Source organism: Methanospirillum stamsii (assembly GCF_003173335.1).
GTDB classification, from domain to species: domain Archaea; phylum Halobacteriota; class Methanomicrobia; order Methanomicrobiales; family Methanospirillaceae; genus Methanospirillum; species Methanospirillum stamsii.
The window spans coordinates 1-115,343 of record NZ_QGMZ01000018.1; the positions used below are offsets into that span (position 1 = coordinate 1).

The following is a 115,343-nucleotide window of genomic DNA, read 5'->3' on the forward strand; positions in this document are numbered from 1 at the left end:
AACTTTAAATGGACTGGGGAATAAATAACGCCTGAGTTGGGGATATTTACACCGCCGTTGACAGCAATCAATGTTGAACATTAAATATGATAAAATAGAAGGGGAATTAGACAAAAACCATTCCTCATATTTTTTTATATCATATCTATAAAATCCTAATGAAAGCATCGAAAATTGATATAAGGACAAGTCATCAATTAATATTTCACCTAATATTCTTTTATGGATAATTTCAAAATTTTCGAATTTAATATTGCAAAAATTAATCCATTTTAATAATAAACCAATATCCTGTATTTTCCTTATTGTTGAAAAATTAATAATTTTTCCTAATCCTATAAGGTACTGATAGCAAAGATCTTTTCCTCTTTTCTCAATTTTAAGTTCTTTTTCTAAATTTTCAATAAATTGAATACTTTCTGAAAAGTCATGGATTTTTTTGTAAGGAGTAATAATATCAACAGGATGTCCAGGAAGTAAGGTTGATAAAAGTCCATATATTCCTCCATAACCCTGTTTATTAAAAGCTATTTGAAATGAAGAATGATTTGCTCTAAAATAAAGCATTTCACCGAATATAAATAATCCAGAAAGAATTCTTATTTGCGTAGAAATTTCGGAACTTTTAAAATGATAAATAAGCGATTCGATAAATGTTTCATTATTTATTTTATTACACAAATTACAATTCAAAACAAAGGTTGTTAAATGGACTTCTGAAACCGAAGACATCATATTTATTGCAGTAGTTTCAACGGATGGATAGTGCTTGAATAAAATTTTACAGAGATTGTATGAACGAATATAATGTAACCCTTTAACAGAGTCGTCCTGAATTGTAATAAATTCATCATAAAGAGATGATAGAAAAGAGTTTGGATCTATATCAATCGCAAGAGCATTAATCATTGGAGAAATCAGTAAAGGAACATGAAAAACCTCGGCTAATGAAACCCATCTAATAAATTCGATTTTTTTATCATCCCCATTATTTGATAAGGCTCGAATTTGTTCTGATAATCGGTCAAAAAGTAAGGATCCATGTGTAATGAAATAAATATATTCTATTAAAAATTTGTCAGATCCTATTTTTTCGTATGCATATTCTGGAGAACCAACTAAATTATGAATTTGTCCCTTTTCTTGAAAAAAATTAAAAATTAATCGTGCTTCATCCAAAGCAAATTTAGGTTCTATAATTTCAAAACTAGAATATGATTCATATGTAGTATTATACCAGGCATCATTTCTGATTGATATTATTACCTTAAATCCAAGTTTTGAACATTCTTGAGTAACTTCTGCCCATAATTTCGTTCGATATCCCGCGTTATCAATGATTAAGAACAAAGGCAGGTGAGAATTTTTTCTTGCATTTAAGAAAGAAATTATAGAAGAAACTTGCTCTCCAGTTTCTGCTAATCTTAAAGAATAAACACAATCATTTGGCCAATTATCATAAACATATTGATAAAGTAGTGTAGATTTTCCTTGACCACTTGAAGCACGAATAATGCATGTATTGTTTGTGGTGAATGATTTTTCAACATTATTAAGCCATTTAAATCGTTTTACTGGTAATCCATGGGCAATCATTCCTGGTCTGACATTTTTACCTAAGAAAAAATCTTCATCATTGTTTTCTGTCCAGTTTACTTTTTCTATATATTGCTTTCCAAATGCTTCGAAATCAATCTCTCGAGATATACTTTCCTTAATTGAGAAAGGAATGTCTCGAATGTCAGATTGGGTGATAATTTTTCTCTGTTGAGCCCATGTAAAGAAAGACGAAATAAAAAAATGCTGATATATTTTTAATATATCTGAATTAATATCAAAATTAGTAGAAATTAATTGGGATATTTGTTCAAATAATTTATCTTCATTAACAGAAATAATTTCCAAATTATATAAAAGTGAATCAGCTTCAAATTCTGTAGAATCTTTTACAGATTGGCAGAGTTCTCTAAATTTATCACGTACTGTTAATTTTCGTTTTTTATCAAATCGATGATAATTCGAAATCTCTAAAATATCATCTGATAATTCACAACTTAAAATTAATGTAAATTTTGAATCTGGAGACACTCGATATTCTTCTATAAAATTCTCCAAAACACCTTTCTTTTTTTTATAACTCTTTAAATTACTTGCAGTCCATACCTTACTTGAATGCTTTACTTGAATAAAATTTTTAAAAGTCCTTATATTTTTTATCTCCAAATCAATATCGTCTAATCCTTCTAATTGTATAGATTGTATCGAATTTTTTTCATTTAATAGCTCAAAGGAGCAATATATTGAATATAGAATTTGATATCTAATTCCATGGATATTACTAGCACCATGGTTTCGCACTTTGAATATTGAATCGTATTCACTATTCATAAGAGATCATTCGAGGATTAATTTTACATTTCACACAGTGTTGTTTCATAACAATCCCTATTATCATATTCCCCCACTTCCAACCTTTGCCTTTTTCATATATCCACCCGGAATCGGTTCATCTAATTTCCATACAATACTCATCGGCCTACTCCCTGAATGCCGCTCATAATTTGCAGTCCCTAAACACAAAAACGGCTGGGATACATTCTGAATCTTATTGAACTCCCTTACAAAGAGCAAAACTCGACTCCCTTTCTCCTGGTGATGAATATATCTCTTACCAGTAGGAGAGGATTCTGATGTCGTACTCTGGGATTGCCAGTGAAACAGAGTGTCATTGATAGCATAATCATGATACATCGTTGTAGATGAGAAAAACTTTTCACTCTTATTCAACGTAATAAAGAACACATCGAGTTTCTTATCAGCAAAATAAACAACTCCTTCCCTTTTTCCTTTGGTACTCCAATGATCAGGAGAATAATGTCCAAGTCCAGCGAAAATCTGATCCCGTGAGTAATATCCATGGAGCGAAAGACCACAATCAAATCCTAAATCCAGTGGTTTCTCAACATACTGAATCGTATCCTCCAGATAATCCAACATTGAGAGAATTTCTGAAACCATCCATTCACTCTTGAATAGTCCTTGAAATCCAGAAAGAAGAGAAGAATATCCCATCTCTTGAAGTGGTTTGGAATATATCGAGTAATAGAGCATATTCAGATGAGATTGATACCCGGTTTTTCGTCTGCCATCAGATACGACATCCTTTTCCCTAAGAATCTCTCTGATAAACTGAATGAAAGAAACTGAATTAATATGCCCGATTTTCCGGGCAATTGTCATCATCCATGTCTCCTCTTCCGGGCTGATTCGATCACAGAGACCCGCTTCAGCACACAATCCACGAAAAGTTGACTTACTATAGATTACGTGTAAATCCAACCCATAATGTTCAAGAAATATCTTCAAAGAAAGTGGCTTTCCAGTCTCTTCTTCAAACCGGGATATCTTTTCGACCAGGACATTTCTTCGGAGAAGAGATCGTTCAATATGTGAAAGGACGGTTTCTCGTGCAACCTTCTCAAGGGTGATGAAACAACCACGAGGAAGGAGATATACTCCGTTCTTCACCTGTTCAGATAATGGAGTGGTTCCTTCAGCTGTCAATGCTTTGAACTTGGTATCAAATCGGTAATTAGTATGCTGCCGGCCGACAAAATCCAGAACGGTGAGACATTCCTTTCCTTCACAAATTCGAAGGCCTCTCCCGAGCTGTTGAAGAAAAATAGTCATACTTTCGGTAGGCCTGAGAAAGAGAACAGTATTCACTTCCGGAATATCAACCCCTTCATTGTAGAGATCAACAACAAAAATAAACCGAATCTCCCCATTCACGAGCTGTGATTGAATGGAATTCCTGGTTTTCTGATCACTTTCCCCGGTAAGGTACCCGGAAGGTATACCAATCTCATTAAAGGTCTCACTCATGAAGATGGTATGATCAATACTGACACAGAATCCAAGACCGACAACTGTGTTAATATCTGTTACATACCGATTGAGTGAGATGGCAATATGTTCTGCCCTCTGACGATTTCCGGTGTATCGCTTGGATAATGTCTGTTTATCATATCCTCCCCGTGACCAACTCACATCATCAAGATTAACAGTATCTGTTATCCCAAAATAATGAAATGGAGCGAGTAGGTTTCTGTCAATCGCTTCTGGGAGGCGGATTTCTGCGGCTATCTTTCCATCAAAGTACCCGAGAATATCAAGATCATCCATTCGCTCCGGTGTCGCCGTCAATCCAAGGAGAATCCTTGGGTGGTAATATTGTAAAAGGGCCTGATATGAGGCTGCAGCCGCATGATGAAACTCATCAACGATGATGTAATCGTAATAATCAGGAGGAGTCAGGGCATTAAATTTCGTGCTATTGAAGGTCTGAATCGAAATAAAGCAGTGATCAATATGTTGAGGAACAACTCCCCGAATGCAGAGGTCTCCAAAGTTCGGGTCTCGCATGATCACCCGAAACCGACTGAGACTCTGCTTTAATATCTCTTCCCGATGAGCAACAAAGAGAAGACGGGCATGTGGATTTCCATTCCGAACAAAATTTCGAAAATCAAATGCAGATATGATCGTCTTACCGGTCCCTGTTGCTGCCACAATCAGATTACGATATCGACCATGAACCTCTCGCTCTACAAGCAGTCGCTCTAATATCTCCTTCTGATAGAAATATGGAACAATATCAAACAGAACCGGAAGGTCATCATCTCCAGGTTTCCCTTTTTGTCGGTTCAATGCCTCCTGTAAGATGGACTTGTCATTTTCCCCATAGGAAACAAACTCCGGGTTATCCCAATAACTCTCAAATGAGATACAGATCTTTTGGAGAATATCTCCTGCATCTTTTTCAGTAAGTTTCACATTCCACTCAAGACCGCTGGTTATTGCGGGATTTGATAGATTAGAAGAGCCTATATAAGCGGATGAAAATCCAGATTCGCGATAGAAATAGTATGCCTTCGCGTGTAATCTGGTTCGTTCGGTATCATAGGAGATACGAATCTCGGTATTTGGGAGGGTTGAAAGGAACTCAATAGCCTTGAGATCAGTTGCTCCGATATACGAGGTAGTGATGACCCGAAGATGCCCATGGTTGCAGAAATTGGAGAGTTCATCCATCAATAATCTGATTCCACTCCATTTGATGAATGAAACGAGCATATCAATCCGATCTGCAGATGCTATCTCCGCTTTCAGCTCCTGAAGTAAACTGGGTTCATTATGTGATCCAGTAAAGAGGCTGCTTTGAGAGAGGGAGGAAATAGGACGAAGAGGTGATGATAACCTTCTATCATCTCCTCTCATATCAGTTACCGAGAGGAGTATTTCTCCTTCAGGAGATACCCGACACTTATTTAGGGATTCTTCTCCAGTCCAGATCGATAGTTGATTGATGATCTCATTACAGCGATCTATCTGTTCCTTTACTGGTCCGTGTTTTTCTTCTAATATGGTAAGCGATTTTTTTAGTACCGGACTGAGGTAATGAGAGAGAAGAGAGGGGACATCTTCAGATTCTTGGATGGAGATGAGATCATATTGTTGTTCAGAACTTTTCAGGTTCTGTAAATACTGATTCATTACCTGCTCATACAGGCCTTGAGGTAATCTCTTCATGGTTTGAGAAAGATCTTAAAAATCAGGTTTTGAATTATTTGAAAAGCAGTCTTATCTTCTTGCAATGAATATATCCACCTGTAATAATGAGATGAGGTTGTTGATCGTATTATGGGTTATTAAATGAATCGGTAATCCTACCTCCTGATGTACTGAAAGAAGATTACTGAATCAGAGTTAAGGAATAAGAACTTAAAGAGACCAATGTATGAACTATAGATTGACATTCTCATCTGTCATGTAATCATTCCTGAATTATATGCATCTGAAAAACACCAGATATCCTCCAGGTGCCGGAGAAAACCAATGAGCACAATTTCGGATACATCCTCCCTCATCCCGGAGCCAATCAGAGACACGGTTATTCATACCCTGTTACCTCATGGAGTTTCACAAATTCTTGTTTTTGGAAGTTATGCAACCGGGAACCCTACCCCGGAGAGTGATCTCGATCTCATCGTCTCATTTCATACTAAAAAAGACCTCTTTGACTTGGGAGGAATGAGGGAAGACCTGATAGAAGCCCTGGGTATCGAAGTGGATCTGCTCAGCGAGGGAGCGATCAGTCCGTACCTGAAGGATAAGATAAAAGATGAGGCTGTGGTGATTTACTCTGAAGGATGAGAGTATTAACCTCCTCCATATCCGTGATGCATGCCATAAAATTTATGGATTATAGGCAAGGGGTTGATGAAGATGCCTTCATGGCTTCATCGATACTCCAGGATGCGAGTTTCAGACAGATATCAATAATCGGCGAAGCAGGAACCCATATATCCGCTGAAACAAGGGCTTATCATCTTGATATTCCATGGAGAAAGATCATCGGAATGAGAAATATGCTGATGCATCAGTATTTTGGAACCGATTTGGCATTTGTCTTTATCACCGCTGCTGAAAAGATGCCTGAACTTGCAGAACGGATAGAACAGATAATTGCCTCACCCGGTCGAAAGTGAGCCATACCTCTGACATCCTCTTCTTTTTCAAAAAACACGTTGCATCAATTTTTTCGTGAAAAAGTGTTGCCTGGCATCGTACCAGAGAACGATGTGGTGATCTCAACAAATCGAGGATATTATAACCCGGTTATCAGATATCAATCGCATCAGTAAGGATTGTTTCCCTGAGCTCCTCACGAATTGCCCGTCTGGGAGGGCATCAACCGGCCTGCCAAATACATCCTCGAAATAGAGTTTCAGACCGGAGAGGTCGAGAAGGTCAGCACCTGGAGCAAAGTCCTCCAGGATATCAATATCGCTATCCTCCCGTACATCACCCCTGGCGTGGGAGCCAAAGAGGGCAAGGTTATCAACATGGTATCGTTCCTTCAATTCAACCAGGGAATTATGCAGAATCTGAACTATGGTATCAGGAGGGAAAGCTGGCTTCATCATCCCCCGCAGGCAATAAATTGGTCAGCTGGTGAGAAAAAGATAAAATTCATCCCGTTCCATCCTTGCTTGCTTCATAATTGACATCAAGGTTCCAATTGGAATCGGATCTCGTTTCGGAATGATGACCAGGAGTTTGGTACCGTCGGCATCTTTAAAGAGGGCTACATGACTCCCTTTACCCTGGAATGGAGCATCCTGGTAGCCAATCCGTTTGAATTTTTTAATAAGAGTATGTGAGGAGACCTGCGGTAATTTCACGCAGCCTCAACCTCGATAACAGAAGTGAATTTTTCTGACGAGGTAATAGAGGGAAGAGCATCAGATAAAAGCCCGAGAACTTCTGCATTCTTCAGCCAGAGATCGATCGCTTCACGCAGATTCTCAAGTGCTTCTTTCGGAGTATCACCACAGGATGACAGTTCAATCTCCATGCATTTTGAAACATACACCCCGTCTTCTTCCCAAATCAGGGTTGTAAACTGGTACCTCTTCATCTGGCAGATCTCCTTTATTATATTCTCATATGCTCTTCTCCCCTGAATACCTCTCTCTCAATGTCCGGATATGGAACCAGGACGACCTTTAGTTCATCCGGAAACATTCTTCCAGATACCACGTTGCAGATCAAATGAGGCTTTGGTCACGGGAAACAGAAAACCAACTCATAATCTCCGGCCATTCTGAGACCCCGATCAATCGTATATACTCCCTGCATTCCTCCACATGCCCCCGAGCAGCGGCAGAGAACAATGGGGTATGAACCAATGGCAGATTTCACCGTGAAGAGCACCATAAAATCAGCAGTCCGGAACCTTGAAGGGTCTCGATTGCTGATTATACCCGGAAAGCACACTGATCCAGGATATCCTGGACGATAACACCTGGGGATGCACCTTCTGGCGAATCAGGTGGAGTCAGTCACCAGGGTGCCCTCGATCGATAGAGTCCTACGCAGCCTCCATCATCTACGAGAATGCGGAGGCAAAGACCGTGTGACAGATTCCGGTCAAGGAACCGGGCATGGCAGCCGAAAGCACCACCGTCACCAGAGAATCACCGGTAATGCAACCATCACCGGTGCAATGATATCAGGAGTCCCGGCATCACGGGATAGCTCAGAGGATACCTATCAAGCAAGGCCCTCAAGTGTTATGCCAGCAACGGCGAGATTTTCAGGGTATCATTCAAACGTGACAGTATCTCGCTCACCAACTACGATGCCGATTCTATCCGCACCACGCTGGAGACCTGGGCAGACGGTATCGCTACCCTGATGAACGCCCACTTCTCCTGCATCATTAGGAGTCCGCATGCTCCGGTCCGGTCACCTGGTTCGTCTTATTCAGATAACCACCTCCTGAAAGATACTGGTCTTGGCAGGCCGAAAGGCCCGATTTAAAAAAAAGAGTATCTGACTTCATGCATACTACTTATGCAATCCCTTGTGTCGAGTCGATGAGAAGGCCCTGCCACCTGATGTGTTTTAATTTCATCATGGGTGAGACAGAAATAATCCGGAGAACAAACCAACGAATCATCTCATATACCCATGGCCGAACCGGAAAACCTCACTAATATCTTCACATCGCTCCTTGATGAACTCCGTACCGGAGGAAATGAGAGGGAATGGATCGAATGCAAGGTGAGTTATGCCAATCCCCATGATATCGGGGAGTATATTTCTGCCCTTGCCAACTCATCCACACTCAAAAGCAAAGAAAACGGGTGGATGATCTGGGGAGTGGAAGATGGTACATGGCTCCCGGTCGGGACATTGTTCTCCCCGTTAAAGTTGAAAGTAAAAGCGAAACCCGCCCCCCCAATATGCAATCGGCGAAGAACAGGGTGAAGATCTCACCAATTGGTTACTGCGCCAGTTAGCTCCGGGAATTGACATCCGGTTTTATGAGTTCCTGTTCCAGGATAAACCGGTAGTGCTTCTTGAGATTCCAGCTGCAGCACACACCCCGGTCAGTTTTCATGACCAGGAATTCATCAGGGTAGGAAGTTACAAGAAACGGCTGAAAGAATACCCGGAGAAAGAACGGGCATTGTGGCAGATTTTTTCCCGGACTTCCTTTGAGAGTTTGATAGCCGCCTCCGGTATGAGCGATGCCAGGTTCTCGGGGTGCTCAGGTATGAATCTTACTTTGAACTCCTCGACCTTCCCATCCCATCAGATAGAACCGGGATTCTCCATCGCCTGGAAGAAGACAGACTGATTAAGGCAGAAACCTCTCACTCGTGGTCGATTACCAACCTGGGGGCAATACTTTTCGCCCGGAAACTCAGCGGATTTAGCACGCTGAAACGTAAATCCCTCCGGGTGATCCTATACGAGGGCATCAGGAGAACAGGCTCAAAGAAAGAACACCTGTTTTATGAAGGGTATGCATCATCCTTTGAAGAGGTAATCCGATATATCAGGGACCTCACCCAGACCAGGGAGTTAATCGAGGACGGATTCAATAAGAAGATCTACACCTACCCTGATATCACCATCCATGAACTCATACCCAATGCCCTTATTCACCAGGATTTTCAGATCACCGGGACCGGTCCGATGGTTGAGATATTTGATGACCGGATGGAGATCACAAACCCCGGATCACCGCTGATGGATACCCTCCGGTTCATAGACATTCCTCCAAAACCACGGAATGAAGAACTGGCTGCGTTCATGCGGAGAATTGATATCTGCGAGGAACGGGGAAGCGGGATTGATAAAGTAATCGAATCGGTTGAAGGTCTACTTCTTCCTCCTCCCGATTTCATTAGCTATGAATCTAGTACAAAAGCGATACTATACGCCAGGAAAGACTTTTCAGAAATGAACTGGGATGAACGGGTCCGGGCATGTTACCAGCATGCCAGCCTCTGTTCGGTATCTAACCAGGTATTGACGAATGCATCTATGAGAGTGCGATTTGGTCTGAATGAGACAGAATCATCCACGATATCCAGAATTATCCAGGAGACCCTGAAAAGGGACCTGATTAAACCGGCAGATTCGGATAGTCATTCAAAAAGACATGCAAAGTATATCCCCTTCTGGCAATGATTATTCCCGACTGGTCCAGTCCCTTATTTTCATGGGTTACGGGATAATGGTAGTAATACGATATTGCGGGCTTTATTTTTAAATCTGAGTTCGATCCTATTTGTCGGTTATTTCATCGGATATATATTTTCTGTAATCTCCCGAATCGCAGGCTGGTGAAAGGTCCGGGTTTATCCTTCCGGTCCGTAAATTCGATTTAAACCGGGATCTTATTTCATCGATAAAACCAGGAGATAATAAATCTCTTTAATGTGTAATCTGATTACAGATCCGGGGAATTTCTTATTTGATGGTTATTTCATTGGTCGTCTTAAGAGTAATACCCATGAAGCGAGAGACCATAATTAAATCCTAAATCCAGTTGCTTCTCAACATACAGAATCATATACTCCAAATAATCCAGGATTGAGAGAGTTTCTGAAACCATCCATCCACTCCTGAATATATGAAATCCCCTCTTCATCTATCTTTCCCATCATCATAGTGGGTTCTTCCCATGCATTCCCTTTCCTGGTCACATGTGGCTTATTTTTCGATTAAAAGACCGGGAAAATTATTTCCCTTGTTCTGAATCTATGACCGTGTACCTTGTCGACTCTTTATAAGTACAAAGATCTGTTACCTTGTCTTTTCCAATTATTTCCTCGGCATCTTTTAGTGTTACAGATGCAATCTTCATAAAAACGTCCGGATATAATCGTTTAAATATTTCAAGATTCAACTGACGAACCCTTCTTATAGAACTTTGAAGAACATAATTTCCCTGCTGTTTTGTACCTGACTTTAGGGCTGCCTCGAGTAATTCGTCTTTCAAAGCCCTGAGATCCCTGAGTTTTTCAGTTAGGTCAGATATCTCCTGGCTGATCTGAAAGATCTGTTTCAGAGAGGTTTGAGGTTCACTCTCTTGAGAAATAGGATAATTAGTGATTCTTTTTTGGGCATCCTTATCGCCATGAGTGAGCAACTGGGATGCACATGAGATGGTTTTTTCCTGGTGCTCATTATTTACTCCCATTTCTCCGGGAGGAACACAATTATCACAAGAATTGCAATTATATCCGGAGTAATCCTCTCCAAAATAGTTTAACACATATTTTCGGCGGCATGAAGAAGATTCACAATATTGAATCATGTCCTGTAATTTAGATAATGTAATTTCAGCATGGTATTCACTGATTCCATCTCTCTCAAGCAGGTACCGGATTTTAAAGATATCTCCTCTGCTATAAAAGAGTAAACATTCACTGGGCTGTCCATCACGCCCTGCACGACCAGTCTCCTGATAATAGGATTCAATTGTCTTTGGGAGGTCGTAATGAATGACATACCTGACATCTGGTTTGTCGATACCCATTCCAAAGGCGATTGTTGCACAGATGATTGGAGTTGTACCATGAACAAATGCATCCTGTGTTTGCTTTCTTACCTCACCTGAAAGACCGGCATGATAGGCCAGAGCATTATATCCATTTTTTTGAAGTGTGGCAGCGATTTTTTCTGTATCTTTTTTACTCAAACAATATATGATCCCTGAATCGTTCCTGTGTTGGGAAACAAAATTTTGAAGCACTTCAAGTGAATTTTTCTTAGGGATAACTCGGTAAAATAGATTAGGCCGGTTAAAACTACCTATAAATTCGCGAGGGTTAGTTAATCCAAGTTGTATAATTATATCTTTTCTGATCTCAGGTATCGCAGTTGCGGTTAATGCAACAACTGGAACAAAAGGGAAGTGTAGTTTAAGGGCAGATAATTGCCGGTATTCTGGTCTGAAATGATGACCCCAATCAGAGATGCAGTGTGCTTCATCAATGGCAATAAGGGTGACTGGCAACTTTTTTAGAGATTCAAGAAATGCTGGTTGCATGCATTTTTCAGGAGAGATAAACAACAGTCTGATGTTATTATGGTTCAAATCAATTCCGGTCTTTTCCCTGACGCCACGCTTAAGTGAACTATTGTACGTAGCTGCTGGTATTCCTCTTGCATTCAAATCGTCAACCTGGTCTTTCATAAGCGATATCAGGGGTGATATAACAATAGTTAAACCGCCCAGGCAGACGGCAGGCAACTGATAACAGAGAGATTTTCCACTTCCCGTTGCCATTATTGCCAATGTATCATGACCACTCAGAAGAGACTCGATGATTTCTTTCTGGAGAGGTAAAAATGAATGAAACCCCCAGTATTTTTCAAGCAGTTCAATAGGTCCTTCCATTTAATCCTTTATAATAGTCGGTTCTACCGGCATAAATCTTATATTAATTAACTTATATCTCCATATGCAGCCTGACCCTCTCTCCATTGGTCCGGTTCACTATATCTCTGTTATTTTAATTTCTTTTTATCAGATCTCTCTCTGGTTATCAGATACCTGCATCATCTTCCTACAGCGGGCTGTTTGTATTGCCCAGACCGATAATCATTCAAAAATTTTGCTGGATTTAAAATTTTTCAAGACAGAGAGGGTCAGTTTGTCAGGCTAAGGAGGGACAGGAATAGATCCCGGTATTGGAGGTGTCAATAATGTCAACCAGAAATAAAATTCCCCAGACTTGGTATGATGGATTGATTATAGTCATGGTTCTCCTCGGAATACTCTGGTTTGCCGTTCCGGTTCACGCTTCAGGTTCCGGATACAGCACATTCTTCTCCGGACCGATGGTTGCCGTGTCAGATGATGCCCTGCATACCTGGACCGGAATCGGTGCAGCCCCTGAATCCGGCAATGCCCTTGCAGAATGGCAGATCCAGACCGACAAGGATAGTTATGCTCCCGGAGACACCATTCAGGTGACTCTTGACATGCACCTTTCAGGTTCGTACGGAGAAAGCGGGTCAGAAAAAGTGAAGATAAATGAACCAACCCAGATAACGGTCTATCTGGATACTTCAGGCCTCACTGTCCCTCTCACCTTTTCTCTAATCGATTCATTTGAACTTGAAGGGATCGGTGATGACAATCTCGTCCCAAACCAGGTAGATAACACCATTACTCGGATTCTCTCCTTTAATGTTCCAGAAGATGTCAAAGCAGGAACATACTCGCTGTATGCGTATTTTGAGAATTATAAGACAAACAACCTGGATATTTCCATCTCCGGTGAGGAGCCTCCTGTCACCCCGGAAATAACAAAAACGCCCACTTCTCCCCCGACTCCAAAACCTACCGTAAAACCTGCCAGTACCCCCTCCGGATCTCATGCCCCTCCAATGGGTTCTACGCAGGTTGAACTCTCGATCACCGGTCCATATGATTCTGAATCCGGAAAGAAATTTTACATCCGTCCGGGTGAGATCCTGACTCAGACCTATTCAGCAAAAAATACCGGTTCATCTGAAACTGGTAATTTTGTTCTAAAATTCTATCTCGGAGTGAACAAGGACAAGTATCTTGGGGAGATACAGATCTCTTCTCTGTCTCCTTCCCAGTCCAAATCAGGACCGGCATCATTTACCATCCCATCAGACACCCCGGATGGTGAATATTCATCCTATCTGGAAGCGGTGAAAGATGGAAAGGTGATCGGGGCCTGTAGATCATGGTTACCGCTGTGGGTTCAGAAAAGTAGCGGGGATAAACCTGATCTGATACCAATGGTTCTTACGATCTCAAAACCAGCCGTATCCGGACAGCCGCTCACCCTGACATGCACGGTGAAAAACCAGGGTTCAATCGCATCAGGCCCTTGTCAGATTGCTTTTTACCTCTCAAGAGAGAAGATAGTTCCTTCCGGAACACCCGTTTTTGCTACCGGATCGCTCGGTTCACTATCGGTTGGTAATACTCTTCAGGTTTCAGGTACTGCTTCTGCTCCTGAAAGTGCCTATTCAGAATATTACTATCCGGTTGCAAAAGTTGATTCTTCCAACCAGATAGCCGAGACTGCAGAGAATAACAACCTCATTGTCGGAGAGGGATTTGACATCCAGCCCGGAGGAGGAGTAAACCTGATTCCACTCATCACGTCCGCAACCGTTTCAGGTGATAAAAAGACCCTTTCAATCGCCTACAGTGTCCGCAATTCAGGTCAGGTTTCTTCTTCCGGCGGGACTCTCACATTTAGCCTGATATCTGCGGATTCGGGTGTTCAGTCTGCAACGTTCGATCCTATTCCGCTCCCTTCTATCTTGGCAAGTGGGGTTCATTCAGCAACGGTCAAGTATACTCCATTGGTAGAGACCGGAGATTACTATGTCAGGGGGACGATTGAACTCTCATCTGATATCAACCAGGGTGATAATACCTATACAACCCAGAAAACAATCCATATCGAAGGTTCCGGATCCCTTCCTGAATTCTCTACCCTGCTCTCGAAGGCCCCGTCATCAGCGAAGGCAGGAGATACAATATCCCTGCAGAATATTGTATATAACACCGGATCAGCCGATGCGAATGGTGTTTATGTAGGAGTTTACCTCTCCATGGATTCCCAGATAAGTAACTCTGATACTCTTATTGGTTCACACCAGTACGATAATATTTTCCATGAATATTATGCATACAAGACATTGAGCGTCACAATACCAGTGGGAACACAGTCAGGTACCTGGTACCTGGGCGCCATTGTTGACCCGGATAACGCAATTCCGGAGAAAGATGAAGGAAATAACCGAAGTGATCCTATTTCGATTCAGATTCTCGGTTCATCGGAAAAACCGGTTGCCGGTTTTGATGCAACTCCTGTTTCCGGTATTGCTCCTCTAACAGTCTCTTTCACCGATACTTCTACCGGAGATCCTTCATCCTGGTCCTGGGACTTTGGTGACGGGAGCAGCGGTTCTTCAGCGAAAAGTCCCTCCCATACCTTCCAGAAAGAGGGTTCCTACATAGTAACTCTGACAGTCAGTAACGATGCGGGTAGTAACAAGGTCTCTCATATTATTATTGTCAATAAAGCCGATGAAACAGAAAAACCAGAAGCCCTTGCTGGAGTTTCACAAAAAGACACACCAGATCCATTTACATTCCGGTTTGCTGACTACTCGTATAATCCCGGAGGCACAAGAGTGTGGGATTTTGGTGATGGAACCTCCAGTACCGAGGCATTTACTACCCACACCTATACAAAACCCGGGACATACAAGATTATCCTTACCGTGAAGAACACTGCCGGATCTGATACCGATCAAAAGTGGGCACGGGTAACAGATACTTCGCTTCCGGTGGTCCCGACTGCCGATTTTACGTTTTCTCCTTCATCCGGTCCGGTTCCTCTGACCGTCCGGTTTACGGATAAATCACTGGGAGATCCGACAGCATGGACCTGGGAATTTGGTGATAAAACAACATCAGAGGAGAAGAACCCGGTTCATATCTTCACCGGAGAAAACAGTCCTCTCTCAATTTCAGTAAAACTTACCGTCAGTAACAATCAGGGATCGAACTTCAAGATCATTGAGGATGCAATCCAGATCAGAGCGGCCAAAGAAGTGGACTATATTGTCTCGATTGATGGTCAAAATGAGATAATATCAGGAACAGAATATAAATTCCCTACAACCGTCTCGACTACCGGAGATGGGTTTGCCCATCAGGTTGATGTGAGGTACTATCTGTCTGAAGATGCTGTCTATCAGATTGATAAAGATACTTTCCTGGCTCATATGCACGGGTTTGGGGCTGATCCCGGAACAAGCATGACAAAGACTGCTTCATTTTCTATTGCCGAATCGGTAACTCCGGGATCGTATTATCTGATAGCCTATGTGAATCAGGGAAAAGAGGCGGTTGAATCTGATTACTCCAATAATGTCGGAGTTCTTCCGGTAACTATGAGGGCCTCATCCCAGGCAGCCCCTCCGCCTCCTTCTCCTACAAAGACCACGACTCCGGAACCTGTCCAGGTATCAAATGAGGTTTCAGGGAATTATATCGCTATTCATGATGGGGTTGCGAGTGGAGTGAATCCCTCGGCAATCAGGGATATCAACACCATAAGATTCACTATCGCACCTGATAATTCCGTAACCGGTACGAATGAATGGGTTTTTGAATCTGAAACAGGTTCTGCAAACGGATATGGTACATACTCCGGCTCATATACTCCAGGAACTGGTGGGCTGGAAATGAAGTGTACAGATGGACGAAATACTCATAGTGATGGTACTACGTATACTCTGGATTCTATCACTGTTGAAGCAACCAGGTCTGGAGAAGGCTTTATCGGTACGGTAACTCCCCGGTTAGGTGATTATTTTGAAACCTATGATTTTAAGGCATTTCGTGCCTGATACCCCTTATTTTTCTCCGCATTATCTCTTGCGAGGTTTTTACCTGAAAAAATTCCAAAGCACTCTCTGTCCTCTGAATAAAATACCCAAAATTATACCTTCCGCTTCCCATAACAGTCCTTATAAATATCCGGAACCGTGATAACGGATGGCTGGGCGTGGGCCCACTCCCTGGTAAGTTCATCCGGATTGGAGTAAATGTTAATCACAATCGGATCAAGGCCATCCATCGGATCAATGGATATCTCACCACCCATATCCATAATGCCAGTGGATATTTCAAGGAGAGTACAGACCCAGTCAATGCGGTTGTTACTTGAATCTATTCTTCTGTATAGTTTTCCCGGATTTCTGCCGCAGAGAATCAGATGATCCCGTGCTCTGGTAGTTCCCACGTAAAAGAGGCGTTTTCGTTCTGCAGCTTCCTTTTCTTTCTGAATAAGTGAAAGTCCCCGGTAAACCGGCGTCTCATCAATCTCGTATTCCCGATCCGGATTTGGAATCTTCGCACCAACCAGTGCAGCCTGGTCCCCTGCAAGAATCGCTCCTTTTCTCCCCTCTCTGGATGACCCCATGTCTGGCAGAACAACAACCGGAAATTCAAGTCCCTTTGCAGCATGTACGGTCATGATATTCACTGAAGTCTGTGCAAGTGCATCAAGGGCAGCCTCTCCTTCACGTTCTTCTGCAGTGATGGAATTTGTAAGATCCGAGATGAACTCGCTTAAGTCATAAGATCCCGATTCTGACCGGTTGCGAACTATCCGGATGAGTTTTTCAAGATTTGCGACCTGCTGTTCCCCCATTGGCAGAGCCCCGTACACGGTAAGTATCCCTGATTCCACCAAAATTTTCCGGATTAACCGGTTGAGTGGAATTCTACCGGTGGACGAAAGCCATCCGGCAAGGAGATTCTCTGCCCGTGTCAGTACATTGATGTCTGAATCATCCGAATTTTCGGCAATATACCGCTGCAGTCGTCCATAAAGTGTGGTTCCCCTGGGAAGGCCTTTCATAGTCTTAATCGCGTGTATTACCGGATCAGAAAGGCCCATGTAAGGTGATCTGAGTGTTCCAAGCAGGGCTGCATCATCATATGGTCGAAGGAGAAAAGACAGCAGATTAAAGATATCATACATCTCCTGTCTTGAATAAAATCCGACTCCTCCATGCACATAAAACGGAGTATCCTGACGTGAAAGAGCAAGCATATACTGGGTCAGGTATGTCCGCCGCTCCAGGAGAATGGCAATATCTCCATAAGTGACCGGTCTTTTCTTTCCGGAAGCTTCTGTGATCCTGGTATTCTGGCAGGAGACCATCTGATGAATCATCTCGGCAACCATACCTGCCTCAATCTCTTTCTGATCCGTTAGTGTTCCTTTTGATTCGCCTTTAGGCGGGAATAAAATACGAATGGATCCATCACATCCATGCCGGGCTGAAGAGACTGCTAGTGGTTCATATCCGAACTCCCATGGTTTTTCTGCCGATGCAAAGATGGAAGAGAAGAGGAAGTTTACAAATCCGATAACTTCCCTGGAACTTCGAAAACTCACATCCAGGTTGGTAAGCCGTCCTTCACAATCAATAAGAATCCGGTTTTGAGCCTCTTTAAACCTGGTGACATCTGCATTTCGAAAGAGGTATATTGATTGTTTAGGATCCCCGACGATGAAAAGACCCTGTTTTCCAGGAACAAGCCGGCCGGTAATCGCGGTGATGATGTCAAACTGAGCCGGGTCGGTGTCCTGAAACTCGTCAACCATGATATACCTGTACCGGGGACGTAAGTGTTTTTGCACGATATCCTGGTTATCAAGGAGGAAATGTTTACACAGACGGATAAGATCCGCGAAATCAAGTGCTGATGCCTGTTTCTTTGCATCGGTGACGATCTTATGGTACCGTTCTGAAATCACCTGTAAATCAGCAAAGAAGGCGAAGGTGGCCCTGGTAAATACTGAATCAGGATCTATAGCCAGTTCAAAGTATGGAAGTGCTTTCTCAAGAGAAGCAGTAAGGTCTGATTTAGCATCCCGGAACAATGCAAGATCTGCATCCTCCCAATTCTTTTTTGAGCCGATTCTTCCAACCGGACGTACGGCAAGAAACTCCCTTGCAGCCTGTGCCAGTGCTTCAGAGGGTGTATCCCTGTTTAACTGTCTGATATACGGAGCTAACTGGTTCAGGTATTTAACGGCAGAATCACTCGAGTTTGAATATTTTTTCGATAACCGGATGAGATCTTTGATTGCTGAAGAATTTACCGGATCAGCAAAAAACCTATCTGTTTCTGGTATCCTTATTGCATCGAGGAATTTTCTCCAGATATCTATCATTTTATCGGGGTTTTCTGCTGCAATTGTAAAAAAGGAGGCATACCGGTCATAGTGCTCATCAATTGTTGAGAGCATCTCTGCAAGCCTGAATTTTTCAACCTGGGAGAGAATCCGGATAAGAGATTCTTTTACACCTGCCGGAGGTTTTCTGAGCAGTTGTTCAAATGCATCTTTCTTGACAGTGATCCCCTGTCCCCCGTCAAGAATGGTAAACCCTGGTTCAAGTCCTGCCTCGATGGCAAATTCACGGAGAATCTGTGCACAAAATGCATGGAAAGTCATAATCGGAGCGATGATAACCTCTTCTGCAGCTTCTTTCATCTTCCGGTTCGCGGGATCCTGGGCAAGACGTCTTGTAATGGTAGATCTCACCCGGTCTTTCATCTCGGCAGCAGCTTTGTCGGTAAAGGTCAGAGCAAGGATCTCTCCGGGTCTAAGGCCCTCCTGTTCCAGGAGATTCAGATATTTCTCAACCAGGACGAATGTTTTTCCGGTTCCAGCCCCTGCAGTAACCACCATACTTTTGTCATGGAGGGTTATCGCCTCGTTTTGTCGCTCTGTTGCTGCCATCAGACGCCCTCTCCTGTTTTTTCCGGATAATTTATCCATTCACCAAGGTGTGATCCCCGATCCGGCTGGAACCTGCATATCGTCTTGTAAGGACAGAACCAGTCAGGATTGCATCCCCGGTCAGCATGAATGGGAAATATTCCCTGATGAATTTGCATACTCTGGCGACAGACCTGAAACAGTGCATTGTCCATGATATCCTCCCATTTTGACTCTGACTTTGGCATCTTCCCCCGGGGAAGACGACTTTTATATTCCGGATTATACAGACTCATTGCATGGGTCACTGACCGGTGCAGATGGCAGTATGATCCATACACCGGATTATTATTGGTAATCTCTGCATATGCCAGAAGATAGAGGGGGAGTTGCAGGGCTTTTCCTTGGGTGATCTCGGTGGTTGATGGTATTTTTATCCCGGTCTTATAATCTACCACTCCAAAATCTCCGGTTTTTGTGATATCAATCCGGTCAATCTTTCCGCAAAGAAGAAGACTATCCGGGATATCCTCGGAAGTCCAGGAAATATCCTTTTTTTTATTCAATCTTCTTCTTGCGATGGCAGCAATGTCGACAGGGTCTTTGACAGAAGCGGGATCATCACCATCTTCATGCACTGCTCCGAATGAGAATTCAAAGTGTTTTGGGATAAAATGAGCAGGTTCATCTCCTTCCTCATCAGGTGCGAGACGTGCAATCTCCGCTGCAACATACTTTTCAAACATTCCTGCTCCGTATCGCTCACCTCCCAGGAGTTGTCTTCGTTTTGCAAGCCAGACCGGAGTTTCATAGGAGACTGTATCCAGTTCTTCGCTGGCAATCTCAAGGATGGAAGATACAGCATCGTGGTACTCCTCCTGTCTCAGTGGGAAAGCATCTCTCTCCTGCATCCTGCGTTTAAACCTACAGACAACCGAATGAATCAGTCTTCCTTTGGCATCAGAAGAGAGGTCGCTTCCAAGCATTGGGAGTGGTTTGATGTTCAGAATATGTTCAAGATAAAACCGGTACGGGCAGCGGGCATACGTCTCCAAAAGTGTTGCAGACCAGGGATATGAAGGACCAAACCGTTCTTCCATCTCTTTCCTGATGGAGGCTTTAGTTCTTATGATGCCATCGTATACTGATCGGTTTAGTCTGAACCGGAAGTTACGTTCGATACCTATCCGGAATACAACATCTGAAATACGTTCATTATCAGGCAGGAAAAGAAGTGCTTCATCCCATCGGGAAGAAGCCATCATTGTCCCGGAATAATATGCATTTTCAGAATCAGAGAACTGGTCAGGCTCCGGGATAGCAGGTTCCTCTCCCCATGTAGGAAAAATCCCTACCTGCTCTAATGGGCCGAGGAATGAAGAACAAAGAGCTGTTCGTTCATCCCGGTGTTCAAATGAGCTCAGGTATACATGTTCCTTTCCTGTTAGTAATGCGGAAATAAACCGGTATCGCTCTTTTCTCAGGTATGTATGCAGGTCATCCCCGATTTTTCCGCCTTCACTCCCGTTTACAAATGGAAGGCGATAATTGAGCCGTGGTATCAATCCTTCATTAATTGAGGCGATAAAGATATATGGAATCTGCATGTGTTCGATATCGCTGATTCCTGCGACGAAAACGCCGTCATTATCTCCTGCCTTGATCTTTTTATCCATCAGCAGCAGCCTTACCCTTGAAAGAAACTCCGGAAATGAGATATTCTCATTCTCACTTTCCGGCTGCTGCAAAAGAGATGTAAGAATCTCATCAAATGCAAGAAGGGCGTTCTGTTCATCATCAGAAAGTTCAATTCCCCCTTCTTCTACCATTGTTCCCGGAGATGGTGATCCGATACTCTTCAGCGTAATTCGAAAGGCTTTGCAGTGTTCGGAGGCTGTACTCCGTGCCAAAAGATTGCGCAGGACTTGGATGAGGTTTTTTGTGCCTTCAATGGTCTGAAGGATTGTTTCACGAGGCAGGGGTCTTTTTGGAATATATGCTAAAGAACCATTTTCTCCAGATCCGGTCTCTTCAGATTCCTTTTCACTGGTGATATGCCCGATGATCTGCTCAAATCGCCCATCCCAGTCTATATACCCACCGGTAATTCCATAACTGCGACAGATGAGGTCGAGGGATTCAAAGTCAAGGAAGTTATGGTAATTTTCTGTTTCATCTTTTTCAACAGAAATCCAGGAGTAATTCAGATAAGGACTCCGGATAAGACGGATCAGTTCTTCATACCTGAACCCTTTCTCCACACATTCTCCAAGAAGCATGAAAAAGGAAATCAGGGGAGATACTGATAGATGAGGGGCGGTGCTACAGTTGTAAGGAATATGGTAGTCGTCAAATACATCAGCAAGATATCCCAACGCAATACCAGGATCTGGAAAAACCACTGCGATGTCATTCCAGGGGATGTTCTGTTTTTTGAGACGAAGGATCTCTTTTGCTATTCCGGATAATTCTGATACGGGGTCTTTCCATTTGGTCAGGGAGAGTGCATCTCTTAAGATACATGCTTTTTCTTCCGGGAAATTGTCAGAAAAAAGAGATGTTACTGCTTTTTCCCTTGGTGATGCAGGAATTGTACCAGATTCAAATTTTTTGCTCGGATAAATCCATGAAGCATCATCACCAAAAATACTGGTATCTTCTCCCATAGGTGCAGTATATATCATGTGGGGGATTTCTTCTGCATATCTCTGAATCAGACGTTTTTCAAGAGGTTCGGGATTATACTTTCCAAGCCAGAATACATGGGTGAAGAGAGAAAGAAATTTATCTTGAGATTTTCTTTCCAGACTTTCAATGACCCACTGAATCAGTGTATCGCTATTGACATGATTGAGGCTTTCCAGCCTGCGATGAAAGGCGCTATTTATCACTCCTATCTGGTCACTTTTTCTTGTCTGAAGGTTTTCAAGACATTCCGGATAATTCAGTTCATTTCTGATGATATATGAAAAAAGACGCTGGAGATCGGCAAGCATCCGTCCAGAAGGAGAACTCCCGTTCATGAAAAGAGAGAGTTCTTTACTGTGGTCCGCAATAACCCGGGAGAGAAGAAGTCGCGTTTCAGAGTCAGATAAATATGTTATTCCTTCTCCGTATTTAGAGAGCAGGAAGAGACAGAGTGTGTCTGGTGTGAAAATCCGGTCTGTTATTTCTGGATTATTCCGGCCTGTCAGCAGGTCTTTTGCCTGCAGGACAAGGGTCTCCGTTGGTAGGATAAGCCAGGATGTCTCAGGTTTTTTCTGTATTGAAACAGAAAACCGGTCAAGAAGATCCTGAAATCCCCTACCCGGTATTGCATATAAAAGGGGTGCCTCTTCAGGCATATGGATATTCATTGGATGGATAACCATAAAGAGAGTTTTTTTGATCTCATCCATCCGGTTTGTCTGTTGGGAGTATGTAATTCCTCCATATATATGATGCATGATAAGAATGTGGAGAATATGTCCGTATTATTTAAAAGAGACTTTCATAGCAAAATTCACGCTTCAAAATGCAGTTATGAGTCAGAGATCAATAATTGGTAAAGTCCTGATATATTTCTCATCTGAAGCAAGAGATGAGCATTCTGTTCTTCCATAGAGAAGGAAAATTGGAATGAGGTTCGTGATGATGCATTATTGTCTCTGAGGCGACCTATCATTGGTTTTCAACCTCGCGATAAAAAAAGATACTAATCTACTGAACAGGTCACAGATAATCTGAATTTATGGGCTTGAATTAAGAATTTGTGAACATGTCCTGACAAACTCTTTTGCATGCTCCAGGGTTGTTTGAGACCTGATATCGTCAATCCTCTTTTCGGATGAATAATCTGCTTCTTCACGAAGGGTCTCACCAGCAGCAAGATACTCCCAAATCTCGTAATGCATCAGACCATTCTTAACAAATTGGTCACTCAATGTGACAATAACTCCCCGGTGCGTCTTTGGAGTAATGTCCAGGGTCAGGAGCAGAGCCCTGGCTGCAAAAAACATAGCATAGTATGAACGGGAAACAGCATCCTCGAAGTACCCATCATCATGAAGGGATTGGGCAACTAATAAGCGCTCCCTTGATTTTTCCATGAGCACATTACACTCGATCAGGTTAGCCAACAAGAACGCCTTCCTGTTTTACATTCCTTAAAAAAGAGACATTACCGGCCCGGTCAAATTCTCCTGTTGTCCTCACCTTCACTGAGAGCATGACTCCGGTCTCGGAAAAGATTTGGTATCCCATCGTAATAAGCCGATATTCTGTATCCCAGCCCGGATCGGTTGTGATAACCAGGAGATCAATATCTGATTCAGGACCTGCCTCTCCCCGTGCATACGAACCGAAAAGAAGAACCTGGCAGATAGACTCACCAAAAATCTCCCGCACTCGTGAAATATACCGTGAAATAGCATCTTCCACAACTGGATCTGTCCTGACCATCTGCTCTCTGCTGATCATACTGATAACAAGAATTTCTACCGAAAATATATGAAATCCTCCCTTCATCTACTTATCTCATTCTCATTTCCACTGTGGAGTTGGTTAAAAAAAAGACAGGAAATGTTATATAACTACAAAAGGGCCGGAAAACAGGATAATTTACGAATTGGTGGTGTTATGTTTACCAAACTTCAGTATGGAAACTCGCTTCATTTTGTGATAAATATCCTCATAGCCCAGACTTTTTGATACTTATCTGATAGTATCAAATATCTCATGGGTATCGTAACCTTCTGGATAAGTCATCTTTCTCACAGCTGGATCAACAATTGCTCTTGATTTTCACACCAGTCTGGTTCCTTATCCTTCTTTTCTGAACGGACAGAACCGGTTCCCACAACCCGGACATAGAAATAACACGCTGATTACTGCTGCAAGAACTATGCAAACCAGGAAGATGAGCAACAACATGGGTGATGTAATGAGTGCAGGCAGGGCTGGAAGGAAAATAATTACGAAGAGAAATCCGGAGATGAGAAGTTTTCCCGGAGTATATGGTCCAGGTGTTTCTTTCCAGATCCGGGCGATGTAACCGGGTAGAATATGTACACAGGTATCTTTGATAGGGCATGATGCACAGAAGAACCGGGTAAAAATCACTCCTGCGATAACAGTGAAAAAGAGGTATCCTATCGCCATGAAGAGCGAGTGTAGGGAAATCGCGTATAGTCCGGTTATTATGGCAATAATTCCGAGTATGAGGCCTATAATTCCATACGCTGCCTTGTTCATACCAGTATGTGGGACTGTAAGTCAAATAAGGTTACCTCTGCCAACCGTGTTTAAAATACTCAAATTTTGATTTTATTGGCAAATTACCTCATAAACTTAAAAATGGTGTCATATTCATGCCATAATCCGGACCCAAAGAATATTTTTACAAGGGGTCTGTATTCCCGGATCAGAGAGTGAGTGATAGTATTTATCAGCTGAGTAGAGGAGGTAAATAGCGGCCTGCTATATCTCCGCGTTTTGAGGAGTTTATCTAATATAAATCCTTAATTGCCCGTTAAAATTTCATCTGATTTTATAGAAAATTTTAATCGGCAAAATGGTGCTTAATTCAGGAAATAACGAGAATTTCTACTATGAGGGTGTGTAGTACTGGTGTTCAGAAGGTTGTCCTGGTATCGTTTATTTTGAGATTTTTCCCTCTCCCTCATATGTCAATTCAAAAATCAAATCCTGGGATCATTTTTTGAATATAGTAAAAAAGGGTAATTATTTTTGTGAGCCCTGGATTTTTGTGTCTGAAACTGATTGGATGACCGGGAAATTAAAGTTATTTTTCACGCTATATGTCGCAAGAGCAATAAAAATTCCGACTATCCCGCAAATGATGAAAACAGTATGGAGATCACTGATTGTCAGTATAACACCCAGGACAATCGGAGAAAGACTCATTCCCAGGTATTTCATGCAGGTATGAATCGAAAGGATACCTCCTTTTGACATAGTCGGGCTGACATAAATGATCTGGGCATCAATGGCTGTCTGGGCCAGCCCATATCCTGCTCCGAAAAGAAGTAACAAGATAAATACCGCGATGATTGAATCGGTGAATGATATACAGAAAAGTGATAAGCCCACAAGCAAAAACCCTGCGATAAGGACCCGGATTAATGAAAATCTGTCTGCCAGGTTTCTGACACGGGACGCCAGTAATACAACTGCTAATCCTTCGATTGCCAGCATCAGTCCGGATTGTACAGATGAAAAACCATATGCCTCCTTGAGCATAAAAGGAACGTATATTATCAGGGAATATAACAGGAAAAAGATTGCAAATCCCATGAATATCGTGCAGAGTATGGGAAGTTTTCGAAGAGATGAAAAAGCCTCTTTAATTCCTTTGTTAGTAACATTCTGGTTTTTGTCTCTTGTTTCCGGAAGAAATACTGTTACAACAAGAGCAAAAGGGAGTGAAAATGCATAAAACAAGAAAGGATAGTTCCATCCATACCAGGCAAGCCCTCCTCCGATAAGAGGAGCTGAAATAGCTCCTATCGCCAGGGCCATGCTCATTTTACTAATTGCCTGAACACTATCATATCCTCTATAAGAATCTCCGATAATCAGGAAAGCAAGGGTCATCATCCCTGCAACTCCGATCCCTTGGATAAATCTCAGAATGAGAAGATGCTCAAAATTCGAAATAAAAAAACTGATAATTCCAGTCAGACCGTATACTACCAGACTTGGTATGAGTATTTTTTTCCTATCTGCCCGGTCAATAAAATGGCCCAGAATAAGGGTGAATATTGCTGTTGAGAGAGTAAACACAGACATAAGGAGGCCGGTTGCCTGAGCGGTTGTCTGCAGGGGTACTACCATCTCCGGAAGTGCAGGTGCCAGTAATGCTCCTCCTGCCATTGCAAGATATCCGGTAATACAAAGAATAAGGAGGTGAAAATTTTTAATTGACATAATATTGCTCCAAATAATTGGTTGATATGCTTAAACAGAAATCAGATTAAGGAAATAATTTCAATATTCTGGATCTACAAGGTACCAAATATTGTTCTTATGTTTAGCACAAAGGACCCTATTACAATGTTTCGATCTCCTCTCCTCGTCTTTTTTAAGAGTAAAAACCACATGATTTTTTAATATTCTATTTTTGATGGAAGAGATGTCATTTCATCAATGGTATACTTCCCTTTTATCACCAGGTAAACGTAGGGCAGAGCGATTACACATGACACCAGTCCGAATATAAGAAATATATTTCCGGTTGTTGAAGCGATTGCAATGACCGGAACAATTGCAAGGGTGGAAGCAAACTGCCCAACATTCAGGGATACTGAGAATCCGCCACTTGCCCACCCCAGGAATTGTTTTGGTGTTATAGCGGCAATCCATATCAGGACAGTGGGCATTAAGATACCATTAGCAAGACCTACACAAATAGCTCCAATCAGCACTATGATAAGTGAATTAGCAATTCCCAGACTGCAGTACCCGATTGCAAAGAACAGATATACAGAAGTGAGAATCGTGTACCGGGTAAATCTCCAGGCAAGTCTTCCATAAAATAATCCAATAATTGAAGCAGAACATCCCATAATGCCCAGGAATAATCCACTGATAAGGGCAGTGTTCTCTCCTAATAATCGGGCTGCATCCATATGTGCAATAAGGTAGGGGAATTTAATTGGCATCAAAAAGAAGAGCATGCTGCCAAGAAACATTGAGATATAGATTACCATGAACGATGAAGTCGGAAATTTTTCATCTGATGATTTTGTATCTCTTGCAAATTTTCCCAGAGCGGGCTCTTTCATGGTAAGAAGAACACCGGCGAGAATAAAAATCCCAATCAGGTAAATGAGGAATGCTGCTCGCCAGGATATCCCGGAAAGAAGGCCTCCGCTTATTTCAAGAATTAATACCCCGAAACCCATCGCTGCTGCCTGGTATCCGAGGACTTTGGCACGGGTTATTCCCTCATAATAACAGGGAATAAGAGAAGAGGTTGCACAGGTTATTCCGGCAATTCCTACTCCGAGGATGAATCTGCCTATCAATATAGCATAAATCGAGTTGAGAAAATATCCGGAAGTTCCTGCAATGGTAAAGATGACAATAGATGCAGCAAGGATTTTAATTTTACCAATTCTATCAGAAAGTAATCCGATAAATATACCTGTAACACCAATGGCTAGTGAAGGGAGTGTGACAATGAGGGAGATTAAATATTCCGGTGCATCAGGAAATGCTTCACTTATTAACGGAAGAGCAGGCGCGACTGCAGCACCCCCCATTAATATCATCATGGCCGAAAGTAAGAGAAAAACTAATGTCAATTTCGTTGGTCTGAATGGCTCGGAAATCATGCCCTATCTGATTACAAATATCACCATATCAAAAAAGTGCTCCTGGCTGGAGTAGCTGATGTTATGATCGACGATTCCTTACTCTCTGACTTGAAAAAAATCGGTTTTAGTGAATATGAAGCCAAAGTTTACGTGATTCTGACCGCTCTCCGGGTGGCGAGTGCCCGTGAAATACATGAGCAGACGAAGATACCCAGAGGGAAAATTTATGAAACACTGACTTCCCTGGCACAGAAAGGATTTATCGTCTCTTCAGGAAAATCCCCTGCCCGATATTCTCCCGTTGATGTTGCCCGGATATTTGAAAAAATGAAACGTGATTCGACAATCTCCCTTGAAAACCTGTTCAGGCGTCTGAAAGCTTTGGAAACCGAAACTCCTGAACCACTCATGCAGGGGTATAAGTTATGCACCGAATGGACCCGGGATAACCAGATTCGGATGATGTTGCGTCGGGCGAAATCGGAGATCATTCTTCTTTGCGATGATAAAAAAATTCTTTCCAGGTATAGTAATGACATTTCCCATGCAGCAAAGCGAATTGTTCTCTACCTTGTTGTAAGCGACAGGGAACTTGCAGAGTTTACTTCGGTAAAATGTTATATGGGCGGAAATGATATCAAATCCTCCCGATTTCATCACTTGGAAGAAGAAAACCACACACTTTCGATGAAATTGCTTTTATTGGCTGATCGGCGGGAGTCATTGTCAATCTTGGAAGAAAATGGATTAATGACGGGAATTTTTATTTGTCCGGATATCTTTGCCAGTTACCTGTCAAAAAAAATTGTGGATGAAATTGAACCGGTTCGCAAATCTCGAACGGCAGCGTGACCGGTAATCCCCTGCAATAAATTTTTTCATGCCCGGAAATTTTTCCGGAAAATAAGGAACTCCTAATATTGGGCTTTTTTAAGGTTTCTTCAAATCTCTATAACTTGCCATTAACGTTTTTATTCTCTGGATAGTTTTCAATCTTAACATGAGAAAACATAATAATCATTCAATTCATACAAATATGAAAAGTATGATTTGGGAGAATAAGTTGTCATGTCAATAGTAGAAGAATCATGTGGAAATGGAAAACACATTTTTGGAACTGTAAAAGTTGGAGAAAGGGGTCAGATTGTCATTCCAAAGGAAGCACGGGAGATATTCGGGATAAATCCGGGAGATGTCCTGATGGTACTTGGTGATGAAAAGAGGGGGATAGCAATTGTGAAAGCGGATAAATTTCGTTCATTTGCACTAAAGATGCTCAAAATGTTTGAAGAAAAACCCGCAGACGCTGAAATGGAGGATTAAAATGGAGATTTGTGTTCTCAACGGAAGCCCGAAAGGAGAAAAAAGTGTAACCATGCAGTACACGAAATTTTTGGAACTGGCAAATCCGGATCATTCATTTCATACCTCTCATATAAGCCAAAAAATCTCTATCCTGGAAAAAAATTCAACCGAATGGGAAAAAGTGATAAATACGATTCAAAAAGCAGATATTATTCTATGGGCTGCACCGGTATACTTCCAACATGTTCCTGCACAATACAAGCGATTTATTGAACTGATTTTCGAGAAAAAGGTAGACACTCTCTTTTCCGGTAAATATGCCGCTTCACTTTCGACATCTGTTCATTTCTTTGATCATAAAGTCCATGAATATCTGCAGGGAATAAGCGAGGATCTTGATATGCGATTCGTAGGATCATTTTCTGCAGCAATGGAGGATCTTTTGCAGGTAAAGAACCAGGTCGAGCTTACCGCTTTTGGTGATGATATATTATCCGCCTGCGAATCTCACCGTCCTGTTATACGGGCATATCCACCGGTTCCGGAATTAATACGTGAATATAATCCGGGAGTTATTCAGGATAGTGTTGATAAGGGTGACAAAAGGGTTTTGATTCTCCATGATTCAAAGTCAGGTTCAAACCTTGAAAAGATGGTAAAACAGATGAGTTCACAATTCTCCGGTGAAATTGATATCCACCATCTTGATGACATTGGAATAAAGGGAGGATGTCTTGGATGTGCCCAGTGTGCTTTTGATAATCAGTGCATATATACCGATGGTTTTTGTTCTTTCTGGGAAAATAAAGTAAAACCATCAGATATTATTGTGTTTGCCGGCACTATCAGGGATCGGTACCTTTCATCTGCATGGAAACAGTTCTTTGACCGGAGTTTTTTCCTTGGACATATTCCGAGGTTCTCCGGGAAACAACTGATAATTATGGTTCAAGGCCCGCTGGCATCTGTTCCAGGGCTCCGGGAAAATCTTTCATGTCTTATTTCCGGTGGAAACCTGGTAGATTTTGTTACTGACGAACCAGGTGATGATGCCTGTATTGATGCACTCATAAGTTCAGTAGCAATGCGGGCTGTCAGGTATGCTCATGCAGGGTATCGAAAACCCCCGATGTTCCCTCAGGTTGCAGGACATATAATTCTCCGGGACGAAATCTGGGGGAATTTACGATCAGTATTCAGAGCTGATCATAAGTATTACAAGTCTCACGGTCTGTATGATTTTCCCCATTACCGATACAAAAAGCGTATTTCACTGTTTTTCTTCTCTCTTATGATGAGTATTCCAAGTATTCAGAAAAAAGTAAAACCGGTCATGAAGGATCACATGATCCAGTCTTTCACCCAGGTCTTTACCACCAGTAACGTTTTGAAAAACAGGAATTCAAAGATAAATCCCGGTCTGAATACAAAGTAGGATCATCCTTATTGGATCTCTTCTATTCTTTCCGGTGATGGGCAGGATACCAGAGGAGATCCGTTTTCGGATCGTACAGAAAGATATCAGAAGTCATATTTGTATCATCGGTTGAGTTTTTCTCACGGAAGGTTGCACGATATTCCAAATCCGAAATCTTTTCCCATGTTCCGTTAAATTGTTTCCCAAGTCCTTCTGCTTCAAATACAGAGTCTGCAAGGAAAGAATAAGCCTCAACGTAATCTCCTGCAGTGTATTCATACGTGCCTATGATGGGATCCTCATGAGTCTGATTCACTGCCAGGGCAAAGGGAGATGCAAAAAAAATACTTCCCAGAATAATTATTCCAATTATGGAAATTCTGCTCATAATATGTTTATTTTCATCAATCCGGATATAACTTCTGTATTTAAAAAGGGATTTTCTGTATGGATTATGGGTTTAAATGGCCCAACTCTAACCTGTTATGATTTTCGTTTCATTATTCTCTCTTCAAACCGTCCCATAATCGAAAATATTGCAGGCATGATTACGATTGCTCCAATCAGAGAAAAAACTACCGCTATCACCGTCATTATCCCGAAATTTGCAATGATTGGAAACGAGGAGAGTAAGAGTGCTGAAAAACCAAATGCAGTCACCAGTCCGGAAACGGTAATGGAAGCTCCAATCTTTTGTACACTCTTTTGGATAGCCTCGTTCGGATCTGGTGTATTTCTTTTCTCTTCAAGATATCGCTCCATCATCAGTATTGTATACTCTGAAGAAACCCCAATTGTTATCGCCCCAAGGGAAGCCGTAATAAATGTGTAGTAAATTGAAAATATCCACATCACCACAGCATTCCATCCGACAACACAGATAATCGGAAAGAGGGGAGCGGCAGAGACAATATGACGGTATGCAATTATCAAAAAGAGAAATATCATGATGAATGCCAGGATGGTCATCAGCGGTTTATAATATTCAATATAATCCAGTGTAATTGCATTTAATTCAAACTCCCCGGTAGTCCGGACAGAAAGACCTGGTGGTGGCTCAACCCAGTCAGTAGTATCCAGAATTACTTTTCTCATCTGGCTGGACTGCTGGGATGTAAGAGAAACAGTCTCGAGCTCCATCAGTGATGAGGTAATACCAGCGATGTACTTATCCTTCTCATCCGCCGGAATCGATGCCAGTACATTATTCAGTTCGGTCTGTGAGTTCGGGATAGTTCCATTGTTGTAAGTCCTTACAAGAGAAGGAATGCCGGTAACTCCGATGATTTTATCCGGATATACTTCACTGATGAAAACTCCGTATCTGTCCATCCATTTGACTGCATTGAGATTTGTCACATCCGGAGCCGTGATAAGTAGTTCAACCGGTGTTTGTGATCCAAGGAGATTGGTTACCTTGTCCATTACTACTTTTGCCGGCATATCCGGAGGAACCATAGAATCCATGGTTGTATCAATGGCAATTCTGTCATCTACAGCAAGTCCTATCCCGGCAAGCATGAGCACGAATACCAGAAGAATTACGGGAGCTTTAGCGATACGAAGAGCAAGACCTGAAAGAAAGTTGTTGTATGTATCAAAAAAACTCAATCCCCCTGAAGAACTGACTTTTGGCTGGTAATTAATCAGGAGAGCAAGAGCGGGAAAACCAAAAAGTGTTGCTCCATAAGCACAGATAATTCCTATAATGGCTGTCTGGGTAAATCCGGTTAATATCGGGAGCGGAGTAATAAAGAGGACAATAAAACCGAGTGCAGTAGCAATCATTGCATTCAGTACGGCATATCCGGTGTTGCATATTGTCGTCCTTACCGCTTCATTGAGGGGAGATACAAGAAGTTCATCGTTAAGTCTTGACTGGAACTGAACTGCATAATCAATCCCGAGTCCCAGTAATACCGGAAATCCTCCTATTGCTCCGATATTTATAGAGATACGCATTAATCCAAGAAATCCGAACAGATAAACCATACCGATAAGGACAAAAAGAAGAGGCAGAAGTCTGTATCGAACAGATCCGAAAAGGATGAAAAGTGCGACAAACATCAGGGAAAAGGCACCGAGAATGAGTACTACAATCTGCTTTGTCATATTGTCAAGCATCTGTTCATTAAATGCATCGGTTCCGCTGATCTCAATATTTGTTCCGGGTGGAAGGTCAGCATTCTCTATTACCGACTGGATTGGGTCAAGAATAGAGGTTGGATCCCCTTCTGCTGTGATCATCCCGAGGGTATGAAGGTCATCCGGAACAAGTTCTTCCTGGTCTGATTCAGGTAACTGCTCAAAAATTGCCTTAATTTGTGCATTGGATCTCGGAAGGATACCTCCGTTGGCACTTGCGATGACATCGGCGATAGTCTGTGTTCCGATGACTCCTGGAATTCTGTTTAATTCTTTTTCAAGAATTTGCAGATCATAAAGAACAGAAAAATCCAATGGTTTTGGAGTAGTAATATAGAGAAGAACGATTTTTTCCCCGCTATAATCTTTGGTATATGTTTTATACCAGATCATTGAGGGATCATCTGCTGAAAGATAGATGTCATCGCCAGATTCCATTGTCAGGTTACTCATTACTGCAAAAGAAGCCAGAAATAAGAGTACCATTACAAGAAGAACCTGGGCTGGCCTGGCAATAACCAGATCTGCGACCCCTTCATAAAACCGGTCAATCAGGGACATCTGATTCCTCTAAAAATAAAAATCATTTTATCAGCCTTTCCTCCCTTTCAATGAAAAGGTACCCTGCAATAATCACTATCCCTAGGATAATTACCAGTGATACAGGGGATAAAAGCATGGATAGTATACCCGGTTCCTTTGTTGTAATTTCTATACGCATCGGATCAGAAATTGCAATCAGGCCATCTTCTCCCCGGTATTTGACATCGGTTAAAATTCCATAGGTTTTTACAAGGGCTGAAGATTCAAGATTAAATATATAATCTGCATCTGCTGATCCTCCCGGAGGAATAGTTCCAAGAATTATTCCGGTCTCGGGAGATGAAACAGGATCTATGGGTACAATCTTTGCAGTAGCATCATATGCCGGAGTATCACCTGTATTTAAGTATGTTACCCTGACATTCACCTGACCTCCGGGTTCAATGATTGGTTCGTTGTATTCAAGAAGAAATTTTGGACCTTTCTGAATAGGAATTCCAATTGAAACAGGTGATGATGTTGTCTGAATTCCGTTTTTATCTTCGTATGATATGATAAGGGTTGCCGGAAGGACAGACTCGTCAGCATTATCATGAATTGCTGCCTTCCACTCTACTATTCGCTCTTCTCCCTGGGCAAATGTTCCAAGGTAATAACTTCCCTGGTAGGGTAGGAGCAGGCTTGATGTTCCTGAAATTAGTTCTGCAGTTGCATGAACTCCTGCATACTGGCCGATATTGGTAATATTTGCGGTAATTTTCCCGTTTAGTCCGGGTGAGAGATTTGATGATGTTATATCATCGACTCTTACACGAACTACTTTTTTTATCGTTACAGGTATGGGAAGTGTCGTGTTGTACGGTTTATACGTAAAAATATTGGATGAGGCTTGCATAGCAACTGATTCAGCATACTGTGAATTCACCTGAAGGTTCAGGGTATAGGATCCTTCCTTTGCATCGGCAGGAACAATCACTGGAAAAGCAACATGTACAACATCAGAGGGAATCAGGGCCGGAATAGTCAGGGGTGTTGCAATAATATCCACTGGTGCAGTTCCTGGCTTCAGTATTAGTTCTGCTCCGATTCCGACAACCGGACTTGATGGTACCGGATCTTCGATATCCAGTATTTTTTCCGGAGTATGTCCAATATTACTGATTTCGAAATGAAGTAGCGTTTCATTTCCCGGTTCAAGTTCATTAGAGCCGGCAACAGTTGCAGAATAATATGGCTGACCATATGGAATGGGGACAGCCGAAACTGAAATTGAACTACAGATGAGACATAACAGTATCAGAGTGAATATACACCAGGTAATTACCCGGTATTGTTTTTCAGAATGAAAATATTGGAAGATGACTATTCTGTTCATCTTTCCTCCGTTATGGCTGTTTTATCCGGCGGTAATAATAAATACCCCCGCCTATCAGGATAAGGATGATAACACCTGCAAGAATGGTGAAATCTCCCGATGATTCTGTAACAATTACCGGAACCTTAATTGGATCTGAAACATATTCGGTCAGGTTGATATCGGTATACCTGATTTCAGAATCAAGTGCATAATCTTTTGAGGTTGTATCGCTATTTACGTTCAGTTTAAATCTTGCTGTTGCAGTTTCTCCAGGCTTGATCGTTCCAAGGTATGACTGGTCATCTTCACTGGTGAATGGATCAACAATATTAATCCCTGCCTGTGCATTGTAAACCGGATTCAATCCTGTATTTCGATATTCAACATTGATAACTTCTTTCCCTCCGGAACTTACCGACTGTGGGGTGCTTACAACCTCGAAGGTTATTTTCTGATTGAAACCGGCACTGATGTCCTTCTGGCTGGTTTCTGCCGCAAGTCCCTGGTAATCTGTGTATGTGGCAAATAATTTCAGGGGATACTGAATAGCCGCATCTGCATCTGAAGCTACCGATACTTTAAAAGAGAGAGTGTTACTTTCGTCTTTAGGGAATTCCCCAACATATATACTATTCTGGATAGGAACGATTGGGCTATTTCCAACCGGTTCAATGGTAAATACCGTCTCTTTTCCCGTGTCAGATCCGACATTTTTCACAGTAACGGTGATATGACCTTCCCCGCCAACATTCAGATCACCAGTATCTACAGAAATGATTTGAAGAGTTACAGCAGGACGCACCGTTACGGGAAGATAAAATGTCTTTTCATCATCTTTAAAAGCATACTGGATTTCATCAATTCCCGTCTGTGTTGCCTGGCTCATATATTGGTACGAGACGGTGAGAGGAATCTGGTATGATCCGCTTTTTGCAGATTCCGGCACTGTGATTTCAAAGGTCGTTTGTGTTACGGTTCCGGCTTTTATATCTCCAAGGATTTGGGAATCTGTGGTGACCTGAACCGGACTGTCTCCTGAGTTTAAGTCAGCGGTAAGGGATAGTGCAGTGGTTGGAAGGTAATCAGGAGTAATTGTTCCTTCATCCACAAATTTCATATTCACCGTTCCACTGTTTGTAATTGATATCGTAAGATCTGTTTTTTCACCTATGCGAAGTTCATTGCTGCCAATAATCGCAGTTGATATTACCGGCTGTCCGGAAGAGTATTTTTCACCTGCTAAAACTGGGGATATGCAACAAAAAAGCAATAAAAGGAGAATTAATCCTGATATCCTTGTGATCCGGAGGAGTTCCATAATGTAGGTAAGGGAATCGAATATTGATATAAGTTATGAATTTATCATGAATTCATGGATAATATTACAATTTTCATGAATGAAGTCTATGATTAATGCTTGATTTAATGCGAAATATTTAATCACTTAGGGCATACTTCTTATTGCGGATATGCCCCTTCCGGCAAAACCCGTGTTCTTTTGAAATTTTTTTGCTGTTTGATTATGATTTCGCTCCCTGTCTGTCCATCCTGATACTTATCATAGTAATGCTTTTTGATGGGCAGACCAGAGAGCATAATGAACAATTATCACATCTTTCCTGATCAATAGCAACCCCTTTATTAGTCATGCGGATAGCCTGGTATCCCCCGTCCCGGCAGGAAATAACGCACGTTCCACATTTGGTGCAGGTATCCTGATTAACGAATGGCACACCACGGATGTTACGGTTCAGTGTTTCATGACTGGTAATCTGTGATAAGGCCTTTCCTCTGATCACATCAGGGCCGGACAACCCTTTTTCTTCTAGGTATTCTGATAATCCCGTTGTTAATTCCCTGATAATTCCATATCCCCGCCACATAACTGCTGAACAGACTTGGACTGCGGAGGCTCCTGCAAGGATGTATTCTGTTGCATCATTCCATGAACTGATTCCTCCAATTCCAATCACCGGCGTAGAACCTGCCTGGGCAATCTGTGATACTACCCGGAGACCAACCGGTTTTACGGCCGGCCCTGAATATCCTCCGTATGTCGAATAACCTCCGACGGATGGTATTGGAAAAAAAGTATCCAGATCAATTCCTATCAGGCACTGGATGGTATTGATGGCTGATATCATGTCTGTTCCTCCTTTAATGGCTGCCTGTGCGATGGGAATAATATCAGTGACATTTGGTGTAAGTTTAACAATCAGGGGGATCGTGGTTATTTTTTTGACATGAGTTGTCAGTTCTCTGACCAGGTCAGCCTGCTGGCCGATAGCTGCACCAAGTCCTCGTTCCGGCATTCCATGAGGGCATGAGAAATTGAGTTCGATGGCATGAGCCCCGGCTGACTGAATCTTTAAAGCCAGATCCTGCCATTCAGCCGGATCAGCTCCTGCCATAATGCTTGCGATTAAGAGTTTGTCCGGGAATTCCCGTCGGAGTTTGGAGATTTCAATAAGCCAGTACGAGACACTTTTTTTACTGAGGAGTTCGATGTTTTCAAACCCGAGAAGAGTTGAGTCCCTGTCTTTCCAGGCAGAAAATCTTGGAGAAACATCCGTGATTACCATCTCGTCGGGTCTGATGGTCTTGATAACCGCTCCTGCCCATCCTGCATCAAAGGCATGTCTTATCTGGTCAGCAGTTGCAGTAGGTGGGCCTGACGCGAGAATAAAAGGATTTTCAAGTGTAAATGGGCCTAATGTGGTTCGTATCCGAGATTCTGATGCCATATAAGATTAGGAATGGATAAGTTTAAAAAAGAAGGGTATTCATTTTTACAGGCCACGACGAAATCGCCTTTTTTCATAATCAGGCTGGCAATGATGCTGATTATACCAAATACCAGACAGTAAAGGCCGAGGAGGACGATGAGAATCAGTGAACCTGCTGTCGGGATTGGGGCAAACCCAATCAGGATCCCAAATAATACTCCTATAAATCCGTTAACTCCAAGCAGGGCACGGAATGGGAGTTCCTTTAAAGAAAATGCAATGAAAAGTTCAGTAATTCCGGTAATAATTGCCCAGGCGGCTATCAGAATAGTCATTGCCACGATCATTGAGAATGGTGATATAAAGGTCAGAATTGCTATGATTACCCCAATAATAGAGAGAATGAGTACCGGCCATCTCCCGGGCTGTTCAGATGAAAGACTCATCCCTCCGGTCATCAGGGAAATCATCAGAAGAAAAATTCCCACGATATAGGCGATAACTGCTTCCATTGCAAGAGGAATGGTAAAACAGAGAATTCCCACGATTACTGCAAAGATACCACGGGCAAGCAGACTCCCCTTGGTAAGAATTTCTGGCTCCATGGATTATTACTCGTTAAATTTCTTATTAAATGCATCGATATCTATGTAAAAGGCAATACTTTTACCAGATGTCGATATAGGCTGAAAATTTATGTTGCCTGACTATTTATGTGTTCATTTCTGTTAATCCAGGACATTTTCAGGATTTCTCATGTAACCGATAATCCTATTAGGAAGTATCTGATACCTGGATGATATGTTCTCTTATTTTTTTGATATCCTGAATAGTAATATGCTGGTGTGCATTGAAATTATCTCTCAAATAATTGAGATAATTGCCGTAATTATAATATTTGGGGCTGTAATTAGTGGTTCAGTCAGATATCTTTATCAAAGGTACGCTTCATACTTAAAAAGAAACCAACAATTAACCGAATTACGACAGTATATTGGACAATGGTTGTTATTAGGGCTTGAACTCCTCGTCGCTGCAGATGTAATACGGACGGTTGCTCTTGATCAAACTCTTGAAAGTGTTGCAGGTCTGGGATTACTCGTTCTTGTGCGAACATTTCTAAGCTGGGCCTTGGTTGTGGAAATGGAAGGGAGATGGCCATGGCAGCATTAAAAAAAGAAAAACCAATCTCACCTGATAAAGGTAAACATGGATTTAGGTTCTCTGCATACCGGACAGCGCCAGGAGGGGGGAAGATCTTCAAAGGCAGTTCCGGGTGGAATATTCTGTGTGGGGTCTCCTTTTTCCGGATAGTAATAATACCGGCATGGATCACACCGCCATATTCCTTCTTTTTTTGTTGTGCTTGAAACAACACGTTGCATATATTATAATTGGTTTTTATGAGATATGGCCTTTGAGTCTCTCATAAATACCCGGACAAAGACAATGATACTATGAAACGTTCCTCAACCATGTCCCCGGCAGAGATTCCTTCCTCAACCAGAAAAAATCCTTCATTTCCTGTATTGATTGGAGTAATTTTAGCAATAATTATCTTTCTTCTTTTCATTCTTTTTGTGGTAATGGTCCCGCCATCATTAGAGAGCGGGTCAGAAGATAGATCTGAGAAGATGGATGCAGCAGTAAACCTGGCTGTAGAACAGTCGATGGAGAATGTGAATGAATCCGGAACAATATATCAGAAAGAACCCGATATTACCATGAGTCCGGAATTATTGGCGATAGATAAACCATTTTCTGCAGAAGAGGAGAAAGAAGAACTGGAACTTGATTCATAAATCCGGGCTTCATTTTTCAAAGATGATCTGTTTCTTAAGCGTTAGGTATTCTTCATCGGTGATATAACCTTTTGAATGCAGACTGCCAAGTTTATCAATAAGAGCTAATGAAGATTCCATGTTTATCCTTACAATTTCATTATTTCTGGCCCTCTCCTTTTCTTCAATAAATCCTGATGCCATGATTGCAGAAGGAAGAGCCAGAACAAGTACTCCTGAAATTGTAATCACACCGGCAATTATCTTTCCAACCGTGGTTACCGGAATAATATCTCCATATCCGACGGTTGTAACAGTCATAACCGCCCACCAGAGAGAAGCAGGGATACTTGAAAATTTATCCGGTTGAACATGGTTTTCTACGACATACATGATAGTAGAAGAAAAAAGAATCACGAAAACGAGGGAGAAGAGCATGATGACTATGATTTCACTTTTTCTTCTGATTACCTGTTTTAATTGAGTAAGAGATGAGGTGTATCTGGTAAACCTTCCCAGTTTGAAGATTGATATTAATCTGGAAAACCGGATTACCGCCAGATCGGATGGGACAATCACGGGGATGAAGAGTGGAAGCACTGAAACAAGATCTATTAAAAGGTATATGTTCGCTGCATATCGTATCCGGTCAGTTATCATCCGGTATGGAACGGTTGTTTGAGTGCAGGACCAGATACGGAGAATATATTCGATAAGGAATATCGTGATGCAGGTGTTCATAATCAGGTTTAGCATAACTCCATAATGGAATGCAATAGATTTTACCGTGTAAAGAATTACTGCAATTGTATTTACAAGAATGGCAGATGCAAGAATAACATGGAGAAATTGTGCATTCCTGTCCTCTAATGAAGGATTATCCAGAATATTATGGATATATGCTCTTGCATCCTGGTAATTCACAGTGCTTCCTGGTTAATTATTAAAGGATTTCATCATCCCAGCCGATAAAGGAGCCATTTCCAATCCACCTGCTGGTGTTTGCCACCAAATCAACTGCATCTTCCATCATCATCAGAGTTTGAGGAGCAGAACTATCTCCATAATAATGATAAACCGATTTATTAATGGAACTATTCCGGACTGTAAGAGTGGCTGATGGCATATCTGTGATTTCATATGCGGAATATGAGTCATTGAGATAAAAAAAACCGTCTGTATTCAGACTATGAAACAAATCTGCAACAGTTTGTGGATCAATCGAATTTGTGACATTCCCTTCAGTTTCGACAAATTGTCTGCCTTCAAAAAATATCGTTCCGTTTCCGGATAGTGAGACTGTGTATACCGGACAGGTACCAAAACACATCCCTCTTTCCAGAGTTATCTGGATAGATTCATCTGGAACGTTCAAAGAAACGGCAGACATGGGTACGATTAACATAATGAGTATTATCATACCTGAAAACACCAATAACACCCGCTTCATATTGGTAAATTGTCGTTCCAGGTAAAAAGGGTGTTGAATATTCTTAAGATTCCGTTATAGATGCGGGGGTGTATGCACTTGGGGTTAGAATTCCGGTATTCTCTGAGTATCCTGAATTTCCTGTAATCTCGTTAAGTAACCGGGATATCTCCTCCAATTCATCCGGATGCGATACTCCTGCCAGTTCATACTGGGTTATTGCTGTTTCAAGAGCGATTTGTGCTTCGCTGAACCGATTAAGGGCATATAGTACTCTCCCTTTTCCGGCATAGGATGCCCAGTTTGTTTTTTCTCCTTTTGCATAAGTGATTGCATCAGTATATGCTTCGAGAGCGGAAAGGTATCGTTTCTGACTCTCAAGGGCAAGTGCAAGGCCATACCAGGCATCAGCAGATGTAGGCTGCAAATCAATCGCTTTTTTAAATGCAGTGTATGCCGTCCGGTAATTACCTGCTTCAAGAGCAGCATATCCTTCTTTGAAATACCCCTCATATGAAGGAGTAACTTCCGTTGGTGTGGGTATTGGTCCGCGGTCAAGAACGGTGCTCATGATGTCTGAATCAATCTGGGCTAATAACCAACTTGGTGTCCGGAACAGACTTCCCTGAGAGTATCCCTCTTCATCAATGATTGCCATGTCTGTTACCGATCCGGTAACGAAAAGATTTACAAAACCTGGGACTCCCTCAATATCAGCGAGAGTTGTCATTCCGGATAATAGCAAACCAGATATCAACAGGGTAATTAGTATCTTCGCATTTGACATACTTCATTGATCTCATACGAGTAATAAATACCTATCCCCCGGATAAGGATAACAAAAAAAGGAGGTTATTCAGATATCATTTGCCTTATTCAGTGCATCCTGAGCTGCATCTACTTCACCTAATGCCTCAAGAGCCTTTGCAAGTGACTGGTATATGGATGCTATTTCATCAGGTGATGATTCTCCAGCCTGCTCATATTGACTGATTGCAAGATTACATGCTTCCTTTGCTTTTTCATACTGCTGGATAGAAAGGTATGATCTCCCTAATCCTGCGTTCGGCCCCCACTTATCAGCCGCTTTTTTTGAGAAAGATAATGACTGGGAAAAAGCATCAACAGCCGAAAGATATCGTTTCTGGTTTTCAAGAGCAAGACCTTTTCCATACCAGGCTTCATAAGATGTACCGTTCATCTGAATTGCTTTTTCAAATGATTTTTCAGCATCACGGTTACTTCCACCTTCGAGATATGCCCATCCCTCATTTATATAACTCTGGAGTGTTGGAGGGGCCTTTGTTGGTTCCTGGCTTTTTGTACCCCAGTAATCCAGATTGCTCATATCCTTGTAATCCTCATCCATTTTATCGATAAGGAATTTTGGTGTTTTAAAGATGGTTCCCTGTGAATATTCCTCATCATCCGATGCAAATACTCCTGTCGGAAGAATAAGTCCGATCAGAAGAACTGAAATAATTAGAACTTTACAATTCATTACTCAGCATTTGAAAAAAGGAGAATAAATAGTTGTCAGGTTGAAAATAGAGAACTATGTATGATTTTTGTCACCATTTTTCTGTTCTACCTCAAACCGCTTCATTTCCAGTTCTCTTAAATCCTTTCGCTTTATCTTTCCGGAAATGGTTTTTGGTAGTTCTTTGATGAATTCAATCTTTCTTGGATATTTGTAGGGAGCTGTAGAGTTTTTCACGTATTCCTGGATATCCCTGGAAATTTTTTCTGATGGTTCAAATCCTGCTTTCAGGACAACAAATGCCTTTACGATGAATCCCCGGATGATATCCGGTGATCCGACCACTGCAGCTTCCTGGACTGCGGGGTGCTCAATTATGGCACTTTCCACTTCAAATGGTCCGATTCTATATCCTGAAGCCTTTATGACATCATCGTCCCGGCCCACAAACCAGAAATACCCGTCATTATCCTTCATGGCCCTATCTCCGGTATAGTAATACCCTCCCTTGAATGAATTGGCATTTGCTTCTTCATTGCCCCAGTATTCCATGAAGAACCCGACTGGTCGTGGTTCGGTTTTGATGGCGATGGAACCTTCTTCTCCAGGTTTTACCTGGTTCCCATCCTCATCATGCAGTTCTATTTCCCATCCGGGGGAAGGTTTTCCCATTGAACCATATTTTGGTTCCATACAGGGAAATGTCCCTACACACAGTACGGTCTCAGTCTGACCATATCCTTCATATATCTCAAGACCGGTTGCATCTTTCCATGCTTTGATTACTTCGGGGTTAATCAGTTCACCAGCACTGACACAATGACGAAGTTCTGAAAAATCCCACTTTCGAAGGTCAGCCATTATCAGCATCCGGTAAATGGTGGGTGGTGCACAAAATGTGGTGATTCCGTATTTTTCGATGAGGGGAAGAAGCTCAGTAGCATTGAACCGGCTCCGGTAATCGTAGACAAAGATTGCTGCACCTTCTATCCACTGCCCGAACAATTTACCCCAGGCGGATTTTGCCCATCCGGTATCTGAAACGGTGAAATGGAGGTCATTATTCCTGACATCATGCCAGAACCGTGCTGTTACGATATGACCCAGCGGGTAGGAATGTGAATGTTGAACCATCTTTGGTTCACCGGTAGTCCCGGAAGAAAAGAAGATAACCATCGGTTCAGATGATTTTGTCTTACGCATCCCCTTCAGGTTGATTATCCGTGAAGAAACCGGAGCAGGATACATGAGTTCCCGGGTATAAGAGAGCCAGCCGTCACATTCTCCGTCTACGACCATCTTTGTTACCAGAGTCGGGCAATCACCCACGATTTCATCAACTTTGTGGGCATTTTCCATGTCTGTGATGACCATTTTTGCTTCAGCAGTATTGACCCGGTAGGCGATGTCCTTTGGAGTCAGCATCGTTGGTGCAGGGATATATATTGCCCCGATTTTGATGAGTGCCACGGTCATAAACCACCATTCCGGCACCCGGTGAAGCATAATAAGAACCCGGTCTCCTTTTCCGATCTTGTACTTGATCATCATGTTGACGATCTCGTTGGATCTTCTGGAAATGTCACGGAAAGTGAAAAATTTTTCTTCTCCCTTCTGGTTTGTCCACACCATCGCGATCTTATTTCTGTCCTTTTTCGCCCAGGCATCCACGACATCAAAACCAAAATTAAAGTATTCCGGAACTTCAATGCGGAAATTCCGGTATGTTTCGTCGTAGCTTTGCATATTGTGCCGGCGTGGAGCCGGTGAATCATCAATGATGGGACTTGATTGTCCACATGGATAAATCCCATATCCGGACAGTTTGCGAAGTTGTCTGGTGCATGCTTCATTTATCCAGTCAGAGCGGGATATCTGCCTGACGACACTTTCCTGATCAACCCGGCGGGTCAGATCATCATCCATCGAAATTGAGAAACGAACCATCTATACTAATCTGGTGCACCAGATTGTAAAAAAGTTGTGAATTAGTGAACCAGTATTTATATGTGTGTGGGGCCCCCAGGAATCAGGTTACTCAGGGGTAGTGCTTCCTTCGCGGACCATCTCTATGGCTTTTTTCGGGCATTCTGCTGCACAGATCCCACAACCCTTACAAAAGACGAGGTCAATATCATAATTTTCATCAATGACCCCGTCAGGGCAGTACATGGCACACATTCCGCAAGCATTGCATTTATCCTTGTCCACAACCGGTCTGAAAACCCTCCAGGTACCGGTTTTTCCACATGCTCCCTCTACAGGCCGGGAAATTGCAAGTCTTTCTCTCTCTGCCATATCAGACCAGCTCCTCGAATGCCATAAGTGCAGCCTGATAATTCCTCTCATCAGAGAACATCTCTTTTATCGCCGCACTTGCTGACTCTCGTGAGAAAAGACCCATTTTTGCCAGTGCCCCAATGACGGGGGTATTCAGGATTGGGCTTCCTGCAACGATGAGGTTAATTTTCAGTGCGATTCCGGTCAGGTCAACAAGACTTACCTTGTATCCTGCTGCCTTTGCCGGAACCTCAGTTGCGTTGATAAGCACTTTTCCATCAGGTTTAAGCCCGTCAAATACATTAACCAGGTCAATAATTGAGGGATCCAGTACTACAACCAGGTCCGGGTTATGAATCTGTGAATAAATTTTGATCGGCTTGTCATCGATCCTGATAAACGAGACAATGGGCGCCCCACGTCTCTCTGCTCCATAGAATGGTGCCGCAGTTGCATATTTACCGTCTCTGAAGGCAGCTAAAGCCATCAGTTTGGCTGCAGTGACTCCTCCCTGCCCTCCTCGTGAATGAAGACGTATCTCAAACATTCAGGCATCAACTCCGAACCAGGTTTCCTCTCCAATACGCCGGTTCCTGATAAATCCGGCAATATCGTTGTATGTTACTTCCTGACCACCAATTCCAGCAATAACATTGTAGCACTGCCTTCCGGTCTTCGCCCGAATGGATGATGCCAGGATACCACCAAAACCAAAGGAATAGTTACGGTCAATCACAACAAGTTCCCGGTCCCCAAGGTCAAGCTCCGGGAATGGCCGGATCCACCTGACCCGCATGGCACCGGCTTTTACTCCTTCATCACGCAGGATGTCAACCGCTACTTCTGCTTCCTTACCAAGGGTTCCCATGGAAAGTACCAGGACCTCAGCATCCTCACACCGGTAATTCTCGGTCCATGAGTATTTTCTGCCAAACTTTGTTGCAAATGCATCTTCAGTTTCACGAATGACTGCAACCGAATCACGCATGGAGCGTTCGATATCATACCGGATCCGGAAATAATCTGTGGAAGGGGTCATACATCCATACCCTGCCGGTGCTTTGGTGTCAATTGCATGATCCAGCATCAGTGGCGGGATGAAGTCCCCGATTTCGCTTTCTTCAAGTTGCTGAGTGATGTGTGACAGGGAAAATCCGTCAAGGTTTATCATGACCGGGAGGTAGACCCTGCGGTCTTCTGCAATCCTGAATGCCATGATGGTTGCATCATAGGCTTCCTGCACGGTTGCAACGTAGACCTGCAGCCATCCGGTATCCCGTGCCTGGAGTGAATCAGTATGTTCAGCCCAGACATTCCATCCTGGTCCAAGAGCACGGTTTACATTGGCCATAACAATTGGAAGCCTTGCCCCTGCTGCCCAGTTTACCATTTCATGCATATACAAAAGGCCGTGTGAACTGGTTGCAGTAAATGTCCGGATTCCGGTGATGCTTGCACCGATACAGGCAGCCATGGCAGAATGCTCACTCTCAACCGGAATGTACTTGGACTTTAAACTTCCGTTTGTTACATAATTTGCAATCTGTTCAACAATTTCAGTCTGCGGGGTAATCGGGTATGCAGCGACAACCGCAGGAATGGCCTGTCGTACTGCTGCAGCAACTGCATTATTACCGGTTGAGATGGTCAGCATCCTTCAGCCTCCGCCTTGAGCATCCGTAAATTCCGTTCCATTTCGCCCCGAACTGTTTTTACCTGTTCCTCTTTTAATCCGGAGAATCTGCCCTGCATTTTGAAATAATCTTCAAGCGGGGCTGGTTTTATCATTGCAGCTTTTGTAGGTCCGCTAATCGTGAGGAGATCGTATTCACGTTCGTACATCGCCCAAAGTCCGGTCTTTACAGCCATCTTACCCACTTCTATGGTCTTTGAGGCATCGTACCGCCATCCCGGAGGACAGGGAGCCAGGATATGCATAAACTTCGGGCCCTTAATAGAGAGGGCTTTTTGGACCTTTTTTGCCAGATCCTGAGGATATGCACTGCACGCGGTGGCCATGTACGGCAGATTGTGTGCTGCAATGATCCTATCAAGGTCTTTCTTTTTGTGCACTTTTCCACCCGGAGTTGTGGTGGTCCGTGCACCAATCGGTGTTGATCCTGATCGCTGCATACCGGTGTTCCCATATGCCTCGTTATCATAGCAGATATACAGGAAGTTGGTTTCACGTTCCAGTGCTCCTGAAAGGGCCTGAATACCGATATCAACCGTTCCCCCGTCACCTGCATAGGCGATTACGTTCGTATTTTTTCCCATGGATTCGAATGCAGCTGCCATCCCTGATGCAACTGCAGCAGCAGCAGCAAATGCTACGTTGTAGACCGGGATGTTAAAAGCGGTATTCGGCCAGACCCCCTGCAGAACACTAGTGCAGCAGGCGGGAACTACCAGGACAGTGTCCGGACCAGCCGCCTTGAGCACGTGTCTGAGAATGAGGGACGAACTGCACCCTGCACAAGCAGAGGTACATTTACAGATATATTCAGTCGCAGAAGTCCCTGACATGACAATCTGTACCCGTATGTCTGTCATGATAAATAATGATGGATGAGTCAGATCTGGAAATGCCCTATCTGACTATCAACTACAAATGAATTTCTTACAATGTTCTGGCCTGGATGAATAGATGGTGCAATAAAAACTCTCTTGATCCTGCCTGAGGAAGGGACAGGCCTCAGGATACTGGTTCATAGAGTCTTTATCCCGAAATGCTGTCAGGTAATCTTCTCCGATCCTGGCCCGAAACCGTTCTTTTGTCAGCGAAAAAAGGCAATAATGCTGCGCTTCCCCTATGCTTCGTTCAATAACCATGTACCGTCTCATATGCAGGCAGCATTTCCCACACCTGGTGCAGGATTTATCCATTTACTGCCTCATGATCGGCATATGCATTGATAGCTTCAAGGAAGAATTTTCCATATTGCTCCAGTCTTCGCTCCCCTACTCCGTACACAAAACGCATATCATCAAAATTTTTTGGTCTTCGTTTTGCCATCTCGCGAAGAGTGCGATTTGGAAATATCCGGAATGGTGGCATATCATGCTCGTCAGCCAGGGTCTTTCTTACATCCCGAAGTATTTCATAGAGGTTGTTCTCGGCAGGTGTTGCCTCACCCTCTGTCATTTCTCCGGTAAGTGCTGTCTGAAACTCCGGTTCTCCGATTCTGACCGGAACATCTCCGGTGAGTGCCTTTTGTGTCCGTGAATTCTTTCTGACCACGGGAAATTTTGAAGTTGTCCGGGATAGATACCCACAGGCAATCAGTTCACGAATCCAGTATACCCAGAGGCCTCTGCGGTTATTTTTCCCCTTTCCAAAGCAGGAGAGGGAATCATGCCCTCTCGAAATCACCTTCTCATCCGGAGTTCCTGACAGGACATCTGCCAGATAGGAGACACCGTAATCTTCCTTCAGTTCATCCATACAGGCAACAATAGTCGCAAGTTTATCCCTGCAGTCGATGGTTTTTCTCCCTGTCAGACAGGAATCACACATCCCGCATGAGGACTTGTCCCAGTTCTCTCCAAAATAGGTGAGCAGTACTGCCCGGCGGCAGGCACGCGACTCACAATATCCTATCATCTCATGCAGTTTTCGCATTGAAACCTGGCGTTCTGTCCCGTCAGCCATCTGTTCAATCAGGTACTCTATCTTCCTGAAATCCCCCCGTGAATAGAGGAGAAGACACTCTGCTGTATCGCCGTCTCTTCCGGCTCTTCCTGTTTCCTGATAATAATGCTCAAGATTTTTCGGAAGATCGTAGTGAACAACAAACCTGACATCAGGTTTGTTAATCCCCATTCCAAACGCAACCGTGGCAATTATTATCCTGACTTCATCCCGTAGGAACTTGTCCTGTGTTTCATGTCTCAGAGATTTTGGAAGATCGGCATGATAAGGCAGAGCAGAAAATTTGTTTTTCTGTAGAATTTTTGTAAGATCTGCAACCTGTTTTTTGGAAAAGCAGTAGACAATTCCTGACTGGTTTTTATGTTCCTGTAAAAACCTGACCAGCTGCGTTTCAGCGTCCTCTTTTTTCTCTATCCGGTATACCAGGTTATCCCGGTTAAATGTCCCGATAAAAACCGCCGGATCGGTAAGAGAGAGTTCGGTGATAATATCATTTCTCACCGATGGGGTTGCGGTTGCGGTCAGGGCGATGATAGGCACATGTTCAAAATTTTTTCGGATAATTGATAGTTTTCTGTATTCCGGTCTGAATTCATGTCCCCATTGAGAGATACAATGTGCTTCGTCGATTGCAAAAAGACTGACCTGAATGGTTTTTAAAAAATCCAGGAAAACCGGTTGCACCAGTCGTTCAGGAGATATATAAAGGACTCTTAAGGTATTGTTTTTTATTGATTCTTCAATCGATCTCTTATCTTTCAGGTCCTGAGTACTGTTGAGAAATGCTGCAGGAATTCCTGCTTCTGCAAGACAGTCTACCTGATCTTTCATCAGGGCTATTAATGGGGAAATGACAATTCCAATTCCGTCCCTGATAAGTGCCGGTACCTGGTAGCAGAGAGACTTTCCCCCTCCGGTTGCAATGACCGCAAGAACATCTCTTCCATTCAGTACCTGGGTTATAATCTCCTTTTGTCCTGGCCTGAATGAACGAAAGCCAAACCACCTTTGCAAGACCTCTTCCGGTTTAGGGCCTGACATCCGGATACAGGTTATATTCTCTATCAGAAAATTGCATCTTTTCCTAGAAATAATCCGGAGCATATTTTGGTCTGTATATTTCCATGACGAAAGGTTCATGAACCTGAACCCTGATACGATAACAGCAAAGAAAAAATCTAAGGTTTATAATTATAAACCCGGGTTGTGTTAATGGGGGTAATCATGGGAACATTTCTTGTAGACTATCAAAACCAGGAAGAAACAAAAGAAGAAAAGTTTGAAGAAACCCTGCAGGCGGCAAAAAAGATCCGGGCCAGTTCGAAAGGGGCAGGTAATCTCCAGGTTGTTGAGTTCATCCTGGGAAACGAACTGTTTGCTATTGATCTCTTTGACACCAGGGAGGTCATAAATTATACTGATATTACTCCGCTTCCAAACACTCCCTCATTCATTAAAGGAATAATTGACCTTCGCGGAATCATCACCACCATCATTGATTTAAAAGAGATGATGAACATCACGATTGAGGCTGAAGGTAAGAAAAAATCACGAATCATTGTTCTGGATGCAAATGTATCAGAGAAGATGATCGGGGTTTTGGTGGATGATGTGCTTGCCGTATCAACCTACACTGATAATGATATTGACAAGGAATCTCATGCATCCAAAACAAGTGACAGGGATATTCTCGGTATCATCAGAAAAAAGGTGAAATCAGAAGGCAGGGAAAAAAGTGACCTTATCATCTGGCTTGATATCAAAACCATGATCCAGAAGGTAGAACAGGATCTTTAATTCATCAGGACATAAGCAGAGTATACACTTTTCCTATCAGAAGGTGGTACTCTGTTCTCTCTTTTAGTTTCCTGGTTTTAAGACCGGGTAATGTCATGTTCTGCCAGGAAAGACTGGTCTTTACCTCCCACAAGACCAGGCCGTCAGGTGGCGCAGGGTTTATCTTATTTGTGCATGAGCCTTCCAATAGCCGGGAGAGTTCCCGAACCGTCATACTCTTATCACCAATACTAAGAAGTGCGGAAGCGATACATCTGACCATATGCCACAGGAAACTGTTTGCAGTAATTTCAAGCCAGTAACCTGTCCCGTCATATTGTATTTCAATTTTGTCAATACTTTTTACCGGGTTTTTTCCCGGTTCTATCCGTGCAAAGCAGGTAAAATCATGTGTTCCCAGGAATAGGGATGCCGCCTCCTTCATGGCCTCTATGTCCGGAGGGATTTGTGAATAGTAAAATCGGTAGGTCCGGCTCAATACATCATACCGGGGATAAAATCCGGGAGGTGTATAACTCCAGGAATTCACCCAGATATCCGGAGGGAGTTGCCCGTTTATTGCCCTGACTGCCAAATCCGGTTTTGTCGTGCTAAATGCCAGGATCTGGCATCTGGCATGGACTCCCCGGTCGGTCCTCCCTGACAGAGCCAGCCTTGAATCTTTCCTGCTTGTAATGAGCCCTGCCCGTAGACATGCAGCTTCTATCTCTCCTTCAACGGTGCGTTTATCCGGCTGAAACTGAGATCCTGAAAAAGATGTACCGATATATCCGATTTGAAAGGCAAGTCTTACTTGTGTATTCGTCCCCGGATCTTCCGCCATGAATTTCTCAAAGATTGTTTGGTGTATATTCTGACCGGGGTCTTCCTTCCTGCAGGTCTTGTTTTACCGTTGACTATTGCCTCAAGTATGTCATCGATATTCTTCTCTGCATCAATGAGTGTCCGTCCGTACCCGACAAATCGTGCGTTATGGGCGTCACTTCCCGCCACTGCAGGTTTTCCCAAGGTTCGTGCAAGTCTCATTGCCCGCTGGTTGGCATGAGGAATCACGTACCGGCTGTTATATACCTCGATAGCATCCGCAGCTCTGAAAGACTCCGGGCATTTTAATGCCGCACCATGTCTGTACCGGTGAAACGGATGAGGAAGGATGGTAATACCGCCTTCATCCCTGACCATCTGAATCGTCTCAAGGATTGGAAGACCCTGATCAGGCTTTGTCTCTATCCCGAGAGCGATGAGATGTCCTTCCTTTGTTGAAATCTCAACACCTGGAATTATCAGGATGTCTGTGTCAATGGTGCGGGCAATTGCATGTGCCTGCATGGTATCATGGTCGGTGATTGCAATGGCATCAAGACCTGCTGATGCGGCAGCAGAAAGAACCTGTTTGACCGTACTCTCCCCGTCTTTGGAACAGGAGGTGTGAATATGGAGATCGGTTGAGAGCATCTGTAACTACTATTCTTTTTATCTCACCGGTATTAAGGAAAGGGTGATGAGGATCCTTCTTCCCACCGGGAGGGTTACCGAAGAACTTGTCCGGAGAGCAGCGGCAGGATTTGATGCAGATGTCGCAATAACCGGAGAACTGGCCTCTTTTCTATCTCCCGCCCAGTTATTGTCCCTCCTGCGTTCCAGTGGCAATATATACGATATGGTGCTCGTATCCGGTATGTGTACTGCATCTTTCCAGGAGGTCGAGGAAGAATGCGGCATACCGGTATATCGCGGTCCACGCCATGCTGCTGACCTTGGTTTTATCCTGCCGCTTGTCAGAGAGATAGAACTTTCCCGCGAAGTGCCTGCCGATGAGTTGCTTGTAGGCCGGCGCAGAAAAGAAGCATATTCCCGGATTGCAAAATGCGAGCATGATTCTGAACCGGTATTTGAGATCAGGGGTGTAAAAATTGGGAATAAATCCCGGATAAAAGTCCTTGCGGAGATCATGGATGCTCACCGGCATCCGGATATTTTACGTGCCGCATCATCATTTTTTGAAGCGGGGGCTGATATTGTTGATATCGGGTTTGGATTTGACGCAACAGCAGAGGATGTAAAAAGAGTTTTCTCCCTTCTCTACCATATTGATGGGCCTCTCGCCATCGACTCACAGGATCCTGCCCTCATAGACGCGTCCCTCTTTCGTGTAGACCTAATCCTCTCTCTCCATGAAGAAAATATCGGGGTTATCGGTCATCAGGTTGCACAGGCCAGTTGCGGCGCTGTTGTTGTTCCGGGAAAAAAAGGACTGGATGATAATATCCGTCTTGCAAAGGAGGCTGGAATCAAAAAGATCATCGCCGATCCTCTCCTTCAGCCGTGTGGTTCCGGTTTTGTAGAATCGCTTTGCCGGTTTAAATCTTACAGTGTCCCTGTTTTTTTTGGTGCCGGTAATGTTATCGAACTCTTCGATGCTGATTCAGTTGGAATGGCTGCCTTGCTTGCAGGAATGGCATATGAAACTGGGGCGTCGGTAATTTTCTGTAGTGAGCACAGTGATAAAACACAAGGTTGCATTGCCGAAATGCGTAATGCCACTGATATGATGGCCCTTATGGAGAATCGTCCTTACCCGAAAGATTTGGGTATTGATTCATTTGTAATCAAAGAAAAAAGACGAAGACGAGAACCCCCTCTTAAATATGCATCTGTTACCTCAGCACTGACAATGCCAAAGGAGATTGAATATGATCCCTGTGGCAACTTCCGGATTGGTATTGAGGACGGATATATCGTTGCCGTTCGTAACGGTAGGGCGGTCAGGGGAGAGCGATGGCAGGATGTCTTATTTACCCTTCTGCAGGAAGGCGGAGTATCCCTGATGGACCATGCAGGGTATCTTGGTGCAGAGTTATACAAAGCTGAACTGGCCATCAGGTTTGGTCGAAGTTTTGAGCAGGACGGGTCGTTCTGATCAGAATTACCTTGTATCATAAGAACCGATGAATACGAAGTACCTCTTTCAGTAACCATGAATATATCAGCAATAAAAAGGGAGAAACTAGATCTCCTTCTTGCCATGGGACGCAATTCACATCCGAGAGAGTTTGCTGCATTGTTATCTGCAACATCCGGAGTAATAACTGATGTCAGCCTGATTCCGGGATCTATCGGTGGAGAAGCGAGTGCGCAGATTCCTTTTGAAATGGTGCCCCTCAATCTTGGCATAATCGGGAGTGCACACAGTCATCCGAATGGAGCAATATGGCCTTCTGATGCGGACATCCGGTTTTTCGCGGTGAGCGGGAGTTGTCATATTATTGTCGGGTATCCGTATGGTGAAGATGACTGGCGGTGTTTTCACCCGGATGGTAGCCCTCGCCCCCTGGAGGTTGTTGAATGATCCGGGTTGTTGCAACCGGAACCTTTGACATTCTCCATCCTGGTCATCTCTGGTACCTTGAGCAGTCTGCAGCGTTAGGTGATGAACTGTTCGTCATAGTTGCACGTGATGTAAATATCAGGCATAAACCAAAGCCTGTTATCCCTGAACAGCAGCGACGTGCCATGGTAGGGGCTCTGCATCCGGTGAGTCGCGCAGTCCTTGGAGACTCATCTGATATGTATAGACCAATCCGGGAAATAAAACCGGATATTATCACCCTTGGCTGTAACCAGCATTTTGATGTCTCCAGGCTCCGGAAGACATTACAGGATCAGGGAATTGCAGCGCAGGTGGTCAGAATATCTGAATATACTGATTCAGCGTTTACCAGTTCAAGAGATATCGTCAGGGAAATAATCAGGAGGGCCAATCAGCCTGACATGCAAAAACCGGATAATTCCTGGCATAATGAAGGTGACCATCAATGATACCACTGCTGGCATACCGGGACAACTCCTGCGATCCCAGGAAATGCACCATGAAAAAACTTGAGCGGGCAGGCATGGTCCGCCTCTTTCCAAGGTTGTCAGCAATACCAAGGAACAGTCTTATTCTTGACCCAACCGCAGAACAGGCTCTCTCTTTTGCAGACCGGGAAAAGACCCGGACAATAACCGCTCTTGATTGTTCCTGGGAAGTTCTCAATACCGACAAAGTCCGTTCGTGGAAGTTCAAACGTGCTCTCCCATACCTCCTTGCAGCAAATCCGGTAAATTTTGGCAGGCCGTTTCGTCTGACTTCCATTGAGGCAATGGCAGCAGCTCTTGTAATTCTGGGGGAGCCTGGCCAGGCAGAAGAGATACTCTCAAAGGTCAGTTGGGGAATCAGGTTTTTGCAACTCAATGAAGAACCGCTTAAGGCATATGCATCAGCTCCTGACAGCGCTGCGGTCATAGCCATCCAGGCAGAGTTCTTCTGACTGATTCTTTTTTACCCTGAACAACCCAGTTACAAGTAGGATGAGGATCTGATGGGCATAAGAGACTGGATTGGAAGCCAGGAAGCAAGTTCTGCAGCCCCGTATTGTCAGAAAGGGGAGAGTCAACTGGCAAGGGAGAAATTTGATGCAGCAATCCAGAATTTTAACCGGGGGATAGAACTTGACCGCAGTCATGTCGGCTGCTGGATAGGGATGGGGAGAGCTTTTTTAGGTCTTGAAAAATATGACCGGGCTGATGATTGTTTTGTCAGGGCACTGGAGATTATTCCGGATAATCCTGAAGCCCTTGCAATGCGTGCCTCGGTTCTTCGTCTTATTGCTCTTCAAAATCAGGATCCGATGAGATGTCTGGAAGCGGTTGAGCTTTGTAACAAGACCCTGAAGATAAGTCCTGATTCCAGTCCTGCCCTTCATGAGAAAGGAATGGCACTCTGGACACTCGGGAAGCGTGATGAAGCGATGCTCCTTTTTGATCAGGCAAAAAAGATCGATTCAAATTACCAGTACCCTTGGGACCTCAAAGGCCGGTACTTATTTGAAAAGAGACAGTTCCATGAAGCAATAGATGCATACGAAGAAGCAATTCAGAAAAAACCACAGGATCCCGACCTCCTGTTCCAGCAGGGAAGAGCATTAATGAAGATAGGGGGGTATCATTCGGCAATCAATTTTTTTAAAAAATGCCTGAAAATCCGCCCGGACTTTCCTTCTGCATGGTTACTGCTTGGAAATTCGTATAAAGTGCTTCACCAGTACGATGATGCGATTGAAGCATACGAAGAAGCCATGGAGCGTGATCCGGGAAGCACGAAATACCGCAAGCACATTGCTGATGTATACCTGGTAAAAGGCAAAGAGGCTCTCTACAAAGATGGTGAACCCCAGGCATCCATTGAATATTTTGACCAGACCCTCCGGATGATTCCCAATCACATCACAGCATGGTTTTCAAAAGGGGTTGCATATAAAAAACTTGGTGCATACCGGAATGCAACTGCCTGTTTTCTCCGGGTAGTGGAAACAGATCCTCAGAATGGGCATGCCTATTATGAGATGGCTCAGATTCTTGAGAAAACTCATAATGTTGAGGAATCCATCCGGTGTTATATCGAAACCGTCCGGTGTGATCCGTCTCATACCGATGCAATGTACAAACTGGGAAACCTGCTCATGGAAAGCGGGGATTATAAAAATGCAATTGCATACTTTGACCGGGTACTGGATAAAAAACCGGATTCATCCGTCACCTGGTTTGCAAAAGGAAAAGCTCTCCAGAGACGCGGGCAACAAAAGGATGCTGAACGATGTTTTGAAAGGGCCGGAAAACTTGCTATCCGGTAAATCAGATGTCAAAACCTAATTTATTAGGTGCAGGGACCACCTGGGGGCCGTTAAATTCCGGGTTTCCAAGAAGGTACTCAACAATTAATTCGGCAAACCGTTTTGCATCACCTGGTTCACGTGCAGTAACCAGGCGGTCAAGAAAGACAACCGGTTTATCCTCATATTTCACATCCATCTTCATCATTTCCCTGATGGGGTTTCCTTTTATTACTGTTGCCGGCCTTTTTTTCAGTATTCCGGCACGGGCCATCACAACCGGTGCAGTGCTGATGCCCCCGATCACTTTTTTATGAATCCTGAAGATTTTCACAAGTTCTAACAGGTCTGCATTATTCCAGAAATGAGCCTGAGCTCCATTCCCTCCCATGATGGCCAGGGCGTCAAATTCTTCTTCTTTTTTCAGGATGACATCCTCAAAACTGAATTGAACATATACCCTGCCTCCAAAGGTACCTTTTGCCTGTCCTGCTTCCCGTGAAGCAAATTCATAGGGCATTTTATTCTGATCAAAGACTGCCATTACCTGGGCTAGTTCTTTGTCATGATATTGAGCTGGTGGAACTGCGATAAGGATTTTCATGAAAAAAAGGATGTATCCGGATTATGATTATGTGTCTGTTTCAGTCCAGCCAAGTTGTTCAGCCATGGATGTTGTAACATATCCAATTGCTCCATATTCATCCCATGCAGATCCTGCCAGTTCCACTTCGCCAAATTCAGGGAAATCCGGGAGGGTGTTATTGGTGGAATCAGTCAGGATATCATCGAAATGGGTAATTGCTTTGCCTGCTTCGGTATAATATTTCTTTGATTTATCGTAGTTTTCCTGTCCGTTTGAAACAGAAGAAACATAGGTTCTATCATTCGTGTAATCTTCATAAGCATCCCGTGCCTGTGTGATAAGGTAGAAGAACGCATCAATATACTGGGCTTTTTCATAGAAATCTTCAGCAATATTCTTACCAATAAGATCCATATAGGTGCTGTCTGCCCACTCAAGTCCTTCTCCGGTCATAAACTTCTGACCTTTGGATGTTATCACTTCTTTTGATACCGGATTAACTTCAGCTTCTTCAGCGTTTAGTACATAATCTTCAAACCATCTGATGGTAGTAGTTTTAAATTCATCAGTCTGATCAGGGTTTTCGGAGTTAGGGGTACTCTGTTCAATTGGAATACTTATCTCCAATCCTTCAAGAGTTGTTGCTTCACTGGACTCAGATTCGGTTGGCATTGGATCAGAAGAAGATGGCATCGTATACATCGTTTGATCAGGGAACAAATCCTTGATATTACTCCAGTATTCTGTTGCAGCCTTTCTGTATTCGTCTGCGACATTATAATACTCAGAACCATCAGTCGTTTTTGAGACTGAATTTATGTATTGGTGGTAGTCTTCGTATGTTGATCCTGCCTCTGATGAATAGTACAGGTATGCTACAATGTTATTCGCAGTTGGCAAAAAATCAGGGCTTACATTTTCTGAAATCAGGCGATAATACGCATCGGTAAGATCACTAAGTTTTGCACCGGTCGGAACGGTCGTGTTTGATATTTTTTTTATGACACTTCCGGCATCAGCTAAAAATCCTTCATCATTATAGGGACTCGCATCGGAAGGTGCCTTCACACTCAGTGGCATCACTTCGAACTCTGGTGCAAATCCGGCGCTGCAGATAGTAACGCAGAGCACCAGCGCAGCGATACCGGATATAATATAGAGAACACTGCGTTTCATACTCTCAGTCATCATGTAGTGAACTCAAAAAGGTTTCCTATGGTTCTATCCGGATAGTTTATCTTTGTGTCATACTGCGCCTGATAACTGATATACCCATTCCAAGCTTATTAAATGACAGATTGGGGAATGGCAGACGAAGCGCAGGTAAAAGCAATAAAAGAGGGGGTGGCATCCTGGAACGAATGGAAGGCTGCAAACCCACGGAAACGTCCGGACCTTAGTGGAGCTCATCTGACTGGTCTGTCACTGGAGGGTATTAATCTGAACGGGGCAAGACTCCAGGAGGTTGATTTTGAATTTTGCAACATGAAAAAAGGGAATTTTGCCGGAGCAGATCTGACCCGGGCAAATCTTTCCAACACTGACCTTACTGATTCAGTTTTTCTCAATGCAAATCTGCAGGGGGCACGCCTTACCGGAGCTAACGTTACAAGGGCTGATTTCAGGGGCGCCAATGTTGCCGGGGCAGATCTCAGGCAACTTAAGCGCGGACTGTGATTCTGATTTTTTAGAAGATAGTATAAAGGGTAGTCCGTTCAGCAAGTGTCTTACCAAGATCCCTGCAGATATGATCCATATCAGCCGGGTCCAGATACTCTCCGGTTCCACCACCGGCCTCTCCGGTAACATCGTCAAGGTACATTGTCCCGGCCAGGTCATCTGCCCCTGCTAAAAGGGCCATCTGCGTCATTTTTATCCCGAGTTTAGGCCATGATACCTGAATATGGTCAAAGTTATCCAGAAATAACCTGCAGACTGCTGTGGTAACCAGGTCGTCACGCCCGGTCGGACCGGATGTTACCAGTCCCTTTTCAAATAACGGAGTTTTCTGGTGGATGAATGAGAGGAGGACCATCTCTGTAAAACCCCCGGTATCATCCTGGATTTTTCTGATACGGTCAAGGTGCTCTGCACGGTCCCGGTATGATTCTGTAGATCCGTACATAATGGTAGCGGTGGACTTCAGGCCTGATGTATGAGCTTCACGAGCTATACGCTCCCAGACTTCTGTCTTTACTTTGGCAGGACAGATGGTTTTTCTGACATCATCAACCAGGATTTCTGCTGCAGTGCCCTGGATAGTACCAAGCCCTCCGTCCCTCAGTGTTTTAAGAGCCTCTGTTGTGGGAATACCTGCCTTTCGTGCAACAAAATCCACCTCATCCGGGGAGAAGGCATGGATATGCACAGTCGGGTGAACCTCATGAACCCATTTCATGAATTGGAGATACGTATCCAGGGTAAAATCCGGGTGTACACCTGACAGGAAACAGATCTCAGTGACACCCCGCTCTTTGGCGTCCCGGATCTGTTTTTTTATCTCATCTTCTCCGAACAGGTATGCTCCCTGACTGTTTTTTGGCCTTCCAAATCCGCAAAAACCGCAGAGATTCTTACAAATATTTGTGATATGGATATTCTGGTTCCTGACAAAGGTGACCCGGTCCCCATTTTTTCTTCTACAAAGTTCGTCAGCAGCCCTGAATAAGTCGTATACCTCTGTTCCGGTGACCGAAAAGAGAAATGTCGCTTCTTCGGGGGTCAGCCGGTGACCATTCAGGGTGTCAGTAAGGAGTGCTTTAAGCATCATGGTTACGTCCTCTTCTGCTGGTTTTTCTCTTCTTCTTCCTTCTTTGCCCGGTTTCTCAGGTAGAGTTCATGAAGGACCATGAGGGCGACAACTATGATAATTACCGGAATAATATTCAGGGGGAGGTACCCTACATATGGCACGGAATACATTGCTTTTCCGATAATCCACTCTTTTTTAACCGGCTCAATCGGTCCGCCCAGGTTACGGTAATTTGACCAGCCTATCTGGTCAATGACCGGATTATTGTCACCTTTGGTAATATACCCTCCATGGGGAGCGGTATACGTTATCTTTCTCTGGCCTGATGCGAGAACAATCTCTTCACCTTTGTCTACCCACATCATGGCCCGGTGTATTATCGGATGAAGATCGGTATTGCCGTTCGGGCGGTAAATGATGACATCACCCGGCATGCCGAATTTATTATACCCGCTTGTATTCCCTTCTTCAAGACTCTCGAGAGTGCCGTACCTGTCACCTGCCACAACCAGAACCAGGTCACCAACATTCATATGGGGAACCATACTTTCGGATTCGATGGTGACAATTGCCGGCCATGTACCACATATCAGCAGTAGTACTGCAACCACTGCGCCCACGGTAATCAGGACTGATGCTATCTCCCTTACTGCGGATGGAATCTGCTCCTCACTGTTCCAGAATGCACGGATTTTCTCAACCACTGATCCGGTCGTGTCTTTGTCTGCCATGATGTCTGTATATGGTTTTTAAGCGGTGTTCTTAAGTGTTCACCTTGTGCGTACCAGAGCCGGTAAAAAAGTCCCTGTTTTGGTACTGTTCAGGCGAGGTATTTCTCTCTTCAGGGTGATGGTACTGGAGCAGAATGCTTGACAGCACCTTGATTGTTGAACGGTTTTTAGATACCAAACTTCAGGTCCATCCGGATGTGGTCCGGTACATCCGCGAAAAGAAGGATGAGAGACTTATTGATCAGATAATATCAGCCGTTCCTGATGATTGTGTTGTCGTATCGCTAAAACACATCCCCGGAGTTTATCCGTCCCGCGATGGGATACGTTTTTGCTCTGATCCTGAAATTGACATCATTTCCGGAAGGATGGGAACGAGCCGGCCGGTTGGAAAGGTTGAGGATTATATCTCCTATTTCCATGACCGGTATACCCATCTTTCCGGGATGGTAAAAGGCCGGTGTAACCCGGTTCCGATAGAGGCATTAAAGCGGAATAACCGGTACAGGCAGGAGGAGTTCGCGGTATGTGGGATGGTAATGGATGTCCGCAGCACTACCAAAGGCCACCGGATGGTGGAGATTGAAGATCCCACCGGATCCGTTTCAGCTTTATTTAATAAAGACCGGCCGGACTTCACCGAGGCAGAACGGATTGTGCCGGATGAAGTAATCGGAATACGCGGCACTCTTTCGCAGGAAGGGAATCTGATATTTGCCGATCAGATCTTCAGGCCTGACATTCCTTTCTCATATGCTCCGTATACCAGCGACCGGCCAGGTGCAGCCATTCTGATTTCTGATATTCATATCGGGAGTGATACGTTCCTTGAGGATGCCTGGAACCGGTTTGGAGACTGGCTTTGTGATAGTGAAGTCTCCTATCTCCTGGTTGCCGGAGACCTGGTGGATGGGATAGGAATCTATCCTGACCAGGACAAGGAACTGGTCATCACCAATATTTATGAACAGTATGATGTGCTGGGAAAGATGTTTGCCGATCTCCCCTCACATATCAAGATCATTCTCTCTCCCGGAAACCATGATGTGGTCCGGGGGGCTGAACCGCAGCCTGTCATACCAGAAAAATTCAGAACGCATTATCCGGATAATTGTATCTTTGTTGAAAATCCGGCCCTTATCAATCTCCAGGGGGTCAGGATCATGATGTACCATGGCAGGTCATTTGATGATCTCATCGGACTTATGCCCGGGGCAAGTTATGAAAAGGCATATGACATCATCCCCGAGATGCTCAAGCGAAGGCACCTTGCTCCGTGTTATGGGAAAAGGACCCCGATAGCAGCGGATGAGACTGATAGGCTTATCATTGATCCGATTCCGGAAGTTGTCCATACCGGTCATGTTCACATCTATGGGATCAGCCGGTACCGGAATGTACTCGGGATTAATTCCGGAACATGGCAGAGTCAGACGGCATTTCAGAAACAGATGAACATTCAGCCGACCCCTGCGGTTGCAATTGCCCTGGATCTGATGACCCTGCAGCCAACGGTTTATGACTTTCTGAATGATTCACCTGATCCCCTCACCTTGTAAGGTGTGGTCTTTTTGCTTCCTCTTCCTGTTTAACATGCCAGGAAAGGAGAATTGAATCCACTTCCTGTTCCCATTCGATAAGGTCAGGATCTTCTGGCATTAGCCTGATTGCCTTCCTGATAACCCCGGCAGCTTCCTGGTATCTTCCAAGATCCATGAGAATCCGGGCATATTCTTTCTGGCCTGGTCCGAAGAACGGATCTGTACTCACTGCCTGCTGATAGAGATCCTGTGCATCATTTTTCCTTCCAAGTTCTGAATATACCCGGGCAAGATGAATCTGAACCTCTGCATCATCCGGAAGAGAATCATACGCCTTTTTTAAATACCATTCTGCCTGTTTTAGATCTCCTTCAAAGGTCAGGATAACTCCCCAGGTGTCCTGTGATGGGGCATGGTCTCCAGCCAGTTTCATTACTCGTTTTTGTATCCTCTTTGCTTCGTTTGGGTATCCGGAAATCCCGAGTATGTATGCCATGGCATTGTCGAGAGTCACGTCGTCGGGATACCGGACACGAAGTTCATTGAGATACTCTATTGCTGAATCATAATCTGAAAGTCTGCACAGGATAAATATCCGGAGAATTGCAGATTCCCTGCTCAGCGACTCTGAAGGAACCAGTTCAAGAACTTCAGATGCCTTCTCATATTCTCCCCTGGCTGACAGTCCGAGAGCGAGATTTCTGCAGATATAATCAAGATGAGGTGTTATCTCAGTCAGATTTCTTGAATCAAGTCTACCTGATTCAAAAGTATCAATAAGGTAATTTTCATCCTGATACAAAAGAGCAGTCAGGTCAGTTTCCGGTGATATATTCTGGAGATCCACTGCATAGGCTGGTACTACTAGTGCCATGAATGACAGTATCAGGAATTGCACTCTGTTTTTGTTCATAAGGGGGGATGACTTTGGGATGATTACCGCGCTTACTTTCCGCAGTACGTCTCCTTTGGTTCGGTTATATAAATGGCCCGGTTCCGATTCGTATCGTTATTTACGTATAATCATCGAATGATAACAGATCACCGTCTCTAATCACAGTTTCTGACTGGACGTGATACGAATGGATATGTTATATATTGTACCGGTTTGTGCCCTTATCGGGCTTATCTTTGCTGGTATCAGTTATTCCCGGATGAAGAAAGAATCTCCGGGTGATGACCTGATGCAGAAGATAGCCGCAGCCATTCATCTTGGTGCAATGACGTACCTGAAACGGCAGTATACTGCCATTGCGGTATTTGTCATTGTTCTTGCGGTAGTTTTGTCTTTGATCATCAACCCGCTCACCGCCGTTTGTTATGTTGTTGGTGCAGGTCTTTCTGCACTTGCCGGTTTTATCGGCATGTTCTCTGCAACAAAAGCAAATGTCCGGACTGCAAATGCAGCACGGCAGGGAATGGCATCGGCCTTTAAGGTCTCATTCTCTGCAGGCATGGTCATGGGTCTGACAGTCGTCGGACTTGGTATGATGGGTCTTTCCCTCATGTTCTTCCTGATGACCAGCATTACCGGTGTTACGGATGAGGCAACCATCAGTATTCTTTCCGGTTTCTCCCTTGGTGCATCGTCTATTGCACTCTTTGCCCGTGTCGGTGGCGGTATCTTTACCAAAGCAGCCGATGTCGGTGCAGACCTTGTCGGGAAGGTTGAAGCAGGAATTCCAGAGGATGACCCCCGTAACCCCGCTGTGATTGCTGACAATGTTGGAGACAATGTCGGTGATATCGCCGGTATGGGTGCTGACCTTTATGAGTCATATGTTGGTGCAGTCATTGCAACGATGCTTATCGGTGCAACTGCAGGGATGGCAACCCAGTTCCCTGGTGTTCCATCAATGAACCTGATTGCCCTTCCGATGCTCATTGCAGGTCTTGGAATCATCGCCTCAGTTATTGGTTCTTTCTTTGTCAGAACCAGCAAGAATGAGGCACATGCAATTCACAAGGCATTCAACTCAGGAACCTTTGCAGGACTTCTCCTCACAGTTGCTGCAGTTTACATCCTTGTCGAGATGCTTGCTCCGGGTAATATTGGAATCTTTTTTGCATGTATTGCCGGTCTTGTAGGCGGATTCCTCATTGGAATTGTGACTGAGTACTACACGTCTTATGATCACAAGCCTACCCAGTCCATTGTTAAGTCTGCAGAGACCGGGGCTGCAACAGATATCATCGCAGGTCTTGCAGTCGGTATGGAGTCAACCTTTATTCCGGTGCTCATTGTTGCGGTAGCAATCCTGATTGCAAACCACTTTGGTGGCATTTATGGTGTTGCCCTTGCCGGTGTCGGTATGCTTGCAACCCTTGGTATTACTCTGTCAGTTGATGCATACGGACCGATTGCAGACAATGCCGGTGGAATTGCCGAGATGAGCCATCAGGGACCCGAAGTTCGTTCCATCACTGATACTCTTGATTCAGTCGGAAACACTACCGCAGCAATCGGAAAGGGATTTGCCATCGGTGGTGCAGCACTTACCGCTCTTGGTCTTTTTGCAGCATACACCCAGGCTGTAAAGCTTGAAATGGTCAACATGCTTGAACCGGTAGTCTTCGTCGGTATTCTTATCGGTGCCATGCTTCCGTTCCTGTTCTCATCCTTTGCGATGAAGGCAGTCGGAAAGGCAGCAGGATACATCGTTGAAGAAGTCCGTCGCCAGTTCAAGGAAATCCCCGGACTTATGGAAGGAAAGCAGGATCCTGACTATGCATCCTGTATTACCATCTCAACCAATGCAGCACTTAAAGAGATGATAATCCCCGGAGTCATGGCAATCGCTGCTCCAATCGTGATTGGAATTGCTCTTGGTTCCCATGCTCTTGCAGGTCTTCTTGTCGGTTCTATCTCTGCCGGGTTCCTGTTAGCCGTTATGATGGCAAACTCCGGTGGAGCCTGGGACAACACCAAGAAATATATTGAACAGGGCCACTCCGGTGGAAAAGGTTCCTTTGCCCACAAGGCAGCGGTAACCGGTGACACTGTCGGAGATCCGTTCAAGGATACCGCAGGGCCAGCTCTTAACATTCTGCTTAAATTAATGGCAATTGTTGCAGTGGTCTTTGCACCTATCTTCCTGTAAATTCGGGAAATACTCTTTTTTTCTCACCTGAAACGTGTCGCGTATCATGTGAGTTCTGCCGAAATTCTCTTGAACTCATACAACATGATCATGGTATCACCATGATCCCATTGCAGGACCTGGCTTGTTACGGAAAAGACGGATTATCTTCAGAATCCGTTCTGGAATCACGAAAAACATATGGAAAAAATGAACTCACTCCCCCAAAACGGATTCCGGTCTTTAAACAATACCTGGAAAAATATCAGGATCCGATAATCCGGATTCTCCTTGTTGCAGTAGTCCTTTCTGCAGTTGTTGCCATACTGGAAGGCAATAGTCTTATCGATACCATTGGTATTGCACTTGCGGTCATATTAGCAACGACCATTGCTTTTTTAACCGAATACCGGAGCAACCGGGAGTTTGACGCGTTAAATGCAATGCGGGAGGATACTGCTGTCAAGATAATCAGGAATAACAGTCCCTCCACTATCCCGATGAGGGATGTCGTCGTTGGTGATGCCATACTCCTTGAAGCAGGAGATATGGTGCCGGCAGATGGGTATCTCCTCGTTGCATCTGACATCGAAACCGATGAATCCGCCTTTACCGGAGAGAGTGAGCCGGTTAAGAAGAATGATCATGATGTCGTTTTGAAAGGATCATACATCACCAACGGCAGGGGAACGATGATTGCGGGGGCTGTTGGCGATCTGACAAAAATGGGGATGATAGCCTCATCGCTGGTTGAAGGGACACGGCCGGAGACCCCTTTGCAGATAAAATTAAAAGATCTCGCACACCTGATCAGCAAATTCGGGTATATCATGGCCGGTCTTATCATTGCACTGGTGCTGGCCCAGGAATTTTTAGGTGGTGCTCCTCCACAGACTCCGCTTGAGGTCTTCTCTGTCCTTTTGCATGCCTGTATGTTTGCGGTTGTCATCATCGTCGTCTCGGTCCCGGAAGGTCTGCCGGTCAGTGTCACGGTGTCACTGGCCCTTACCATGGGGAAAATGACCCGGGCAAAAAGTCTTGTCAGACGGATGATTGCCTGTGAGACGGTTGGTTCAGTTACCGTCATCTGCACAGACAAAACCGGAACGCTCACGATGAACCAGATGGAGGTAGCCGCATCATCCATTGAGGTTCCGGAAGAAATTTCGGGTCTTCCTTCCTCTTCTGCCGAGTGGATTACTCTTAATGCTGCCGTAAACAGCACCGCAGAACTTGAGCACACCGGGGAGAAGATGATAACCGTCGGGAACTCAACCGAGGCTGCCCTTCTCCGCTGGCTTCACCGGGCAGGAATCATGTATCCTGAAATCAGAAAGGCAATCCCGCCGGTCCATCAGGACTTTTTCAACTCGAAAAAGAAACAGATGTCCACCATAGTCCGATTCGGAGACAAACAGGTAATCCTGGTTAAAGGAGCTCCGGAGATCGTTGCATCACGGTGTAGCCCTGCTCCCGAATTAAAAAATCTTCACCATCTTGCAGAGCGGGCGATGAGAACGCTGGCATTTGCACATGCTGAGATAAGATCAGAGGGAGATGAGCCCGATACTCTTATCTGGGATGGATACGTCGGAATCAGGGATGAAGTCAGGCCCGATGTACCGGAGGCTGTGAAAACCTGTAATGATGCAGGAATCACGGTAAAAATGGTCACCGGCGACAGCCCTGAGACAGGTGCAGCCATTGCCAGGGAAACGGGAATTCTGACCACAGGATCCATTATGACCGGACCAGAATTCCGGGAATTATCTGAGGAAAAAAGAAGAGAAGTGGCCAGAGGAATCCAGGTCCTCGCACGTTCAGAGCCTCATGACAAATTACTATTAGTAAAAGCCCTTCAGGCAAACGGAGATGTTGTCGCAGTTACCGGAGATGGGACAAATGATGCACCGGCTCTCCGGAATGCTGATGTAGGTCTTGCGATGGGAATTGCTGGAACCGAGGTTGCCAGAGAAGCAAGTGATATCATTCTTCTGGATGACTCATTTCCTACGATTGAACGAGCAGTATGGTGGGGAAGGGCATTATTTGAAAACATCCAGCGGTTTTTGATATTCCAGCTGACCATTAACATTTCGGCTGCAATCCTTACGTTTACTGCCCCGTTACTTGGTTTTAATCCTCCCTTTACGATTATCCAGCTCCTCTGGATTAACATCATCATGGATTCACTTGCCGCTCTTGCCCTCTGCTCTGAGTCCCCTCATCCGGCCCTGATGAGCAAAAAACCAATTCCGCGAACTGCATCGGTCATCACCCCGTACATGAAACATGCAATCCTCATCACCGCCGGAATATACATTGTAGCTGGAATTGCCGGACTCTGGATTGGACTTCCATTCATGGAGACTCCCGGGCAGCAGGCAACAGCATTTTTCGCAGGATTTGTTCTGGCACAGGTCTGGAATGGAATGAACTGCCGGGGTATTAACGGGGTTATGCCTCCGTTATTCAAAGGAAACCCGGTCTTTTATGGTATAATGGGGCTTATTGTTGTGATCCAGATCCTTATCGTGCAGTTTGGAGGAGAGATATTTGATACTGTGCCCTTAAGCCCGTTCCAATGGACAATAATTGGTATCGGGACGATGCCTGTTTTACTTATCTGGCCTCTCCTCCGGATAATGGCCCGTAAATTAGGAAATCTCTAAAAAATGAACTCTAATTTTTTTACTCTTCATCCGGGGAAGAGAGGGGAGTTACCAGGATCTTATCGATTCTGTGCCCATCCATATCAATTACTTCATATTCATATCCGTTCCACGGGATTGATTCCCCTTCTTCCGGGATATTGCCAGTAACATAAAGGATAAATCCTGCCATAGTCCTGAAGTATCCTTTTGTTGATTCATCTGTGCAATCAATTCCGGTGAGTTCATAAAGTTCCTCCGGAGATGTCCGGCCATCAACAAGCCAGGAATTATCATGCCTTTTAACTACCAGTGGATGTTCTTCATCATTATCCACTCGTGAGAAATCCCCTATTAATGCCTCAAGAAGATCATGAAGGGTAATCATACCGATAACTGAACCATACTCATCAATAATTACGGCAAGAGGGGAGGTTGCAGTCTTGAACTTTCGAACCAGCTCAAGTGCGTTTATATGATCTGGAACTACGAGTATCTCCTTTAAGACCGGAACCAGATCCGTAAACGCGTTTGTCTGTGAATAAACCCAGATGTCCCTGACGGAAACTACTCCGACAACTGAGTCAAGTGCATCTTTGTAAACCGGATACCTCGTATGATTTGAATTTTTCATAATCTCGATGTTGTCAGACAGAGGATTATCGATATCAAGGGCAATAATATCCGGACGTGGGATCATCAAATCTACAATTTTACTATCCCCGAATTCAAATACACTCTCAACAATATCCTGTTCAGCTTCATCAATAATACCGGATTCTGTTCCCTCTTCGAGAAGGAAGTGGATCTCTTCTTCAATGATATCCGGATTTTTCGATGCAGAAATTCCCAGAACTTTTACCAGAATGTGGGTAAGTCCTGAGGTAAGGTAAGAAAATGGTGTAAAAATCCGGGTAATAAGAACAAAAACCGGAGCAATTGTGCAGGCGATCTTTTCAGGATTAGCCAGACCAATCCGTTTTGGTACAAGTTCACCGATGACTATTGAGAAGTAGGTGATGATGAGGATGATTATTGTCAGGCTGATTGCAGAACTATAATCACCAATCATAGGAATTGATGAAAAATATGGTTCGAGGATCTGGGAGAATTTTGCTCCTCCGTATGCTCCGGTACATATCCCGACAAGAGTGATGCCTATCTGAATAGAAGATAAGAATGAGGTTTGATCTTCCATTAATTCAATCGCTGCTTTAGCCCCGGTATTACCCTCTGATGCCAGTTGTTTTAACCTGGTTTTCCGGGATGAAACCAACGCAAATTCTGCCATTGAAAAAAAACCGTTCGCGATAATGAGTATAGAAAGGAAGATTGTATCAACAATGATTGTCATATTTCTCGGTAAAAAATTGTAATACACAATGGAGTTTTTCTTAATAAATCTTTTATGTATATTACGTTTAGAACATTTTTTGTCCTTCTAATTTTTGGAACACTATGGTTTTTTTAAATGTTTGGAATTTTTTTATCGTATTTTGATTATTTATTGAAATGATTCACCATACGTCATTAAAATCGATGAACATACAAGAGCTAAATTGTATACACATATGAATCCGTCAGACTAATATTCATGAGAAATGTACGAAATTTACCCCACCCGATTTCTTACCGATCCTGGTCCTTCTTTTGATCTCATATCAGATGTCTGGTTTCCCCGGTTTTCAGACACTGCCCGGTTTGAAGAACTTTATGACGAAGAAAAGGAATGTGCAGAGCAGATACTTCTTGATCTGACCGGGTTTATTCTCTATTACCAGAATTGTATCCCTGAAGCATGGTCTTTTTCCCATATCGAGCATTGTCTTTTGATTGACTTTCCGAGAAGTCTCTCTAGGAGTAAGGAGTATGAATGTTGCATCCACACTGTTTTTTGTACCTTTTTTGCATTCTTAAATGAAGAGAACCTAATTTCTGATGCTGAAAAGATAATCTGTTCTCTTCCATCCATTGAGGATGAATTCTTTGAGGCGATAGAAGATGTCAATCTCTATAGTACCAGAAAGGCTCTCATCGTTTCGGCAATGGATGATGGGATAGATGTGAATGATTCAGATGCCCTGGATGATTATCTTCTGGACATTGCGCATCGGGAGATGGAAGGTATTGACCCGGATATTTATGAAAAAATTAATGAGGTCATGAAATCGTGGGTATTTCCTTTTTCTGACTCACGATACCTGGCTGCAATTCATGAGGCAGATGGAGATGATCTGGTTCTTATCATATCATTGCTCCTTGGAAGTTTAACTGTGGAAGAGGGAATCCCGCCACTGGAATGGGATAAGGATTCAATTCTTCATGCGATACAAACAATGCTTATCCCTTATCCATTCAAAAAAAGAACCCGTGAAACCTGCATTCCAATTCTTCGTGCTTTCTTTACCTACCTTGGAGATGAACATCTTCAGCCTCACGCTCATGAGATCGCTGATTTTATCCTCCCCCTACACGAAGAGATGATCTCTTATACGCCAAATCCGGATAATGAAGTCGAATTTTTCTTTGCACAGTCAGTCCTGGAGTCCGGGGTGGACATAAATGAAGAGGCGATTGGAGAGTTTCTGGATGAGAACAAAGAGGCGCTTATCCTTGATTATATCAGTTCAAAAGGTCCTGGTGCTTTTGATGTTCTCCTTAAAAATAGCGGATTCAATCCGCAAGTGATTGATTCACCAAGAAAAACTGTTGAACTTTCATCAATTCCAAAAGCAAATCGGGAGTGGTTTATCACAATAACTGATATGATTGATACATTCTGTGATGAGAGACTGGATGATGAATATGCAGACATCTGTCGGTATGTAGCAGGAAAACTTGCACGAAAACGCGATTGCCAGGTATCGAGGGGAAAGATTACGATATGGGCATCAGGAATTATCTATGCTGTCGGACAGATTAATTTCCTCTTCGATAAATCCTTTGAACCATATCAGTCGGCCTCTGATATTTGTAAGTACTTTGGAACAAGTAAAAGTACCGTATCACAAAAAGCACAGATGATCCGGGATCTTATCGGAATGGGCGGACATTGGGACCCGGAGTATTCAACTTCCCGGATGATGAAAAAGAATCCGTTTGAAAGGTTCTTAATGTCCGGTTCCGGATTAATATTCAAATAATCCTTTTTTTGCACAGGGCATAGAAATACGGGGCCACCATGGTTCATCCTCTGGATGTAAATGTTCAGACGATTTTCCCTTAACCTGATGCCGTTGTGATTAGCTTCTCTCATATCGGCTATTGAGATAGAACCTTCAACCGGGCATTAGAAGGAATTATTTTTTTTGTTTCTTTGCTGATAGGTTACCCTCCTTTTTTATTTTTTTCTCAACAGGTATACAATTAGAGAGAAAGAAGACATTACGAACATCAGAAGAAGAACCAGAACTACCAGATACCAGAGATTTAGGTCCAGGTATTCCTGGATGGCAAACATCGAGACGCCAATGAGATAACTCTGCACCATTGTTCCGATGAACACCGCGGTAAATATCTGGTACGGGCTCATCCCCAGGATTCTTCCAAGAATTGATCCCCCGATGGAACCGGATCCCTGCAGCGGAAGAAATATAAAAGTAATCAGTCCCATAAAGCAGAAACGCTCCACCCAGCTATGTTTGGAAAGATAATTACTACCATTCTGAACCAGGAAATAAACCCATCTTCCTAATATTGGAATCTTGCAGACGAAATTAAAATTCCAGAGCATGAATAGGCACAATACCATATCTACATAGGTAAAGACAAAACAGACCGTCTGCCAGGAGAATCCTAATGCAATTGCTGCGGGGATAATCGATTCTTTTCCGGCCGGGGGAATAAAGTAGAGAAAAATGAGGCTGACTATCTGAATAAACTGCGGGTTATCATACATTATCCAGAGGGTCAGGATAAGAAGAGCTCCAAGGATAAAGGGTATCACGAATAACAATAAACGATGTATTCGTTTCTGATTATCTGTTATTCGCGATATATCCACCCACTCAGAAAATTTCAACTTTTTATCACCGGATCTTATTTTTCACTTGTAACTTCTCGCTTTACAATGAGAATGGTCCCGATAAGTCCGAGCAGAACATTCAGGTAAAACATAATCAATCTCCATAAAAGGATGAAAACACCCAGAATGGCTGTCGGAACAAAGAGAGCGTATAGCGAGGTTGCTGAAATCTCTGCAATTCCTGATGCTCCCGGAGTGAGTGGAACCATACTGACAAGAGCGATGATTATCTGGGCAAACATGGAATTCCCAAGCGATGGCGGAAGACCAAGACCCATCAGAATGATGGAAGCAATACTGAACTCTGTAATCCAGAATAACAGTGAAAAGATAAATCCCTGAAAAACTCCGCCTTTCCCACAACCTGCAAAAGATGCAAGACCGGAGGTGAAATGATCATATTCCTCATCGGTTCTCGAGATAAAACGTCCAACTGATTGTGAGGGAAATTTTCTGAAAATCCAGTTGAGCAGATTCATGAGCCTGATTTTCACCTGAACCGGATATTTTCCGGCAAGGATTAACAGCAGGTCAAAGAATAACAAAAGACCTATGGAGAAGAAGATGACTGCAACAAAGACATCACCAAGTGCTGCAATCACATCCCACATAAGCAGGAGAGCTGCTACTGCAAGAATTACCAGAATAATTGCATCTAAAAACCGTTCGGTTATCACAACCGCAGTCGCATCACCTACTTTCATCCCTGATTTATAGAGTTCATGAATCCTGATCGGCTCACCCCCGGCAGAACTCGGGGTTATTGCGGCGACCAGAAGATTTGCAATCACTGCCAGATAACAGGTTTTGAAAGCAACCCGGTGTCCGAGTGCCAGACACAAGACCTTAATCCTCTGGGCCCAAAGTCCAAACGATAAAAACCGTAGTCCAATTGCAAGACAGAGAAAATAGCTATTGAAATTCTTTAAATATTGAAATGTCTCTTCATTAAAGGTAGAGAAGAGAATAATAACCAAAACGATTGCACTGAATGCAAAAGAGCCATATACCCACAGTTTCCGTTTATCCACGTTTCTCTCCGGAATTTGATTCCCTTTTAATGGGCTCTGATATCTGAAGTATCTATCATTGTAGGAATTCATCCTATTCTCGACATAATGATCATATACGACCCCTATCTCTATGGAAAAATAGCCGTGAATTCCTGGTATTTGCTCTTTATGTCCCGGTCTTTTATCAAATCACTACGCGCATACCTGGGTGTCTTAATTGCCCTTAAATCAGAGAGATTTCACAAAAATCTCTTTAAAAATCGATTTTATACTGGCCCGCTATTGTCCATTAAAACGGGTCATATCATTCATCAGCTCGTGTTGAGATCCTGGTATAGAGGCCCTTTAAAATGAAGATCTAAAAAATGGTCAAATAGTGCTTAAATTACTATTATGCTAAAAAATATGGGATTTCTGAATATTTAAGAATCATACGTCTTATTCTTCATTCCCAGTTGATACACAACCATCACAATAATAGAAATGGGCAATGCAATGACCAGGGGATCGATGACCGTCCATGGTGCACCGAGGATGGTTACCGCTCCGGTCAGCATCTGTGATATTCCCAGAACCTTTGCTTCTGCGGTATGAACAAAGACGGTCCACAAGAACCAGATGACCGTTCCAACGATCATACTGACTACTGCTCCTGTCCGGGACGGATTTTTCGCGTACACTCCTACTGCAAATGCCGGAAGAAATGCTGATGCACAAAGTCCCATGAACATCGCGGTTGCCCGGGCGATAATCCCTGCCGGCATTGCAAGTGCCAGTAAAACACTGACTACCATCATGACAACGCATCCAATCTGGTTTGCCCGGAGAGATATGGCACATCTCTGTCCCCTGCCCCAGATGTCACAGACAAGAGCGGTTCCCATCGTATGGTATAATGAGGAGAGTGTTGACATGGCAGCTGAGAGCAGGGTGAGCATGAATATGATAACAAAGAGATCAGGCATTGCCATGTTGATGTAGAGAGGGATCACTGAGTCGACGTTTCCCCCTGCTGCATCAACGGCGATTTTTCCCATATGCTGATAGAAATAGACATTGGTAAGAGCCCCGACGGTAAAGGCAACTCCGGTCATCATCAGGATAAAAGGGCCACCGATGAGGACTGCACGATTCAGGGAGCGGTTCTCTTTTGCTGTCATGAACCTGACAACCAGCTGGGGCTGGGCAAGAACTCCGATTCCAACCCCGAGAACCAGGGTGGTCACCAGGGTAAACCATATTGGAGATCCAAGTTCCGGCATCGATGCCCATCCGGTCATTCCCTGTCCTGCAAGGGCTTCAGGAACCAAGGAAGACATGGCTGCAAGAGCCTTATGACCTGCTGTTACTCCTCCTAAATAGATATATGTCAAAACGAGGAGAATGCTCATCCCGATAAGCATGACGGCTCCCTGAAATGCATCAGTATACATGACTGCAATCAGACCGCCATAAATTACGTATATCGCTACAACAATGGCAAATCCCAGAAGGGCGGTTGTATACGATATTGAAAGCGTTGTTTCAAGGAACCGGGCACCTCCTATCAGGACGGCTGCCGTATAGAGGGGCATTCCAAGCAGGATGATAATTCCGGAGATAAGCTGCAACTTTGGAGTGTGGAAGATCTTTCCCATCAGGTCCGGGAAGGTGAGTGCACCGGTTTCTGCTCCTTTTTCCCTGGTTTTCTTCCCGAATAACACAAAGGCCAGAAGAATTCCTATTCCAATATTAAAAACCGTCAGCCATATCATTCCCATTCCAAGGTTTGCGGCAACTCCTCCGAAACCGACAATTGCGGAGGTGGAGATGAATGTTGCTCCATACGAGAGAGCAATGACAACCGGGTGACTGGCTCTTCCGGCAAGAAGATAATCTTCGGCATGAACGGTCTTTTTATAGCCCATGTACCCCAGCACCAGGGTTATTGCTACATACACCAGGACAAGAATCGTGGTTGTCAGAGGGTTAACTGCCATCTTTGCCCTCCTTATTCCAGTTGATAGCTCCATAGATGATGCAGGCAAGTGCCAGACCTATCGCTAATGCGTACCCCATCCAGATTGCAGGGTCTGTGATACCAAATACTGAGAACATGTTTATCGAACCTCCGGTAAACTGTCAGTGAATTACAATACCGGGGACCGGAAAAGAGCCGGCCCCCTATCTAAACACGAAGAAAAAAGAGAGATCAAATGAATTGTTATTGGAAAGGATCCACTGCTGTTTCAATTTACCACTATTGTGTGTACTCTGGTTCAGTATAAAGCTTAACCTGGTGCACTACTGTCTGTCCTATCTTCAGGACTGGTTTGTGATATTCATCTCCTGGGCGACAACAACGATTGAAGTGGTGGTATTGATGAGAGCAGGTGAGGTAATGGTCTCTGATCCACCTGCAATAATCCGGATCACTCCGTCTCTATACCAGTCATTATTTCCTTCGTCACGTTCGGCAACCTGGTTCCCTGGATCCACATCCATTAACATGCCGTAATTTCCTGCAATAATTCCCTTCGGGACGGTAAATGTCCGTGTGGTACTGGCCTGTCCGGTTGCCGGAACCGATCCGACTTCCCATGTTCCAAGAAGTAAAGGTTCTGCTGCCCTGACTGAACGATTTGTCAGGTACAGATCAACATTGAATTTTCCTGCGTCAGATCCTCCCCGGTTTTCAACCGCAGCGATTACCCGGATCTGATCCCCAGGCCCTGCTTTATCCGGAATGATTACTCCGGATCCGGCAAGGTCTGCATCACTTCCGTCCGGCATGGTGTCTGCAATCTGAATGGTCTTTTGCTGAACCGGTGTGGTCTCTTTTCCCATGACTTCCCTGACAAACTGGTATGCACCATCGGCAAGGTCCAGGGGAAGGAGGAATGTTTTTATGCTGGAGTAATCTCCTCCGGATGATATGGACTCCAGGTCTGCAGATCCAATTGGTACTTTTGTTGCACTTCCCTCGCTTTCATTTACCAGGTAGTATGAGATAGTAACCGGCCCGCTCTCATCTTCCCCGGCATTTTTTACCACTTCTATTACGGTGAGTGAACCCCCCGCATATCCGGTATCACTCACGATCAGTCCCTCTGATGTAATATTCACTGCTGCATGGGCCGGCAGGATGAATGCAAGGAATACTATCATCAGTACCCATCCGGTACGAATGGTCATATCAGATGATTGGAGAGCGTTCCCATAAAACCTTTCCAGTATTGCAAGAAGCCGATTTTAATATTTTATTTACCTTTAAAGCGTCATCCGGTTTTTTCCGGGTGAGTTCACCGCGGTAGATTCACATAACGGGTATGTTAGATTCCAACCAGTCCGGTGGGAAAAAAAGTATAGAGAAAATTCTGATCATTCCCTTCCCTGTGTCTTTACACCTGGACACTTACGCTGGAGGGGTTAATTTATCCAGACCTGGTGAAAAAATGAACACTATCAGGATTATGGATTGCTATTCCGGGTATTTTTCAGGGAGTCAAGGTCAGGTTTGTTAAGTCCGGTTGCTTTCATGATAAACTCATCATCCATACCAAGTGAGATGAGATTTCTCGCAAATGTTATTCTTTCTTCTTCTCTTCCTTCTTCAATACCCTCTTTTCTACCCTCCTCAATTCCTTCTACCCTCCCTTCTTCTTTTGCGGCATAAACCCTTGTAGCCTGGTCAGAGAGGAAAATTTCCCTTGCTTCGTATAGTCTTTTGTTCTCCTCATTCCTGCTCATTGCCTTGAGTGTTTCAAATGCCTTTTTTATCGGCGGTTTAGTTTCTGCTGCCATATATAACTCCTCCTCGTTTCTTGCGTTTATAAATTTCAGCCAGTTTATCAGGTCTTTATTTTCATATGAGTGCGCATACCTATGAACTTTTGGGAGTTCAAGAAAATGGATCTCGAGGGCATCGCTGAGCCTGATATCATACTTTGAATCATGAACGTGAAAACAGGTATGCAGATCATCGACCGGGAGCAGGTAGTAATCCAGGAGGTTAATGGTAATGGTCTTATTTAGTTCATGATATTTCTGTCCGGGCAGGAACTGATCGATATACATGATCGCCCAGTAGTAAAGTGTCCTTTTATCCATTGCCGGAAGGTTGTGTAGTTGCATCTCCACATTTATCTGAACTTTAGCATCCGTTCGTGCCCGAATGTCCAGAATGCCTTCACGCTGTGTTGCTGAACAGAGGAGATGGGTGTCCAGGAGATGAAGATCCTGGATGTTTTCCGGAATAATGGTGTTTAGGAGATCAATCAGGACATCTTTACACTGGGGATCGCTGAAGAGCAACCGGAAAGCAAAGTCATTTTTTGGTGACATTATCTCGTCACCGTCACGAGTGAGAATGTATGGCATACCGAGAACCTCCCATGAGTTATTGAATAATTCTATTCATCCGTTTCGATTTCTCGGATCTTTTCATTATTCATGGAATGACGAGAGGTAATACTCCAAGGTTGAAAAAAGAAAAAAAATGAATGCTGTTAGGATTATGGATTGTTATTCCGGTTATTTTTCAGGGAGTCAAGAGCAAGTTTGTTAAGTCCGGTTGCTTTCATGATAAACTCATCATCCATGCAAAGTGAGATGAGATTTCTCGCGACGGTTATTCTCTCTTCTTCTTTCCCCTTTTCAATCCCTTCTTCAATACCCCCTTTCCTACCCTCCTCAATGCCTTCTACTCTTCCTTCTTCTTTTGCTTCAAAAACCCTTGTTGCCTGGTCAGAGAGGAAGATTTCTCTTGCTTCGTATTGTCTTTTGTTCTCCTCATTCCTGCTCATTGCCTTGAGTGTTTCAAATGCCTTTTTTATCGGCGGTTTCGTTTCTGCTGCCATATATAACTCCTCCTCGTTTCTTGCGTTAAGAAATTTCAGCCAGTATATCAGGTCTTTATTTTCATATGAGTGCCCATACCTATGAACTTTTGGGAGTTCAAGAAAATGAATCTCGAGGGCATCGCTAAGCCTGATATCATGCTTTGCATCATGGACATGAAAACAAGTATGAAGATCTTCGACCGGGAGCAGGTAGTAATCCAGAAGATTAATGGTAATGGTCTTATTTAGTTCATGATATTTCTGTCCGGGCAGGAACTGATCGATATACATGATCGCCCAGTAGTATAGTGTCCTTTTATCCATTGCCGGAAGGTTGTGCAGTTGCATCTCCACATTAATCTGAACTTTTGCATCCGTTCGTGCCCGAATGTCCAGAATGCCTTCACGCTGTGTTGCTGAACAGAGGAGATGGGTGTCCAGGAGATGAAGATCCTGGATGTTTTCCGGAATAATGGTGTTTAGGAGATCAATCAGGACATCTTTACACTGGGGATCGCTGAAGAGCAACCGAAAAGCAAAGTCATTTTTGGGTGACATAATCTCGTCACCGTCACGAGTGAGAATGTATGGCATATCGAGAACCTCCCATGAGTTATTGAATAATTCTATTCATCCGTTTCGATTTTTCCGGGATATTTCCCGTACCTATGAACTTTAGGGAGTTCAAGAAATGGATCTCAAGGGCATCACTGAGTCCGATATCATGCTTTGAATCATGGATATAAACAGGTATGCAGATCATCGACCGGAAGCAGGTGGTAATCCAGAAGATTAATGGTAATGGTCTTGATTTGAGTTCATGATATTTCTGTCCGGGCAGGAACTGATCGATATACATGATATTGAATAATTCTATTCATCCGTTTCGATTTTTCAGGAATAGAATTTGTAGATGTACTTACACCCGGTCAAAAAATTTAGGCAACAAATCCTACTCCTTTATCATGACCGGAAAAAAGGCTTAGGTGAGCCTAAGTCCGGACTGGTAATCAAAGGCCTTTGAGAAACTGATTATTCCGCCACTTACTGAGGCTTTGTCTTTCATATGGTTCGTTGCCGATGTCTTATTCCAGTTCCCTTCATTACCTCGTGCCTCCATGATATCGGCGGAGAACTCAGTATTCACTGTACCAACCGCTACCCCAAGTCCGGACACCGGGTTTGGTGTCAGATCAATATGGTATGACATGGCTGAGGGAACTGAGCCGTCTTCTGCAACGATCCTGGCTTTTGCCGATGTTGAGACCTGTGCACTATTGACATTCACCAGTGAACTATGTGCCCGGACTGTGTTACAGAACGCTGGCGCTGCAGCATCATCTGCAGATGAGAAAACACACCGCATAATGTTATCAGATTCGGTATAGTTGCCTCCGGTGCTCATCACCAATAATTCATCAGCAACAAGATGACTGCCTTCCTTGCTCTCATAACTGTAAACCTTCTCAGATTCGAAATTATGCGCTCCTCGTGCTTTATTTTGTGAGTCATAATCTACCGAACTACTCAGTGAGAGATGCCCCCCGTTGGTCATGAGAGAGTCACGGTATAGTAATGAAGCAACCTTTTCTTCAGGCCCGAATATTTTATTTTCAAGTTTACCTGACGCTATTGACCAGTCAAATGTCGTTTCCGTTCTTACAAACCCGATAACATCAATCAGGGTTGTGATGGCAATACGCTGGTTCTCCGGAGTCGCGTTTGGAAGATAATCGGCGACTACAGCCCCCGGCGTTAATAATAATGCCAGAATTGCGATACACAGTAATCGAATACAATACATACCCCACCAACATTGCAAATCGTATAGTTAGTGGTGGAGGTTAAGTATTTTTCAGGGGTTAAAAAAAATGTGGCGTGGTTACTTATTTATAGTATCTCTCAATTTGTGATTCATCCACATCTATAGTTTCATTTGTTTCAATGATGCGATATGGTCCGGTTGCATGAACATCATAGGGTGTGTTGGTCGTTGAATAGGGGAGAGTAAATGAATTGTTTACACTCTGCTGCCGGTAGACAAATTCACGGCCCTGGTTGGTTACAAGGGGGAGTTCAATCGTTCCGGTTCCGGGGATGGTGTGACCTTTAACATGTTCGAAGATCTTTATGTTATGAATTTCTGCATATGTAAGATTTGAAACGATTTGAGGTGATTCATATACTAATCGGTAGGATGTTAGTGCTGGGATATCCACACAGGATCGGGTATAGTTAAAGGAAACTTCATCTTTCTGAAGGTATTGTGGGGAGATTTTATTATTTTTTAGTTCCTCTTCATTCACAAGCATCGAGACATTTTCATTACCCATTGGGATATTAACATAGGATATTATATTTTTTTCAGTTGCTTCCTGGAATGAGCCATCGAAATAATGCATTCTTGTAAACATTGACAAAAAGAAATCATTTTTTAGTCCTTTTAGCAGAGAAGTTTTAGCATTTTTTTTCAAGATAGTGTCAAGCATATAATTATCATAGGGATAATTTAGATGTGACCATAAAACAACTGTTGGATATACTAAACTCAGATCATAGTTAGTTATGACATACTGGGCATTATATGGAGCAATTATCTCATTTGCAGATGATTCATTAGTTGTTAACAAAAATGAAGCAGAAATTCGAGCATCATTTTCTTGAAGAGGACTTCCTAATGGAATCCGATTTCCTATGGTCAAAATATAATGTCCAAAATTCCACCAGTTAACAATTGTGTAGGTATTAGATGGATACGAAAACGATTCCCTATCGTATATTTTGTAATAGTCGATTCCATTATCGGGAGTGTTATTTTTTAACCAGAGGGATGTATCCATCCAGTTACTTTTTATTGATTTTCCATAAAATGTTGGAAGGACATAAAACCCGATAGAGAGAGAAATGAGATAAAATGTGCATGATATCAGGATTACAATAAGTAATCCTATCATCTTGGGGTCTAGATTTCTTTTTTCTAAAAAATCTTTCCTATTCTCTGAAATTATTATGGTTTTACGATATACCATGTCAAGGCATATTGCTGATAAAATGCATATTACTGGTCCTTCGTAGTATTGATATCGTACCTGCATGATAGATATTATTGAAAGGATTACTCCCCATATAAAAAAAAACAACAAAAGCCTGTTTTTATGGAGGAATAATGTATAGCAAACAACGATAAAACCAATAAAAGAAAGCACAATTGCAATGTTATAACTTAATATCGCTCGAAGTAATGATAATGGCTCCAGTTCATCAATTCCTGCTGTATTTCCGGAAATTTGGAAAAAACTATAAAATGAGTTAGAAAATGAGAATAGAATATCAATTATCAGGTGGGGTACTATAATATTGCAAAAAACTATGAGAAAAAGTAGACTAAAAAGAAGATATAGGCATCTCTTGTCCTTACAGATAATATACCCTTTTAAAGCATATAGAAAAACAGATGCAATAATGATTATAATTGCAACTCCAATAGCTCCATAAGTATAACTACGAATGGAAAAACCATCATATGGTACGCCGGATAAGAGATAAAGAACTGAAAATGTAGTAAATATGAGAATGTTAGAAATTAATAACTTTACAATTTTATTCATATCTTTTTCGAATATTATAAAAAAGAAATAAAAAACAGAAATTGTCAAAGCTACTATCATTATTGTTGGAATATTCATATATCCTAGAAAAAAAAGTATACCCGTTATAATACTAGTAAAAACACAATTTTTGGAAAGAACTTTTCGAGTATCACAAGTAATGTTTCGAATAATGAAGAGGTAACCTAATATGCATGCAAAAGAAATGACGACTTCCAATATGTGATGATCCAGATTCCCATACATCGAACGATATAAGAACTCTCCATTTACAATGGTTACAAAAATAGCAGATAAAATACCTACTTTTTTATTCCAAATCATCTTTCCGATTAAGTAACAAATTGGAACCATTAATAAGAATAAAACTGGCGGGAGCCATGAAACAAGCCTGATAATTTCCCCCTGGGTTGTAATGTTATTAAATATGCATAATGTCGCTCCCATAAATGGTAACAATGGCCCCCATTGAATCATCTGACCATTTGGGAAATTTAACATGGGATCAAACCATGCATATGAAGGATAATTGTGAATGACCTGTTCAATCTGCCGGATGGTATACCAGGGATCTTCGTGCATCACTATAGGAATTATTCCTGATGAGAAATCAAGCAGAGTTTGTAAACGAAAAATCAGACCAATTAATGAAGAAATGAAGATACAAAATAAGAGCAATATTACCTTATTCGTTCTTTTTAAGGAATACATACATACAATTTATGACTAAAGATAAATAACAGTGTTTCTTTAATCAAAACGGTTTTTGATATGTTGAGTGAAAATGATTTAAAAAATCATGAATCTCTTAAAAACTAAAAAAAAACATAAAATATACTGAAAAGTAATGCAAAAAAAAAGATTAAATCAGGGATTTATTTAGAACTTAAATCCTGATTCGTAGTTAAAGGTCTTCTGGAAGTTCTTGATACCGCCACTGACGGATGCAGTGTCCTTCCAGTTGTTGGTTGCAGACTGAACAAGGTTGTTTGCACGTGCTTCCATGATAGATCCGCCAAAGAGGGTCTTCACGGTACCGTCTGCAAATCCACTGCCAGAGTTGCTGTCAGGGGTGACTGCTATCTGATAGTTGAGCATTGCTGGAACGTCGCTGGTTGCTGCAACACTGCGGGCTGCTCCCTTGGTGGAGATCTGAGCGCTGTTGATGTTCACAAGTTCGCTCTTTGCCTTGACGACATTACAGAATGCTGGGAAGTACTCGCTCTTTGCGGTTGCAAAGACACAGCGGATGGTGTCAGCGGTCTTCTCGTAGCTACCTGCAACATCAAGAGTCCACTCTTCTGAACCGACAAGGTGGTTACCTTCGGTGCTTGCATAGGTCAGAACCTTTTCAACTTCGAGGTTGGAGAGGCCCTTGCCCTTGTCAGTTGAGTCGAAGTCAATGTTCTTGCTGAGTGAGAGCTTGCCACCGTTGCTGCGGAGAGAATCGGTCCAGGTCAGGATCATGATCTCTTCGGTTGGCTTAAGCATAGAGTTGTGGATAGCTCCTTCGGTTTTTGAAAGTGTCTTGTAATATCCAGTTGTGAACAGTGCATAGAGGTCTGACCATTTCATAGTTGCACTGACATTAGGATCAACGAGTTTGCTTGCCCAATCTGATGGGAATTCAAGTTTGTCAATACCGCCGGCTGCATTCCAAGCAAGCTCGATGAGACCTGCAGATTTTGCAGTGTTAAGTGCAGTTGCAAAGTCTGCAACATCTGCTGGTAAAGTTGCATCAGACTCACCATCTACCTTGTATGATTCATAATCACCATCTGCAAGAGTCCACTGCATTTCACTTTCTTCGCTGACTTGTCCAGTGACATCGATAAGAGTGTCAATGGTAAAAATCTGGTTTTCTGGGACTTGTCCTGGGAGGCGGTCTGCAGCTGCAAATCCGCTAACCGCAACAAGTGCAACCAGTGCTAAAACAATTGCGTATCCGAACTTCACGTAAATTTCCTCCTACATTTCATGCTGATACTCTCAGCATCAACAAAACAAGGTTGTGAGTATCCTGATAAATAGTTTCCCAAGAAAAAAATCGTCAGATGTCGATATTGAATGTGCCGGAGAGTGAAAATCACCGGTTTGAAAACCAGAGATCGCCGGGAATATTACTTTGATACGAGTCGTCCGGAGAGTCATATTAGCCTTTCAACCCCAAACTAAAAACGAAATTTCTCATGTTTATCCTTATATTGCCGGAAGAATTAGAAAAGTTATGGGGACATTGCGATATTTATCATTTTACATCCGTTTTTTTGATGTACCCTGCTTCTAACATCATAGATAGCAACTCCCGGATCTCACTTCTCATTTCAACCAGTTCAACAGAATCTATCTCTATTTATCTCTTGGAGAGATAGTCTGTATCAGGGTTTTCAGGTGACTTCACCGGTAAATCCATCGTATGATCCCATTTGGTCAGGTACCAATCCATTCTCCTATCCATATTTTCAAGGTAGTATAGTATCACATCAGTCTTTTCAATTAATCATCCATGTAATCCTCTCGGATAATGATGAATTCATCATATACTCCTTCAAAGGGATGTTCAGTGACCTGGATTGACTTGATCTTAATCGAAGAGGGAAAAGACAAAATCCCTTCTTTGAATTTTTCCAGCTGGGGTATATCCCCTTCAACAAGAATGAAAACCTTCTTTTTTGGACTGTTTTTGACATACCCAAAAAGCCAAAAGTTCATCGGCTAAATCTTCAGTATTTTCTCTGAACCAGACTCTTTGTACTTTTCCTTTAACGAATATCTGGTATTGACTCTGATCATGAACTGGCATTATCAAAAAAGAAGATGGGTGTTATTTTATGTCTGGCTTGTGGTAGAATAATATCTGCCCGGAAACCGATTCAGATAATGCCGGCCGTCTGAACTCATCTCCTTGCAACCGTCAGGTACCCGCTGTGACACACCTTCGTCGATGGTCGTGTGCCCCGGAGGCTCCGATCCATATCCCGCATAATACTCTCATATGCCGACACTTCGGAGAACAGTTCCATGGCTGTATCATAGACCGTCCCCATCTGTTCAAAAAACGGGGTGTAACAGACCAGGTATCCGCCGGCCCGGATCAAGGAAAAAGCATGGACAACATGTTCCTGGGTTATTCCAAGGTCAAGATGCACAATATCATAACTCCCGTCCATCATGAGCACATCCCGGTTCAGGACTTCAATATTAGGAAGGCCTGTCTCCCGGATATTCTCTAAAGCCAGATGATAAAATTCCTCTCTTCGCTCACAGGTCGTGACTCGTCCGGCAATTCCTGCAAAAAAGACTGCTGCAACACCACTCCCGGTCCCGGCATCAAGGACATGATCATGCTTATTCATCCCGGTAAGACCTATCACAAGCCCGATATCACGGGGGAGCATGGGTGCCCCGCTCCGTTTTGCCTGTTCAAAAAAGTCAGTTGCCCGGGGAAGACGGATGAAGAGTTCCTTTCCGGATTTTGTAGTGATTATGTCCCCCGGTTCCTTTCCAAGAAGAAGAGAAAGGTCCACCATGCCAAGGTCAGTCCCGAGGGATCCTTCTCCGGCCCTGACCACATAGTTTTTGCCCTTCCCGGACAGGATAACCCGGTCACCGGTTGATATCATGAGGAGAGGCGAAGAATAGCTTCTGCGATATCCCCTTTTGTCTCAACAAGGGCTGCCTTTGCCGCTTCAGCGGTAACACTGGCTTGGGTTGCAACAAGGGTAACATCCTCTTCAGGGATTACTGCCTCGGCTTCTTCAAACCGTGGTTCACCGGTTATCTGCCAGGTGACGGTCCCTTGCATCTTCATTATCGCAACCTCGGCCTGGTCAAACACATACCGTCCTTTCGGAGTCGTGATGACAATCTCCTGAACATCCTCGACCGGTTTTATATCCATCCCGAGCTGTTTCATCATCTGTTTCATCTTGCGGGGATTCATTCCTGGTAACATGATTATTCCTCTTTTTGTATGCCGTGTCTTATGGAAACCGCCATTCCGGTATCAAAGGCAAGCATCTCATCTCCGGAGAGCATCGCTTCACCGATGGCAATAAACCGGCCCTCGCCGTCCACAACCATCACCTCATCGCCGGCATGGATATCCAGATCAGCCCGGACCACATGCCTGGAAAAGAGATTTTTTCCGGCTGCAATGAAGGAGGTCACGTCATCTCTCAGTACTACCCGTCCGGATGGTCCGGGAAGGGCTGAATAGAGACGTTTTCCCCCGGCAAGTCCGAGGGTCAGTCGTCCGTCATGGGCACGAAGGGTTGCCAGGCGTTTTCCGTCAAGCAGTACCTGCCGGACTCCTCCTCTCCGGGAGGTGATAAACCGGCAGGTATCCGGAAACACCCGGCATCCAATACCCGTTCCAAACTGGAGATCTGCGATGGTCCTGACACGACTAAGCATATTGCTGCGCTAATATTCGGTTCACATCTTCGATAAATGCACGCTCATGGTCACGGGGAATAAAGGCACCCGCGGCTATCCGATGACCTCCACCGGAACAGTTCTCATGCCCCTCGCATGCCTGCGACAGTGCCTGCTGCAGGTCAACCCCCCTGCTCACAACCTCCGGCCTTGTCCGCATCGAGACCTTAGTCATCGAAGGATCAAGGGAATCCTCGCACATGATGAGAATCGGTTTCTCCGGGTTCAGCCTGGAAAGTGCCATCCCTGCCCCGATACCCACAATGGTATCCGGAAACCTCCCGCCCACGTGAATATAGAGCATGTGGGAGAGTTCTGTCACTCCGGTGTCGGTGATATAGAGCATCACTTCCCTGATCTTGGTCCGGTGGTTCCGAAGCATATGTTCGGCCTCGCGGTATGCAGCCACCCGGTCACCCCGGCAGATGGCTCCCCCGAGCTCAGGCCGCTGCCACCTCCCGCAGGAATTTAACATGGTTGCAAACTCCGATGCGTTCCGGAGTGATGCCTGGTGCTTATCCTCGTCCGGAAAGAGGTAATGGTCAGCAAAAAGCCGGGTTGTATCTTTTCCATGTGCCATCATCTGTTCGATGACCGCCGAGCAGACCTGTTGTTTCTGGTCAAAAGAGAGATCTTCCCAAACCGGCCACCGGTTCGGCTGCAGGGGAGTAATCCCGATACGCTCCAGAAATTTCCCTGCCCCGTCCGGGTCCCGGCTCACACCAGGAATTTCCATGTCATCCGAATAGGCCAGGGACTGAGGAAGAGGCCGTGTTGAAATTCCGTAGATATTCAGGTCATGTTCCCAGAGTTCCACGGCTCCGGATGTTATTCCGTCCCGGAGGATCTCCCGGGCCGGACCGATAAGACAGAGGTGCTCCCTATCCATCATGTCCCCAACATTCCCGATGATGGCAAGTTTGGCAAGATCAGTATTGATGGTATCAAGTTCCCGGGCCAGCAGGTAGGAGACCCCGGCGGCACTCATCTTTTCATGCCCGTGGTTGAGGCAGTTGACTTCGATGAAGGGATCACTTCCCATTTCTGCCGGCTGGCTGACATGATGGTCTATAATAATTGTTCTGGAAGGGTCCAGCCCTTTCTCTATCAGCATCTGCTGTTGTCCGGAACCGAGGTCAGAGAATATTTTCAGGGAGGAATCATCCGGAATCTGGTCAAGGGTCAGGGGGTCTAACTGACGTACAAATTTTGTAGTTATATGGATACCCTGTCGGAGTAGGGCCTGTGCAAGGATCGATTCACTGCTGATTCCGTCCGCATCAATGTGGGAGATGATGGTAATCTCCTCACAGGAACGCACTGCATCAGCAGCAGCCCTGATGTCCTCCTCAAAACTCATTCAGGTACCTATTGACTGCCGCAGAACAAGAGGGATGTGGATCATGACATTATGTACACATTAAATAATGTATACAAAGGCGGCTAAATAGACATTCCATATGCAAACCCGGCAGTTTCCTGATGACCTGACACGGTATTCTGAATTTATCGGAGTGGGTCTTATTTCTCCGGAGGAGATGCGAAGGATAGACCGTAACGCGCAAAGTCTTGGCATCAGCGGACTGGAACTGATGGAATCCGCCGGTTCCGCTCTTTCAATGGTTGCACGTGGCTATCATGCGAAAACCATATTGATCCTGTGCGGGAGTGGAAATAACGGTGGAGACGGAATGGTCGCAGCACGCCACCTTGCAGGAGAAGCAGAGGTTTTTGTCCTCTGGTATGACTCAAAAAACCTGACCCCCTTAGCTGCGTGCCAGGCAGAACGGATGAAAAATTGCAGTGTACACAAGATCCGGTTCAGATGCAGGGAAGAAGTCTCTTCCCATGCCTCACTTTTTTCCCGGGCAGATCTCATCATTGACGCCTTACTTGGTACAGGTGGAAGAGGGACTGTCCGGGAACCGATCAGGACATGCATCGAGCTTGCCAACCAGACTCCGGCACCAATCCTGTCTGTTGATCTCCCGTCTCCCGGAATAATGCCTGACAAGGTCTGCGCATTTCACCGGGCAAAAACAGAAGGAGCAGAAGTATACGAAATTGGGATTCCCATTCTTGCAGAGATTGCTACCGGGCCAGGTGACCTCTTACTCATGCATGACCGGAAGAGAGATGCTCACAAGGGAGCCGGGGGAGAGGTACTTGTCATCGGAGGTGGCCCGTACCAGGGAGCACCCTGGCTTTCCGGGCTTGCTGCACTCCGGGCTGGTGCCGACATTGTCAGGATTGTAACTCCCCATTACCTGCCAGAACCTGACCTAATCCATATTCCGGTCATGGGAAACAGCATTAGCACCCCGGACCTTGACACTATCATTCCTCTATGCGAACGATCTGATGTGGTTTTGTCTGGTCCAGGCCTTGGTACCCGCTCCCATGATGTGATTACTGCCATTGCTTCGCATATCAAAAAAGGGGTGTTTGATGCTGACAGTCTTAAGAATCCTCTCCCGCAGGCAGAAGAATCACTCTTTACTCCTCATGCAGGGGAATTCGAACGCATTACCGGAATAAAGCCTGAAGCAACTCCAAGAGTCAGGGCACAGTCAATAAAGCAGGCAGGTCTTCCCGGAACTGTACTGTTAAAGGGTCCGGTGGATGTCGTCAGTGACGGGACAAAGGTACGGTTTAACCTGACCGGGACTCCGGCCATGACCACCGGGGGAACCGGGGATGTACTCGCCGGAGTCTGTGCAGCTCTTATGGTCGATCTCCCTGCCTTTGAGGCAGCCTGTATCGGGGCATATGTAACCGGGCGCGCCGGGGAGCAGATCACCGGAATATATGGTTGTGGCATGACTGCGAGAGATCTCCTCACTGCAATACCTCAAGTATTGTTCGGGAGAACTTCTGAGGGAGAATAATGCCAGTTTTTACCCATCTTGATGATGACCGTGCCAGAATGGTTGATGTATCGGCAAAGGGGGAAGTCTACCGCAAGGCTGTCGCTACAGGAATAATCAATCTCCGGCCTGATACACTCCGGGCTATTCGTGACGGGACTGTCGTGAAAGGAAATGTCCTGGCCACCGCACGGGTAGCAGCGACTATGGCTGTTAAGGACACACCCCGGATGATTCCGATGTGTCATGCAATTCCGGTTCATGGCATTGATATTATCTTTGATTTTACTGATACCGCAATATCTGCAAAGGTTACGGTCATCTCTGCCGGAAAAACGGGAGTTGAGATGGAAGCTCTGGTGGGAGTCAGCGCAGCCCTGCTTACCATCTGGGATATGGTAAAATCTGCTGAAAAGGACGAACATGGTCAGTACCCGGTCACCGGTATCACGGACATCAGGGTGCTTGAAAAAGTAAAAAAGGAATTATAATACTCAGGCCAAAGGCAGGTATATATTCTGACCGGATGACCTGTAATGGACTTTCGGGATCCGTCCCGTAAGGAATGTAGCCTGATTTCAGGCTGAACCTGGTGAAGTAAATGACGAAATCGATGTACGCATATGTCAGGGATGCATGGAAATGCCCTGATGAGACAGGAGTCAAGGCTCTCCTCTGGGACCGGATGCAAGTCTGGCGACGTGAAGGGAGCATTGTCCGTGTGCAGCGACCAACACGGATTGACCGTGCACGTGCTCTTGGGTACAAGGCAAAGCAGGGAATTATTGTTGTCCGGGTGACTGTCCGCCGTGGTGGACGCCGGACCGGCAGATATACCCGTGGACGCCGTACTGCCCGCATGGGTGTTAACAGAAAGACCATGGGCAAGAGTATCCAGCGAATCGCTGAAGAGCGTGCATGCAGGAAATACCCCAACATGGAAGCACTGAACTCGTACTGGGTCGGCGAAGATGGTCGTCACAAGTGGTACGAAGTCATCCTTCTCGATCCACATCACCCGTCCATCATTAACGATGACAACCTGGGCTGGATAGCAAAGCCTGGTCATCGTGGCCGGAGTGAACGTGGACTGACAAGCGCCGGTGTGAAAGGCCGTGGTATGCGTAGACGTGGAACCGGAACTGAAAAGTGCCGTCCCTCTATCCGGGTTAATGCAAACCGGGGAAAATAACCTTTTTTTTAATGCAGTTTTTTGACGGTTGCGTTTTACCTTATCCTTCAGGGCAGGTGAGCAGCTCACGGTTTGCGCGCGACCTCCAAAATCTGGGTTTTTCCGGATGTGTGATGTGCGGCACGGTACCCGAAGAAATACTATATGATGTGCCGGTCCTGACTGCCCGATACCTCACTGATATCCAGCCCCGCCTGCTCTCACGTGAGATCGGAAGGTCTGCCATGGAACATGATCTTGTGTATGTTCAGGCAGGAGATGCAGGATTTAACCGGACTGCCATCCAGACAACGGGAATTCATGTCCTCACGGATGTCCAGAACACGCCAAAGGACGGATTTGACCGGTATTGTGCACAACTTGCCGCCGAGCGGGGTGTTGCAATCGATCTTTCTGTCCGGCCTCTTGTTGAGCTTCGTGATGTTGCAAGACAGAAGGTAATCCGGAAATATGAGGAGATCTTCACCCTGCAAAACCGGTATGAATTCCCCCTGGTTCTCTCCAGTCACGCATCCGAAATCTGGCACCTGAAGAGTCCTCGGGAAATGATCCGGCTCTTCTCCCTTGTCTGTGATGACGAAGACCTGCTCAGATCATCTCTTGGGACTGTTTCACAGGTAAAAAATTGGGTCGGCCCTGTCCGGGAGGTATAATATGCGTCTTCGGCCATCCATGCGTGAAAATTTCCGGTATATCCTGATTGAGATTGTGCCGGAGATCTCATGTGAATCCCGCGATATCTACCGGGCGACCGCTGAATCAGTGACAAGCCTGTATGGTGATAGTATCGCGAGCCTGATGTGGCCTTCAGTCATGCAGGTAGCAGGTTCATATGCAATCATCAGATGCAGGCGCGGTATGGAGAAAAAACTCGAGACCGCTCTTGCAGCAATAAACACTATTCAGGGAACTCCTGCTGCTGTCCACTCACTCAAAACATCAGGGACAATAAAAACGCTCCAGGAAAGTATCCCAAAAGAGAGGGGATTTCGTCAGGGAAGAGTAGTCATTGCGGGGAAGACATATGATGCAGTCATTTCACGCAGGGGAAGGATAGATCTGAAAGAAAAGGGAATTTATCTTGATATACCACGGTACATAACAGAAGAAGATACTGAGGACCTGAACTATGATGAATAATAATCAGGCCGCGTATGACCGTGCCATTACCGTTTTCAGCCCGGATGGGAGATTATACCAGGTTGAATATGCACGGGAGGCCGTAAAACGTGGCACAACTGCAGTGGGAATAAAATGTCAGGAAGGTGTCGTCCTGATCGTGGATAAACGAATCAATTCCCGCCTGCTTGAAGCAAATTCGATTGAAAAAATATTCCGGATTGATGAACACATCGGTGTTGCATCCTCCGGACTTGTCGGAGATGCCCGCGCTCTTGTTGACCGGGCCAGAATAGAGGCTCAGATAAACCGGGTGACCTACGACGAGCCGATAGATGTTGAGACCCTTTCAAAGAAACTGGGAGACCATATGCAGACATATACTCAGTTTGGAGGGGCAAGACCGTATGGTACTGCACTTCTCATCACCGGCATATCTGACGGTCAGTTCCGTCTGTTTGAAACCGACCCGAGTGGTACTCTGCTTGAGTACAAGGCAACAGGTATCGGTACCGGAAGACCTGCGGTCATGAAACTCTTTGAGGAGGAATACACCTTTGAATGTACAATCAGCGAGGCAATCGCTCTTGGACTTAAAGCCCTTCATGAAGCAACGGAGGGAAAATTCGACGTGAACACCGTTGAGATAGGTGTCATTACTCAGAAAGAAGGAGAGTTTAGGAAAATGTCACGGGAAGAGGTTGCATCGTATATAGAGCAGCAGCAATAAGATGACCAGGGAGAAGAACCGATGATATCACTCGACGACGCGGTAGTTGCAAAACTTGAGAGTCATGGTGAGCGGTTTGAGATACTGGTTGACCCGGATATTGCAGCCCGGATCAGGCAGGGAGAGGAGATTCCGGTGGAGGATGCGGTTGCAGCGCTCAATGTCTTTGAAAATGCATCCCAGGCAGAACGGGCATCTGATGAAACACTGAAAAAAGTGTTTAAAACCACTGACTTTGAGCCGATTGCATTACATATCATAAAAAAAGGTGAGATACACCTCACATCAGAGCAGCGAAAGATGATGACTGCTGAAAAAAGACGGCAGGTTATCACGTTTATCGCACGTAATGCAATTAATCCACAAACCGGGCATCCACACCCGCCACAACGCATTGACATGGCCATGGAAGAAGCAAAAGTGCACATTGATCCTTTCCGAAGCCTTGAGGAACTGGTCAAAGACACCATGAAGGCTCTTCGGCCGCTCATTCCGATTAAGTTTGAGGAGATCAGACTTGCCGTCAGAATTCCTCCGGATTATGCACCAAGGGGATATGGAGATATTTCTGCGGTAGCGGTGATTGAAAAGGAAGAATGGCAGAAAGATGGATCATGGATATGTGTTGTTGTCATTCCCGCTGGCATCCAGAACGATTTTTATGACCTGATCAATAAAATAAGCCATGGGAATGCAGAAACTAAGATCATCAAGTAACTATAAGTGCATTTAAAGCAAATAAAAAAGGACATCTAGGAAGTTTTGAATATGGCAAAAAAAATGGTAAAAGCAAAGGGGAGGGTATCCGGCTCGACAGGAAGATTCGGTCCGAGATATGGGCGGTTTATCCGTAAACGAGTACGTGATATTGAACAGGTTGCAAAAGCTATCCACACCTGTCCCCGCTGTGATACCGTTTCTGTAAAACGGATTGGAACCGGCATCTGGGAATGCAGAAAATGTTCATTCAAGTTTGCAGGTGGCGCATATACTCCGGCAACCCCCAACCTGAAGGTAGCCCTGCGTACCTTAGAACGGGCAGTTAAGGAGGCGTAAAACCTGTATGCCTGGCTCGTATAAGTGTGCCCGGTGTAAACAAAAGGTTGAGATCGATATCAATGTCCGGTGTCCTTTCTGCGGTCATCGGATCCTTTTTAAAGAACGGGGAGCGGCAATCAAAGAGCTTAAGGCCAGATGACTCTGGTCACCACCTCCCGCCGTTCGACACCTGTTATCAGATCTATTGCAAAAGACCTTGCGTTTGCGTCAGGAAGTTCCTATCTGACACGCGGAAAACATGGTATCAGAGAAATTGCCGGCGAGCATGAGTTCTTCATTGTGATAGAACAGCAAAAATCTGATGTTCTGTTGACCATTTACGATGACGGTACTCCCTGTATGAGCAGAATTATCAAAGAGCATCAGCCGGGAATCAGGGAAGGGGAAATTTTCAGGGGACTGAAAACTTCAGACAAAAAACTGGGATTAGTCCTCGAAAAATTCTGCCAGGTTATGTATGTCGATGAAGAAGGGCTCTTTCTCTCCTTTGACGGCCCTCAAAGGAGATGTAAAAAACTGGTCCTTTCCGGGGATGATGCATGATCCATGAAGCATCATTTGTATTCTCTACTCCGGATGCCCCGCTCATCGCTGCATCTCTCATGCCGGAATCAGAATCCGAACCGGTGGGGCGGTCATGCGGGAGATGTATGATCCGGGATGACATGACTCTTGCCATAGAGATCCGCGCCGAAGATCTGACAGCCTTCCGGGCAGCAGTAAACACCTGGCTCCGGCTGGTTCAGATAGCAGAGGAGATGGTACAGACAACTAAAAAGGCGGGAACGACAAATAAATAGGAGGAGTTAACGATGCAGAATATTTCGCCAAAAGTGCAGAATCAGATTAATATGCTCCAGCAGATGCAACAGCAGATGCAGACCATTCTATCCCAGAAGAGTCAATATGAGATGACTGCACAGGAAGCACGAAAGGCAGTCGAGGAACTGAATGATACAGATGACTCTGCTGCAGTATACATGAGTGTTGGCACTGTAGTCATGCAAAAACCTAAAGCAGAGGTTATTGCAAAAGTTACAGAGAAGATTGAAACACTCGAAATACGGATCCGGTCAATAGAAAAACAGGAGAAAATGTTACAGGAAAAATTCGAAAAACTCCAGAACCAGGTCCGTTCAGAAATCGAAGGGCGAAAAGCTCCTGAAGCTGCCTGATTTCTTTTCTTTTATTTAGGGCGAGGATTGCCGAGCCAGGTCAAAGGCGACGGATTTAGGGTCCGTTCCCGAAGGGGTCCGGGTGTTCAAATCACCCTCCTCGCATTAAGACAGTATGTTCAAATCGTAAGAAACTTTTAACAAAGCCACACTCTCACGCTTTTTTATGCCTCTACTGGCAACCTACACCGATATCGATAGGTTTCATTGTTTTAAACCCGATTACTCACAGAGAGTGATAGACAGCGCCTTAAAACGAGGGTAACTCTCAAATAATGACATATTCAAGTGCTATATCAAATGCCTCTATTGTATCCTCATATCAACCACAATCACATAATGGCCAACCTTTTTCTATTACATTCATCTGCACTTTCAGCTATACGCAAAGAACTCAAGGGGAAACGGCTGGACATAAAAGAGTAGATATATCCTGATAATTTGTCTGTTCTTCCTGCGGTTGTAATGGAGAAAGGGAGGATATATGGGCAGATGAGTGTTTGGGATTAGTAAGTTGAAGAACATTTTTTAAGAGGCTAAAAAGTTCTGCTTTTCTTTTGCAATATTCTAATGGTATCAGCAGGAAACATATAGGTAGACCAAAATAATGCCCATTCCCACAAACGATGATATCCTTCAACTATTGAATCGGTTCGATCACGTTATTGCAGATGAACTGGAGTCCAACACACTTGATTTTAAACCGTGGACCGATTCAAAATCCGACATGAAGGTCGCTATCGAATACGCGGTATGCTTCTCAAATGCAGATGGTGGAGTTGTGGTATTTGGGGTTTCCGACAAGACCCTTGGTCGTTCGAATGCGATTCATGGTGTAAAAAACTATACTCTTGACAAATGGCGAAGAGGGATTTTTGATGGAACCAATCCCCATATCCCCGCCGAAGTAGAAGAACTAAAAGTCCCTGAAGGCACTGGACGACTTCTCATCGTTCGGATTCCGAAAGGAGATAATCCACCATATGGGACTACACAGGGTCTCTTTAAACAACGGATTGGAAAAAATTGTATGCCGATGGACCCTGCTGCGTTCGCCTCCGCCAGGGTTTCAACCGGTTCAGTAGACTGGAGCGGTCAACCGGTCCCTGGAATTACCCTTGATTACCTCGACACTCTGGAAATTGCCAGGGCACGAGCAATGTTACGAAGTAAAAACCCGGAGTCTGAACTCCTTAAAATGGATGATGAACCCTTTTTAAGAGGACTTGAGGCTATCCGGGGAGATAATGTGACCAATACCGGACTCCTCCTTTTTGGAAAACCTGACATCATCTCTACTCTCTGTCCACAGAGTCAGGTGCATTATGTCCACCAGCCATCAGAAACCAGGGTAGCTCGAAATGACCAATGGAGAGTAGGTCTTCTCCAGATTATTGAGAAGATAGAAAATATCTTCTCCAGCCCGATTAATCCGGAAGAAGAGATCCAGGTTGGTCTATTTAATCTGCGAATCCCGGCATTTCCTCTTGATGTGGTCCGTGAAGTGGTGCTTAATGCGGTGACACACCGTGATTATATAAATCCCGGAGAAGTGCTTATCCGTCATGCAACCCAGGAACTGGTTGTGACCAGTCCAGGGGGTTTTATCGGGGGTATCACACTCCAGAATATCCTTCGTCATGAATCCGCTCCTCGAAACCGGACTTTAGCAAATGCTTTCCTAAAACTTCGGCTTGTTGAATCAGCAGGGACCGGACGACGTAAGATATTCATCCCGATGCTCGAGTATGGAAAGCGGATGCCCAGGTATGAGGCAGATAGTTCTCATGTTACTCTCCATATCTACGATGGAGCGTTTGATCATGCAATGGCAAGTTTTATTGCCAGATGGCACCGGGAAGGAAAAGATATTGGACTTGATGAGTTGATTGTTCTGACCTATCTCAAAGATCACCGTTTTATCAGTACAGACGATGCTACACCACTCCTCCAATTAGATCGGGATATGGGCATTGCAGTCCTTGATAAGATGAGTCATCCGAAGCGAGGAATTCTTGAAAGAAAGGGACATACAAAAACTGCAACGTATTACCTTGCAAAACCGGTAGCAAAGGATCTCATTGGGAAGGTTGCATATTCAAAATTCAAAGGAATTGATTCTGCCAGGTATGCAGAGTTGGTCAGAGGATATGTTTCTGATCATGGTATGATCAAGAATAAAGAATGTCGTCAATTACTGGATCTTGGTGATAGTAAATCAGCCCAGGTAGAGGCATCCCGTTACCTGAAAAAATGGTCAGAATATGATGGTTTTCTTATTGCTGAAGGGAAAGGTTCTCAACGGAAGTACTACCTCAGGGGTTCTTAACAGAGTTCTTAACATTGTTAAGAACCTCCAGGAGATGAATCCAGATATTATTGATTCATTTGATTAAATTCATCTATTTTGTAGATATTTAGAGTTCTTAACATGATCTTACATTGTTAAGAACTCTTGGCTGTATAATCTTCTCTTAAAATTTTCAAGTGTCAAAGTGAATTGGTTAATCCTCGCATAACTTTTCTATGATGTGAATAAGGAGATCTTTTAGGTGGTAAATCTCTGTGACATGCTTTGTTATTCGGGCTTATTAACTGGTATGATTAAAGTAAGGTAGAAATTTCAGTAAAATACGGATAAATTGAAATTTAATTATATAGATCTCTAAATTTTAACTGATTTCGCAGAATAATTATATGGTGGTTTTACTTTCATGATCTGGCTCTTCAAAAAAAATATCACGTATATTATATATGAAAAATTTGGCATCATTTAAAAGTCTATTCTATATTCCTGGCTTGATACAAGAGCAAAAGGGAGCTTGTTGAGATCCGGCAGACAATCGTCTGACGAAAAAAATTGTGAATATTGTCTCCTAGACATTCTTGAAGATTGATTCGTGGAAATCCTATCGTTCCACATCATCATCCGAAAATCTTTCTGTAAATACAATAAGGTAAAAATAAAACAATTTACCTTCAATATTGCTTCCAATCGAGTGAAAATTGCCCTCTTGCGGAAATAGCATTTTGGTCAAACGTAGTAAAGTTTACAAGATATCTATCGGTACACAGCCAATCATAACTGAAGTTCCGAAACAGATCCGGAAAATTTCAGAGACTATAAATTTTCAAATAGTCGCGAAAAATTGACCGGAGTTTAGGTTAGATATTTTGTTCCTGCTGTTGTTACCAGTGGATCCTATGACATTATTTCCCGGTGTCGGTTCTTTCGGGTAAAATGATCATTCGGTGGAATCCTCCTGTCGTTGAACGGATCCCCGGTTCAGTAATTCGGGCATAAGTTGACTCTCCCGGTCGGCTTGGGGAAAGGGAAGCCGTCCGGCAGGTCAACCGATGCCCTCTCCCCCGCTGGGAGTCCAGCGGAGAGCGGTTGTTGTCCATATCTGCGCGTGTTTTGGTAGTCGTTTCATTTACGCTGCGAGCCGCGAGATGGATTCGAGCGGCCGTTCCTATCCTGTTCTCCCTTATCAAAGAGTATTAGTTGACACCGGTTAGATTATCGGTGTTCCCGGCTGTCCTTTACAGCCGGGGGTGGGGCAGGTTGTAGCATCAACCATTCCTCCCATTTTCATATATCTGGAAGAATCCCCCCCCATAGAAATAGTAATTATCACTCTCAACAAAAATTCAAAACAGACGCACTTCGTTTTTAATAAAAAAGTTACTTTTATACGATTTGAACAAAATTTCTAGAATCACCCTCCTCGCATTTTAGAATATCAGATCTTGCATCATCACGTTTTTTATTTACAGAAATCAATAACTCTCCTATCGCTGGTGATGGGTAAAAAATGTGTGGGGGTTTGTGATGCAATACAGGAGAGTTATATTTTCATATCTGCCGGTGAATAAAGGAAATTACAGGGTACTGGCATTTTTTTTTCTTATTTTCGTTACAGCCGGATTGGTAATTCTGCCAGTATCGGCAGATGAACAGGATAAAGACAATCTTGATTCAGGTCCGGATGTTGCAATACTGGATGCAACGGTAAAAATGGATATCTCTTCCTTTGAAGAGATCCCTCTTGGCACCATTCCGGACGAGCGACTGGTTGTAACCATAACTGTGAAGAATACAGGTAACCGTGAAGCACCCGGATATAAACTCAGGTCATTTCTGGTCAGGGTTGGCAGGGAAGATGAAATCGGCACTCAGCTTGGTGGGGAGATAACTGATGTGAGGCTTGGAGCAGGAGAAACCCGGACCTATTCCAAAACCTCGACATTACCAACCCATTTAAAAAAGGGCCAGTACCGGGTGATGGTCATCCTTGATACCAGTAACTACTTTATTGAGCCTGATACTGACAACAACAGATTACTCAGTCAGAATACCATCTCACCCGGAAGTTTTTCCGGAGCAGAAGGTTCTATTCCGGTCTATTCACCGGTTGAAATTACCGAACCCGGATATTATACCCTGAAACGGGATATTGACGGGGGTAATGCGGTAAATATCTTCAAAATTAAAAGTTCGGGAGTCACCTTTGATGGTGGTGGTAACACCATTCGCGGCCTTTCATCCGGTTTTACCACTGGTGTTTACGTTGACGGAGGAGCAGCAGTCCGGGATGTTGTCATCAAAAACCTGGTTTTGGAGAATATGGATGCCGGGGTATGGCTGTATAAATCAAGCAATGGAAAAGTTGAGAACTGTGTATTCCGGAATACCGTGAACATGGGCCTCCGGCTTGACCAGTCTCACCAGAATGAAATCTCCGGGAACACCTTTGAACATAATTCCATGGGCCTTGGTGTCTTTGAGTCAAAAGACAATATCATCTATAATAATCTCTTTAAAAATGAGCACAATGCAGTAGCAAATGACAATCTGAAAAACCAATGGAACACCGATCTTAAAAGTGGAACCAATATCATCGGGGGAAGCATGATTGGAGGAAATGCATGGTTTGATGAATCAGGCGAGGCTGGCTTTTCTGTGATGACCCAGGATTACACCAATGACGGGATATCTGACTCTCCCTATTCGATAAACCAGAATAACATAGATCTTCATCCCCTTACCATTTCAACAGTGAAATCTGCCCTTGTGCCTACACTGCAGCCCCAGGAAACACCTGATGAAGTCATGAATGAATCCTTGGTCCCTGAAGAGGAACTAAAGTGGAAAGAATCATCAGCACCGGTAAATATAACGAAGCAGCCTGAACCACAACCAACTGAGAATATGACTGAGCCCTCTCCTGAAATTCCGGTAGATGATCAGGGCACCGATCAGGATATCACTCCGACTCAGGAAGAAACCACCCTTTCACCATATGCTGATATTGGAGTAAAGAAAATTTCAGGACCTGAATCTGTATGTGCCGGGTATGAATTCAACCTCACGGCAATCATTGAAAATTCCGGAGGGTATGATGCTGATAGATTTCAGGTCCGGTATTATCTGACTGAAGACAAAAAAGTCAGTCCGGACGATACTCTGCTTGGGGAGAGAACGATGAAGGACCTTCTTTCAGGTAGTGAAAAAGAAATACGCGAATCATTTATGATCCCTGAACTCATCGGACTAAAAAACTACTACATTGCCGTTATCGTCAACACCGATAACTCTGTTTTCGAAGATAAAAAAGTAAACAATACCGGGTACTCATCCGAACGGATGGCTATCCGGAAATGTTAATTTTTTGAAAAAAATTTATTCTTCTTCAATGGTCACCGGAGTAATATTTCTCACGGTAACCTCAAAGGTGAGTGATTTGCCTGCCAGGGGACTGTTCAGATCAAATGTCACATTTGTCACATTCATGTCCATAATGGTTGCCTGGAAGAGGTTTCCGCCATCAAAGAGTGTTACACGGTCACCGATTGTTGCATTCTCACCAGCTGGTATAAACTCAATTGGCATTGAGACAATCTGTGCCGGGTCGTACTCTCCATATCCCTCTTCGGGAGTCAGAGTGAACTTTTTGGTCTCGCCGACTTTCATGCAATGAAGTGCAGAATCAAACCCGGGGATTGCACTACCTGAACCAAGAATCAAGCTGAAGGGTTTTCCACCTTTATAGGAACTGTCAAATTCGGTTCCGTTATCAAAGGTTCCGACATAGTCAACCTCAACAATGTCTCCGTCATTGGCACCATCGACGCAGGTGACTGTTTCTTTTTCAGTGGTTACAATCGTGGCATTCTGAGTAGGTTCAGTTCCCGTGCACCCGCACATGAATGCTGCAGTGACAAGAAGAATAGCGCCGATAATACCAAGGCAGGTACTACAGCTGCTGATAGTGAAACGATTCTCCATTCTCAGTTCTAGGAGAATGAGGGGGAAAAACTTCTCTGACAAATCCAGTCATTACCGGAAAACCTGATCAGAATGCAGGAGTTATCATCTGGTCTGCAGGTTCATGAGCAAGACCGATTGCAGCAAGAGAACCAATTATTCCAGTTCCTCCGGCAGTATAAATGCCACAGTCCCTGGCGCAGGCGCGCGCTTCATCACAACTCACCTGGGCTGTTCTGGCCTTGATTCCAAACCCGTGTAGGGAATCAGGAATAATAAATCCTTTGTGGATGGCAATTCCCCAACAATCCGAAATGCTTTCATCACTGATAAATCTGACCGCAGCCTTTCTGATAAGTTCAACCCTATCCGGCACAACGGCAAGTTCAATGGCACTGCAGGAATTCCCTGCGGTTTTTTCCGGAAGATCCTGCCATAGCATGGCAATATGATGACCTATCGGGAATGTTCCGTGTAGTTCGGAGAGATAATCAAGAAGAGATATCGCAAGAGCAAATGTTGCCCCTTCTTCAAGACTGTCAGTATTGTCAATTCCGATGATGATGTGTTCAAGGGCCTGTGTCCTGATACATCCCTCTGTTGAATGCTCATGGCGGACGGTATCTACTTTTAGCACCCCTTCTGCTCTTCCCATCATACCGGTGAGAGAGTGTGCCGGACCCCCGAGAGATCTGATTCTCTGGACAATTTCATCCCCCTCACGCCAGACTCCGGTAATCGCCACTGCAGGTTCAGGCCAGAGCCCGACGGTATTATCAAATGTACCCATCCGGATAAATTCACGCAAAATAGTCCCTTCACGGATGACCCGTATCGATGGGTGGGATTTAGCATGGTGACGTCCGCAAAATGCCGCACAGGCACTGGACAGACATTCATGCACTATCTCTACCATGTCCCCGTCTACCGCAGTGAAAATCTTCCTACAGGCTGTCCGGGGGATTGCACTAACTGCTGCATACCTGCTTGGTGCCCTTCCATGCGGGTGTTTCATCACCGTAAGGCACCCTTCATCCGCCAGCCGGGAGATCCAGTCACGGGCTGTACTCCGGGGTATTCCGGCTACCTGTGCAAGTTCCTCTACAGTAAACGAGCCCTTTCGGAGGGTAAGTTTACGCATTAGCTGCAGATAGGAACGCCGGCGCTCAATTACCCCCTGCATACCTGTCCCGAATTGAAAGGATATCTCCCAGAACAGCACTTGCAGTTTCAAGGGAACCTGCACCTTTTCCTGAAAAGACCAGGTCTCCTGCTAAATCTGTCCGGAGAATGATGGCATTGAGTGATCCATGAACAACCAGTGGATGATGCCGGGGAATAATCCTGGGTGAGAGCCTGAAGAGGTTTTTTTCCGGAATAATCTCACCAATCAGTCGTATTGTGGCATCCTGTTCTTCTGCGAGCCTGATGGCTTCTTCAGTAAGAAGGTCAATACCGGTAATGTCAATGTCATCGAGAGAAATACGACGGTTCCATACCGTATTTGCAAGGATGACCAGTTTTATTGCTGCATCAATTCCCTTCACATCATATGTGGGATCTGCTTCGGCATACCCGAGAGCCCGTGCTTCATCCAGTGCCTGTTTATATGAAAGCCCTTCTTCGGCCATCCGTGTCAGGATATAGTTGCAGGTCCCGTTCAGCACCCCGTAGAGAGCACGGACTTCATTACCGCCAAGTGATTCGTGAAGGGTGTGAAGAATCGGAATTGCTCCGGCTACGGTTGCTTCAAACCTGAATAATACCCCTGCTTTATCTGCCTCCTGTTTCAGTTCATGGTAATGCAGGGCAACAGGGCCCTTGTTTGAAGTAACCACGTGGCATTTACGTGACAGAGCTGTCCGGATATATCCGGTTGCAGGTTCCCCGGTTGAAGCATCGGTCGGAGACACTTCAACCAGAACATCATATGGTGCTTTTTTCACCACATCATCTGCAGATATACCAGTTTCTCCGCATAATCCTGTTTTTTTCTTCCGTTCAAGAAGAGAGGATGGGGAAATTCCTTCAGGGGAGATCATTCCTGACCTGGAATCTGCAACACCGGTCAGAACCAGTCCAAGTTCTTTCCTGGACATTGCTTCCAGAATGCCTCTTCCTACTGCGCCGGTCCCGATAAGTGCAATACGAAAAACCATGTCAGAACTCCAGCGGTTCTATCATCAGGATCTCTTTTTGCTTTGATACATCCCGAAGTATCTCAATGGCCTTGTCCATATGCTCCCTGCTTAACGCCTTTATGGTACATTTTGCAGAACTTCGTTCCTGTATTGCAGGCATTGCAAGGCTCATTTTTGTAACCTCTGCAAAACCGGTTTTGTCAATCCGGTCCACCGTATCTCCAAGGTTTGTATGGATAAGATGGCCTATGAGGATGACCGACTGCTGGTAATGCATCCGTTCCTCGCCAAACCTGATAACGGTGATACCTCTCTCCTTGAAGAGGTTTAAAAGGGCAGATAGCCGTTCCTTGGGAATTTCAATGACAACTTCCACCCCGAGCGATCCCTTGTCAGATGAAAAATCATGTTCATGGATGACGGTCTTGATATTACCTCCTACATCGGAGATGGGCATCAGTGCTGCTACCAGCTGTCCGGGAGTATCCCGGATCTCAAGTTTCATCGAGACCTGCATATGTGTCCTCCAGCATTAACTGTAAATCTCTGCATTTTTTCACCGGTATGGCGTGTCTCTGTCGGTAATAATCACCGAAAGGGAAAATCCGTCCCCAAACGGATGTTCATCATACAGCGTCGTAATCTGATGAGATCCTGTCTCATTCCCCGTCGTTTCATTCCCATAAATATCCACTGAAACACCTGCCCTGCTTAAGGAATAAACCGGATCTCCGAGAGGTGTGAACTCATCATCCCCAAAACTGGTATTACTATAGACATTAAGGCCGGTTGCACTCTGAATTCCTGCATTTGCCAGATGAATACCTGCAGGGGGAAGAGAGAAGCTAAATGATGTCTGCTGCATTGGTGCAATGAACACTTCCATTGTCTGGTTCTGATAGCCGGGTTTTCCTATTTCAAGAATGTGAGGTCCGGTTTCAATTCCGTTCATTACAAAGGGAGTAACTCCGATGAGCTCCCCATCAAGCATAACAAGCGCCTTGTCCGGGTCACCAGTAAGCATCAGGCCTCCGGTAGTCCGGGAGGGATTTGTATTTGATTCAGATACACCTGCGTTATGGACCGGAATAACCTCGCTAACCGATCCGTTATAGTTAGCATTCCCCTGATATTCTACCCGGATATATTCTGCCGGAGTATGATTCCCCCTGAAAAATTCATATCTGCCTGACTGGTCTGTCGGGACTGTTGCTACCCTTTCAAAAGGAAAGCCGGGGTTCCCATCGGGTGATGACTCAAGGCTGACACGTTTATTTCCTAAAGGAATATTATTGATATCAGTCAGTGTTCCTGTGACGGTAAATGAAACCCCCTCCGGAGGGGCATCAGGAAGTACTGAAACAGACAGTCGGGTATCTACCTTCTCCCCTACCACACCTGACACGGAAAAGGCCATAACCAGCGAAAAAAAGAGGATGATCTGGAAAAAACAGCCCCTGCATCTGTTCTTCCCTGTTTTTCTTCCCACATCTGTTTTCATGAATTATTGCATTATTTCGTGGGAATAATCTTCAACATACCGTGCGGGGATCATGGTGTTATTCCGATGTAACCTGATCAAAAAAACAGATTAAAATGCAAATCCTGCTTTGCTACTGGTTGGAACAAATTCAGGATCGCTTTTTTCGTACTTGATGAGAACTGCTGCAAACTCTTCAGCCGCTTCAAATCCGGATGCTGTAACGATTTTATCTTTGTATACAACCGGCTTGTTCTGAATAATCGCATCTTCCTTCATCATTTCCCTAACTGTCTGACCGGGCGCAACGGTTGCGATTTTCTTTTTCAGAATTCCTGCTTTTGCAATTACAATCGGAGCATTGTCGATACCGGCAACCACTTTTTCTTTTGCATTGAAGATCTGGATGAGTTCAATGAGATGACGATTATTCCAGAGATGTACCTGGGTTCCCGGCCCCCCTACAATCATGAGCGCATAATAATCACTCACGCCGGAAAGCAGAACATCCTCAAAAGTCCGGTTTACTTTTGCTTTTTTCCCTAAAACCCCCATGACAACCCCTGTGTGCGTCGATGCAAGTTCATACGTCACCCCGGCCTCCTGAAATTTTTTAACCGGTATCAGGAGCTCCTCATCTCTGAATTTTTCAGGAGGAATCGCGATGAGTACCTTCATATCATTATCACTGTAATCAGATGCATATTAACCATATGGAATCATGGGTCTGAAACTATCAAATTCACAAACAACTCTTAGATAGTGATGCCAAATCTAAATATTGCCTTTCTCGGACCTGAGGACCTGGTAAAGGAACTGGGAAAAAAAGGCACCTCTACAGATATTTCTTTTTATAATCTGAAAAAAGGGGATAGTACACTCACGGTTATTGAGCCATCCCGATATCCTGAAAAACTCTCCTCCCTTTATTATGCCACTTCTCTTGCAGATCTTGCAATCCTTGTCATTGATGAACTGAGCGCGAAACTGGGTGAGACCATTCTCATGCTGAATGCTGCAAAAATATCTGAAGGTATCCTGATTCTCCGGAATTATATTGATAAAGGACAGATTGCTCCCCTTATCAGGGGAACTGTACTTGAGCAGTACGAGGTCCTCTCTGATGATCCGGTACAGCTGCGCGAATGGCTCTGGGCACGGGTAGCCGGACAAAAGCCAAAGAAGACAGAGGGAAAGGGCATCGTTCCTATTGATCATCATTTCAACGTAAAGGGAATCGGAACGGTAATTCTCGGATGCGTGCAGGAGGGGACTATCCACCGCCATGACCAGGTTACGGTTCATCCTCTTGGAAAGCAGATCCAAATCCGTTCCATTCAGATGCATGATGATGATGCTGAAGAAGCAAAGGCAGGTGACCGGGTGGGACTTGCACTCAAAGGGATTGAGTCAGATGATCTTGACCGCGGATATGTGTTGTCATCAGATCCCCGAATAATATCCTCGCTGAAAGTCTCCGGCAAAGCAGATATAATCAAGTACTGGCCTGAACCCCTGAAAAATCAAATGGTTCTCTATGCTGGTCACTGGATGCAGTTTATCCCTTGCAGGGTGACTGCTGTCAGTGATAACGGGGATTTTCGAAAACCTGAACTGACATTGGAATTTGAGCGTGAACTGATTTACCTCCCAGGTTCCTCTATCATTCTCCATTATCTGGAGAGTGAAAAACTCCGGATTGTCGGAACTATCACGGTATAATACTATAATACGTCCATGGAAAAAACCCGGCAACCACCATTTTTACCCATAAGCAGGACCGAACTTGCGGCCTTACACATAGAAAAACCTGATATCATCATTGTTTCAGGAGATGCCTATGTTGATCATCCCTCATTTGCCGCCGCACTTCTTGGAAGAGTGCTCTATGATGCAGGTTTCACGGTTGCAATAATTCCCCAGCCTTCTCTTAAAAACCCGGAATCCCTCATTAGTATGGGCCCTCCCCGCCTTTTTTATGCCATATCCGGCGGAAGCGTAGACTCCATGGTGAGTAATTACACTCCTGCCCGAAAACGGAGATCTGAAGATGCATACTCGCCCGGTGGAAAAGGTGCAAGACCTGACCGGGCGGTCCTGGTATACACAGACCTCGTGCACCGGTTATTCCCTGATATTCCTATTGTAATCGGGGGGATTGAGGCATCACTTCGCAGGTTTGCCCATTATGATTACTGGTCTGACCGGATTCGGCAGTCAATCCTGGCGGATGCACCGGCAGATATTCTGGTCTACGGGATGGGCGATCTTGCATTATGTGCCATTGCTGCAAAACTCGATGACGGGATAAATATTCACGAAATTCGTGATATTCCGGGAACTGTGTGGAAAATTTCTCCAAAAGAGTTCAGGGAGATCTCCATTCCGGGTTCGATTGAAATTCCTCCTTTTCTATCTGTCCGGGATAATAAAGAGGATTTTTGCAAAGGCCACAATATCATCTCTGAAAACCAGGATCCGGTGTCCGGAAAAACGCTCATCCAGAGGCATCCAAAGACTATCATCATTCAAAATCCTCCGGCAAGGCCACTTACTACTCAGGAAATGGACCGGATATACGGTCTTCCTTTCAGACGCCGTGAGCATCCTTCATATACTCTCCCGGTCCCGGCTCTATCGCCGGTCCGGTTTTCTGTTACCTCTCACCGGGGTTGCTATGGTGACTGTCATTTTTGTGCAATCTCGATGCACCAGGGAAAAATCATTCAGAGCAGGAGTAAGGAATCAATACTGGAAGAGATCAGATCCCTTACACAGGTCAAAGGTTTTTCCGGAACAATCAGCGATGTAGGCGGGCCCAGTGCCAACATGTACGGTGATTTTTGTAAGTCCTGGGAGACGAAGGGAATCTGCAGGGATAATGATTGTATTACCTGTAAGGCGCTGATACATAGCATCTCCTCGTATCTTGATCTCCTTGACGAAGCAGAAGCGATTTCACGAGTAAAACATGTATTCATCGGATCAGGGATCCGGTATGATCTCATCCCGCTTGATTTGGATGTCATGGCACGGATATCCTCCCATATTTCCGGGCACATGAAAGTTGCCCCGGAGCATATTGTCCCTTCTGTTACTGGGTACATGAATAAACCTGATGGTGAGGTCTTTGAAAAATTCAGAGAGTTATTTGAAAGATCGCAGAAAGGGAAAACGCGACGGCAGTATCTGGTGCCCTACCTGATATCCGGTCATCCCGGATGCACGATTAGCGATATGATTTCACTGGCTGAGTATCTGCGTGACACCAGATTATACCCGGAACAAGTCCAGGATTTTACCCCGACACCCCTGACGACGTCAACCTGCATGTATGCAACCGGACTTGACCCACGCTCGGGAAAACCTGTTCATGTTCCAAAAGATGATGAAAAAAAGATCCAACGGGCGATGCTTCGCTGGAAAGAGCCGGACAACTACTCTTATGTAAAAGAAGGACTACAGGTTGCAGGAAGAGAGGATCTTATCGGTCAGAGTGCTGACTGTCTGATTGGTTCCAGAATCCGGAAAAAACATGAAAAATCATGAAAAATCCTCATCGTCTCTTCTGGTCGGTTCAGGAATTTTCATCCCGCAACTGATACATTCTTCTATGGTGTCCGAGTATGTCCGATATGCATCTGCAAGAACAGTCGACTGGGATGTAAGACCTGCGATGAGGATGGCCTCAAGTATTTCATCCGGATTTGCACCTTTTTTGAGTGCAGCCTGAACATGGTAATCAGTGCAGTGATTACACTGAAGTGCAGCAGATACTGCAAGACTTATCAGTTCTACAATTTTCGGTTCAAGTGTTCCGGTTTTCAGAACTGAATTTTTATACAAAAGATGCGAGACCAGGACTTCCGGTCGTTCGGCCATCCGTTCAAAAATCAGTGGAGCTCTACCATAATCCTTGCGTATTGCTTCAACCCAGTCTTTTGCAGTATCAGCAGTTCCACGCTCTATTACCTCCCTGACAATATTTTCAAATCCATTCCTTGGTTTTCCCATAGAGCAATCCTACACAATATTTCGCGTGCACGATGGTCAAACTTACCGGTTCATGACTTCCGGCAGGATAATCCTTTCATTGGATAAAGTGGATCCTTAGTATTATGGATGGAAAGAGAAGTGTCATTCTTCTGGCACTGGTTGTCACAGGATTTCTCCTGCTGGCCGGATGCACCAGTACATCACCTGAAGATACAGCTGTTGCGCCTGTTACAACAACCATGCCTACAAACCTTCCACCGACACTGGAAAGCACACATGAACCGGTGCAGGTTCAGGAACCAGATATTGGACCGTCTAATTTTGACGGTTCTGTCGTCCTGCCTCCGGATGATCTGACTATTTCGGTATCTGCACAAAAGGATCCGGTTTATAACCAGATTACGGTGGTATTTGATGGTGGCAAAGGACAGCAGCTTGTCAGGGATATCACCGTCAGGGTAACTACTTCTGATGGCATGGTTTCTGAACAGCCACTGGATGTAAAACGGGGAAGTGAAGCAGTATTTTCCGGAACCAAAGGAAATGACCGGGTCCAGGTGGCGGTGAATTATAAAAACGGAGAATCATATCTCATCTTCGATCAGATTGTGGGTCAGATAAGAGCTCCTGAAATGACAGAGACTCCGACACCTGCCCCGGTGCCGGAATCTCAAGAAGGAGGAAAATATGACGGACCGGTTACTCAGCCACCAAAAAACCTCCTGGTATCTGTTGATGTTGACAAAGATCCGGTTTACCGTGTTATCACCGCAACATTCAGAGGCGGTCATGGACAGACCCTGGTTAAGATGATTGAGGTTCATGCTCTTCTTTCTGATGGCAGTGAAGTGACCGAGGAACTGAGTAATAACATCGGAGGCGAAGCAGAAATACAGGGAACTAACGGAAATGACAAGGTTCAGGTTGTTGTCTTCTATAAGAATGGTGAGCAGTATAAAATTAGTGAGAAAGTATTCGGCCCTCGAGGCTGAATCTCATCTCTTTTTTTGAAACAGAACAAGAGCAGATAAGGCTGCTCCGATACTCAGTAAACCAGCAGATGCCTGGGTAGGTTCAGGCTGTGGAGTACTTTCAGGAGTCTGCGGTATTGGCTCCGGAGTGCTTGTCACCAGGGCAGTCAGGGTTCCTGATACCGAGACGTTTTCTCCTGCAATGATTGACGTTTCAGCGCTGAAGTCCTGGTAACCGGGAAGGGAAATTGTTACCTGCACCTTACCTGCCGGAAGATCCGGGATGGTGACCGGAGTTATCCCGACAGGAGCACCATTCATCTGGACATTTGCTCCGGACGGCTGTGAAGTTACCTGCATAGGGCCGGTTGTAACCGGAGTCAGGGAAACCCTCACCTTGGTGTTCATATTTGCTTCAACAAAAACCCGGTCTACCCAGTCCTTATATCCGGGCAGAGAAACCTGCACGATCTGGTATCCTGCTGGAATGTCTCGTAATGTGAAGATACCTGATTGATCCACAGTGCCGGCAAATGTCCCTTCAACAAACACCTGTCCACCGGGGGGACTGATTGCAAGTGATACAGTCCCGATACTTTGTGGAGGAAGAAGGGTAAGAATTCCCCTGTATACATTACTTTTTCCAGGTTTTGGTGCCTGCAATATGGTCTCATTATAGGTTGAATATCCGGGCGCTTCAATCCTGAGAAGATGATAAACCGGTTTGTTGCTTGTTTCTGCCGGAACCATCAGACTGCCTTTCTCAATCGAACCGGCAAACACATCATCAAAATAAACCGAAGCATTCTCCACATTAGATCGAATTTCATAATTTGCAACTTCTGCCTGCGTTTCTCCTGACACCGGGAACATAATGGCCCCTGAAAGGAAAATTCCTGTTAAAATGATTAGGATTTTGAAACCCGGGTTCTGACAAATACATTTCATCTCTTATCACTCCTGAATTCAGAACTCATTATTCATCTGCCTCTGCCCTGCTGCATGTAACATGCAATGATGCAACATATCCCGGTTATCAAAAGGGAACTGAATAGCCCAGAGCCAGCTTTTGGAGTTGGCACAGGAGAAGCTGCGACAGGCTCCAGTGATCCACTCACCTGTGCCGGCGTTTCTGCTGATACAGTTACCTCTGTTCTCCAGTCCTTATATCCGGCAAGCCTTAACAGGACATCATGAGAGCCAATCTCTGCTTCCAATGTTACCGGAGTTACTCCTTTATACAGGTCATCAACATATACCTGGACATTCGGAGGTGTTGATTCAATTATAAGAGTTCCTTGTGACTCTTTTTCGAGGGTAACCCTGACTTCTGCAGGCAGTCCGTCCGGAACATTGACAACCAATTCCTTTGTGAAATAATCCGGATGTGATGCTGTCAGGGTATGTTCTCCAACCGGGACTGAATCAATTACCAGAACACCTGACTCACCCACCTGACCTGCCACTCTTCCATCAATCGTAATCTCCATGCCAACCGGATTCCCGTCCACATGGAGAGATCCGGTTGCCTGGTATACCTGTCCGCTGAGATCAGGTGAGACAATACCAAGGACCGGAGCTACAAGTAAGGAAAAAAAAATGAGTGAAACAAATCCAACTCCAAATTTCGTTGTGAGAGGAACTGTCATTGCTGCACCACTGGCGTTTCCAAAGGCTGCTGTGATGCTGGTTCACTTTGAGGGATTGCAGCAGGCTCCGGTTCTGTCACAAGGACCGCTTCAACAGAGCCAAGACTTCCTCCTGTAACGGTTACATTTGCAGCCCAGTTCTGATACCCGTCCTTTCGAATTTCTACTGAGTGTTCACCTATTGAAATATCTGATAGTTCAAGAGGCGTCAATCCCTTCAGGGAGTTGTCAAGAAAGATCATTCCGCCCTCCGGGGCTGAATTTAACCGGAGACTGCCGTATGAAGACACTGTCATCGCTACCCGGTAGTCTGTAACTGCATTATCATCGACATAGAGCTGGTCGGTTATTGTCGTATTTCCTGGTCTGCGCGCTGTAACGGTGTATAAACCACGGGGAACAGTGTAATACACAAGAGTTCCGGAGTCTGGGGTAATACCCATACTTTTATCATTCAATAAAAATTCTGCCCCGGCAGGTTCACTGTAAAATGTTACAATTCCGGTATTGTCATATGATTTATTGGTTAAATCAATTTTATATGCAATGGTCTTTCCCGGTTCGGTCTGCACAAAAGGACCGGCAAAAGAGGTACAATTGCTATATTCCATCCGGACATTATTCCATACCGGGTTTACCGTAGTGTCTATCGGCACAACCAGGGACCCATTCCATACATATCCCATATACAGAGTATCAAAATATACCCGTGCGCCATCAATATCTGAACGAACTTCAATAAACCCGATTCCGGGTGCTGAATATACCGTTTCATCTGCTCCTGCTATACAACAGAAAAACGCAGAAAACAGCATCAGACTTGCAAGTACTATATGCCATTTCATACTTCACATCAACCCCTATTATTGAGCATGGGCGATGAACGCTCATAATCTTTTGGAATCACTCATCCAAAAGGATCAACAAAGTATTCCGTATTTTATATAAATTAATGAGAGGGAAAATTAAAATTAGACGATAATATCGTTAACCTTGGAATTTTTTATCCGCATATAGGCCCCTTCAGTATTCATTGGATTTTTCTCGATGTAATCCAGAACATTTTTTATCTTCTGGTAATTGTTTCTCACCTTTTTTGCATCATCTCCCTTCACTTCCTTCTCTTTATTTACGAGGAACTGGTACTTTTCATAGAGTTTGATGATGCTTTCAACGACATAAAGAGAATAATTATAGCCATTATATGTCTTTGAATTACTTTCCGGTTTTGAGAGATGGAGAACGAAGGGATCAGAGGATTTGTATGTTGTCGCAAGACCTCCGAAGAATGAAGGGCCATCCGGATTGATGTACACATATTCATCCCCGTTTCCATCAGGATATATACGGAAAGTATCGCTCTGAACATGCTCTTTTAGTCGTATTCCCACTCCGGCATGTGCAAATCCCGGATAAGCAAGAAATACAACATCATAACCATGGCCTTTAAGGAGACTATAGAGTAATAATGCCTTGTCAAATGAGTTTCCCTTTTTATCGTGGATAATTTCAACCGGGTACCGGTTATCCGATTCATCAGTAAGGGGAATCTGCTGAACGAAATGAGCAATAAATTCCACCATCTCACGTTCGTTAAAGCTCCTGGAATTTCCTTCATAAAGAAGGGTATCCAGTATATCCCGAATTGTTTCCTCTGTGGTCGGGTCTGATAATTCCTGTGCAATCACCGGCCCCCATTCTTCAGGATTTTTCGTTGCAATATCCTTCGTATCCATGCTGATTTTCTGTGCACCAAGATATACCGATCTGTCGACCTGCAACGATACCGGAATTTCCGTGTTTGATGACAAAACGGTAAATGTACGTTCTACAAAACGTGGGTTTGCTCCGATCTCCGGCTGGACATAGGATGATGTTACAACTGCTGAGGTCTGTTGAGGGGCGGGGGGCTTTGTTTCAATAACTGACTTTACTGTCTCCGGAATAGTAAACCCACCTACATATCCGCCGGTGAGATTAAAGACCTGAATCCGGTTGTTGCCTGAATCACATATAAGAATCCGGTCATCCTTCTCCTTTTGGGTTGTCAGGATGGTAATGCTGCCGGGGTTTTTAAATTCTCCCTGTTCTTTCCCGGCATCGCCCCAGGTTCCCAGATACGTACCATCCTTATTAAATCTGTATATACGACTGGTCACTTTATCTGAGAGGTAAATGGTACCTGACCTGTCAGATCCTATCCCGGAAATCTGCCAGAATCCATATGGCTCTGCTGCTTTTTCATCAATTACCCATTCCACGGTGCCATTTTGGTTAATTTTGTAGATTGACTGGCCATCATCATCAGAGATGATAAAAGAATCATCAACGGACAGGGCCAGAATACCCGGACTTACCATTGACACAGCCGGAATGCCAGGAACTGTTTCATCTGGTTTGTCCTGGTTTTCATCTGATACCGGTACCGATAGAGAAAAAAGAGAACCAATCAGAACCCCTGCCATAATACAGATTCCGGCAATGCACACGTATGTAAGAACAGCAGAGTTATTCATTTTGAAAGGATACGATGGAATAATAATTATTTTTTCTTCTTTGGTTGTCCGGAATCTGGGAAAATATCCCGATATTTATGTTTTTTAAATTACCTGTTCCTTTAGTTGAATTTGGTGTTCTCCGGTCTTTGGAAAACAGTGTTAGGTTTTAAGAAAGTAATGAGGAGGAAAAGGAAAGAAGAGGGTGATTTACCAATCTGAAAAACTGAGATAATGCATTGTTTCGAGTTGGTCAAGAAACAGGTCATCAGACCGGACCAGGTCATCTATTGTACTTTTGTGTTCGGGTTTTTCAGATTCAGGTTTTTCATATGACATGATACACAGACTGGTGTTATATTTTTCATCAGAATAGTGAGGGTTCTGATATCCGGTTACCTGGGGTCGATCCGGAGTATTGGGAAATTTACTTCTGGTAATCTGACTGGTGAGTGATGAGTAAGATTGAAGGGAGGGATAAGACTTGGGAAAATATTCTGCATGATGGTAGGAGGACATGGTTAGTTGCATGATATGTTCCTTGTCTGTTATGAGGGCCTAGTCAAATGGTGCTCTATACTTCTCCGGAATTCCCGGATTTCGTAAAGATCATTCACAGGTTATCCTGTGACATCACAGTGTTGGATGAAACTGCAGATAAGGATTGAATACGAAATTACCCTGAATTCGTTCATACTGATTCAAATCGATTAAAATGGGTTCTCTCAAACTATCTCTCATATTATCCAGGAGATTTATAAATCCGCCAATTATCATTGGCATCTACTGGCTGAAACACCTGCAGGAGATATCTCTTCAACAATCCTGATATCTCACCCAAAAAAAGATAGATCTCCACAATTATGGTTTTAAAACCGGTTGCAACCAGTTGCAAATCTTATTTCTGCCAGGTTTTCCTGACTTGAAAACACGGGGGACGCTTCTTATGGATGATGAAAAAAGAGGAGTTATCAGACCAGCATCCCGGTCTCAGAGAACGGTTTAACCTTCATAAGGATGTAATCCCGCATTCTTGAAGGCCGGAGGTCACAGATATCCGCGATTTTGATCCCTGATTCAATTTCCACTTCTTTTATTCTGCCTGCATAGGGATCATACGGGAGCTTTACCCTGATACCATCCATCTGTACCACCACAGGTACCGGTGATGTGACCTCATGGATATCCGGGACAGATTCTAGGATGACGTCCATCAGTCGTGCCGGAGCAATGGAAAGTGGATCTTTTGCAATACTTGTCCGTCGCTGATCAACAACCCGGGTAACTTCTGCGACAATTTCATCAAGCCGGGCCAGTTCATCCGGTTCCTTGGTCCGGTGCATAAATCTGCCCATCCCTCCGATATAACCAGCAACCGGAGGATCAATTACCTTCATCAGGGTCTCTTTTGATGGTCCGCCGCAAACAACCAGGGGTATTTTTATACCTCGTCTGAATGTAGGCATCTTCTGTTGTATGCAGGTCTCAAAGTTTCCAAAGAGATAGATGGCAAGATCGTGTTCGTTGATGATATCACGTTCTTCATCGGATAGAAGGCCTATCCTTTTGCCAAATCCTCTTGCAAGACCAATCATGTTTGTCTTTGCCCCTGCTGTCCGGAGGTACTCTGCAACATCACAGGAGGCATGGGGGAGATGGTGAATCTCAAGAGACATGGAAACCACAGCGATTTCAGTTCCGACCAGTGGTGCGGGTATCACCTCACCGGCAAGAGGGCGGGATACCGTTTTTAGTATGTCAATGTCCTCTTTCGGGACAAGAGCCTGGAGAACCACCTCCTGGGCGATCATATGTTTTTGTATGATGTACCCGCCCATATCCTCGATAAGGTCCAGGATCTCATCATGCCTGAAAACCCCTCCTTTATACGTTATCGGGACCAGGATCATGACGCAGCCTCCATAATTCTGAACTGTTCATTTACGAGTGGCATTACATCTTCAGGAAGGGTATTTTCACTGGCAACAAACCAGAATCTTCCTTCATGGAAGTTTTGTTTTTTCACCCTGAAACCCTCCGGACAGATGACCTGCATGGAATATATGAGGTCTTTAAAGAGTCCTTCTGTCGGGTCGGCGACTGCAAGGCTTTCAATATCCCCTGAAGACTCATTCTCGTCTAAAATTATCTCAATGGTAAACCTGTCCGGCTGACTGATCCGGTCCTTCCCATATTTTCTCCATAAAATCTGAAGAAGATCTGCAAGATAGGTTTCATCTGCAATAGAGAGGGTGATCTTATTCTCGTCAAAGGTAACTCCGGCAAGATCTGAAACGGTAATGGTCCGGGGGACGGTCCGGGTAATACCCACGGCCACAAAAATCGGAACTCCGGGATCAATAAAGATCCGGATCTTATCTAGAACCTTTAGGAGATTATGATCAGTAATGACCGTTGATGCAATCCGCCGGTAGAGTTTTGCCCCGACAGGTTCGGTTGAATCAACCTCAAAATACTCCAGCGTTGACATTATAATCAGTTCTTCTCCACGAATCCTGAAGACAGGAGTGCAGCTCCGACTGACCCGATATACTGGGAATGATGAGGGACGACAATTTCAGTCTGAAGCAGGTTTCCCATTGCCCGGACAAGACCCTGGATAAGGGAAGTCCCACCGACCATCACAACCGGCTCTTTAATGTCTATCTCCTGGAGCTGCTGTTCAAAGACCTGTTCCGCCACGGAGTGACAAGCAGCTGCTGCAACGTCCTCCTTTGAATGACCTTCCGCAAGGGCGTTAACCAGGCTCTGCGTCCCAAAAACAATACAATAACTGTTCATTGGAACTCCCTCTCCCATCCCTTTCATTGCGAGGGGACCAAGTTCGGTGATATCAACACCCAGACGTTTGGCAGTCATCTCCAGAAAACGCCCCGAGGCACCGGCACAGATACCGCCCATGGTAAACGTTCCCGGAATTCCGTCAAGGACAGATATCGCCTTGTTATCCATACCACCAATATCAATAACCGTGGAAGGCCCGTGTTGACAATCTGCCAGGAAAACAGCTCCCTTACTGTTTACCGTAAGTTCCTCCTGGATGAGATCCGCACCGATTCGCTCACCAATTAAAAACCGTCCGTACCCAGTGGTACCGATGGCATCAAGATCATCCCTTTTTACTCCGGCCTCTTCAAGGGCAAGGGCAATGACCTCATCCGAACTGTTAAGGACCTCGGTAGTCGGGCGCCACCCGGTTCCGATGATCTCATTGTCCTGCATAATGACCGCTTTTGTCGTGGATGAACCTGAATCAACCCCCATAGTAAGGCCGGTCTGACGTTCACGGGCAAGAAGAGCACGCCGGCGGGCAATCGTAGTCAGTGCCTCCATCCTGGTCAGAAGGGTTCCGGAGGTGGTTCGTTCGGTAAAAGAATAACTGACAACCGGTAGTTTTGAATGCTCATGGATGTACCGCCGGAGTTCATTTCTGACAATCGCTGCTTCAGCACACCTGAAACACGAGGCGATAAAAACAGCATCTGCTTCTGCTGCTCCCTCCACCAGTGCAACAGCTCTTGCTATGGCAAGTTTGAGGTCGCCGGATTTTACGTCAAGACCAAAGTCCCTGAAGTTTCTGCGGATATCAGCAAGGGAGAGATCCGGAAAGAAGACCTCGGCGCCGACCGCTTCTGCTGCAGTATAGATCTCCTTCTGAACTCCGGAATATTCCGGACCACAGGAGAGCTGGGCAATCCTGACCGTCGCCTCTTTCATGAGTTCCCCCCAAGACTGGTAAGGAAGTCTCTAACTTTTCTGACAAAGATTATCCCTTCATCTTCATCAGCCGGATAACTCAGTTCAAGGATTGGGATATTCTTTTGTTTTACCAGGAACTCCACCAGTTCATCGGTTCGTGCACATCCCATACACCCGAAGGC

Annotated in this window: 111 protein-coding genes and 1 tRNA gene (1 of these 112 running past the window's edge); 40 read left to right on the forward strand and 72 right to left on the reverse strand. The window is 44.4% G+C overall.

Annotated elements, in window-relative coordinates:
- Both DLD82_RS08975 and DLD82_RS08980 read right to left on the reverse strand, forming a co-directional pair.
- Window positions 1–2,388: hypothetical protein (locus DLD82_RS08975; protein WP_219968324.1), on the reverse strand; the 2,388-nt coding region annotated here is incomplete at its 3' end.
- 63 nt (window positions 2,389–2,451) lie between these two features.
- Window positions 2,452–5,556: a DUF3427 domain-containing protein gene (locus tag DLD82_RS08980; protein ID WP_245920403.1), complete on the reverse strand. Its 3,105-nt coding sequence runs from the start codon at window positions 5,554–5,556 to the stop codon at window positions 2,452–2,454.
- 342 nt (window positions 5,557–5,898) lie between these two features.
- Here DLD82_RS08980 and DLD82_RS08985 point away from each other — a divergent pair, with 342 nt between their 5' ends.
- Both DLD82_RS08985 and DLD82_RS08990 read left to right on the forward strand, forming a co-directional pair.
- A complete protein-coding gene (locus DLD82_RS08985; protein ID WP_109940789.1) occupies window positions 5,899–6,216 on the forward strand; it encodes a nucleotidyltransferase family protein in 318 nt (105 codons plus the stop codon).
- Between the two features lie 44 nt (window positions 6,217–6,260).
- The gene (locus DLD82_RS08990; protein ID WP_181391352.1) at window positions 6,261–6,551 is read left to right on the forward strand and encodes a HepT-like ribonuclease domain-containing protein; all 291 of its coding nucleotides are present in this window, start codon (window positions 6,261–6,263) and stop codon (window positions 6,549–6,551) included.
- A gap of 102 nt (window positions 6,552–6,653) precedes the next feature.
- On the opposite strand, the gene DLD82_RS08995 is transcribed toward DLD82_RS08990, so the two are convergent.
- The 4 genes from DLD82_RS08995 to DLD82_RS19340 form a co-directional block, all read right to left on the reverse strand.
- Complete coding sequence (locus DLD82_RS08995; RefSeq protein ID WP_245920404.1) at window positions 6,654–6,989, reverse strand: nucleotidyltransferase family protein; 336 nt, start codon at window positions 6,987–6,989, stop codon at window positions 6,654–6,656.
- 21 nt (window positions 6,990–7,010) lie between these two features.
- Window positions 7,011–7,247 carry a type II toxin-antitoxin system HicA family toxin gene (locus DLD82_RS09000; protein ID WP_109940791.1) on the reverse strand — a complete coding sequence of 79 codons (237 nt, stop codon included), beginning with the start codon at window positions 7,245–7,247 and terminating at the stop codon, window positions 7,011–7,013.
- A complete protein-coding gene (locus tag DLD82_RS09005) occupies window positions 7,244–7,483 on the reverse strand; it encodes a type II toxin-antitoxin system HicB family antitoxin (protein WP_109940792.1) in 240 nt (79 codons plus the stop codon). Before DLD82_RS09005 ends, DLD82_RS09000 begins: the two co-directional genes overlap by 4 nt.
- A 686-nt stretch (window positions 7,484–8,169) precedes the next feature.
- The gene (locus DLD82_RS19340) at window positions 8,170–8,301 is read right to left on the reverse strand and encodes a hypothetical protein (protein WP_281268000.1); all 132 of its coding nucleotides are present in this window, start codon (window positions 8,299–8,301) and stop codon (window positions 8,170–8,172) included.
- 237 nt (window positions 8,302–8,538) lie between these two features.
- Between DLD82_RS19340 and DLD82_RS09020 the strand changes: the two genes are divergently transcribed.
- The 3 genes from DLD82_RS09020 to DLD82_RS09025 are packed head-to-tail and all read left to right on the forward strand — an operon-like array spanning window position 8,539 to window position 10,050.
- On the forward strand, window positions 8,539–8,838 hold the full coding sequence (locus DLD82_RS09020; protein ID WP_109940795.1) for an AlbA family DNA-binding domain-containing protein: 300 nt from the start codon (window positions 8,539–8,541) through the stop codon (window positions 8,836–8,838).
- A gap of 46 nt (window positions 8,839–8,884) precedes the next feature.
- Window positions 8,885–9,211 carry a hypothetical protein gene (locus DLD82_RS18240; RefSeq protein ID WP_342764570.1) on the forward strand — a complete coding sequence of 109 codons (327 nt, stop codon included), beginning with the start codon at window positions 8,885–8,887 and terminating at the stop codon, window positions 9,209–9,211.
- Window positions 9,118–10,050 carry an ATP-binding protein gene (locus DLD82_RS09025; protein WP_109940796.1) on the forward strand — a complete coding sequence of 311 codons (933 nt, stop codon included), beginning with the start codon at window positions 9,118–9,120 and terminating at the stop codon, window positions 10,048–10,050. Before DLD82_RS18240 ends, DLD82_RS09025 begins: the two co-directional genes overlap by 94 nt.
- Window positions 10,051–10,603: 553 nt before the next feature.
- Here DLD82_RS09025 and DLD82_RS09030 read toward each other — a convergent pair.
- Window positions 10,604–12,268, reverse strand: coding sequence for a RecQ family ATP-dependent DNA helicase (locus tag DLD82_RS09030; protein ID WP_109940797.1), 1,665 nt, complete (start codon window positions 12,266–12,268; stop codon window positions 10,604–10,606).
- A gap of 308 nt (window positions 12,269–12,576) precedes the next feature.
- Between DLD82_RS09030 and DLD82_RS09040 the strand changes: the two genes are divergently transcribed.
- Window positions 12,577–16,284, forward strand: a complete 3,708-nt coding sequence (locus tag DLD82_RS09040) for a CARDB domain-containing protein (RefSeq protein ID WP_109940799.1) — start codon at window positions 12,577–12,579, stop codon at window positions 16,282–16,284.
- A 92-nt stretch (window positions 16,285–16,376) separates the two neighbouring features.
- On the opposite strand, the gene DLD82_RS09045 is transcribed toward DLD82_RS09040, so the two are convergent.
- The 7 genes from DLD82_RS09045 to DLD82_RS09080 form a co-directional block, all read right to left on the reverse strand.
- Window positions 16,377–19,196 carry a UvrD-helicase domain-containing protein gene (locus DLD82_RS09045; protein WP_181391353.1) on the reverse strand — a complete coding sequence of 940 codons (2,820 nt, stop codon included), beginning with the start codon at window positions 19,194–19,196 and terminating at the stop codon, window positions 16,377–16,379.
- On the reverse strand, window positions 19,196–22,621 hold the full coding sequence (locus DLD82_RS09050) for a PD-(D/E)XK nuclease family protein (RefSeq protein WP_109940801.1): 3,426 nt from the start codon (window positions 22,619–22,621) through the stop codon (window positions 19,196–19,198). The genes DLD82_RS09045 and DLD82_RS09050 overlap by 1 nt, the downstream gene beginning before the upstream one ends.
- 282 nt (window positions 22,622–22,903) lie before the next feature.
- Window positions 22,904–23,296: a HEPN domain-containing protein gene (locus DLD82_RS09055; protein ID WP_146199742.1), complete on the reverse strand. Its 393-nt coding sequence runs from the start codon at window positions 23,294–23,296 to the stop codon at window positions 22,904–22,906.
- Window positions 23,286–23,633, reverse strand: a complete 348-nt coding sequence (locus tag DLD82_RS09060; protein WP_245920405.1) for a nucleotidyltransferase domain-containing protein — start codon at window positions 23,631–23,633, stop codon at window positions 23,286–23,288. The genes DLD82_RS09055 and DLD82_RS09060 overlap by 11 nt, the downstream gene beginning before the upstream one ends.
- Before the next feature lie 342 nt (window positions 23,634–23,975).
- Entirely contained in the window at window positions 23,976–24,407 is a 432-nt protein-coding gene (locus tag DLD82_RS09070) for a hypothetical protein (RefSeq protein ID WP_146199743.1), read from the reverse strand.
- A 489-nt stretch (window positions 24,408–24,896) separates the two neighbouring features.
- On the reverse strand, window positions 24,897–26,102 hold the full coding sequence (locus tag DLD82_RS09075) for an MFS transporter (protein ID WP_109940806.1): 1,206 nt from the start codon (window positions 26,100–26,102) through the stop codon (window positions 24,897–24,899).
- A gap of 179 nt (window positions 26,103–26,281) precedes the next feature.
- Complete coding sequence (locus DLD82_RS09080; protein ID WP_109940807.1) at window positions 26,282–27,511, reverse strand: MFS transporter; 1,230 nt, start codon at window positions 27,509–27,511, stop codon at window positions 26,282–26,284.
- Window positions 27,512–27,574: 63 nt separating this feature from the next.
- On the opposite strand from DLD82_RS09080, the gene DLD82_RS09085 reads away from it, so the two are divergent.
- From DLD82_RS09085 to DLD82_RS09095, 3 genes are all read left to right on the forward strand, one after another.
- Window positions 27,575–28,345 (forward strand): TrmB family transcriptional regulator, encoded by a 771-nt coding sequence (locus DLD82_RS09085; RefSeq protein ID WP_146199744.1) that lies wholly within the window; start codon window positions 27,575–27,577, stop codon window positions 28,343–28,345.
- A gap of 216 nt (window positions 28,346–28,561) precedes the next feature.
- A complete protein-coding gene (locus DLD82_RS09090) occupies window positions 28,562–28,816 on the forward strand; it encodes an AbrB/MazE/SpoVT family DNA-binding domain-containing protein (RefSeq protein WP_109940809.1) in 255 nt (84 codons plus the stop codon).
- 1 nt (window position 28,817) lies between these two features.
- The gene (locus DLD82_RS09095; protein ID WP_109940810.1) at window positions 28,818–30,233 is read left to right on the forward strand and encodes an NAD(P)H-dependent oxidoreductase; all 1,416 of its coding nucleotides are present in this window, start codon (window positions 28,818–28,820) and stop codon (window positions 30,231–30,233) included.
- A 22-nt stretch (window positions 30,234–30,255) separates the two neighbouring features.
- Here DLD82_RS09095 and DLD82_RS09100 read toward each other — a convergent pair whose 3' ends face one another.
- From DLD82_RS09100 to DLD82_RS09125, 6 genes are all read right to left on the reverse strand, one after another.
- Entirely contained in the window at window positions 30,256–30,603 is a 348-nt protein-coding gene (locus DLD82_RS09100; RefSeq protein WP_109940811.1) for a hypothetical protein, read from the reverse strand.
- Between the two features lie 95 nt (window positions 30,604–30,698).
- Complete coding sequence (locus tag DLD82_RS09105; protein ID WP_109940812.1) at window positions 30,699–32,921, reverse strand: efflux RND transporter permease subunit; 2,223 nt, start codon at window positions 32,919–32,921, stop codon at window positions 30,699–30,701.
- A 22-nt stretch (window positions 32,922–32,943) separates the two neighbouring features.
- On the reverse strand, window positions 32,944–34,278 hold the full coding sequence (locus DLD82_RS09110) for a COG1361 S-layer family protein (RefSeq protein WP_109940813.1): 1,335 nt from the start codon (window positions 34,276–34,278) through the stop codon (window positions 32,944–32,946).
- 10 nt (window positions 34,279–34,288) lie between these two features.
- On the reverse strand, window positions 34,289–35,578 hold the full coding sequence (locus DLD82_RS09115) for a COG1361 S-layer family protein (protein ID WP_109940814.1): 1,290 nt from the start codon (window positions 35,576–35,578) through the stop codon (window positions 34,289–34,291).
- Window positions 35,579–35,780: 202 nt separating this feature from the next.
- Window positions 35,781–37,004 (reverse strand): NAD-dependent dihydropyrimidine dehydrogenase subunit PreA, encoded by a 1,224-nt coding sequence (preA, locus tag DLD82_RS09120; protein ID WP_109940815.1) that lies wholly within the window; start codon window positions 37,002–37,004, stop codon window positions 35,781–35,783.
- Window positions 36,971–37,591, reverse strand: coding sequence for an HdeD family acid-resistance protein (locus DLD82_RS09125; RefSeq protein WP_109940816.1), 621 nt, complete (start codon window positions 37,589–37,591; stop codon window positions 36,971–36,973). The genes preA and DLD82_RS09125 overlap by 34 nt, the downstream gene beginning before the upstream one ends.
- 196 nt (window positions 37,592–37,787) lie before the next feature.
- Between DLD82_RS09125 and DLD82_RS09130 the strand changes: the two genes are divergently transcribed.
- The gene (locus tag DLD82_RS09130) at window positions 37,788–38,159 is read left to right on the forward strand and encodes a DUF1622 domain-containing protein (RefSeq protein WP_219968325.1); all 372 of its coding nucleotides are present in this window, start codon (window positions 37,788–37,790) and stop codon (window positions 38,157–38,159) included.
- Between the two features lie 17 nt (window positions 38,160–38,176).
- Here DLD82_RS09130 and DLD82_RS09135 read toward each other — a convergent pair whose 3' ends face one another.
- A complete protein-coding gene (locus tag DLD82_RS09135; RefSeq protein ID WP_109940818.1) occupies window positions 38,177–38,371 on the reverse strand; it encodes a rubredoxin in 195 nt (64 codons plus the stop codon).
- 72 nt (window positions 38,372–38,443) lie between these two features.
- Here DLD82_RS09135 and DLD82_RS09140 point away from each other — a divergent pair, with 72 nt between their 5' ends.
- A complete protein-coding gene (locus DLD82_RS09140; RefSeq protein WP_109940819.1) occupies window positions 38,444–38,788 on the forward strand; it encodes a hypothetical protein in 345 nt (114 codons plus the stop codon).
- 9 nt (window positions 38,789–38,797) lie between these two features.
- Here the strand turns inward: DLD82_RS09140 and DLD82_RS09145 are convergent, their stop codons facing one another.
- The 11 genes from DLD82_RS09145 to recQ form a co-directional block, all read right to left on the reverse strand.
- On the reverse strand, window positions 38,798–39,691 hold the full coding sequence (locus DLD82_RS09145) for an ion transporter (protein WP_109940820.1): 894 nt from the start codon (window positions 39,689–39,691) through the stop codon (window positions 38,798–38,800).
- A gap of 19 nt (window positions 39,692–39,710) precedes the next feature.
- Window positions 39,711–40,172 (reverse strand): DUF6438 domain-containing protein, encoded by a 462-nt coding sequence (locus DLD82_RS09150; protein ID WP_146199745.1) that lies wholly within the window; start codon window positions 40,170–40,172, stop codon window positions 39,711–39,713.
- 88 nt (window positions 40,173–40,260) lie between these two features.
- Window positions 40,261–40,983 (reverse strand): tetratricopeptide repeat protein, encoded by a 723-nt coding sequence (locus DLD82_RS09155; protein WP_109940822.1) that lies wholly within the window; start codon window positions 40,981–40,983, stop codon window positions 40,261–40,263.
- 69 nt (window positions 40,984–41,052) lie between these two features.
- Window positions 41,053–41,697 (reverse strand): tetratricopeptide repeat protein, encoded by a 645-nt coding sequence (locus DLD82_RS09160; protein WP_109940823.1) that lies wholly within the window; start codon window positions 41,695–41,697, stop codon window positions 41,053–41,055.
- Between the two features lie 54 nt (window positions 41,698–41,751).
- A complete protein-coding gene (locus tag DLD82_RS09165; protein ID WP_109940824.1) occupies window positions 41,752–43,602 on the reverse strand; it encodes an AMP-binding protein in 1,851 nt (616 codons plus the stop codon).
- Between the two features lie 108 nt (window positions 43,603–43,710).
- Complete coding sequence (locus tag DLD82_RS09170) at window positions 43,711–43,974, reverse strand: 4Fe-4S binding protein (protein WP_109940825.1); 264 nt, start codon at window positions 43,972–43,974, stop codon at window positions 43,711–43,713.
- A 1-nt stretch (window position 43,975) separates the two neighbouring features.
- A complete protein-coding gene (locus tag DLD82_RS09175) occupies window positions 43,976–44,503 on the reverse strand; it encodes a 2-oxoacid:acceptor oxidoreductase family protein (protein WP_109940826.1) in 528 nt (175 codons plus the stop codon).
- On the reverse strand, window positions 44,504–45,610 hold the full coding sequence (porA, locus tag DLD82_RS09180) for a pyruvate ferredoxin oxidoreductase (RefSeq protein ID WP_109940827.1): 1,107 nt from the start codon (window positions 45,608–45,610) through the stop codon (window positions 44,504–44,506).
- On the reverse strand, window positions 45,604–46,509 hold the full coding sequence (locus DLD82_RS09185) for a thiamine pyrophosphate-dependent enzyme (RefSeq protein ID WP_109940828.1): 906 nt from the start codon (window positions 46,507–46,509) through the stop codon (window positions 45,604–45,606). The genes porA and DLD82_RS09185 overlap by 7 nt, the downstream gene beginning before the upstream one ends.
- A gap of 48 nt (window positions 46,510–46,557) precedes the next feature.
- Window positions 46,558–46,842, reverse strand: coding sequence for a YkgJ family cysteine cluster protein (locus DLD82_RS09190; RefSeq protein WP_109940829.1), 285 nt, complete (start codon window positions 46,840–46,842; stop codon window positions 46,558–46,560).
- Window positions 46,835–48,649, reverse strand: a complete 1,815-nt coding sequence (gene recQ / locus DLD82_RS09195; RefSeq protein ID WP_245920407.1) for a DNA helicase RecQ — start codon at window positions 48,647–48,649, stop codon at window positions 46,835–46,837. Before recQ ends, DLD82_RS09190 begins: the two co-directional genes overlap by 8 nt.
- 183 nt (window positions 48,650–48,832) lie before the next feature.
- On the opposite strand from recQ, the gene DLD82_RS09200 reads away from it, so the two are divergent.
- On the forward strand, window positions 48,833–49,405 hold the full coding sequence (locus DLD82_RS09200) for a chemotaxis protein CheW (protein ID WP_109941061.1): 573 nt from the start codon (window positions 48,833–48,835) through the stop codon (window positions 49,403–49,405).
- Between the two features lie 4 nt (window positions 49,406–49,409).
- Here DLD82_RS09200 and truA read toward each other — a convergent pair whose 3' ends face one another.
- Both truA and DLD82_RS09210 read right to left on the reverse strand, forming a co-directional pair.
- Window positions 49,410–50,228, reverse strand: a complete 819-nt coding sequence (gene truA, locus DLD82_RS09205) for a tRNA pseudouridine(38-40) synthase TruA (protein WP_109940830.1) — start codon at window positions 50,226–50,228, stop codon at window positions 49,410–49,412.
- The gene (locus DLD82_RS09210; protein WP_109940831.1) at window positions 50,195–50,860 is read right to left on the reverse strand and encodes a CehA/McbA family metallohydrolase; all 666 of its coding nucleotides are present in this window, start codon (window positions 50,858–50,860) and stop codon (window positions 50,195–50,197) included. Before DLD82_RS09210 ends, truA begins: the two co-directional genes overlap by 34 nt.
- 46 nt (window positions 50,861–50,906) lie before the next feature.
- On the opposite strand from DLD82_RS09210, the gene DLD82_RS09215 reads away from it, so the two are divergent.
- From DLD82_RS09215 to DLD82_RS09235, 5 genes are read left to right on the forward strand one after another with little or no spacing between them, the layout of a single operon-like run.
- Complete coding sequence (locus DLD82_RS09215; protein ID WP_109940832.1) at window positions 50,907–52,325, forward strand: dihydropteroate synthase-like protein; 1,419 nt, start codon at window positions 50,907–50,909, stop codon at window positions 52,323–52,325.
- Between the two features lie 57 nt (window positions 52,326–52,382).
- On the forward strand, window positions 52,383–52,754 hold the full coding sequence (locus DLD82_RS09220) for a Mov34/MPN/PAD-1 family protein (protein ID WP_109940833.1): 372 nt from the start codon (window positions 52,383–52,385) through the stop codon (window positions 52,752–52,754).
- Window positions 52,751–53,224, forward strand: coding sequence for an adenylyltransferase/cytidyltransferase family protein (locus DLD82_RS09225; protein ID WP_109940834.1), 474 nt, complete (start codon window positions 52,751–52,753; stop codon window positions 53,222–53,224). Before DLD82_RS09220 ends, DLD82_RS09225 begins: the two co-directional genes overlap by 4 nt.
- On the forward strand, window positions 53,221–53,715 hold the full coding sequence (locus tag DLD82_RS09230; protein WP_109940835.1) for a DUF367 family protein: 495 nt from the start codon (window positions 53,221–53,223) through the stop codon (window positions 53,713–53,715). The genes DLD82_RS09225 and DLD82_RS09230 overlap by 4 nt, the downstream gene beginning before the upstream one ends.
- Before the next feature lie 51 nt (window positions 53,716–53,766).
- Entirely contained in the window at window positions 53,767–55,077 is a 1,311-nt protein-coding gene (locus DLD82_RS09235) for a tetratricopeptide repeat protein (protein ID WP_109940836.1), read from the forward strand.
- Window position 55,078: 1 nt separating this feature from the next.
- Here DLD82_RS09235 and DLD82_RS09240 read toward each other — a convergent pair whose 3' ends face one another.
- A complete protein-coding gene (locus tag DLD82_RS09240; protein ID WP_109940837.1) occupies window positions 55,079–55,660 on the reverse strand; it encodes a DJ-1/PfpI family protein in 582 nt (193 codons plus the stop codon).
- 27 nt (window positions 55,661–55,687) lie between these two features.
- The gene (locus tag DLD82_RS09245) at window positions 55,688–56,833 is read right to left on the reverse strand and encodes a hypothetical protein (protein WP_109940838.1); all 1,146 of its coding nucleotides are present in this window, start codon (window positions 56,831–56,833) and stop codon (window positions 55,688–55,690) included.
- 114 nt (window positions 56,834–56,947) lie between these two features.
- On the opposite strand from DLD82_RS09245, the gene DLD82_RS09250 reads away from it, so the two are divergent.
- Window positions 56,948–57,319 (forward strand): pentapeptide repeat-containing protein, encoded by a 372-nt coding sequence (locus DLD82_RS09250; RefSeq protein ID WP_181391355.1) that lies wholly within the window; start codon window positions 56,948–56,950, stop codon window positions 57,317–57,319.
- Window positions 57,320–57,329: 10 nt separating this feature from the next.
- Here the strand turns inward: DLD82_RS09250 and cofH are convergent, their stop codons facing one another.
- Together cofH and DLD82_RS09260 are read right to left on the reverse strand one after the other, a co-directional pair.
- Window positions 57,330–58,412, reverse strand: a complete 1,083-nt coding sequence (gene cofH, locus DLD82_RS09255; RefSeq protein ID WP_109940840.1) for a 5-amino-6-(D-ribitylamino)uracil--L-tyrosine 4-hydroxyphenyl transferase CofH — start codon at window positions 58,410–58,412, stop codon at window positions 57,330–57,332.
- A gap of 2 nt (window positions 58,413–58,414) precedes the next feature.
- Window positions 58,415–59,125, reverse strand: coding sequence for a S24/S26 family peptidase (locus DLD82_RS09260; protein WP_109940841.1), 711 nt, complete (start codon window positions 59,123–59,125; stop codon window positions 58,415–58,417).
- Window positions 59,126–59,259: 134 nt separating this feature from the next.
- Between DLD82_RS09260 and DLD82_RS09265 the strand changes: the two genes are divergently transcribed.
- Window positions 59,260–60,684 carry a DNA-directed DNA polymerase II small subunit gene (locus DLD82_RS09265; protein ID WP_109940842.1) on the forward strand — a complete coding sequence of 475 codons (1,425 nt, stop codon included), beginning with the start codon at window positions 59,260–59,262 and terminating at the stop codon, window positions 60,682–60,684.
- Here DLD82_RS09265 and DLD82_RS09270 read toward each other — a convergent pair.
- Window positions 60,674–61,540: a tetratricopeptide repeat protein gene (locus tag DLD82_RS09270; protein WP_181391356.1), complete on the reverse strand. Its 867-nt coding sequence runs from the start codon at window positions 61,538–61,540 to the stop codon at window positions 60,674–60,676. The genes DLD82_RS09265 and DLD82_RS09270 overlap by 11 nt on opposite strands.
- Before the next feature lie 208 nt (window positions 61,541–61,748).
- Here DLD82_RS09270 and DLD82_RS09275 point away from each other — a divergent pair, with 208 nt between their 5' ends.
- Together DLD82_RS09275 and DLD82_RS09280 are read left to right on the forward strand one after the other, a co-directional pair.
- Complete coding sequence (locus DLD82_RS09275) at window positions 61,749–63,767, forward strand: sodium-translocating pyrophosphatase (protein WP_109940844.1); 2,019 nt, start codon at window positions 61,749–61,751, stop codon at window positions 63,765–63,767.
- Between the two features lie 101 nt (window positions 63,768–63,868).
- Window positions 63,869–66,418: a calcium-translocating P-type ATPase, PMCA-type gene (locus DLD82_RS09280; RefSeq protein WP_109940845.1), complete on the forward strand. Its 2,550-nt coding sequence runs from the start codon at window positions 63,869–63,871 to the stop codon at window positions 66,416–66,418.
- A gap of 19 nt (window positions 66,419–66,437) precedes the next feature.
- Here DLD82_RS09280 and DLD82_RS09285 read toward each other — a convergent pair whose 3' ends face one another.
- A complete protein-coding gene (locus DLD82_RS09285; RefSeq protein ID WP_109940846.1) occupies window positions 66,438–67,751 on the reverse strand; it encodes a hemolysin family protein in 1,314 nt (437 codons plus the stop codon).
- 247 nt (window positions 67,752–67,998) lie between these two features.
- Here DLD82_RS09285 and DLD82_RS09290 point away from each other — a divergent pair, with 247 nt between their 5' ends.
- The gene (locus tag DLD82_RS09290; protein ID WP_109940847.1) at window positions 67,999–69,540 is read left to right on the forward strand and encodes a DUF6398 domain-containing protein; all 1,542 of its coding nucleotides are present in this window, start codon (window positions 67,999–68,001) and stop codon (window positions 69,538–69,540) included.
- A gap of 197 nt (window positions 69,541–69,737) precedes the next feature.
- Here DLD82_RS09290 and DLD82_RS09295 read toward each other — a convergent pair whose 3' ends face one another.
- The 16 genes from DLD82_RS09295 to DLD82_RS09370 form a co-directional block, all read right to left on the reverse strand.
- Window positions 69,738–70,418 (reverse strand): small multi-drug export protein, encoded by a 681-nt coding sequence (locus DLD82_RS09295; protein WP_146199747.1) that lies wholly within the window; start codon window positions 70,416–70,418, stop codon window positions 69,738–69,740.
- Between the two features lie 17 nt (window positions 70,419–70,435).
- Window positions 70,436–71,452, reverse strand: a complete 1,017-nt coding sequence (locus DLD82_RS09300; protein ID WP_109940849.1) for a lysylphosphatidylglycerol synthase transmembrane domain-containing protein — start codon at window positions 71,450–71,452, stop codon at window positions 70,436–70,438.
- 404 nt (window positions 71,453–71,856) lie between these two features.
- Complete coding sequence (locus DLD82_RS09305; protein ID WP_109940850.1) at window positions 71,857–73,413, reverse strand: sodium:solute symporter family protein; 1,557 nt, start codon at window positions 73,411–73,413, stop codon at window positions 71,857–71,859.
- Complete coding sequence (locus DLD82_RS19345; RefSeq protein WP_281268001.1) at window positions 73,403–73,531, reverse strand: symporter small accessory protein; 129 nt, start codon at window positions 73,529–73,531, stop codon at window positions 73,403–73,405. The genes DLD82_RS09305 and DLD82_RS19345 overlap by 11 nt, the downstream gene beginning before the upstream one ends.
- A 204-nt stretch (window positions 73,532–73,735) precedes the next feature.
- Window positions 73,736–74,608, reverse strand: coding sequence for a CARDB domain-containing protein (locus DLD82_RS09310; protein ID WP_109940851.1), 873 nt, complete (start codon window positions 74,606–74,608; stop codon window positions 73,736–73,738).
- Window positions 74,609–74,884: 276 nt separating this feature from the next.
- Window positions 74,885–75,793, reverse strand: coding sequence for an Rpn family recombination-promoting nuclease/putative transposase (locus tag DLD82_RS09315; protein ID WP_245920408.1), 909 nt, complete (start codon window positions 75,791–75,793; stop codon window positions 74,885–74,887).
- A 134-nt stretch (window positions 75,794–75,927) separates the two neighbouring features.
- The gene (locus DLD82_RS09320) at window positions 75,928–76,848 is read right to left on the reverse strand and encodes an Rpn family recombination-promoting nuclease/putative transposase (protein ID WP_245920409.1); all 921 of its coding nucleotides are present in this window, start codon (window positions 76,846–76,848) and stop codon (window positions 75,928–75,930) included.
- A gap of 388 nt (window positions 76,849–77,236) precedes the next feature.
- Window positions 77,237–78,058 carry a hypothetical protein gene (locus DLD82_RS09330; protein WP_109940853.1) on the reverse strand — a complete coding sequence of 274 codons (822 nt, stop codon included), beginning with the start codon at window positions 78,056–78,058 and terminating at the stop codon, window positions 77,237–77,239.
- Window positions 78,059–78,140: 82 nt separating this feature from the next.
- Window positions 78,141–80,573, reverse strand: coding sequence for an oligosaccharyl transferase, archaeosortase A system-associated (locus DLD82_RS09335; protein ID WP_109940854.1), 2,433 nt, complete (start codon window positions 80,571–80,573; stop codon window positions 78,141–78,143).
- 168 nt (window positions 80,574–80,741) lie between these two features.
- Window positions 80,742–81,818, reverse strand: a complete 1,077-nt coding sequence (locus tag DLD82_RS09340; protein WP_109940855.1) for a hypothetical protein — start codon at window positions 81,816–81,818, stop codon at window positions 80,742–80,744.
- Between the two features lie 540 nt (window positions 81,819–82,358).
- Window positions 82,359–82,574 carry an acylphosphatase gene (locus DLD82_RS09345; protein ID WP_109940856.1) on the reverse strand — a complete coding sequence of 72 codons (216 nt, stop codon included), beginning with the start codon at window positions 82,572–82,574 and terminating at the stop codon, window positions 82,359–82,361.
- The gene (locus DLD82_RS19560) at window positions 82,510–82,665 is read right to left on the reverse strand and encodes an acylphosphatase (RefSeq protein WP_109940857.1); all 156 of its coding nucleotides are present in this window, start codon (window positions 82,663–82,665) and stop codon (window positions 82,510–82,512) included. The genes DLD82_RS09345 and DLD82_RS19560 overlap by 65 nt, the downstream gene beginning before the upstream one ends.
- Window positions 82,666–82,759: 94 nt before the next feature.
- Complete coding sequence (locus DLD82_RS09355; RefSeq protein WP_109940858.1) at window positions 82,760–83,485, reverse strand: rRNA adenine N-6-methyltransferase family protein; 726 nt, start codon at window positions 83,483–83,485, stop codon at window positions 82,760–82,762.
- Window positions 83,482–83,817 carry a nascent polypeptide-associated complex protein gene (locus tag DLD82_RS09360; RefSeq protein WP_109940859.1) on the reverse strand — a complete coding sequence of 112 codons (336 nt, stop codon included), beginning with the start codon at window positions 83,815–83,817 and terminating at the stop codon, window positions 83,482–83,484. Before DLD82_RS09360 ends, DLD82_RS09355 begins: the two co-directional genes overlap by 4 nt.
- A 2-nt stretch (window positions 83,818–83,819) precedes the next feature.
- Entirely contained in the window at window positions 83,820–84,278 is a 459-nt protein-coding gene (locus tag DLD82_RS09365) for a PUA domain-containing protein (RefSeq protein WP_109940860.1), read from the reverse strand.
- A complete protein-coding gene (locus tag DLD82_RS09370; protein ID WP_109940861.1) occupies window positions 84,271–85,659 on the reverse strand; it encodes a DHH family phosphoesterase in 1,389 nt (462 codons plus the stop codon). Before DLD82_RS09370 ends, DLD82_RS09365 begins: the two co-directional genes overlap by 8 nt.
- Window positions 85,660–85,759: 100 nt before the next feature.
- Between DLD82_RS09370 and DLD82_RS09375 the strand changes: the two genes are divergently transcribed.
- The 15 genes from DLD82_RS09375 (at window position 85,760) to DLD82_RS09450 (ending at window position 98,109) form a co-directional block, all read left to right on the forward strand.
- Window positions 85,760–87,187 (forward strand): NAD(P)H-hydrate dehydratase, encoded by a 1,428-nt coding sequence (locus DLD82_RS09375; RefSeq protein ID WP_245920410.1) that lies wholly within the window; start codon window positions 85,760–85,762, stop codon window positions 87,185–87,187.
- Complete coding sequence (gene moaC / locus DLD82_RS09380; RefSeq protein ID WP_109940862.1) at window positions 87,187–87,657, forward strand: cyclic pyranopterin monophosphate synthase MoaC; 471 nt, start codon at window positions 87,187–87,189, stop codon at window positions 87,655–87,657. Before DLD82_RS09375 ends, moaC begins: the two co-directional genes overlap by 1 nt.
- A 110-nt stretch (window positions 87,658–87,767) precedes the next feature.
- Window positions 87,768–88,358 carry a 50S ribosomal protein L15e gene (locus tag DLD82_RS09385; RefSeq protein WP_109940863.1) on the forward strand — a complete coding sequence of 197 codons (591 nt, stop codon included), beginning with the start codon at window positions 87,768–87,770 and terminating at the stop codon, window positions 88,356–88,358.
- Between the two features lie 11 nt (window positions 88,359–88,369).
- Window positions 88,370–89,011, forward strand: coding sequence for an RNase P subunit p30 family protein (locus tag DLD82_RS09390; RefSeq protein WP_109940864.1), 642 nt, complete (start codon window positions 88,370–88,372; stop codon window positions 89,009–89,011).
- 1 nt (window position 89,012) lies between these two features.
- Window positions 89,013–89,498 (forward strand): Rpp14/Pop5 family protein, encoded by a 486-nt coding sequence (locus tag DLD82_RS09395; RefSeq protein WP_109940865.1) that lies wholly within the window; start codon window positions 89,013–89,015, stop codon window positions 89,496–89,498.
- Window positions 89,488–90,207, forward strand: a complete 720-nt coding sequence (psmA, locus tag DLD82_RS09400) for an archaeal proteasome endopeptidase complex subunit alpha (RefSeq protein WP_109940866.1) — start codon at window positions 89,488–89,490, stop codon at window positions 90,205–90,207. Before DLD82_RS09395 ends, psmA begins: the two co-directional genes overlap by 11 nt.
- A gap of 21 nt (window positions 90,208–90,228) precedes the next feature.
- Window positions 90,229–90,924: a ribosome assembly factor SBDS gene (locus tag DLD82_RS09405; protein WP_109940867.1), complete on the forward strand. Its 696-nt coding sequence runs from the start codon at window positions 90,229–90,231 to the stop codon at window positions 90,922–90,924.
- Between the two features lie 51 nt (window positions 90,925–90,975).
- On the forward strand, window positions 90,976–91,263 hold the full coding sequence (locus DLD82_RS09410; RefSeq protein ID WP_109940868.1) for a 50S ribosomal protein L37ae: 288 nt from the start codon (window positions 90,976–90,978) through the stop codon (window positions 91,261–91,263).
- 7 nt (window positions 91,264–91,270) lie between these two features.
- Window positions 91,271–91,405: a DNA-directed RNA polymerase subunit P gene (locus DLD82_RS09415; RefSeq protein WP_109940869.1), complete on the forward strand. Its 135-nt coding sequence runs from the start codon at window positions 91,271–91,273 to the stop codon at window positions 91,403–91,405.
- Entirely contained in the window at window positions 91,402–91,809 is a 408-nt protein-coding gene (locus tag DLD82_RS09420) for a hypothetical protein (RefSeq protein ID WP_109940870.1), read from the forward strand. The genes DLD82_RS09415 and DLD82_RS09420 overlap by 4 nt, the downstream gene beginning before the upstream one ends.
- Window positions 91,806–92,066 carry a KEOPS complex subunit Pcc1 gene (locus tag DLD82_RS09425; RefSeq protein WP_109940871.1) on the forward strand — a complete coding sequence of 87 codons (261 nt, stop codon included), beginning with the start codon at window positions 91,806–91,808 and terminating at the stop codon, window positions 92,064–92,066. Before DLD82_RS09420 ends, DLD82_RS09425 begins: the two co-directional genes overlap by 4 nt.
- Before the next feature lie 12 nt (window positions 92,067–92,078).
- Window positions 92,079–92,441 carry a prefoldin subunit beta gene (locus DLD82_RS09430; protein WP_109940872.1) on the forward strand — a complete coding sequence of 121 codons (363 nt, stop codon included), beginning with the start codon at window positions 92,079–92,081 and terminating at the stop codon, window positions 92,439–92,441.
- A 20-nt stretch (window positions 92,442–92,461) separates the two neighbouring features.
- Window positions 92,462–92,546: transfer RNA gene (locus DLD82_RS09435), tRNA-Leu, on the forward strand.
- Between the two features lie 502 nt (window positions 92,547–93,048).
- Complete coding sequence (locus tag DLD82_RS09440) at window positions 93,049–94,770, forward strand: RNA-binding domain-containing protein (protein ID WP_109940873.1); 1,722 nt, start codon at window positions 93,049–93,051, stop codon at window positions 94,768–94,770.
- Between the two features lie 1,503 nt (window positions 94,771–96,273).
- Window positions 96,274–98,109, forward strand: a complete 1,836-nt coding sequence (locus tag DLD82_RS09450; RefSeq protein WP_109940875.1) for a NosD domain-containing protein — start codon at window positions 96,274–96,276, stop codon at window positions 98,107–98,109.
- A 15-nt stretch (window positions 98,110–98,124) separates the two neighbouring features.
- Here DLD82_RS09450 and DLD82_RS09455 read toward each other — a convergent pair whose 3' ends face one another.
- The 6 genes from DLD82_RS09455 to DLD82_RS09480 form a co-directional block, all read right to left on the reverse strand.
- Entirely contained in the window at window positions 98,125–98,730 is a 606-nt protein-coding gene (locus DLD82_RS09455) for an FKBP-type peptidyl-prolyl cis-trans isomerase (RefSeq protein WP_146199748.1), read from the reverse strand.
- A 67-nt stretch (window positions 98,731–98,797) separates the two neighbouring features.
- Window positions 98,798–99,943 (reverse strand): sugar-specific transcriptional regulator TrmB, encoded by a 1,146-nt coding sequence (locus DLD82_RS09460; protein WP_245920411.1) that lies wholly within the window; start codon window positions 99,941–99,943, stop codon window positions 98,798–98,800.
- Complete coding sequence (locus tag DLD82_RS09465) at window positions 99,876–100,868, reverse strand: homoserine dehydrogenase (protein WP_109940878.1); 993 nt, start codon at window positions 100,866–100,868, stop codon at window positions 99,876–99,878. Before DLD82_RS09465 ends, DLD82_RS09460 begins: the two co-directional genes overlap by 68 nt.
- Before the next feature lies 1 nt (window position 100,869).
- Window positions 100,870–101,367, reverse strand: coding sequence for an ACT domain-containing protein (locus DLD82_RS09470; protein WP_245920412.1), 498 nt, complete (start codon window positions 101,365–101,367; stop codon window positions 100,870–100,872).
- 39 nt (window positions 101,368–101,406) lie between these two features.
- Window positions 101,407–102,351, reverse strand: coding sequence for a PEGA domain-containing protein (locus tag DLD82_RS09475; RefSeq protein WP_109940879.1), 945 nt, complete (start codon window positions 102,349–102,351; stop codon window positions 101,407–101,409).
- Between the two features lie 90 nt (window positions 102,352–102,441).
- The gene (locus tag DLD82_RS09480) at window positions 102,442–103,008 is read right to left on the reverse strand and encodes a DJ-1/PfpI family protein (RefSeq protein WP_109940880.1); all 567 of its coding nucleotides are present in this window, start codon (window positions 103,006–103,008) and stop codon (window positions 102,442–102,444) included.
- An 87-nt stretch (window positions 103,009–103,095) separates the two neighbouring features.
- Between DLD82_RS09480 and DLD82_RS09485 the strand changes: the two genes are divergently transcribed.
- Together DLD82_RS09485 and DLD82_RS09490 are read left to right on the forward strand one after the other, a co-directional pair.
- Window positions 103,096–104,052: an EF-Tu/IF-2/RF-3 family GTPase gene (locus DLD82_RS09485; RefSeq protein WP_109940881.1), complete on the forward strand. Its 957-nt coding sequence runs from the start codon at window positions 103,096–103,098 to the stop codon at window positions 104,050–104,052.
- 15 nt (window positions 104,053–104,067) lie between these two features.
- On the forward strand, window positions 104,068–105,879 hold the full coding sequence (locus DLD82_RS09490; RefSeq protein WP_109940882.1) for a YgiQ family radical SAM protein: 1,812 nt from the start codon (window positions 104,068–104,070) through the stop codon (window positions 105,877–105,879).
- Here the strand turns inward: DLD82_RS09490 and DLD82_RS09495 are convergent.
- Window positions 105,874–106,344, reverse strand: a complete 471-nt coding sequence (locus DLD82_RS09495; protein ID WP_109940883.1) for a carboxymuconolactone decarboxylase family protein — start codon at window positions 106,342–106,344, stop codon at window positions 105,874–105,876. The genes DLD82_RS09490 and DLD82_RS09495 overlap by 6 nt on opposite strands.
- A gap of 104 nt (window positions 106,345–106,448) precedes the next feature.
- Here DLD82_RS09495 and DLD82_RS09500 point away from each other — a divergent pair, with 104 nt between their 5' ends.
- Entirely contained in the window at window positions 106,449–107,318 is an 870-nt protein-coding gene (locus DLD82_RS09500; protein ID WP_109940884.1) for a hypothetical protein, read from the forward strand.
- A 3-nt stretch (window positions 107,319–107,321) separates the two neighbouring features.
- On the opposite strand, the gene DLD82_RS09505 is transcribed toward DLD82_RS09500, so the two are convergent.
- The 9 genes from DLD82_RS09505 to DLD82_RS09545 all read right to left on the reverse strand — a co-directional run.
- A complete protein-coding gene (locus tag DLD82_RS09505) occupies window positions 107,322–108,170 on the reverse strand; it encodes a PEGA domain-containing protein (RefSeq protein ID WP_181391357.1) in 849 nt (282 codons plus the stop codon).
- 107 nt (window positions 108,171–108,277) lie between these two features.
- Window positions 108,278–108,946, reverse strand: coding sequence for a PEGA domain-containing protein (locus DLD82_RS09510; protein WP_109940886.1), 669 nt, complete (start codon window positions 108,944–108,946; stop codon window positions 108,278–108,280).
- On the reverse strand, window positions 108,943–109,791 hold the full coding sequence (locus tag DLD82_RS09515; RefSeq protein ID WP_109940887.1) for a PEGA domain-containing protein: 849 nt from the start codon (window positions 109,789–109,791) through the stop codon (window positions 108,943–108,945). Before DLD82_RS09515 ends, DLD82_RS09510 begins: the two co-directional genes overlap by 4 nt.
- 126 nt (window positions 109,792–109,917) lie before the next feature.
- Entirely contained in the window at window positions 109,918–111,462 is a 1,545-nt protein-coding gene (locus DLD82_RS09520) for a 6-bladed beta-propeller (protein ID WP_181391358.1), read from the reverse strand.
- Window positions 111,463–111,651: 189 nt separating this feature from the next.
- Complete coding sequence (locus DLD82_RS09525) at window positions 111,652–111,972, reverse strand: hypothetical protein (protein WP_146199749.1); 321 nt, start codon at window positions 111,970–111,972, stop codon at window positions 111,652–111,654.
- Between the two features lie 440 nt (window positions 111,973–112,412).
- Window positions 112,413–113,351: a methanogenesis marker 7 protein gene (locus tag DLD82_RS09530; RefSeq protein WP_109940890.1), complete on the reverse strand. Its 939-nt coding sequence runs from the start codon at window positions 113,349–113,351 to the stop codon at window positions 112,413–112,415.
- On the reverse strand, window positions 113,348–113,932 hold the full coding sequence (locus DLD82_RS09535; protein ID WP_109940891.1) for a methanogenesis marker 17 protein: 585 nt from the start codon (window positions 113,930–113,932) through the stop codon (window positions 113,348–113,350). The genes DLD82_RS09530 and DLD82_RS09535 overlap by 4 nt, the downstream gene beginning before the upstream one ends.
- Before the next feature lie 5 nt (window positions 113,933–113,937).
- On the reverse strand, window positions 113,938–115,179 hold the full coding sequence (locus tag DLD82_RS09540) for a methanogenesis marker 15 protein (RefSeq protein ID WP_109940892.1): 1,242 nt from the start codon (window positions 115,177–115,179) through the stop codon (window positions 113,938–113,940).
- A protein-coding gene (locus DLD82_RS09545) for a methanogenesis marker 5 protein (RefSeq protein WP_109940893.1) crosses the window boundary here: on the reverse strand, window positions 115,176–115,343 show its 3' portion. The gene runs 279 nt beyond the window's last position; 168 of the gene's 447 nt are visible here — the last part of the coding sequence; its start codon lies beyond the right edge, outside the window; it ends in the stop codon at window positions 115,176–115,178. The genes DLD82_RS09540 and DLD82_RS09545 overlap by 4 nt, the downstream gene beginning before the upstream one ends.

Coding starts and splice junctions, on each gene's coding strand:
- DLD82_RS08980 (WP_245920403.1), bottom strand. CDS start 5,556: ATGAATCAGTATTTACAGAACCTGAAAAGTTCTGAACAACAATATGAT.
- DLD82_RS08985 (WP_109940789.1), top strand. CDS start 5,899: ATGAGCACAATTTCGGATACATCCTCCCTCATCCCGGAGCCAATCAGA.
- DLD82_RS08990 (WP_181391352.1), top strand. CDS start 6,261: ATGGATTATAGGCAAGGGGTTGATGAAGATGCCTTCATGGCTTCATCG.
- DLD82_RS08995 (WP_245920404.1), bottom strand. CDS start 6,989: ATGATGAAGCCAGCTTTCCCTCCTGATACCATAGTTCAGATTCTGCAT.
- DLD82_RS09005 (WP_109940792.1), bottom strand. CDS start 7,483: ATGAAGAGGTACCAGTTTACAACCCTGATTTGGGAAGAAGACGGGGTG.
- DLD82_RS19340 (WP_281268000.1), bottom strand. CDS start 8,301: ATGCGGACTCCTAATGATGCAGGAGAAGTGGGCGTTCATCAGGGTAGC.
- DLD82_RS09020 (WP_109940795.1), top strand. CDS start 8,539: ATGGCCGAACCGGAAAACCTCACTAATATCTTCACATCGCTCCTTGAT.
- DLD82_RS09030 (WP_109940797.1), bottom strand. CDS start 12,268: ATGGAAGGACCTATTGAACTGCTTGAAAAATACTGGGGGTTTCATTCA.
- DLD82_RS09040 (WP_109940799.1), top strand. CDS start 12,577: ATGTCAACCAGAAATAAAATTCCCCAGACTTGGTATGATGGATTGATT.
- DLD82_RS09045 (WP_181391353.1), bottom strand. CDS start 19,196: ATGGCAGCAACAGAGCGACAAAACGAGGCGATAACCCTCCATGACAAA.
- DLD82_RS09050 (WP_109940801.1), bottom strand. CDS start 22,621: ATGCATCATATATATGGAGGAATTACATACTCCCAACAGACAAACCGG.
- DLD82_RS09060 (WP_245920405.1), bottom strand. CDS start 23,633: ATGATCAGCAGAGAGCAGATGGTCAGGACAGATCCAGTTGTGGAAGAT.
- DLD82_RS09070 (WP_146199743.1), bottom strand. CDS start 24,407: ATGAACAAGGCAGCGTATGGAATTATAGGCCTCATACTCGGAATTATT.
- DLD82_RS09075 (WP_109940806.1), bottom strand. CDS start 26,102: ATGTCAATTAAAAATTTTCACCTCCTTATTCTTTGTATTACCGGATAT.
- DLD82_RS09080 (WP_109940807.1), bottom strand. CDS start 27,511: ATGATTTCCGAGCCATTCAGACCAACGAAATTGACATTAGTTTTTCTC.
- DLD82_RS09085 (WP_146199744.1), top strand. CDS start 27,575: ATGATCGACGATTCCTTACTCTCTGACTTGAAAAAAATCGGTTTTAGT.
- DLD82_RS09090 (WP_109940809.1), top strand. CDS start 28,562: ATGTCAATAGTAGAAGAATCATGTGGAAATGGAAAACACATTTTTGGA.
- DLD82_RS09095 (WP_109940810.1), top strand. CDS start 28,818: ATGGAGATTTGTGTTCTCAACGGAAGCCCGAAAGGAGAAAAAAGTGTA.
- DLD82_RS09100 (WP_109940811.1), bottom strand. CDS start 30,603: ATGAGCAGAATTTCCATAATTGGAATAATTATTCTGGGAAGTATTTTT.
- DLD82_RS09105 (WP_109940812.1), bottom strand. CDS start 32,921: ATGTCCCTGATTGACCGGTTTTATGAAGGGGTCGCAGATCTGGTTATT.
- DLD82_RS09110 (WP_109940813.1), bottom strand. CDS start 34,278: ATGAACAGAATAGTCATCTTCCAATATTTTCATTCTGAAAAACAATAC.
- DLD82_RS09115 (WP_109940814.1), bottom strand. CDS start 35,578: ATGGAACTCCTCCGGATCACAAGGATATCAGGATTAATTCTCCTTTTA.
- preA (WP_109940815.1), bottom strand. CDS start 37,004: ATGGCATCAGAATCTCGGATACGAACCACATTAGGCCCATTTACACTT.
- DLD82_RS09125 (WP_109940816.1), bottom strand. CDS start 37,591: ATGGAGCCAGAAATTCTTACCAAGGGGAGTCTGCTTGCCCGTGGTATC.
- DLD82_RS09130 (WP_219968325.1), top strand. CDS start 37,788: ATGTTCTCTTATTTTTTTGATATCCTGAATAGTAATATGCTGGTGTGC.
- DLD82_RS09135 (WP_109940818.1), bottom strand. CDS start 38,371: ATGCAACGTGTTGTTTCAAGCACAACAAAAAAAGAAGGAATATGGCGG.
- DLD82_RS09140 (WP_109940819.1), top strand. CDS start 38,444: ATGAAACGTTCCTCAACCATGTCCCCGGCAGAGATTCCTTCCTCAACC.
- DLD82_RS09150 (WP_146199745.1), bottom strand. CDS start 40,172: ATGTTAATCGTACCCATGTCTGCCGTTTCTTTGAACGTTCCAGATGAA.
- DLD82_RS09155 (WP_109940822.1), bottom strand. CDS start 40,983: ATGTCAAATGCGAAGATACTAATTACCCTGTTGATATCTGGTTTGCTA.
- DLD82_RS09160 (WP_109940823.1), bottom strand. CDS start 41,697: ATGAATTGTAAAGTTCTAATTATTTCAGTTCTTCTGATCGGACTTATT.
- DLD82_RS09165 (WP_109940824.1), bottom strand. CDS start 43,602: ATGGATGATGATCTGACCCGCCGGGTTGATCAGGAAAGTGTCGTCAGG.
- DLD82_RS09170 (WP_109940825.1), bottom strand. CDS start 43,974: ATGGCAGAGAGAGAAAGACTTGCAATTTCCCGGCCTGTAGAGGGAGCA.
- DLD82_RS09175 (WP_109940826.1), bottom strand. CDS start 44,503: ATGTTTGAGATACGTCTTCATTCACGAGGAGGGCAGGGAGGAGTCACT.
- porA (WP_109940827.1), bottom strand. CDS start 45,610: ATGCTGACCATCTCAACCGGTAATAATGCAGTTGCTGCAGCAGTACGA.
- DLD82_RS09185 (WP_109940828.1), bottom strand. CDS start 46,509: ATGACAGACATACGGGTACAGATTGTCATGTCAGGGACTTCTGCGACT.
- DLD82_RS09190 (WP_109940829.1), bottom strand. CDS start 46,842: ATGGATAAATCCTGCACCAGGTGTGGGAAATGCTGCCTGCATATGAGA.
- recQ (WP_245920407.1), bottom strand. CDS start 48,649: ATGTCAGGCCCTAAACCGGAAGAGGTCTTGCAAAGGTGGTTTGGCTTT.
- DLD82_RS09200 (WP_109941061.1), top strand. CDS start 48,833: ATGGGAACATTTCTTGTAGACTATCAAAACCAGGAAGAAACAAAAGAA.
- truA (WP_109940830.1), bottom strand. CDS start 50,228: ATGGCGGAAGATCCGGGGACGAATACACAAGTAAGACTTGCCTTTCAA.
- DLD82_RS09210 (WP_109940831.1), bottom strand. CDS start 50,860: ATGCTCTCAACCGATCTCCATATTCACACCTCCTGTTCCAAAGACGGG.
- DLD82_RS09215 (WP_109940832.1), top strand. CDS start 50,907: ATGAGGATCCTTCTTCCCACCGGGAGGGTTACCGAAGAACTTGTCCGG.
- DLD82_RS09220 (WP_109940833.1), top strand. CDS start 52,383: ATGAATATATCAGCAATAAAAAGGGAGAAACTAGATCTCCTTCTTGCC.
- DLD82_RS09225 (WP_109940834.1), top strand. CDS start 52,751: ATGATCCGGGTTGTTGCAACCGGAACCTTTGACATTCTCCATCCTGGT.
- DLD82_RS09230 (WP_109940835.1), top strand. CDS start 53,221: ATGATACCACTGCTGGCATACCGGGACAACTCCTGCGATCCCAGGAAA.
- DLD82_RS09235 (WP_109940836.1), top strand. CDS start 53,767: ATGGGCATAAGAGACTGGATTGGAAGCCAGGAAGCAAGTTCTGCAGCC.
- DLD82_RS09240 (WP_109940837.1), bottom strand. CDS start 55,660: ATGAAAATCCTTATCGCAGTTCCACCAGCTCAATATCATGACAAAGAA.
- DLD82_RS09245 (WP_109940838.1), bottom strand. CDS start 56,833: ATGATGACTGAGAGTATGAAACGCAGTGTTCTCTATATTATATCCGGT.
- DLD82_RS09250 (WP_181391355.1), top strand. CDS start 56,948: ATGGCAGACGAAGCGCAGGTAAAAGCAATAAAAGAGGGGGTGGCATCC.
- cofH (WP_109940840.1), bottom strand. CDS start 58,412: ATGATGCTTAAAGCACTCCTTACTGACACCCTGAATGGTCACCGGCTG.
- DLD82_RS09260 (WP_109940841.1), bottom strand. CDS start 59,125: ATGGCAGACAAAGACACGACCGGATCAGTGGTTGAGAAAATCCGTGCA.
- DLD82_RS09265 (WP_109940842.1), top strand. CDS start 59,260: ATGCTTGACAGCACCTTGATTGTTGAACGGTTTTTAGATACCAAACTT.
- DLD82_RS09270 (WP_181391356.1), bottom strand. CDS start 61,540: ATGGCACTAGTAGTACCAGCCTATGCAGTGGATCTCCAGAATATATCA.
- DLD82_RS09275 (WP_109940844.1), top strand. CDS start 61,749: ATGGATATGTTATATATTGTACCGGTTTGTGCCCTTATCGGGCTTATC.
- DLD82_RS09280 (WP_109940845.1), top strand. CDS start 63,869: ATGATCCCATTGCAGGACCTGGCTTGTTACGGAAAAGACGGATTATCT.
- DLD82_RS09285 (WP_109940846.1), bottom strand. CDS start 67,751: ATGACAATCATTGTTGATACAATCTTCCTTTCTATACTCATTATCGCG.
- DLD82_RS09290 (WP_109940847.1), top strand. CDS start 67,999: ATGTACGAAATTTACCCCACCCGATTTCTTACCGATCCTGGTCCTTCT.
- DLD82_RS09305 (WP_109940850.1), bottom strand. CDS start 73,413: ATGGCAGTTAACCCTCTGACAACCACGATTCTTGTCCTGGTGTATGTA.
- DLD82_RS19345 (WP_281268001.1), bottom strand. CDS start 73,531: ATGTTCTCAGTATTTGGTATCACAGACCCTGCAATCTGGATGGGGTAC.
- DLD82_RS09310 (WP_109940851.1), bottom strand. CDS start 74,608: ATGACCATTCGTACCGGATGGGTACTGATGATAGTATTCCTTGCATTC.
- DLD82_RS09315 (WP_245920408.1), bottom strand. CDS start 75,793: ATGCCATACATTCTCACTCGTGACGGTGACGAGATAATGTCACCAAAA.
- DLD82_RS09320 (WP_245920409.1), bottom strand. CDS start 76,848: ATGCCATACATTCTCACTCGTGACGGTGACGAGATTATGTCACCCAAA.
- DLD82_RS09330 (WP_109940853.1), bottom strand. CDS start 78,058: ATGTATTGTATTCGATTACTGTGTATCGCAATTCTGGCATTATTATTA.
- DLD82_RS09335 (WP_109940854.1), bottom strand. CDS start 80,573: ATGTATTCCTTAAAAAGAACGAATAAGGTAATATTGCTCTTATTTTGT.
- DLD82_RS09345 (WP_109940856.1), bottom strand. CDS start 82,574: ATGAACTTTTGGCTTTTTGGGTATGTCAAAAACAGTCCAAAAAAGAAG.
- DLD82_RS19560 (WP_109940857.1), bottom strand. CDS start 82,665: ATGCCAGTTCATGATCAGAGTCAATACCAGATATTCGTTAAAGGAAAA.
- DLD82_RS09355 (WP_109940858.1), bottom strand. CDS start 83,485: ATGATATCAACCGGTGACCGGGTTATCCTGTCCGGGAAGGGCAAAAAC.
- DLD82_RS09360 (WP_109940859.1), bottom strand. CDS start 83,817: ATGTTACCAGGAATGAATCCCCGCAAGATGAAACAGATGATGAAACAG.
- DLD82_RS09365 (WP_109940860.1), bottom strand. CDS start 84,278: ATGCTTAGTCGTGTCAGGACCATCGCAGATCTCCAGTTTGGAACGGGT.
- DLD82_RS09370 (WP_109940861.1), bottom strand. CDS start 85,659: ATGAGTTTTGAGGAGGACATCAGGGCTGCTGCTGATGCAGTGCGTTCC.
- DLD82_RS09375 (WP_245920410.1), top strand. CDS start 85,760: ATGCAAACCCGGCAGTTTCCTGATGACCTGACACGGTATTCTGAATTT.
- moaC (WP_109940862.1), top strand. CDS start 87,187: ATGCCAGTTTTTACCCATCTTGATGATGACCGTGCCAGAATGGTTGAT.
- DLD82_RS09385 (WP_109940863.1), top strand. CDS start 87,768: ATGACGAAATCGATGTACGCATATGTCAGGGATGCATGGAAATGCCCT.
- DLD82_RS09390 (WP_109940864.1), top strand. CDS start 88,370: ATGCAGTTTTTTGACGGTTGCGTTTTACCTTATCCTTCAGGGCAGGTG.
- DLD82_RS09395 (WP_109940865.1), top strand. CDS start 89,013: ATGCGTCTTCGGCCATCCATGCGTGAAAATTTCCGGTATATCCTGATT.
- psmA (WP_109940866.1), top strand. CDS start 89,488: ATGATGAATAATAATCAGGCCGCGTATGACCGTGCCATTACCGTTTTC.
- DLD82_RS09405 (WP_109940867.1), top strand. CDS start 90,229: ATGATATCACTCGACGACGCGGTAGTTGCAAAACTTGAGAGTCATGGT.
- DLD82_RS09410 (WP_109940868.1), top strand. CDS start 90,976: ATGGCAAAAAAAATGGTAAAAGCAAAGGGGAGGGTATCCGGCTCGACA.
- DLD82_RS09415 (WP_109940869.1), top strand. CDS start 91,271: ATGCCTGGCTCGTATAAGTGTGCCCGGTGTAAACAAAAGGTTGAGATC.
- DLD82_RS09420 (WP_109940870.1), top strand. CDS start 91,402: ATGACTCTGGTCACCACCTCCCGCCGTTCGACACCTGTTATCAGATCT.
- DLD82_RS09425 (WP_109940871.1), top strand. CDS start 91,806: ATGATCCATGAAGCATCATTTGTATTCTCTACTCCGGATGCCCCGCTC.
- DLD82_RS09430 (WP_109940872.1), top strand. CDS start 92,079: ATGCAGAATATTTCGCCAAAAGTGCAGAATCAGATTAATATGCTCCAG.
- DLD82_RS09440 (WP_109940873.1), top strand. CDS start 93,049: ATGCCCATTCCCACAAACGATGATATCCTTCAACTATTGAATCGGTTC.
- DLD82_RS09450 (WP_109940875.1), top strand. CDS start 96,274: ATGCAATACAGGAGAGTTATATTTTCATATCTGCCGGTGAATAAAGGA.
- DLD82_RS09455 (WP_146199748.1), bottom strand. CDS start 98,730: ATGGAGAATCGTTTCACTATCAGCAGCTGTAGTACCTGCCTTGGTATT.
- DLD82_RS09465 (WP_109940878.1), bottom strand. CDS start 100,868: ATGGTTTTTCGTATTGCACTTATCGGGACCGGCGCAGTAGGAAGAGGC.
- DLD82_RS09470 (WP_245920412.1), bottom strand. CDS start 101,367: ATGCAGGTCTCGATGAAACTTGAGATCCGGGATACTCCCGGACAGCTG.
- DLD82_RS09475 (WP_109940879.1), bottom strand. CDS start 102,351: ATGAAAACAGATGTGGGAAGAAAAACAGGGAAGAACAGATGCAGGGGC.
- DLD82_RS09480 (WP_109940880.1), bottom strand. CDS start 103,008: ATGAAGGTACTCATCGCGATTCCTCCTGAAAAATTCAGAGATGAGGAG.
- DLD82_RS09485 (WP_109940881.1), top strand. CDS start 103,096: ATGCCAAATCTAAATATTGCCTTTCTCGGACCTGAGGACCTGGTAAAG.
- DLD82_RS09490 (WP_109940882.1), top strand. CDS start 104,068: ATGGAAAAAACCCGGCAACCACCATTTTTACCCATAAGCAGGACCGAA.
- DLD82_RS09495 (WP_109940883.1), bottom strand. CDS start 106,344: ATGGGAAAACCAAGGAATGGATTTGAAAATATTGTCAGGGAGGTAATA.
- DLD82_RS09500 (WP_109940884.1), top strand. CDS start 106,449: ATGGATGGAAAGAGAAGTGTCATTCTTCTGGCACTGGTTGTCACAGGA.
- DLD82_RS09505 (WP_181391357.1), bottom strand. CDS start 108,170: ATGTTCCCGGTGTCAGGAGAAACGCAGGCAGAAGTTGCAAATTATGAA.
- DLD82_RS09510 (WP_109940886.1), bottom strand. CDS start 108,946: ATGACAGTTCCTCTCACAACGAAATTTGGAGTTGGATTTGTTTCACTC.
- DLD82_RS09515 (WP_109940887.1), bottom strand. CDS start 109,791: ATGAAATGGCATATAGTACTTGCAAGTCTGATGCTGTTTTCTGCGTTT.
- DLD82_RS09520 (WP_181391358.1), bottom strand. CDS start 111,462: ATGAATAACTCTGCTGTTCTTACATACGTGTGCATTGCCGGAATCTGT.
- DLD82_RS09525 (WP_146199749.1), bottom strand. CDS start 111,972: ATGCAACTAACCATGTCCTCCTACCATCATGCAGAATATTTTCCCAAG.
- DLD82_RS09530 (WP_109940890.1), bottom strand. CDS start 113,351: ATGATCCTGGTCCCGATAACGTATAAAGGAGGGGTTTTCAGGCATGAT.
- DLD82_RS09535 (WP_109940891.1), bottom strand. CDS start 113,932: ATGTCAACGCTGGAGTATTTTGAGGTTGATTCAACCGAACCTGTCGGG.
- DLD82_RS09540 (WP_109940892.1), bottom strand. CDS start 115,179: ATGAAAGAGGCGACGGTCAGGATTGCCCAGCTCTCCTGTGGTCCGGAA.